98 protein-coding genes, 2 pseudogenes and 1 riboswitch (1 of these 101 only partly in view) are annotated in these 112415 nt (G+C 70.1%); of the genes and pseudogenes, 53 read left to right on the top strand and 47 right to left on the bottom strand.

All coding sequences use genetic code 11. The annotated features are described in order from the left end of the window. Nucleotides 1–582 precede the first annotated feature (582 nt). Nucleotides 583–1005 (top strand): YjbQ family protein, encoded by a 423-nt coding sequence (locus ACIHCQ_RS16315; protein ID WP_399662422.1) that lies wholly within the window; start codon nt 583–585, stop codon nt 1003–1005. Between the two features lie 475 nt (nt 1006–1480). Here the strand turns inward: ACIHCQ_RS16315 and ACIHCQ_RS16310 are convergent, their stop codons facing one another. Together ACIHCQ_RS16310 and ACIHCQ_RS16305 are read right to left on the bottom strand one after the other, a co-directional pair. Continuing rightward, nucleotides 1481–2467, bottom strand: coding sequence for an aldo/keto reductase (locus ACIHCQ_RS16310; RefSeq protein WP_399662420.1), 987 nt, complete (start codon nt 2465–2467; stop codon nt 1481–1483). Further along, the gene (locus ACIHCQ_RS16305; RefSeq protein WP_399662418.1) at nt 2464–3507 is read right to left on the bottom strand and encodes an EamA family transporter; all 1044 of its coding nucleotides are present in this window, start codon (nt 3505–3507) and stop codon (nt 2464–2466) included. The genes ACIHCQ_RS16310 and ACIHCQ_RS16305 overlap by 4 nt, the downstream gene beginning before the upstream one ends. 26 nt (nt 3508–3533) lie before the next feature. Between ACIHCQ_RS16305 and ACIHCQ_RS16300 the strand changes: the two genes are divergently transcribed. Together ACIHCQ_RS16300 and ACIHCQ_RS16295 are read left to right on the top strand one after the other, a co-directional pair. Continuing rightward, nucleotides 3534–3995, top strand: a complete 462-nt coding sequence (locus ACIHCQ_RS16300) for an Lrp/AsnC family transcriptional regulator (RefSeq protein WP_399662417.1) — start codon at nt 3534–3536, stop codon at nt 3993–3995. Between the two features lie 451 nt (nt 3996–4446). Further along, on the top strand, nt 4447–5562 hold the full coding sequence (locus tag ACIHCQ_RS16295; protein ID WP_399662415.1) for an NAD(P)-binding domain-containing protein: 1116 nt from the start codon (nt 4447–4449) through the stop codon (nt 5560–5562). 11 nt (nt 5563–5573) lie between these two features. Here ACIHCQ_RS16295 and ACIHCQ_RS16290 read toward each other — a convergent pair whose 3' ends face one another. Further along, nucleotides 5574–7394, bottom strand: coding sequence for an ABC transporter ATP-binding protein (locus tag ACIHCQ_RS16290; protein ID WP_399662413.1), 1821 nt, complete (start codon nt 7392–7394; stop codon nt 5574–5576). Nucleotides 7395–7481: 87 nt separating this feature from the next. Here ACIHCQ_RS16290 and ACIHCQ_RS16285 point away from each other — a divergent pair, with 87 nt between their 5' ends. From ACIHCQ_RS16285 to ACIHCQ_RS16270, 4 genes are all read left to right on the top strand, one after another. Further along, nucleotides 7482–7928, top strand: a complete 447-nt coding sequence (locus ACIHCQ_RS16285; protein WP_399662412.1) for a MarR family winged helix-turn-helix transcriptional regulator — start codon at nt 7482–7484, stop codon at nt 7926–7928. 170 nt (nt 7929–8098) lie between these two features. Continuing rightward, nucleotides 8099–9934, top strand: coding sequence for an ABC transporter transmembrane domain-containing protein (locus ACIHCQ_RS16280; protein ID WP_399662588.1), 1836 nt, complete (start codon nt 8099–8101; stop codon nt 9932–9934). Beyond that, on the top strand, nt 9931–11712 hold the full coding sequence (locus ACIHCQ_RS16275; RefSeq protein WP_399662410.1) for an ABC transporter ATP-binding protein: 1782 nt from the start codon (nt 9931–9933) through the stop codon (nt 11710–11712). The genes ACIHCQ_RS16280 and ACIHCQ_RS16275 overlap by 4 nt, the downstream gene beginning before the upstream one ends. A 314-nt stretch (nt 11713–12026) precedes the next feature. After that, complete coding sequence (locus tag ACIHCQ_RS16270) at nt 12027–13001, top strand: NAD(P)-dependent alcohol dehydrogenase (RefSeq protein WP_399662587.1); 975 nt, start codon at nt 12027–12029, stop codon at nt 12999–13001. 218 nt (nt 13002–13219) lie between these two features. Here ACIHCQ_RS16270 and ACIHCQ_RS16265 read toward each other — a convergent pair whose 3' ends face one another. Next, nucleotides 13220–14011 (bottom strand): metal-dependent hydrolase, encoded by a 792-nt coding sequence (locus ACIHCQ_RS16265; RefSeq protein ID WP_399662408.1) that lies wholly within the window; start codon nt 14009–14011, stop codon nt 13220–13222. A gap of 134 nt (nt 14012–14145) precedes the next feature. Between ACIHCQ_RS16265 and ACIHCQ_RS16260 the strand changes: the two genes are divergently transcribed. From ACIHCQ_RS16260 to ACIHCQ_RS16250, 3 genes are all read left to right on the top strand, one after another. Further along, complete coding sequence (locus tag ACIHCQ_RS16260; protein WP_399662407.1) at nt 14146–16659, top strand: DEAD/DEAH box helicase; 2514 nt, start codon at nt 14146–14148, stop codon at nt 16657–16659. 61 nt (nt 16660–16720) lie between these two features. Then, nucleotides 16721–17611 (top strand): acyl-CoA thioesterase, encoded by an 891-nt coding sequence (locus ACIHCQ_RS16255; RefSeq protein WP_399662405.1) that lies wholly within the window; start codon nt 16721–16723, stop codon nt 17609–17611. A 52-nt stretch (nt 17612–17663) separates the two neighbouring features. Beyond that, nucleotides 17664–18152, top strand: coding sequence for a glutathione peroxidase (locus tag ACIHCQ_RS16250; RefSeq protein WP_399662403.1), 489 nt, complete (start codon nt 17664–17666; stop codon nt 18150–18152). A 4-nt stretch (nt 18153–18156) separates the two neighbouring features. On the opposite strand, the gene ACIHCQ_RS16245 is transcribed toward ACIHCQ_RS16250, so the two are convergent. Then, nucleotides 18157–19422 carry an acyl-CoA dehydrogenase family protein gene (locus ACIHCQ_RS16245; RefSeq protein ID WP_399662401.1) on the bottom strand — a complete coding sequence of 422 codons (1266 nt, stop codon included), beginning with the start codon at nt 19420–19422 and terminating at the stop codon, nt 18157–18159. 167 nt (nt 19423–19589) lie between these two features. Between ACIHCQ_RS16245 and ACIHCQ_RS16240 the strand changes: the two genes are divergently transcribed. Then, nucleotides 19590–20237 (top strand): TetR family transcriptional regulator, encoded by a 648-nt coding sequence (locus ACIHCQ_RS16240; RefSeq protein WP_399662399.1) that lies wholly within the window; start codon nt 19590–19592, stop codon nt 20235–20237. Nucleotides 20238–20355: 118 nt separating this feature from the next. Here the strand turns inward: ACIHCQ_RS16240 and def are convergent, their stop codons facing one another. Then, nucleotides 20356–20892 carry a peptide deformylase gene (def, locus tag ACIHCQ_RS16235; RefSeq protein ID WP_399662397.1) on the bottom strand — a complete coding sequence of 179 codons (537 nt, stop codon included), beginning with the start codon at nt 20890–20892 and terminating at the stop codon, nt 20356–20358. A gap of 116 nt (nt 20893–21008) precedes the next feature. On the opposite strand from def, the gene ACIHCQ_RS16230 reads away from it, so the two are divergent. The 5 genes from ACIHCQ_RS16230 (at nt 21009) to ACIHCQ_RS16210 (ending at nt 25501) form a co-directional block, all read left to right on the top strand. Further along, nucleotides 21009–22256, top strand: coding sequence for a MurT ligase domain-containing protein (locus ACIHCQ_RS16230; protein ID WP_399662395.1), 1248 nt, complete (start codon nt 21009–21011; stop codon nt 22254–22256). Nucleotides 22257–22282: 26 nt separating this feature from the next. Then, nucleotides 22283–23011, top strand: coding sequence for a type 1 glutamine amidotransferase (locus ACIHCQ_RS16225; RefSeq protein WP_399662393.1), 729 nt, complete (start codon nt 22283–22285; stop codon nt 23009–23011). A 159-nt stretch (nt 23012–23170) separates the two neighbouring features. Further along, the gene (locus tag ACIHCQ_RS16220; protein ID WP_399662391.1) at nt 23171–24196 is read left to right on the top strand and encodes a 6-phosphofructokinase; all 1026 of its coding nucleotides are present in this window, start codon (nt 23171–23173) and stop codon (nt 24194–24196) included. Nucleotides 24197–24316: 120 nt separating this feature from the next. Further along, the gene (locus ACIHCQ_RS16215) at nt 24317–25270 is read left to right on the top strand and encodes a cytochrome c oxidase assembly protein (protein WP_399662389.1); all 954 of its coding nucleotides are present in this window, start codon (nt 24317–24319) and stop codon (nt 25268–25270) included. 72 nt (nt 25271–25342) lie between these two features. After that, nucleotides 25343–25501 carry a hypothetical protein gene (locus ACIHCQ_RS16210; protein WP_399662388.1) on the top strand — a complete coding sequence of 53 codons (159 nt, stop codon included), beginning with the start codon at nt 25343–25345 and terminating at the stop codon, nt 25499–25501. A 44-nt stretch (nt 25502–25545) separates the two neighbouring features. Here ACIHCQ_RS16210 and ACIHCQ_RS16205 read toward each other — a convergent pair whose 3' ends face one another. The 3 genes from ACIHCQ_RS16205 to ACIHCQ_RS16195 form a co-directional block, all read right to left on the bottom strand. Next, complete coding sequence (locus tag ACIHCQ_RS16205; protein WP_399662386.1) at nt 25546–25965, bottom strand: SSI family serine proteinase inhibitor; 420 nt, start codon at nt 25963–25965, stop codon at nt 25546–25548. Between the two features lie 438 nt (nt 25966–26403). After that, nucleotides 26404–27252: an SMP-30/gluconolactonase/LRE family protein gene (locus tag ACIHCQ_RS16200; protein WP_399662384.1), complete on the bottom strand. Its 849-nt coding sequence runs from the start codon at nt 27250–27252 to the stop codon at nt 26404–26406. After that, nucleotides 27249–28019: an IclR family transcriptional regulator gene (locus ACIHCQ_RS16195; protein ID WP_399662382.1), complete on the bottom strand. Its 771-nt coding sequence runs from the start codon at nt 28017–28019 to the stop codon at nt 27249–27251. Before ACIHCQ_RS16195 ends, ACIHCQ_RS16200 begins: the two co-directional genes overlap by 4 nt. A gap of 210 nt (nt 28020–28229) precedes the next feature. On the opposite strand from ACIHCQ_RS16195, the gene ACIHCQ_RS16190 reads away from it, so the two are divergent. The 7 genes from ACIHCQ_RS16190 to ACIHCQ_RS16160 all read left to right on the top strand — a co-directional run bounded on the left by ACIHCQ_RS16190 (nt 28230) and on the right by ACIHCQ_RS16160 (nt 36518). Continuing rightward, on the top strand, nt 28230–29378 hold the full coding sequence (locus ACIHCQ_RS16190) for a mandelate racemase/muconate lactonizing enzyme family protein (protein WP_399662380.1): 1149 nt from the start codon (nt 28230–28232) through the stop codon (nt 29376–29378). Then, nucleotides 29375–30385, top strand: a complete 1011-nt coding sequence (locus tag ACIHCQ_RS16185; RefSeq protein WP_399662378.1) for a zinc-binding dehydrogenase — start codon at nt 29375–29377, stop codon at nt 30383–30385. Before ACIHCQ_RS16190 ends, ACIHCQ_RS16185 begins: the two co-directional genes overlap by 4 nt. A 120-nt stretch (nt 30386–30505) precedes the next feature. Continuing rightward, entirely contained in the window at nt 30506–31483 is a 978-nt protein-coding gene (locus ACIHCQ_RS16180; RefSeq protein WP_399662376.1) for a hypothetical protein, read from the top strand. A 5-nt stretch (nt 31484–31488) separates the two neighbouring features. Then, entirely contained in the window at nt 31489–32592 is a 1104-nt protein-coding gene (gene chvE / locus ACIHCQ_RS16175; protein WP_399662374.1) for a multiple monosaccharide ABC transporter substrate-binding protein, read from the top strand. Then, nucleotides 32589–34130: a multiple monosaccharide ABC transporter ATP-binding protein gene (mmsA, locus tag ACIHCQ_RS16170; protein WP_399662372.1), complete on the top strand. Its 1542-nt coding sequence runs from the start codon at nt 32589–32591 to the stop codon at nt 34128–34130. Before chvE ends, mmsA begins: the two co-directional genes overlap by 4 nt. Before the next feature lie 5 nt (nt 34131–34135). Continuing rightward, nucleotides 34136–35371, top strand: coding sequence for a multiple monosaccharide ABC transporter permease (gene mmsB, locus ACIHCQ_RS16165; protein ID WP_399662370.1), 1236 nt, complete (start codon nt 34136–34138; stop codon nt 35369–35371). Nucleotides 35372–35411: 40 nt separating this feature from the next. Continuing rightward, nucleotides 35412–36518: an aldose epimerase family protein gene (locus ACIHCQ_RS16160; protein WP_399662368.1), complete on the top strand. Its 1107-nt coding sequence runs from the start codon at nt 35412–35414 to the stop codon at nt 36516–36518. Here the strand turns inward: ACIHCQ_RS16160 and ACIHCQ_RS16155 are convergent. The 6 genes from ACIHCQ_RS16155 to ACIHCQ_RS16130 form a co-directional block, all read right to left on the bottom strand. After that, complete coding sequence (locus ACIHCQ_RS16155; protein ID WP_399662367.1) at nt 36497–37033, bottom strand: ATP-binding protein; 537 nt, start codon at nt 37031–37033, stop codon at nt 36497–36499. The genes ACIHCQ_RS16160 and ACIHCQ_RS16155 overlap by 22 nt on opposite strands. Before the next feature lie 230 nt (nt 37034–37263). Further along, complete coding sequence (gene yjfF / locus ACIHCQ_RS16150) at nt 37264–38283, bottom strand: galactofuranose ABC transporter, permease protein YjfF (RefSeq protein WP_399662366.1); 1020 nt, start codon at nt 38281–38283, stop codon at nt 37264–37266. Then, the gene (locus ACIHCQ_RS16145) at nt 38280–39365 is read right to left on the bottom strand and encodes an ABC transporter permease (protein WP_399662364.1); all 1086 of its coding nucleotides are present in this window, start codon (nt 39363–39365) and stop codon (nt 38280–38282) included. Before ACIHCQ_RS16145 ends, yjfF begins: the two co-directional genes overlap by 4 nt. Then, on the bottom strand, nt 39362–40906 hold the full coding sequence (locus tag ACIHCQ_RS16140) for a sugar ABC transporter ATP-binding protein (RefSeq protein WP_399662362.1): 1545 nt from the start codon (nt 40904–40906) through the stop codon (nt 39362–39364). The genes ACIHCQ_RS16145 and ACIHCQ_RS16140 overlap by 4 nt, the downstream gene beginning before the upstream one ends. Before the next feature lie 89 nt (nt 40907–40995). Beyond that, entirely contained in the window at nt 40996–42003 is a 1008-nt protein-coding gene (locus ACIHCQ_RS16135; RefSeq protein ID WP_399662360.1) for an ABC transporter substrate-binding protein, read from the bottom strand. 174 nt (nt 42004–42177) lie between these two features. Further along, nucleotides 42178–43203: a LacI family DNA-binding transcriptional regulator gene (locus ACIHCQ_RS16130; protein ID WP_399662358.1), complete on the bottom strand. Its 1026-nt coding sequence runs from the start codon at nt 43201–43203 to the stop codon at nt 42178–42180. Between the two features lie 328 nt (nt 43204–43531). Here ACIHCQ_RS16130 and ACIHCQ_RS16125 point away from each other — a divergent pair, with 328 nt between their 5' ends. Further along, nucleotides 43532–44518, top strand: a complete 987-nt coding sequence (locus ACIHCQ_RS16125) for an aldo/keto reductase (protein WP_399662356.1) — start codon at nt 43532–43534, stop codon at nt 44516–44518. On the opposite strand, the gene ACIHCQ_RS16120 is transcribed toward ACIHCQ_RS16125, so the two are convergent. The 4 genes from ACIHCQ_RS16120 to ACIHCQ_RS16105 form a co-directional block, all read right to left on the bottom strand. After that, the gene (locus ACIHCQ_RS16120) at nt 44519–45943 is read right to left on the bottom strand and encodes a nickel/cobalt transporter (RefSeq protein WP_399662354.1); all 1425 of its coding nucleotides are present in this window, start codon (nt 45941–45943) and stop codon (nt 44519–44521) included. Then, nucleotides 45940–47304 (bottom strand): tetratricopeptide repeat protein, encoded by a 1365-nt coding sequence (locus tag ACIHCQ_RS16115; RefSeq protein WP_399662352.1) that lies wholly within the window; start codon nt 47302–47304, stop codon nt 45940–45942. Before ACIHCQ_RS16115 ends, ACIHCQ_RS16120 begins: the two co-directional genes overlap by 4 nt. 80 nt (nt 47305–47384) lie before the next feature. Beyond that, nucleotides 47385–48164 carry a hypothetical protein gene (locus ACIHCQ_RS16110; protein ID WP_399662350.1) on the bottom strand — a complete coding sequence of 260 codons (780 nt, stop codon included), beginning with the start codon at nt 48162–48164 and terminating at the stop codon, nt 47385–47387. 53 nt (nt 48165–48217) lie between these two features. After that, nucleotides 48218–49597, bottom strand: a complete 1380-nt coding sequence (locus ACIHCQ_RS16105; RefSeq protein WP_399662348.1) for a DUF4331 domain-containing protein — start codon at nt 49595–49597, stop codon at nt 48218–48220. A gap of 343 nt (nt 49598–49940) precedes the next feature. Between ACIHCQ_RS16105 and ACIHCQ_RS16100 the strand changes: the two genes are divergently transcribed. Next, nucleotides 49941–50651 carry a lysophospholipid acyltransferase family protein gene (locus ACIHCQ_RS16100; protein ID WP_399662346.1) on the top strand — a complete coding sequence of 237 codons (711 nt, stop codon included), beginning with the start codon at nt 49941–49943 and terminating at the stop codon, nt 50649–50651. Between the two features lie 61 nt (nt 50652–50712). Further along, the gene (locus ACIHCQ_RS16095) at nt 50713–51783 is read left to right on the top strand and encodes an NAD-dependent epimerase/dehydratase family protein (RefSeq protein ID WP_399662344.1); all 1071 of its coding nucleotides are present in this window, start codon (nt 50713–50715) and stop codon (nt 51781–51783) included. Nucleotides 51784–52045: 262 nt separating this feature from the next. Here the strand turns inward: ACIHCQ_RS16095 and ACIHCQ_RS16090 are convergent, their stop codons facing one another. The 8 genes and pseudogenes from ACIHCQ_RS16090 to ACIHCQ_RS16055 all read right to left on the bottom strand — a co-directional run bounded on the left by ACIHCQ_RS16090 (nt 52046) and on the right by ACIHCQ_RS16055 (nt 59124). After that, nucleotides 52046–53623: an alpha/beta hydrolase gene (locus tag ACIHCQ_RS16090; RefSeq protein ID WP_399662342.1), complete on the bottom strand. Its 1578-nt coding sequence runs from the start codon at nt 53621–53623 to the stop codon at nt 52046–52048. 123 nt (nt 53624–53746) lie between these two features. Further along, nucleotides 53747–54508 carry an urease accessory protein UreD gene (locus tag ACIHCQ_RS16085; RefSeq protein ID WP_399662340.1) on the bottom strand — a complete coding sequence of 254 codons (762 nt, stop codon included), beginning with the start codon at nt 54506–54508 and terminating at the stop codon, nt 53747–53749. After that, on the bottom strand, nt 54505–55182 hold the full coding sequence (gene ureG / locus ACIHCQ_RS16080; protein WP_399662338.1) for an urease accessory protein UreG: 678 nt from the start codon (nt 55180–55182) through the stop codon (nt 54505–54507). The genes ACIHCQ_RS16085 and ureG overlap by 4 nt, the downstream gene beginning before the upstream one ends. A 21-nt stretch (nt 55183–55203) precedes the next feature. Further along, nucleotides 55204–55878, bottom strand: coding sequence for an urease accessory protein UreF (locus ACIHCQ_RS16075; protein WP_399662336.1), 675 nt, complete (start codon nt 55876–55878; stop codon nt 55204–55206). Nucleotides 55879–55890: 12 nt separating this feature from the next. Next, nucleotides 55891–57612 carry an urease subunit alpha gene (locus ACIHCQ_RS16070; RefSeq protein WP_399662334.1) on the bottom strand — a complete coding sequence of 574 codons (1722 nt, stop codon included), beginning with the start codon at nt 57610–57612 and terminating at the stop codon, nt 55891–55893. Nucleotides 57613–57760: 148 nt separating this feature from the next. Further along, nucleotides 57761–58066: pseudogene (locus tag ACIHCQ_RS16065) on the bottom strand (urease subunit beta); the annotation flags it as partial. A gap of 12 nt (nt 58067–58078) precedes the next feature. Next, the gene (locus tag ACIHCQ_RS16060) at nt 58079–58381 is read right to left on the bottom strand and encodes an urease subunit gamma (RefSeq protein WP_399662332.1); all 303 of its coding nucleotides are present in this window, start codon (nt 58379–58381) and stop codon (nt 58079–58081) included. Between the two features lie 101 nt (nt 58382–58482). Next, complete coding sequence (locus ACIHCQ_RS16055; protein WP_399662330.1) at nt 58483–59124, bottom strand: TetR/AcrR family transcriptional regulator; 642 nt, start codon at nt 59122–59124, stop codon at nt 58483–58485. Nucleotides 59125–59229: 105 nt separating this feature from the next. Between ACIHCQ_RS16055 and ACIHCQ_RS16050 the strand changes: the two genes are divergently transcribed. After that, nucleotides 59230–60249 carry an ABC transporter permease gene (locus tag ACIHCQ_RS16050; protein ID WP_399662328.1) on the top strand — a complete coding sequence of 340 codons (1020 nt, stop codon included), beginning with the start codon at nt 59230–59232 and terminating at the stop codon, nt 60247–60249. Nucleotides 60250–60330: 81 nt separating this feature from the next. On the opposite strand, the gene ACIHCQ_RS16045 is transcribed toward ACIHCQ_RS16050, so the two are convergent. Further along, nucleotides 60331–60624 (bottom strand): type II toxin-antitoxin system Phd/YefM family antitoxin, encoded by a 294-nt coding sequence (locus ACIHCQ_RS16045; RefSeq protein ID WP_399662326.1) that lies wholly within the window; start codon nt 60622–60624, stop codon nt 60331–60333. Nucleotides 60625–60701: 77 nt separating this feature from the next. Between ACIHCQ_RS16045 and ACIHCQ_RS16040 the strand changes: the two genes are divergently transcribed. The 3 genes from ACIHCQ_RS16040 (at nt 60702) to ACIHCQ_RS16030 (ending at nt 62669) form a co-directional block, all read left to right on the top strand. Next, nucleotides 60702–61346, top strand: coding sequence for an ATP-dependent Clp protease proteolytic subunit (locus ACIHCQ_RS16040; RefSeq protein ID WP_399662324.1), 645 nt, complete (start codon nt 60702–60704; stop codon nt 61344–61346). Nucleotides 61347–61353: 7 nt separating this feature from the next. Next, nucleotides 61354–61668, top strand: coding sequence for a hypothetical protein (locus tag ACIHCQ_RS16035; RefSeq protein ID WP_399662322.1), 315 nt, complete (start codon nt 61354–61356; stop codon nt 61666–61668). A gap of 316 nt (nt 61669–61984) precedes the next feature. Further along, nucleotides 61985–62189, top strand: a riboswitch (cyclic di-AMP (ydaO/yuaA leader). Between the two features lie 3 nt (nt 62190–62192). Beyond that, nucleotides 62193–62669, top strand: coding sequence for a C40 family peptidase (locus ACIHCQ_RS16030; RefSeq protein ID WP_399662320.1), 477 nt, complete (start codon nt 62193–62195; stop codon nt 62667–62669). A gap of 44 nt (nt 62670–62713) precedes the next feature. On the opposite strand, the gene ACIHCQ_RS16025 is transcribed toward ACIHCQ_RS16030, so the two are convergent. Next, a complete protein-coding gene (locus tag ACIHCQ_RS16025) occupies nt 62714–63154 on the bottom strand; it encodes an ATP-binding protein (RefSeq protein ID WP_399662318.1) in 441 nt (146 codons plus the stop codon). A gap of 195 nt (nt 63155–63349) precedes the next feature. After that, on the bottom strand, nt 63350–64495 hold the full coding sequence (locus ACIHCQ_RS16020) for an 8-amino-7-oxononanoate synthase (protein WP_399662316.1): 1146 nt from the start codon (nt 64493–64495) through the stop codon (nt 63350–63352). A gap of 145 nt (nt 64496–64640) precedes the next feature. On the opposite strand from ACIHCQ_RS16020, the gene bioB reads away from it, so the two are divergent. The 4 genes from bioB (at nt 64641) to ACIHCQ_RS16000 (ending at nt 69057) form a co-directional block, all read left to right on the top strand. Beyond that, the gene (gene bioB, locus ACIHCQ_RS16015; protein WP_399662314.1) at nt 64641–65783 is read left to right on the top strand and encodes a biotin synthase BioB; all 1143 of its coding nucleotides are present in this window, start codon (nt 64641–64643) and stop codon (nt 65781–65783) included. Next, nucleotides 65776–67071 (top strand): adenosylmethionine--8-amino-7-oxononanoate transaminase, encoded by a 1296-nt coding sequence (locus ACIHCQ_RS16010; protein WP_399662312.1) that lies wholly within the window; start codon nt 65776–65778, stop codon nt 67069–67071. Before bioB ends, ACIHCQ_RS16010 begins: the two co-directional genes overlap by 8 nt. 488 nt (nt 67072–67559) lie before the next feature. Next, the gene (gene bioD, locus ACIHCQ_RS16005) at nt 67560–68276 is read left to right on the top strand and encodes a dethiobiotin synthase (protein ID WP_399662310.1); all 717 of its coding nucleotides are present in this window, start codon (nt 67560–67562) and stop codon (nt 68274–68276) included. A gap of 100 nt (nt 68277–68376) precedes the next feature. Continuing rightward, the gene (locus ACIHCQ_RS16000) at nt 68377–69057 is read left to right on the top strand and encodes a class I SAM-dependent methyltransferase (protein WP_399662308.1); all 681 of its coding nucleotides are present in this window, start codon (nt 68377–68379) and stop codon (nt 69055–69057) included. 21 nt (nt 69058–69078) lie between these two features. Here ACIHCQ_RS16000 and ACIHCQ_RS15995 read toward each other — a convergent pair whose 3' ends face one another. Next, complete coding sequence (locus tag ACIHCQ_RS15995) at nt 69079–69450, bottom strand: fic family toxin-antitoxin system, toxin component (RefSeq protein ID WP_399662306.1); 372 nt, start codon at nt 69448–69450, stop codon at nt 69079–69081. Next, nucleotides 69447–69755 (bottom strand): antitoxin, encoded by a 309-nt coding sequence (locus ACIHCQ_RS15990; RefSeq protein ID WP_399662304.1) that lies wholly within the window; start codon nt 69753–69755, stop codon nt 69447–69449. The genes ACIHCQ_RS15995 and ACIHCQ_RS15990 overlap by 4 nt, the downstream gene beginning before the upstream one ends. A 173-nt stretch (nt 69756–69928) precedes the next feature. Between ACIHCQ_RS15990 and ACIHCQ_RS15985 the strand changes: the two genes are divergently transcribed. The 5 genes from ACIHCQ_RS15985 to ACIHCQ_RS15965 all read left to right on the top strand — a co-directional run bounded on the left by ACIHCQ_RS15985 (nt 69929) and on the right by ACIHCQ_RS15965 (nt 76382). Then, on the top strand, nt 69929–70759 hold the full coding sequence (locus ACIHCQ_RS15985; RefSeq protein WP_399662302.1) for an ABC transporter ATP-binding protein: 831 nt from the start codon (nt 69929–69931) through the stop codon (nt 70757–70759). Between the two features lie 10 nt (nt 70760–70769). Further along, the gene (locus tag ACIHCQ_RS15980; protein WP_399662300.1) at nt 70770–73334 is read left to right on the top strand and encodes an FtsX-like permease family protein; all 2565 of its coding nucleotides are present in this window, start codon (nt 70770–70772) and stop codon (nt 73332–73334) included. Between the two features lie 79 nt (nt 73335–73413). Further along, nucleotides 73414–73842 carry a GNAT family N-acetyltransferase gene (locus ACIHCQ_RS15975; protein ID WP_399662298.1) on the top strand — a complete coding sequence of 143 codons (429 nt, stop codon included), beginning with the start codon at nt 73414–73416 and terminating at the stop codon, nt 73840–73842. Between the two features lie 183 nt (nt 73843–74025). Then, nucleotides 74026–75372, top strand: coding sequence for a hemolysin family protein (locus ACIHCQ_RS15970; protein WP_399662296.1), 1347 nt, complete (start codon nt 74026–74028; stop codon nt 75370–75372). Further along, nucleotides 75369–76382, top strand: a complete 1014-nt coding sequence (locus ACIHCQ_RS15965) for a hemolysin family protein (protein WP_399662294.1) — start codon at nt 75369–75371, stop codon at nt 76380–76382. Before ACIHCQ_RS15970 ends, ACIHCQ_RS15965 begins: the two co-directional genes overlap by 4 nt. Here the strand turns inward: ACIHCQ_RS15965 and ACIHCQ_RS15960 are convergent. After that, nucleotides 76379–76627: a holin gene (locus tag ACIHCQ_RS15960; RefSeq protein ID WP_399662291.1), complete on the bottom strand. Its 249-nt coding sequence runs from the start codon at nt 76625–76627 to the stop codon at nt 76379–76381. The genes ACIHCQ_RS15965 and ACIHCQ_RS15960 overlap by 4 nt on opposite strands. A 140-nt stretch (nt 76628–76767) precedes the next feature. Here ACIHCQ_RS15960 and ACIHCQ_RS15955 point away from each other — a divergent pair, with 140 nt between their 5' ends. Next, on the top strand, nt 76768–77547 hold the full coding sequence (locus tag ACIHCQ_RS15955; protein WP_399662289.1) for an SGNH/GDSL hydrolase family protein: 780 nt from the start codon (nt 76768–76770) through the stop codon (nt 77545–77547). A 166-nt stretch (nt 77548–77713) separates the two neighbouring features. Then, nucleotides 77714–79156, top strand: coding sequence for an adenylosuccinate lyase (gene purB, locus ACIHCQ_RS15950; RefSeq protein ID WP_399662287.1), 1443 nt, complete (start codon nt 77714–77716; stop codon nt 79154–79156). 89 nt (nt 79157–79245) lie between these two features. Here purB and ACIHCQ_RS15945 read toward each other — a convergent pair whose 3' ends face one another. Further along, a complete protein-coding gene (locus ACIHCQ_RS15945; protein ID WP_399662285.1) occupies nt 79246–79674 on the bottom strand; it encodes a hypothetical protein in 429 nt (142 codons plus the stop codon). Between the two features lie 172 nt (nt 79675–79846). On the opposite strand from ACIHCQ_RS15945, the gene ACIHCQ_RS15940 reads away from it, so the two are divergent. Next, a complete protein-coding gene (locus ACIHCQ_RS15940) occupies nt 79847–81004 on the top strand; it encodes an ROK family protein (RefSeq protein WP_399662283.1) in 1158 nt (385 codons plus the stop codon). Between the two features lie 67 nt (nt 81005–81071). On the opposite strand, the gene ACIHCQ_RS15935 is transcribed toward ACIHCQ_RS15940, so the two are convergent. Further along, nucleotides 81072–81839 (bottom strand): GntR family transcriptional regulator, encoded by a 768-nt coding sequence (locus ACIHCQ_RS15935; RefSeq protein WP_399662281.1) that lies wholly within the window; start codon nt 81837–81839, stop codon nt 81072–81074. 195 nt (nt 81840–82034) lie between these two features. Continuing rightward, a complete protein-coding gene (locus ACIHCQ_RS15930; protein ID WP_399662279.1) occupies nt 82035–82919 on the bottom strand; it encodes an RNA polymerase sigma-70 factor in 885 nt (294 codons plus the stop codon). 168 nt (nt 82920–83087) lie between these two features. Between ACIHCQ_RS15930 and ACIHCQ_RS15925 the strand changes: the two genes are divergently transcribed. Next, nucleotides 83088–83918 (top strand): alpha/beta fold hydrolase, encoded by an 831-nt coding sequence (locus ACIHCQ_RS15925; RefSeq protein ID WP_399662277.1) that lies wholly within the window; start codon nt 83088–83090, stop codon nt 83916–83918. 522 nt (nt 83919–84440) lie between these two features. On the opposite strand, the pseudogene ACIHCQ_RS15920 reads toward ACIHCQ_RS15925, so the two are convergent. After that, nucleotides 84441–84872, bottom strand: a pseudogene (locus tag ACIHCQ_RS15920) (EamA family transporter); the annotation flags it as partial. Nucleotides 84873–84913: 41 nt separating this feature from the next. On the opposite strand from ACIHCQ_RS15920, the gene ACIHCQ_RS15915 reads away from it, so the two are divergent. From ACIHCQ_RS15915 to ACIHCQ_RS15890, 6 genes are all read left to right on the top strand, one after another. Next, nucleotides 84914–86386, top strand: coding sequence for a PLP-dependent aminotransferase family protein (locus tag ACIHCQ_RS15915; protein ID WP_399662275.1), 1473 nt, complete (start codon nt 84914–84916; stop codon nt 86384–86386). Between the two features lie 122 nt (nt 86387–86508). After that, on the top strand, nt 86509–88116 hold the full coding sequence (locus ACIHCQ_RS15910) for an alkaline phosphatase D family protein (protein WP_399662273.1): 1608 nt from the start codon (nt 86509–86511) through the stop codon (nt 88114–88116). Between the two features lie 97 nt (nt 88117–88213). Further along, nucleotides 88214–89674, top strand: coding sequence for an SWIM zinc finger family protein (locus ACIHCQ_RS15905; protein WP_399662271.1), 1461 nt, complete (start codon nt 88214–88216; stop codon nt 89672–89674). Next, nucleotides 89671–91617 carry a DUF6493 family protein gene (locus tag ACIHCQ_RS15900; protein WP_399662269.1) on the top strand — a complete coding sequence of 649 codons (1947 nt, stop codon included), beginning with the start codon at nt 89671–89673 and terminating at the stop codon, nt 91615–91617. Before ACIHCQ_RS15905 ends, ACIHCQ_RS15900 begins: the two co-directional genes overlap by 4 nt. Continuing rightward, entirely contained in the window at nt 91569–92501 is a 933-nt protein-coding gene (locus ACIHCQ_RS15895; RefSeq protein ID WP_399662267.1) for a hypothetical protein, read from the top strand. Before ACIHCQ_RS15900 ends, ACIHCQ_RS15895 begins: the two co-directional genes overlap by 49 nt. A 77-nt stretch (nt 92502–92578) precedes the next feature. After that, entirely contained in the window at nt 92579–94054 is a 1476-nt protein-coding gene (locus tag ACIHCQ_RS15890) for a GNAT family N-acetyltransferase (protein ID WP_399662265.1), read from the top strand. Here ACIHCQ_RS15890 and ACIHCQ_RS15885 read toward each other — a convergent pair. Then, a complete protein-coding gene (locus ACIHCQ_RS15885; protein ID WP_399662263.1) occupies nt 93939–95207 on the bottom strand; it encodes a trans-sulfuration enzyme family protein in 1269 nt (422 codons plus the stop codon). The genes ACIHCQ_RS15890 and ACIHCQ_RS15885 overlap by 116 nt on opposite strands. 59 nt (nt 95208–95266) lie before the next feature. On the opposite strand from ACIHCQ_RS15885, the gene ACIHCQ_RS15880 reads away from it, so the two are divergent. Both ACIHCQ_RS15880 and ACIHCQ_RS15875 read left to right on the top strand, forming a co-directional pair. After that, nucleotides 95267–95779 carry an Lrp/AsnC family transcriptional regulator gene (locus ACIHCQ_RS15880; RefSeq protein ID WP_399662261.1) on the top strand — a complete coding sequence of 171 codons (513 nt, stop codon included), beginning with the start codon at nt 95267–95269 and terminating at the stop codon, nt 95777–95779. Nucleotides 95780–95812: 33 nt separating this feature from the next. Beyond that, entirely contained in the window at nt 95813–97495 is a 1683-nt protein-coding gene (locus ACIHCQ_RS15875) for a DUF885 domain-containing protein (RefSeq protein WP_399662259.1), read from the top strand. 26 nt (nt 97496–97521) lie between these two features. Here the strand turns inward: ACIHCQ_RS15875 and ACIHCQ_RS15870 are convergent, their stop codons facing one another. The 9 genes from ACIHCQ_RS15870 to ACIHCQ_RS15830 all read right to left on the bottom strand — a co-directional run bounded on the left by ACIHCQ_RS15870 (nt 97522) and on the right by ACIHCQ_RS15830 (nt 110950). Next, a complete protein-coding gene (locus ACIHCQ_RS15870; protein ID WP_399662257.1) occupies nt 97522–100932 on the bottom strand; it encodes an AAA family ATPase in 3411 nt (1136 codons plus the stop codon). Beyond that, complete coding sequence (locus ACIHCQ_RS15865) at nt 100929–102095, bottom strand: exonuclease SbcCD subunit D (protein ID WP_399662255.1); 1167 nt, start codon at nt 102093–102095, stop codon at nt 100929–100931. Before ACIHCQ_RS15865 ends, ACIHCQ_RS15870 begins: the two co-directional genes overlap by 4 nt. A gap of 69 nt (nt 102096–102164) precedes the next feature. Beyond that, nucleotides 102165–102791: a YigZ family protein gene (locus tag ACIHCQ_RS15860; RefSeq protein WP_399662254.1), complete on the bottom strand. Its 627-nt coding sequence runs from the start codon at nt 102789–102791 to the stop codon at nt 102165–102167. A 113-nt stretch (nt 102792–102904) separates the two neighbouring features. Further along, on the bottom strand, nt 102905–103849 hold the full coding sequence (locus ACIHCQ_RS15855) for an LAETG motif-containing sortase-dependent surface protein (protein ID WP_399662252.1): 945 nt from the start codon (nt 103847–103849) through the stop codon (nt 102905–102907). Nucleotides 103850–104207: 358 nt separating this feature from the next. Beyond that, a complete protein-coding gene (locus ACIHCQ_RS15850) occupies nt 104208–106937 on the bottom strand; it encodes a Tat pathway signal sequence domain protein (protein ID WP_399662250.1) in 2730 nt (909 codons plus the stop codon). Between the two features lie 135 nt (nt 106938–107072). Further along, nucleotides 107073–107630, bottom strand: a complete 558-nt coding sequence (locus tag ACIHCQ_RS15845) for a hypothetical protein (protein WP_399662586.1) — start codon at nt 107628–107630, stop codon at nt 107073–107075. A gap of 76 nt (nt 107631–107706) precedes the next feature. Further along, on the bottom strand, nt 107707–108639 hold the full coding sequence (locus tag ACIHCQ_RS15840; protein WP_399662248.1) for a carbohydrate ABC transporter permease: 933 nt from the start codon (nt 108637–108639) through the stop codon (nt 107707–107709). After that, entirely contained in the window at nt 108636–109634 is a 999-nt protein-coding gene (locus ACIHCQ_RS15835; RefSeq protein WP_399662246.1) for a carbohydrate ABC transporter permease, read from the bottom strand. The genes ACIHCQ_RS15840 and ACIHCQ_RS15835 overlap by 4 nt, the downstream gene beginning before the upstream one ends. A gap of 11 nt (nt 109635–109645) precedes the next feature. After that, nucleotides 109646–110950, bottom strand: a complete 1305-nt coding sequence (locus ACIHCQ_RS15830; protein ID WP_399662244.1) for an ABC transporter substrate-binding protein — start codon at nt 110948–110950, stop codon at nt 109646–109648. A 245-nt stretch (nt 110951–111195) separates the two neighbouring features. On the opposite strand from ACIHCQ_RS15830, the gene ACIHCQ_RS15825 reads away from it, so the two are divergent. Together ACIHCQ_RS15825 and ACIHCQ_RS15820 are read left to right on the top strand one after the other, a co-directional pair. Next, complete coding sequence (locus ACIHCQ_RS15825; protein ID WP_399662242.1) at nt 111196–111861, top strand: GntR family transcriptional regulator; 666 nt, start codon at nt 111196–111198, stop codon at nt 111859–111861. Beyond that, nucleotides 111858–112415: the 5' portion of a dihydrodipicolinate synthase family protein gene (locus ACIHCQ_RS15820; protein ID WP_399662240.1), read on the top strand. The gene runs 384 nt beyond the window's last position; the window shows 558 of its 942 coding nt (coding positions 1–558); it begins with the start codon at nt 111858–111860; its stop codon lies beyond the right edge, outside the window. The genes ACIHCQ_RS15825 and ACIHCQ_RS15820 overlap by 4 nt, the downstream gene beginning before the upstream one ends.

Here is a 112415-nt window from a genome sequence, read left to right as displayed (position 1 = left end):
TCCCCATCGGACCCCAAGAACCGAAAACCGGACCAATTGCATTCAGTCACTACGCTACTCGGACCAAAGCATTACAAGTCTGCCAAAGTCCCCGGCAGGGTTACTCACAGCTGACACTTTCGAAACACTGATGACCATGCGACAGAGCTGTGTAAATTTTACATGTCCATGTTAAAGGGTCTGAATCGAGCCACACAGGACCACCCGAAGGAAAGTGAGGGCGCCATCCGGAGCCAAATCGCAAACGAGTTTTTACCCTTCGGCAACCAAAGGACGTTTCTTTATCAGAATTCGCGTGTTTCCCCTGGGCGATCCCGCTCAGCCGAGGAAACTCAGCCGTACCTTACGGTCGGAGTTGTCGCGGTTGGTGTCCACCAGGCAGAGCCGGTGACCCTGCGCTGGTCACACGGGATCGCTCCCTACGGGAGCAACCGAAGTGGTTTGTAAGAAAGTGAGGAAAGAACCCTCCCTACCCTCCGAGACCTCCGGCTCCTGACCCAGGAGCCGGCCCCCTGACCCCGGACACGGAACCGGCCCCCTCCAGTCCTGCCCGGGAAGGGCCGAGGCGCGAGGATAGAGCTTATGGCTGACACCTTCACTACGCGGATCATCGACGTGACGACCGGCTCCACGGAGTCCGTGCACGACCTGACCGAGGCGTGTGCGTCATTCCTGCGGGACGTTGCCCAGGGACGGGACGGACTCCTCAACGTCTTCACACCCCATGCCACGGCCGGCCTGGCCCTTATCGAAACCGGCGCGGGCAGTGACCGTGACCTCCTGGCGGCGCTCCACTCCCTTCTCCCCGCCGATGACCGTTGGCAGCATCGCCACGGCTCACCCGGCCACGGACGGGACCACGTTCTCCCCGCCATCGTGCCGCCACACGCAACGCTGCCCGTGATCGGTGGAGCTCTGGAACTTGGTACATGGCAATCCGTGGTCCTGGTGGACACGAACCGGGACAACACCCAGCGGCAGGTCCGGTTGTCCTTCCTGGGGTGACCGCCCACCGGACACAACAAAGGACCCCCGTCTCCGGCGAATTCGAGGGACCCATCGGACCCATGCGTCCGCCTGGCCAAATCCTGGCGGGTCACTCCCCGACCCACGTCCGGAGTGGGGCCCGGTTGGCCGCAGTCGACCCACCAGCGGTAGGCCGCCTCCACCTCATCCCACAACCGGCGCGGTCCCGACTGCCAGACGCTCGCCTCCGCCTGTCCGTCGTGGCCGCGTGTTCCACCTGGGGCCGCGTGCTGGACGATTACCCACTGATCCAATCCGGCCGGGCAGACCAACGGGTGGCCGCTGTGAAGTCCCTGCTCCGGCCCCATCTCCGGAACCGGGCGGCCCAGTCTCCATATAAACGGGCCCAGGCCATAAGCGTCTCGGCCGCCGCGTAATCACGCTGCTCTCCGGCCGGCTGAGCTGCCCGTTACCGACTCCGTCCGACCGGCCCAGGGGTCACCCGGCGCCGACGTCAGCTGTGGCCACGTACCGGGTGTGGCTGGTAGGGCTGCTCCATCCGGGCGATCTCCCCATCGGTCAGCGCCACGTCCACCGCCGCGACCGCGTCGTCCAGGTGGGCCGGCTTGGTGGCCCCCACGATGGGCGCGCTGACCACGGGCTTGCTCAACAGCCATGCCAGCGCGATCTGTGCCATCGGCAGCCCCCGCTCGTTGGCGATGGCCGCGACCGCGTCGACCACGTCGAAGTCGGCCTCCGTGTAGAACTCTTCGGCCAGGGCGTCGTTCCCGGCGCGAACGGTGCGCTGTTCACCGTCCCGCCTACGCGAACCCGCGAGCAGCCCGCGCGCCAGTGGGCTCCAGGGGATGACTCCAACCCCTTCGTCGAGGCAGAGCGGATTCATCTCCCGTTCCTCCTCCCGGTACACCAGGTTGTAGTGGTTCTGCATGGACACGAACCTGGTCCAGCCCGCCGCCCGTGCGGTGTACTGGGCCTTGGCGAACTGATGGGCGAACATGCTGGACGCGCCGATGTAGCGAGCCTTCCCGGACTGCACGACGTCGTACAACGCTTCCATGGTCTCCTCGATCGGGGTCTCGTAGTCCCAGCGGTGGATCTGGTAGAGGTCCACATGGTCGGTCTTCAGCCGCCGCAGCGAGGCGTCGATGCTCGCCATGATGTGCTTGCGGGACAGACCACCGTCGTTGGGGCCCGGCCCCATCGGGAAGTAGACCTTCGTGGCGAGCACGTAGTCGTCGCGGTGCGGGAAGAGTTTGGTGAGCAGCCGTCCGGTGATCTCCTCGCTCCGGCCCAGCGAGTACATGTCGGCGGTGTCGAAGAATGTCACGCCGGCCTCGACCGCACGCCGGACGATGGGCTCGGCCGCGTCCTCGCGGAGCATCCATTTCTGATCGGCCGGGTCCGGGTCGCCGTAGCTCATCATGCCCAGGCCAATCCGTGACACCTTCAGACCCGAAGTGCCGAGCCGGGTGTACTTCACGCTGTCTCCCTTTGATGTGTCTGGTCTCGATGCGTCTGGTCTTGTTGCTGGTGGATCGCGACCGCGCCGATGACCAGTGCGATGCCTGCGAGGTCCTGGTGGGTGGGGTGTTGGGCGAGCACGATGAGGCCCATCACAGTGGCGGTGGCCGGCAGAATGCTGAGCATGAGCGCGAAGGTGGACCGGCGCAGCCGGGTCATGGCTAGCTGGTCGGTCACGTAGGGGATGACCGAGGAGCAGATGCCGATGCCCAGGCCGGCGAGCAGCCAGCCGGGATGGGTGAAAGCCGTGGCGGCACCGCCGATGCCGATGGGTGTCGCGATCACCGCGGCAATCAGCATCGCGGCGCCGAGCTGATCGACGATGCTCCAGCCGTCGGCATTGGCGTTGGTGTCGGCAGGTCCGGTGTTCGCGATGCGGTGGCCGAGGATCACGTACAGCATGAACAGCACACAGTTGACGAAGGCGAAGGTGAATCCGAGTGGTTCGCCGACGAGCCGGATGTCGGTGAGGGCGAATACGCCTCCCAATGCGAGCGCGAGCGCGAGAACATTGCGCCGGGTCCGTACGCCGATGGCGGCCAGCACGATGATCCCGAGGAACTCGATCGCGCCGACGGTGGACAGCGGGAGCCGCGACACGGCCAGGTAGAACGTGGTACTCATCGCGGCCAGCACCACGCCGAGCCCGATCAGGATCCGGAGCCGATCCCACGTCAGCCCCCTCATCAGCCGCCACGGCCGACGCCACACCGCGAACACCACGGCCGCGCCGGCGATCCGCAGCCAGGCGACCCCGAGCACATTCAAGTGGGCGAACAGCAGTACGGCCATGGCTGGACCGAGGTAATGGAAGATCGCGCTGACGGCGAAGAACGCCTGGGGCGGCGCCTGTCCCAGGGGGAGCTGTACCGGCGTCGGCCGTTGGACACCGACCGGTGTCGAGATCGACTTCATGCCATTATCTTCTGGACAAGGGCTGCGAAAACGAATGGCTCTTTTAAGGTGAGAGGAGCCAAGTGCCTGGAGAATCAAGCCCAAACAGCCAGAACGCCTACGACGAGCGAATGCGCCTGTTTGACGCCGTCAACGTGCGGCTGCTGACCGAGCTGCACGGCGATCCGCGCGTGTCCATGTCGGAGCTGACCCGCCGGGTCGGGATGTCCGCGCCCGCGGTCACGGAACGGGTCCAACGCCTGGAAAGGACCGGCGTCATCACCGGTTTCCGGATGAACGTCGACCCGTCCTCGCTCGGCATGCCGGTGACCGCTCTTCTGCGCGTCCGGCCGGGTCCCGGTCAGTTGCCGAAGGTCGCCGAAGCCGCCCGCAGCACTCCGCAGGTGGTCGAATGCCACCGGGTCACCGGGGAGGACTGCTTCTACCTGAAGGTCCACGCTCCGTCCATCGAAGGGCTTGAGGGGATCATCGACAGGTTCCTGATCTTCGGTCAAACCACGACCTCGATCGTGGTGTCCACCCCCGTGCCGCCACGCCCGCTACCACTCCCGGCACCCCCAGAGGGCAACTGACCATGACGTCTCGCCATTGGGAAGATTCCTACGTGAAGTCCTAGCTCGCGGGCCCTGGTGCGAGCGGCGGGTGGGGTGCTCGGGCCAAACCGGCGACGCGTCGGGTAGCCGCTCCCCTACGCTCCGAAAGGGGCGGCTGGATGCCGCGCCCTCCTGGGTGCGCCATGCGATGTCGTTGGGCCTCGTCCCTGGCCCGCGCCGCCCGAACGGCAAAGATGATCCGTTCTCCCGCCACCCTGGAGTCCAGGCCCTCCTTCACTACGCGGAGTTGAGCCCTCCGCTTATCCGGCGCATCCAGCATGGAACCCAGGCGTGTTTCGTCAGGGTCGACCAGATCTCCCTTCGTCTTGGATCGTCGCTGTACGCACTGTGGGCCGTGCTCACTTTCCTTCCGCTTCCTTCCGCGAAAGTGCGCGGGAAGATCCAGGGCACAGCCCCGGTTGGTAGAAACGTGAACAACTTCGGGGTACGCAGCGTGGACGTGGTCGTCATCGGCGCCGGGCAGGCGGGGCTGGCCGGCGCCTACCATCTGCGGCGCGTCGGGCTGGAGCCGGACCGCGATTTCGTGGTGCTCGACCACGCCCCGCGGGCGGGTGGCGCCTGGCAGTTCCGCTGGCCCTCACTGACGTACGGCAAGGTGCACGGCATGCACGCACTGCCGGGCATGGAGCTGACGGGCGCCGACGACGGGCGGCCCTCGTCCGAGGTGATCGGTGAGTACTTCGCCGCGTACGAGGAGCGCTTCGGCCTGAAGGTGCGCCGGCCCATCGACGTCACCGCGGTACGCGACGACGGGACCGGGACCGGGACCGGGAGCGAGAGCGGGCTCGGGCGGCTGCTCGTTGAGAGCTCCGAGGGGACGTGGGCGGCCCGGGCGCTGATCAATGCGACCGGCACCTGGGACCGCCCGTTCTGGCCGCGCTACCCGGGCCAGGAGACCTTCCGGGGGCGGCAGTTGCACACCGTGGACTACCCCGGACCCGGGGCGTTCGCCGGGCAGCGCGTGGTCGTGGTGGGCGGTGGCGCCTCCGGGACCCAGCATCTGATGGAGCTCGCGGAGGTGGCGGCGGACACGACCTGGGTGACGCGACGGCCGCCCGTCTTCCGCGAGGGCCCCTTCAACGAGGACGCCGGCCGGGAGGCGGTGGCCATGGTGGAGGAGCGGGTACGGCGCGGACTGCCGCCGAAGAGCGTGGTCTCCGTGACCGGTCTGCCCGTCAATGACGCCGTACGGCGGGCCCGCGAGAGCGGGGTCCTGGACCGGCTGCCGATGTTCGACCGGATCACGCCGACCGAGATCGCCTGGGACGACGGGCGGACGGTGAAGGCGGATGTGATCCTCTGGGCGACCGGCTTCCGCGCGGCGATCGACCATCTCGCGCCGCTGCGGCTGCGCGAGCCGGGCGGCGGCATCCGGCTGGAGGGCACGCGCGCGGTACGGGACGCCCGCGTCCATCTCGTCGGGTACGGGCCTTCGGCCTCGACCATCGGCGCCAACAGGGCGGGCCGGGCAGCGGTCCGCGAACTCAAGCGGCTGCTGGAGGAACGGGAACCCGCCCTGGCCTGAGACCCTGGCGCTCAGGGTGCGACGGAGGTCAACCGCGCGTCCCTGCGCACCAGCGCGGCGTACCGGCCGTCCCGGTCGAGCAGCTCCTCATGGGTGCCGCGCTCCGCTATGCGCCCGGCGTCGAGGACCACGATCTGGTCGGCATCCCGGATGGTGGACAGCCGGTGGGCGATGGTGATGGTGGTACGGCCCGCGGAAAGCGCCTCGATGGCCTGCTGTACCGCGTACTCGGTACGGGTGTCGAGGGCGCTGGTCGCCTCGTCCAGGATGAGGACGGGCGGATCGCGCAGGATGGTGCGGGCGATGGCGAGCCGCTGCTTCTCGCCGCCGGAGAAGCGGTAGCCCCGCTCGCCGACCAGGGTGTCATAGCCATCGGGCAGGGACGCGATGTGGTCGTGGATCTGCGCGGCGCGAGCCGCCGCCTGAATCTCCGCGTCCGTGGCATCCGGCTTGGCGAAGCGCAGATTGTCGCCGACGGAGGCATGGAAGAGATATGTCTCCTGGGAGACGACTCCCACTGCCCGGGCGAGGGTGTCGAAATCGAGGTCGCGCACGTCAACGCCGTCGAGCGTGACCCTGCCAGCCGTGACGTCGTACAGCCGCGGCACCAGGTAGCTGAGCGTGGACTTGCCGGAGCCGGTGGGCCCGACGACGGCGAGGCTGCCGCCCGCCTCCACCGTGACGTCGATCCCGTCGAGGGTCGGCCGCGCCTGCTTGTCGTCGTACGCGAACTCGACGTCTTCGAAGCGCACTTCGCCGCAGATCTTGTCGAGCCGGACCGGGTCCTCGGGCTCGGTGATGTCCACCCGCAGGTCGAGATACTCGAAAATCCGCTGGAAGAGGGCGAGCGAGGTCTGCATCTGCACTCCGGTGGAGAGCAGGCTCACCGCGGGGCGGAACAGGCCCTGCTGGAGCGAGACGAAGGCGACAAGCGTGCCGATGGAGATGGTGGGCCCGCCGGACTGGAGCGCGAACCCCGCTGCCCAGTAGATGAGGGCGGGCATGGCCGCCATGACGATGCCTATTGTGGACATCCGCCACCGCCCGGCCATGCTGGAGCGCACTTCGAGGTCGACGAGACGCTCGGACTCCTCCGCGAAGGAGCGGGTGAGTGAGTCGGCCCGGCCCATGGTGCGGCCGAGGAGGATGCCGCTGACCGACAGCGACTCGGTGACGGTGGCGGCCATGGCCGCCATCTGTTTCTGCCGCTGTGTGGTGATCTTCTTGCGCTCGCGGCCGACCCGCCGGCTGATCCATACGAACAGCGGCAGCAGGAGCAGCGAGACGGCGGTGAGCCGCCACTCCAGCGCGAGCATCGCCACGACTGTGGCGACCACGGCCGTGAGGTTGGAGACCAGGGAGGTCGCGGTGGAGGTCACGGTCGCCTGCATTCCGCCGATGTCATTGGCTATGCGCGACTGGACCTCTCCGGTGCGGGTCCTGGTGAAGAAGGCGAGCGGCATGCTCTGCAACTGGGCGTAGACCGCGGTGCGCAGGTCGTGCATGACGCGCTGGCCGACGGTGGTGGAGATCAGCGTCTGGAGCACGCCGAAGACGCTGGTCATCACGGCGGTGAGGATCATGCCGAGCGCGAGGAGGCTGAGCAGTCCGGTGCGGCCCTGCGGGATGGCGGTGTCGAGGATCTCGCGCAGCATGAACGGCGAGGCGACCGAGACGAGCGACGCGGCGCCGACGAGCAGGCCGACGACGGCCAGCCGGCCGCGGTAGGGGCGGAATAGCCGAAGGATGCGGCGCACCTCGGCGGGTGGCTGGGATTCGGGGTGCATGGGCTCCTTCGACAGGGTCCGAGTGGGGGCAGAGACTGAAGACATGAACATGAAAGAGAACAGCAAGATTATGAGAGCATAGCTCACTGTTACCTCTATTCACAATGAACGTGCTCCTGATACTGTTCGAACATGAACGCACCCGACCCCGACGGCCTGCTGGCCGAGCAGCTGCTGCGCTTGACCCGGCGACTGCACCGCAGCCAGAAGCGGCAGCTGGAGTCGGCCGACATAGCGATCACACCGGCGCAGTCCCGCCTGCTGCGCACCGTCGCGCACTACGAGGCCCCGCCGCGCATGACCGATCTCGCCGCCCGCCTGGAGGTGGTCCCCCGCGCCGTGACGAGCCTGGTCGACGGCCTGGAGGCGAGCGGCCGGGTGCGCCGCGTGCCCGACCCGAGCAACCGCAGGGTGATACGGATCGAGCTCACCGACACCGGCCGCGCCACGCTCAAGTCCCTGCGCTATGCCCGCCGCGCCGCCGCGGAGGACATACTGTCCCCCCTGACCACCGACCAGCGTGAGCTGCTCGGCGGCCTGCTCTCCACGCTGGTCGACGGCACTCCGCCGCGCTGCTGACACCACGCGCGCCGCCCGGCCTCCCCGGCCCCAGCCCCCCAGTCACGCCTCAGCAGCACCATCGACCTTGGCGCGTTCTGTGTGTCCGCGGACAAAAATCGATTGCAGGTGAGGGCTCCAAAAGGCGAACCTTGCACGGTTTGAGCAAACCTTTCGAGCCCTGGGACGTCATGCAGATTCGCGATCTTCCGTATCCCGATCCAGGTGATCCAGACGTCCGGTCCGGCACGCGATTCCTGCTGTGGCTCGGCCGCAATCAGCTGGGGGGCCAGCTCAAGTCCCTGTTCTGGGGGCTGCTGCACCAGCTCGGCATCGCCGGAATGCCACTCGGCGTGGGCCTCGCCGTCCAGGCCGTAGTGGACGATTCCGGCCGCCGACTGGCGTACGCGGGCGGGCTGATCGTGCTGCTCGGCGTGGCCGTCGCCCTTGGCGACACCATGCTCCACCGCACCGCCATCACCAACTGGATCACCGCCGCCGCCCGCGTCCAGCAGCTGCTGGCCCGCAGGACCGCGGAGCTCGGCGCGGTGCTGACCCGCCGGGTCGCCGCGGGCGAGGTGGTGGCGGTCTCCACCGGCGACGTGGAGAAGATCGGCTGGTTCGTCGAGGCGCTCTCCCGGTTCGCCGCCGCTGCCCTCACGCTGATCGTGGTCTCCGTGGGTCTGGTGATCTACCAGCCCGCTCTCGGCTTCATGGTCGCGATCGGAGTGCCGGTCCTCGCACTGTCCGTACTTCCGCTGCTGCCCCGCGCCACCCGGCGCGCGGACGTCCAGCGCGAGAAGGCGGGCAGGGCCACCGAGCTGGCCTCGGACACGGTCGCGGGCCTGCGCGTGCTGCGCGGCATCGGCGGCGAGGAGCTGTTCCTGGGCCGCTACCGCCGCGCCTCCCAGGAGGTGCGCAGGGCCGCCGTCCGCAGCGCCCGCATGTGGGCGCTGATCGCCGCGATCCAGGTGCTGCTGCCGGGTCTGCTGCTGATCGCGGTGGTCGGCTACGGCGCGCGGCTCACCCTCGACGGGAAGATCACGGTGGGCGAACTCGTCACCGTCTACAGCGCCGTGCTGCTCACGAACTACCCGCTGCGGAACTTCGAGGAGATCGCCATGGCGTTCTCCTTCTCCCGCCCCTCCGCGAAGCGCGCGGCGCGCGTGCTGGCGCTGCGGCGCACCACGGAGCCCTCCGGGGTGGAGTACGGCCGCCCCAGCGGCGATCTGTACGACCCGGTCAGCGGCCTGCTGGCCCCCGCCGGCCGGTTCACCGCCGTGGTCTGCGGCGACCCGGACGCGGCGGGACTGCTGGCCGAACGCCTCGGCGGTCACCCGGCCGCCGAGAAGGACGCCGAGGCGGCAACGGAGACCGCGTCCGTACTCCTCGGCGGGGTCCCGCTGGACGACCTGGCGCTGTACGAGGCACGGCGAGCCGTCCTCGTACAGGACAAGGACCCGGTGCTGCTCTCCGGCACTCTGCGGGAGCTGCTCGACGTCCCCTCCTCCGGCAATGTCCCGGCCGAGGACGCGTTGGCGGCGGCGGAGTGCGGCGATGTGCTCGACGCGCTCGCCCAGGCGTCCGTGGACGCCGACGGCGACCCGATGCGGACGCGGATCACCGAACGCGGACGTTCCCTGTCGGGCGGTCAGCGGCAGCGCCTCGCGCTGGCCCGTTCGCTGGTGACCGACCCCGGGGTGCTGGTTCTTGACGAGCCGACGTCGGCTGTCGACTCGCACACGGAGGCGCGGGTCGCGGCAGGCGTCAAGCGCCTGCGCACGGGCCGTACGACCGTGGTCTTCGCCTCGTCGCCGCTGCTGCTCGACCTCGCGGACCGGGTGGTGCTGCTGGACGACGACGCGGTGGTGGCCGTGGGTGTACACCGCGAGCTGCTGCACAGCGAGCCGCGCTACCGGGCCGTCGTCACCCGCGAGACGGACGACGAACTGGCGGCGTTCGAAGAGCTGGATCAGGAAATAGACCGAGAAATAGATAAAGAAATAATGGAAGAGGAGTCGGCATGATCGGCATGGCGCCACCGGATTACGACCCGGCGGCACCGGAGTCGGCGACGACTCTGCCCGTCGGCAGCGCGGCCACCGTACGGTCCTATGTGCGGGAGCTGTTCCGCCGCCATCGGCGGGCCTTCACCATGCTGATCACCGTCAACGCGATCGCGGTGATCGCGTCCATGACGGGCCCGTATCTGCTCGGCTCCGTGGTGGAGCGGCTGTCGGACGGAGCGCGCGAACTCCAACTGGAGTGGATCATCGGCGGTTTCGCGCTCGCGCTCGTCATCCAGACCGTGTTCGTACGGCTGGTGCGGCTGCGCGGCGCGATGCTCGGCGAGGAAATGCTCGCCGATCTGCGTGAGGACTTTCTCGTCCGGGCGGTGGGACTGCCCCCGGGTGTGCTGGAGCGCGCGGGCACGGGCGATCTGCTCTCCCGTATCACCACCGACATCGACCGGCTGGCGAACGCGATGCGCGAAGCCGTGCCGCAGCTGGCCATCGGCGTGGTGTGGGCGGCGCTGCTGATGGCCGGTCTGACGGTGACCGCGCCGCCGCTGGCGCTCGCGGTGCTGGTGGCCACGCCGCTGCTGGTGGTGGGGTGCCGCTGGTACTTCAAGCGGGCGCCGTCCGCGTACCGCTCGGAGGCGGCGGGGTACGCGGCGGTCGCCGCCGTCCTCACCGAGACCGTCGCCGCGGGCCGGACCATCGAGGCGCACCGCCTCGGCGCGCGGCGTATTGCGCTCTCCGACCAGCGGGTGCGGGAGTGGACCAGGTGGGAGCACTACACGCTCTTCCTGCGGTCGGTCCTCTTCCCCGTCATCAACTTCACGCATGTCACCGTGCTCGCCTCGGTGCTGATGATCGGCGGCTGGTTCGTTCTGCGGGGCTGGCTCGACGTCGGCCAGCTGACGACGGGCGCGCTCCTGGCGCAGATGCTGGTCGACCCGGTCGGGATCATCCTGCGCTGGTACGACGAGCTCCAGGTGGCCCAGGTGTCGCTGGCCCGGCTGGTGGGCGTCCGCGAGATCGAACCGGACGCGGGCGACGAGCTGGTCAGCCCCGACGGGCGCGATGTCCGCGCGGACGACGTGCACTTCGGCTACCGGGAGGGTGTGGACGTGCTGCACCAGGTGTCGCTGGCCGTGGCCCCCGGAACCCGGCTCGCTCTGGTCGGCCCGTCCGGCGCGGGCAAGTCGACCCTGGGTCGGCTGCTCGCGGGCATCTACGCGCCCAGGGCGGGCCATGTCACCCTGGGCAAGGCCGAGTTGTCCCGGATGCCCGCGGAGCGCGTTCGCCGGCATGTGGCTCTGGTCAACCAGGAACACCATGTCTTCGTGGGCTCCCTGCGCGACAATCTGCTGCTGGCCCGTACGGGTGCGGAAGACGCGGAGTTGTGGGCGGCGCTCGGCGCGGTCGACGCGGACGCTTGGTCCCGGGGTCTGGACGACGGGCTGGACACCGAGGTCGGTTCGGGCGGGCTCGCCCTCACCCCGGCCCAGGCGCAGCAGATCGCGCTGGCCCGCCTGGTGCTGGCGGACCCGCACACGCTGGTGCTGGACGAGGCGACGTCGCTGCTCGACCCGCGGGCGGCGCGTCATCTGGAGCGTTCGCTCTCCCGGATCCTGGACGGGCGCACGGTGGTCGCGATCGCTCACCGCCTGCATACGGCGCACGACGCGGATGTGATCGCGGTGGTCGAGGAGGGCCGGATCTCCGAACTGGGCAACCACGACGAACTGGTGGCGGCGGAGGGGGCGTACGCGGCGCTGTGGCAGTCCTGGCACGGCTGACGCCGCCTGAGGGTCTCACCTAGGGCGTGTTTTGGAAGTAGCGCCGTCCGCCCGTGGGGCGGGCCCTGCGGCGTCTGGTGCGTGCAATCGCAAGGCGGTGGGGGCACCCCCAGGCGAAGCTCTGGGGGAGTACTTGGGCGACTCCGACAACACCGCGAGTGCGCGTGCCAGGCGTCGCGGGGCTGGGGGTCCCCCCGGACGAAGTCCAGGGGGAGGGACTTCTAAAACACGCCCTAGGGCTTGTCCCTGATGCCCGCACCGAGGCCGCTCGGCTACGGTCCTGAGCAGTGCTGAACTTCCGCTACGGGGGCCCGATGAAGGCAATCGTCCAGGACCGGTACGGGTCATCTGACGTCTTGGAACTCAGAGAGGTCGACAAGCCGGTGCCCGCCGGCCATGAGGTGCTGGTCCGGGTCCACGCGGCGACGGTCAACGCGCGCGACTGGCACGTCATGCGGGGCGACCCGTATCTGGCGCGCCTGTCGCTCGGGCTCGGCAGGCCGAAAGCGAAGATCCGGGGCACGGACTTCGCGGGCCGGGTGGAAGCGGTCGGCAAGGACGTGAAGCGTTTCCACCCCGGTGACGAGGTGTACGGCGAGGCCGACGGAGCGTTCGCCGAGTATGTGTGTGCCTCGCAGGATGTGGTGGACACCAAACCCGCCGGCCTGACGTTCGAGCAGGCGGCGGCGGTGCCGCTGGCGGGGAACACCGCGCTCATGGGCCTGCGCGACCAGGTGCGGGTACAGCCGGGACAGCAGGTCCTGGTCAATGGCGCGTCGGGTGGCGTGGGCACCTTCGCCGTACAGATAGCCAAGGCGTTCGGCGCGGAAGTGACCGGTGTGTGCAGTACGAGAAATGTGGAGCTGGTCAAGTCTCTTGGCGCGGACTACGTCATCGACTACACCAGCGAGGACTTCACCCGCAACGGCCGGCGGTACGACGTCGTGTTCGACCTGGTGGGGAACCGTTCGCTGAGCGAGCTCCGGGGTGCGCTGACACCAGCGGGGACGCTGGTTCTGTCCGGTGGGGGCGTGTCCGACGGCGGCAGCTTCCTCGGGCCGATAGGCCTCATCTTCAAGGGGCAGGCGCTGTCGCGCTTCGTCCGGCACCGGCTGCTCGTCCTCACGGCGAAGCCGCGCAGCGAGAACCTGGCGGCGCTGCGGGAGCTCGCCCAGTCCGGAAAGGTCAGGCCGGTCATCGACCGGACGTACCCGTTGAGCGAGGCGCCCGAGGCGATCCGGTATCTGGAAATGGAGCACGCGCGAGCCAAGGTGGTCATCACCGTGTGACGGGCCCTTGTCGGGGGCTCTGGCCCCCGAACCCGCCCCCTACGCCCCGGCGGGCGTGGGGGGACCCCCAGCGCCTCAAACGCCGGCGGGGCTTATTTTGCCCTCGGGCCCTTGTCGGGGCTCCGCCCCGAACCCCGCGCCTCAATCTCCCCCCATGGCCTTCGGCATGGGGGGGGCCCCCGGCGAAGCCAGGGGGAGTACCCCCAGCGAGGCTGGATTCAGATCACCCCGAGCGCCGCCGCCCCGCCCGCGCCCCCCAGCAGCATGAACACCGGCATCAGCACCTTCAGCTCCACCCAGCTCCCCGCCCTGAACCGCATCGCCTTCGGCGGGCCGATCGGGTACCAGCGCTTGCGGCCCACCGGGATCGGCCACAGGACCGGGCAGCCCGACACCGTCAGCGCGTCGCCGATGTCGTGGACCAGCGCGCCCAGCACGATCGGCACGCCCAGCCACAGGTACTCCTGGCCCGGGGACGTGAACAGCCAGTCCGAGCCGTTGCCCGGCTTGTTGAGGATGTCCGCCAGGATCCACGCGCTCGTCGCGCCCAGTAGCCACACCAGTATGTCGCTGGAGACCCGCGCCGCACGCCACAGCAGGCCTTCCACCGCCAGAACCACATGGATGAAGAGGATCACCAGGACCGCCCACCGGCCCCCCGTGAACGCCAGCGCCGACGCGCCCGCGCCGATCATGACCGCCCACAGCCAGGTGTGCGTCAGCGTGCGGTGGCCGCCGGTCCTGCGCTTGTCGCCGGGCTTCTTCGTCGCCTGGTAGACGGCGTACGACAGCTTGTCGACGATCTCGCACAGCCCGCGCGATATGGGGCCGAACGCCCGCGAGATCGTCGCCGCCTTGTGGTCCAGGTCGGGCGCCAGCGCCGCACCCGCGCAGATCAGCGCCCCGACGACGAGGACCGGCCATGGCATCGGGTGACCGGCGGCGGCCGTCGCCGCGCCCACCCCAAGCCAAGCGGCCGCCCCGGAGAGAGAGTGCGCCGGTCCCATCATGTATGTTCCTGCCCCATATGTTCTTGTGGTGAAGCCCAGTTGAAAGCCCGCTCGACAGGGCAGCGTATCGCCCGTGATCTTGCCGCCGTCGGCCGGTTCCCTCATCCGGGGGGAAGCCAGGCAAGATGGGGGGTGTGACCCTTATCGATCAGCTGCCGCCGAACGCCGACCCCGATGCCCTCTTCGAAGCCTTCTCCACATGGTCCGAAGGCCAGGGCATCACGCTCTACCCGGCTCAGGAGGAGGCGCTGATCGAGGTGGTGTCCGGGGCCAACGTGATCCTTTCCACCCCCACCGGCTCCGGAAAGAGCCTGGTCGCGGCGGGTGCGCACTTCACCGCGCTGGCCCAGGACAAGGTCACCTTCTACACCGCGCCGATCAAGGCACTGGTCTCGGAGAAGTTCTTCGACCTCTGCAAGCTCTTCGGCACGGAGAACGTCGGCATGCTCACGGGCGACGCGTCCGTCAACGCCGACGCCCCCGTCATCTGCTGCACCGCCGAGGTGCTCGCCTCCATCGCCCTGCGCGACGGCAAGCACGCCGACGTCGGCCAGGTCGTGATGGACGAGTTCCACTTCTACGCGGAGCCCGACCGCGGCTGGGCCTGGCAGATCCCGATCCTGGAGCTGCCGCAGGCGCAGTTCATCCTCATGTCCGCGACCCTCGGCGACGTCTCCCGCTTCGAGGCGGACCTCACCCGCCGCACCGGCCGCCCCACCTCGGTCGTGAAGTCCGTGACCCGGCCGGTCCCGCTCTCGTACGAGTATCGGCGCACCCCCATCACGGAGACGCTGACCGAGCTCCTGGAGACCCGGCAGGCGCCCGTCTACATCGTGCACTTCACGCAGGCTGCGGCCGTGGAGCGGGCCCAGTCGCTGATGAGCATCAATATGTGCTCGCGCGAGGAGAAGGACCAGATCGCCGAGCTGATCGGCAGCTTCCGGTTCACCACCAAGTTCGGCCGCAACCTCTCCCGCTATGTGCGCCACGGCATCGGCGTCCACCACGCGGGCATGCTGCCCAAGTACCGCCGGCTGGTCGAGAAGCTCGCCCAGGCGGGCCTGCTGAAGGTCATCTGCGGTACGGACACGCTCGGCGTGGGCGTCAACGTACCCATCCGCACGGTGCTGTTCACCGCGCTCACCAAGTACGACGGCACGCGCGTACGCACCCTGCGGGCGCGTGAGTTCCACCAGATCGCGGGCCGCGCGGGCCGCGCGGGGTTCGACACGGCCGGTCTGGTCGCCGCCCAGGCGCCCGAGCACGACATCGAGAACGACAAGGCCCTCTCCAAGGCCGGCGACGACCCGAAGAAGCGCCGCAAGGTCGTCCGCAAGAAGGCCCCAGAGGGCTTTGTCGCCTGGTCGGACACCACGTTCGAGAAGCTCATCGCCGCCGAGCCGGAGCCGCTGATCTCCCGCTTCCGGGTCACGCACACCATGCTGCTGTCGGTGATCGCCCGCCCCGGCAATGCCTTCGAGGCGATGCGCCACCTCCTTGAGGACAACCACGAGCCGCGCAAGGCACAGCTGCGCCACATCCGGCGCGCCATCGCCATCTACCGCTCGCTGCTCGACGGCGGCGTGGTCGAGCAGCTCGACACACCCGACGCCGAGGGCCGTATCGTCCGGCTCACCGTCGATCTTCAGCAGAACTTCGCGCTGAACCAGCCGCTGTCCACCTTCGCGCTGGCGTGCTTCGAGCTGCTGGACCAGGAATCGCCCTCGTACGCCCTGGACATGGTCTCGGTCGTGGAGTCCACGCTGGACGATCCGCGCCAGATCCTCGCCGCCCAGCAGAACAAGGCGCGCGGCGAGGCGATCGGCGCGATGAAGGCGGAGGGCATCGAGTACGAGGAGCGGATGGAGCGGCTCCAGGACATCTCGTACCCCAAGCCGCTGGAAGAGCTTCTGTGGCACGCGTACAACGTGTACCGCACGAGCCATCCGTGGGTCGGCGATCACCCGGTCTCGCCGAAGTCCGTCATCCGTGACATGTACGAGCGGGCGCTGTCCTTCACGGAGTTCACCTCGCACTACGAGCTCGCCCGCACCGAGGGCATTGTGCTGCGCTACCTCGCGGGCGCGTACAAGGCGCTGGAGCACACCATCCCGGACGACCTGAAGTCCGAGGACCTGGAGGACCTGACCGCCTGGCTCGGCGAGATGGTGCGGCAGGTGGACTCCAGCCTGCTGGACGAGTGGGAGCAGCTCGCCAACCCTGAGGTCGAGACCGCCGAGCAGGCCCAGGAGAAGGCCGACCAGGTCAGGCCGGTCACCGCCAATGCCCGCGCCTTCCGGGTGCTGGTGCGCAACGCCATGTTCCGGCGGGTGGAGCTGGCGGCGCTGGAGAGGTTCTACGACCTCGGTGAGCTGGACAGCGCGACCGGCTGGGACGCGGACGCGTGGGCCGGGGCGATGGACAAGTACTGGGACGAGTACGACGAACTGGGCACAGGACCCGACGCGCGCGGCCCGAAGCTGCTGGTGATCGAGGAGGACGAGCAGCACGGGCTGTGGCGCGTCCGGCAGATTTTCGCCGACCCGAACGGCGACCATGACTGGGGCATCAGCGCGGAGGTCGATCTCGCGGCCTCGGACGAGGAAGGGCTGGCCGTCGTGCGCATCACCGACGTAGGCCAGCTCTAACATTTCCGGCATTTACGGCATACAGACGAACAGCACAGCTCGGACACAGGAGAAACACCCGATGACGAACCCGGCCGAGCGCCTGGTAGATCTGCTCGACCTGGAGCGGATCGAGGTCAACATCTTCCGCGGACGCAGCCCCGAGGAGTCCCTGCAACGGGTCTTCGGCGGCCAGGTCGCCGGCCAGGCGCTGGTGGCGGCGGGCCGCACGACCGACGGCGAGCGCCCGGTGCACTCGCTGCACGCGTACTTCCTGCGCCCCGGCATCCCCGGCGTACCGATCGTCTACCAGGTCGAGCGCGTACGGGACGGCCGGTCGTTCACCACCCGCCGGGTCACGGCCGTGCAGCAGGGCAAGACGATCTTCAATCTGACGGCATCCTTCCACCGGCCGGAGGAGGGCAGCATCGAGCACCAGCTGCCCCCGCGCCTGGAGTTCCCCGACCCCGAAACGCTCCCCACCCTCCCCGACGAGATCCGTGCGCATCTCGGCGTACTTCCCGAGGCGCTGGAGCGGATGGCCCGCCGCCAGCCGTTCGACATCCGCTATGCCGACCGGCTGCGCTGGACGCCGGAGGAGATCAAGGAGGCGGACCCGCGCAGCGCCGTGTGGATGCGCGCGGTGGGCCCGCTGGGCGACGATCCGCTGGTGCACACCTGCGCGCTGACGTACGCGAGTGACATGACGCTCCTGGACGCGGTACGCATTCCAGTTGAGCCGCTCTGGGGCAGGCGCGGCTTCGACATGGCGTCGCTGGACCACGCGATGTGGTTCCACCGGCCCTTCCGTGCGGACGAGTGGTTCCTGTACGACCAGGAGTCACCGATCTCGACGGGCGGCCGTGGCCTGGCGCGCGGCCGGATCTACGACCGCGGCGGCAACCTCCTGGTCTCGGTGGTACAGGAGGGACTGTTCCGTCCGTACAAGGGCCACAACGAACACGCGCGATAACGGCCACAATGAACGCCGAAAGACCCCCTCTACCCCCTCTGAGGAGATCACGATGACTCTGTACGACATCCCGCTGCGCACGCTCACCGGTGACGCCACGTCCCTCGGCGACTACCGGGGCCAGGCGGTCCTGCTGGTCAATGTCGCCTCCCAGTGCGGCCTCACACCGCAGTACGCGGGCCTTGAGCGGCTGCAGAAGGAGTACGGAGACCGCGGTTTCACCGTGCTCGGGGTGCCCTGCAACCAGTTCATGGGCCAGGAGCCGGGGAGCGCGGAGGAGATCCAGTCCTTCTGCTCGGCGACGTACGGTGTGACGTTCCCCATGCTGGAGAAGACCGAGGTGAACGGCGCGGAGCAGCACCCGCTGTACGCGGAGCTGACGCAGGTCGCGGACGCGGACGGCAAGGCCGGCGACGTCCAGTGGAACTTCGAGAAGTTCCTCATCGGCAAGGACGGCGCGGTCGTGGCCCGTATCCGCCCACGTACCGAGCCCGAGGCGCCGGAGGTCATCGCCGCCATCGAGGCGCAGCTCTCCGCCTGAATCGCTAGCGGATGGGCAGGCCCGACAGGGCGCGCGCGATGACCAGACGCTGGATCTCGCTGGTGCCCTCGAAGATCGTATAAATCGCGGCGTCGCGGTGCATGCGCTCCACCGGGTACTCGCGGGTGTAGCCGTTGCCGCCGAGGATCTGAATGGCCTGCGCCGTGACCTTCTTGGCGGTCTCGCTCGCGTACAGCTTGGACATGGAGCCCTCGGCGGAGTCGAAGGGCTTGCCCGCCGCGGCCATCCAGGAGGCGCGCCACACCAGCAGCCGCGCCGCGTCGATCTGGATGCGCATGTCGGCGAGTTGGAAGGCGATGCCCTGGTTGTCGATGATGGGGCGGCCGAACTGGCTGCGGGTCCTGGCGTAGTCGAGGGCGACTTCGTACGCGGCGCGGGCGGTGCCCACGGCCATCGCGCCGACCGCGGGGCGGGACGCCTCGAAGGTGGCCATGGCGGCGTTCTTCACGCTCCCCCAGCCTCCGGCCGGGGGGACCCCCAGCTCGCTTCGCTTGCCGCCGGCCCGCGCCCTCGCGCGCGCCCGGGCCAGGCGCTCGTCCAGCTTCTCCTTGCCGCCGAGGAGGCAGTGCCCGGGGACGCGTACGTCCTCCAGGACCACCTCGGCGGTGTGGGAGGCACGGATGCCGTGCTTCTTGAACTTCTGGCCCTGTGAAAGGCCCGGGGTGTTCGGCGGCACGATGAAGGAGGCGTGGCCCTTGGAGCCGAGCTCCGGGTCGACGACGGCGACGATGACATGGACGTTGGCGATTCCGCCGTTGGTCGCCCAGGTCTTGGTGCCGTTCAGCACCCATTCGTCCTTGGCCTGGTCGTAGAGCGCGCGCGTACGCATCGCGCCGACGTCGGAGCCCGCGTCGGGCTCGGAGGAGCAGAAGGCCGCGACCTTGATGTCCTCCACATCGCCGTACATCTGGGGGATCCAGGTGCCGATCTGCTCCTCGGTGCCGTTGGCGAGGACGCCGACCGCCGCGAGTCCCGTACCGACGATGGAAAGCGCGATTCCCGCGTCGCCCCAGAACAGTTCCTCCATCGCCATGGGGATGCCGAGCCCGGTCGGGTCGAAGAACTGCTGGGCGTAGAAGTCGAGGGAGTAGATTCCGACCTTCGCCGCTTCCTGGATGACCGGCCAGGGGGTCTCCTCACGCTCGTCCCACTCGGCGGCGGCCGGGCGCATCACGTCCTTGGCGAAACCGTTCAGCCAATCGCGGACCTGCTTCTGGTCGTCGTTGAGTTCGAGCGTGAACTCGCCCATGTGTCCCTCCAGGACTACGCTGACTGCTTGATGTTACTTGCGGTAACGGCAGTCTGTTACCGGCAAGTAGACCGTGTCAACCAGCCACCGCCCCGTCGCCTGGCCCACCGGACGGGGTGTTACGTTGCGCAGGCGTGACGCAATCGTCAGGGCGGGGAGAAACGACTATGGAGACCACACATCAGGCGGACGGCCACCAGCGCTCCGCCGACCAGCGCCGCCGGGAACTGCTCGAAGCCGCGGACCGGGTGGTGCTGCGGGACGGGCCGCATGCCTCCATGAACGCGATCGCCGCCGAGGCGGGGATCACCAAACCGATCCTGTACCGGCACTTCGGCGACAAGGGCGGCCTCTACCGCGCCCTCGCGACCCGCCACACCGACGCGCTGCTGGACGCGCTGCGGGCGGCACTGGACGCGCCCGCGGAACGGCGGCAGCGGGTGGAGGCCACGCTCGACACCTACCTCGCGGCGATAGAGGCACGGCCGCAGGTCTACCGCTTCCTGATGCATCCGGCGGAGGACAGCCAGCAGCCGGAGGCGGGCTTCGACGTGGGCCGCCACTCGGCGCCGCTGCTGCGGCGCCTGGGCGAGGAGCTGGCGAAGGTGATCTACGACCGGGTCGATCTGGGGCCGGGGAGCGAGCAGTTGGCGCGGGTGTGGGGTCACGGGATCGTCGGCATGATGCATGCGGCGGGTGACTGGTGGCTGGGGGAACGGCCGTGTTCGCGGGCGGAGTTGGTGGGGAGCTTGGCGGATCTGTTGTGGGGGAGGCTGGCGGACGCGGGGGACCGTGCTGGGGGCGCGGTGTTCTAGGCGGGGCGTTCAGATGTCGGGGGCGCTGCCCCCGAACCCCCGCTCCTCAATCGCCGGAGGGGCTCCGCTGGAGCCCGTCCGGCGATTGAGGACACCGCCGAAGGCGGTACCAGGGGGATCAAGCCCGCCGGAGGCGACGCGCAGCCCGTCTCGTGCGCGCGGCGCGCCAGCCCGACAGGTGGTCCGTGTACACCATCCCGTCCAGGTGATCGCACTCATGCTGCAGGCACCGCGCGAAAAACCCGCTGCCCGCCACCCGCACCGGCTCCCCCGCCCCGTCCACGCCCTCCACCACCGCCTCGTCGAACCGCTCCGTACCCGCCTCGATGCCCGGCAGCGAGAGACACCCCTCCGCCCCGCGGACCGTGACCCCGTCCGCCCGTACCAACCGCGGGTTGACGATGTGTCCGAGGTGGCGGACATCGTCGTCGTCGGGGCAGTCGTAGACGAACACCCGCAGCGGAACCCCGATCTGGTTCGCCGCGAGGCCCACCCCCTGCGCCGCGTACATCGTCGCGAACAGGTCCTCGATGAGCCGCGTCAGTGGCGCGGAGAAGTCCGTGACGGGCTCACAGGGCGCGTGCAGCACCGGATCGCCGTGCAGGCTCAACGGCCGTACGAGTCCGGAACTGCCGGGGATAGGACGATTTCGCATGGCCGCAAGCGTACGTTCCGCCCGGACCTCCACGTTTCCCGACGGTGCCGCGGTGCTGGCCGCCGACCGGACATCGATAGGCTGAGCCCGACCGACGCAAGGAGGATCAAGGACAGATGTCAGGACATCCCGGCAACCCAGAGCCCCTGACGCCGCGAGCCAAGCTGGCCGTGACGGCGGGCAAGGCCGCGGCAGCAGTGTCGCGCGCCGCCGGACGCGGCAGCGGATCGGTGATCGGCGGCCGGGTCGCACTCAAGCTCGACCCCGATCTGCTGGGGCGGCTGGCGCAACACCTGGACGTGATCCTCGTGTCGGCGACCAACGGCAAGACCACCACCACCCGGCTGATCGCCGAGGCGCTGCGCGCCGCCGGCCCGGTCGTGTCCAACGCGCTCGGCGCCAATATGCCCGCGGGCATCACCTCCGCGCTGGCGGGCGGCTCGGACGCCAAGTTCGGTGTGATCGAGGTCGACGAGAAGTACCTCGCCGGCGTCGCCCGCGATGTCACCCCGAAGGCGATCGCGCTGCTCAACCTCTCCCGCGACCAGCTCGACCGCGCGGCCGAGACCCGGATGATGGCGGAGAGCTGGCGTGAGGGTCTGGCCGGTACGAAGGCCGTGGTCATCGCCAACGCCGACGACCCGCTGATCGTCTGGGCCGCGTCCTCCTCCCCCAACGTGGTGTGGGTGGCGGCCGGTCAGGAGTGGAAGGACGACGCCTGGTCCTGCCCCGCCTGCGGCGGTGTGATGCAGCGCCCCGGCGACGACTGGTTCTGTGGCGACTGCGGTTTCCGCCGCCCCGCCCCGAGCTGGGTGCTCAGCGGCGACCATGTCCTCGACCCGCACGGCTCCGCCTGGCCGATCCACCTCCAGCTGCCGGGCCGCGCCAACAAGGCCAACGCCGCCACCTCCGCCGCGGTCGTCGCGTGCTTCGGTGTGCCGCCGCAGGTCGCCCTGGAGCGCATGTACTCCGTACAGGCCGTGGCGGGCCGGTACGACGTCGTCAGCTTCCAGGGCCGGGAGATCCGGCTGCTGCTCGCGAAGAACCCGGCGGGCTGGCTGGAGACGTTCTCCCTGATCGACCCGCCGCCCACCCCGGTCATCCTCTCCGTCAACGCCCGCGGCGCCGACGGCACGGACACCTCCTGGCTCTGGGACGTCGACTACACCCGCCTCGCCGGTCACCCGATCCTGGTCATCGGCGACCGCAAGCTCGACCTCGCCGTACGCCTGGAGGTGGCGGGCCTGGACTTCCGGGTGTGCGACTCCGCCGACGAGGCGGTACGGATGGCACCGCCCGGCAGGATCGAGGCGATCGCCAACTACACCGCCTTCCAGGACCTCCGCCGTCGCGTCGGCAACTGATCTGAGGACGAAAAGGACTTATGAGCATGAGCGACAACAGCCTGCGCCTGGTCTGGATCTATCCGGACCTGCTGTCCACCTACGGCGATCAGGGCAACGCCCTCGTCGTGGAGCGCCGGGCCCGACTGCGCGGCCTGGACGTGATGCGGATGGACGTGCGCAGCGACCAGCCGGTCCCCACCTCCGGTGACATCTATCTCATCGGCGGCGGTGAGGACCGGCCGCAGCGGCTCGCGTCCGAGCGGCTGCGCCGTGACGGCGGGCTCAGCCGGGCCGCCTCCAACGGCGCGATCATCTTCTCGGTCTGCGCGGGCTACCAGATCCTCGGCCATGAGTTCATCAACGACCTCGGCGAGCGCGAGCCGGGTCTCGGCCTGATCGACGTGGTCTCCACGCGCGGCGAGGGCGAGCGGTGCGTCGGCGACGTACTGGGGGACATCGACCCGCGGTTCGGGCTGCCGCAGCTGACCGGCTTCGAGAACCACCAGGGCATCACCCACCTCGGGCCCTCGGCCCGCCCGTTCGCCAAGGTCCAGCTCGGCCGGGGCAACGGCACGGGCGACGGCACGGAGGGCGCGTACAACGACACCGTCTTCGGCACCTACATGCACGGCCCGGTCATGGCCCGCAATCCGCTGATCGCGGACCTGCTGCTGAAGCTGGCCCTCGATGTGAACGCGCTGCCGCCGACGGACGACCGGTGGTTCGAGGCGCTGCGCGCCGAACGCATCTCGTCCGCGATCCAGCCCGCCTGAGCCGCCGGGGCATCCGGAGAAAGCCCGCTCGACACCGAGCCGTCGTCCACCAGTCGGACGGCCGGTTCGGTCCCGTCACCTCGCGCCGGTAGGGTGGCGGGGATCCAACCGGACGACGTGGTCCGGGACTCGGCCCACGTTGCAAAGGTATTCCGGGCAATGCGCATTGGTGTGCTCACCTCCGGCGGCGACTGCCCCGGCTTGAACGCCGTCATCCGTTCCGTCGTGCACCGCGCCGTCGTAGACCACGGCGACGAGGTCATCGGTTTCCTCGACGGTTGGAAGGGCCTTCTGGAGTGCGACTACCGCAAGCTCGACCTTGACGCGGTAAGCGGCATCCTGGCCCGCGGCGGCACGATTCTCGGCTCCTCCCGGGTCCAGCCCGCGCATCTGCGCGACGGTGTGGAACGGGCCAAGGGACACCTCGTCGATCTCGGTCTCGACGCGATCATCCCGATCGGCGGCGAGGGCACGCTCAAGGCCGCCAACCTCCTCTCCGAGGGCGGGCTGCCGATCGTGGGCGTACCGAAGACCATCGACAACGACATCGCGTCGACCGATGTCACCTTCGGTTTCGACACGGCCGTCGGCGTGGCCACCGAGGCACTCGACCGGCTGAAGACCACCGCCGAGTCGCACCAGCGCGTCATGGTCGTCGAGGTCATGGGGCGGCACACCGGCTGGATCGCGCTGCACTCCGGCATGGCGGCGGGCGCGCACGCCATCGTCGTACCGGAGCGGCCCTTCGACATCGCGGAGCTGACCCAGCGGGTCGGGGAGCGGTTCTCGGCGGGCAAGAAGTTCGCCATCGTCGTGGTCGCGGAGGGCGCGAAGCCCCGCGAGGGCACGATGGAGTTCAACGTGGGCAGCAAGGACGTCTACGGGCACGAGCGTTTCGCGGGCGTGGCCCAGCAGCTCTCCGTGGAGCTTGAGCACCGGCTCGGCAAGGAGGCCAGGCCGGTCATCCTCGGGCACGTACAGCGCGGCGGCACGCCGACCGCGTACGACAGGGTGCTCGCGACGCGCTTCGGCTGGCACGCGGTGGAGGCGGCGCACAGGGGCGAGTTCGGCATGATGACCGCGCTGCGCGGCACGGACATCACCATGGTGCCGCTGGCGGAGGCCGTGGAGACGCTGAAGACCGTCCCGGCGGATCGGTACGCCGAGGCCGAGTGCGTCCTGTGATTTTGGTCTGTTTGTGAACGAACCGCCCCCGGCCGCAACCGCTGCCGGGGGCGGTTCTACGCTGGGGCGGACAAGTGGACAACCCAGCACGAAACACCAGCACGAAACAGGGGTCGGCGGATGGATCACAGCGGGCACGGCATGACGATGGATCTGCCGCCGTTCACGCTGGGGCGCGGGCTCGAGTACTCACCCGATCCGTACTTCCTCATCGGCTGTCTGCTGGGACTGGGGCTGTACGGGTGGGGTGTGGTGCGGCTGCGCAGGCGCGGCGACAGCTGGCCGGTCAGCCGTACGGTCCTGTTCACCGTGGGCGTGCTCACCATCGCCCTGGTGACGTGCACCGGGCTCAATGACTACGGCATGGTCATGTTCAGCGTGCACATGGTGCAGCACATGGTGATCAGCATGGTCTCGCCCATCCTGCTGCTGCTGGGCGCGCCGGTGACGCTGGCGCTGCGCGCGCTGCCGGTCGCCGCGCGGCGCGGCAGCAAGGGGCCGCGCGAGGTACTGCTCGCGCTGCTGCACAGCCGCTATCTGCGGATTGTCACGCACCCCGCGTTCACCATCCCGCTCTTCATCGCGAGCCTGTACGCGCTGTACTTCACGCCTCTCTTCGACTTCCTGATGGAGTCCACGGTCGGGCACGCGGCGATGATGACGCACTTCCTCGCCGTGGGACTGGTCTTCTTCTGGCCGATCATGGGCGTGGACCCGGGGCCGCACCGGCCGGGCTATGTGATGCGGATGCTGGAGCTCTTCGCGGGGATGCCGTTCCACGCCTTCTTCGGCATCGCGCTGATGATGGCGACCGAGCCGATGATCAAGGCGTACGAGAATCCGCCGGCCTCGCTCGGCATCGACGCGCTCAGCGACCAGAACGCGGCGGGCGGCATCGCCTGGGCGTTCAGTGAGATTCCCTCGGTGCTGGTGCTGATCGCGTTGGTCTTCCAGTGGTACCGCTCCGATCAGCGGCAGGCGAGGCGGTTGGACCGGGCGGCGGACCGCGACGGGGACAAGGAGCTGGCGGCGTACAACGCGTATCTGGCTTCACTCCAGGCGCGCGGACGGTAACCGGGCAGTAGCGCGAGGCCCTCCTTCCGGGTGACGATGAACCCGACGGCCGAGGCTGTCGGAGGAGGGCGGATGTCCGGATCCACGAAGGCGATGGGAGTGCTCACCGTCGGGACCCTGGTGGTCGTGACGGCCTATACGGCGGCACTGGGCAGCAATGGCTGGCTCTGGTTCGGCTGGGTGGTGCTGGGGGTGGTGACGTTGGGGGTGGTCGCTTCGCGCGGCAGCTGACGGGGCCGGAGGGCCCGAGGGCCGCTTTTCGTTGAGCTTTCCGATCAGAACCGGAAGACGGCTCCGGTCGCGGCGTCGAGCACGCAGGCATTCGCGTACGTGCGCTGCCAGGTGACGTCACGGCCGCGCCAGGTGCCGACGGCACGGGCCGTGACCGGGTCGTACTTCCGATGGCATGGACGCGGGGCACCGGGCAGCCGCTCAAGGTCGCCGCGTGCCGCGTAGAGCGCGCCGCAGGCGGCGAGGGCGTGGGGGTGCGGTGATCCGGGCATGGGCGGGCACCGCAGCAGGACGCCGCGCATCCAGGTGTTCCCGCCGCCGGCGAGGGTGAGGAGCAGGCCCCGGCCGGGCCTGGACGGCGACGCCTCCTCGGCGGAGGCGTGCGCGGGGCCGGCGGGGCCGACGGGGCCCGCTGCGGCGAGGGCGATCAGCGCGGCTGCGGTGAGGATGGCGCTGCGGTGCATCCGTACTCCTGCGGACTGGGAACCCGACGATCCCCAGAGCACCTGGCGGTGCGGGGCGGGGGCAAGGGGGCGCGCGGGTGCGGAGCACATACGGCCGCACGGAATCGCCCGTACGGCGGGCCCTGGTCGGGGCTCCGCCCCGAACCCCGCGCCTCAATCTCCCCCTACGCCCTGAGGGCGTAGGGGGAGTACCCCCAGCGGGGCTGAAAGCGTCGGGCCTCTGTCGGGGGCGCTGCCCCCGAACCCGCCCCCTACACCCTGCGGGCGTGGGGGGACCCCCAGCGCCTCAAACGCCGGCGAGGCTGGGTTTTCGCCGGCGAGGCTTGAGTTGCCGGGTTCGCCCGGCAACTCAAGCCCGTCCGGCGATTGAGGACACGACCGAAGGCCGTACCGGGGGTCCAGGGGGCGAAGCCCCTTAACAAGCCCCCGGCAGGCGAGTCAGCCGCCGAACGGCGTGCCCGCCACGCCCTCGCCCGCGTCCCGGAGGACCAGGACCGAGCCCGACAGCGGGTGCGGCCGTGTCAGGCCCACCCGGGCCGTCGTGATGTACAGGTCACGCAGCCCCTCGCCGCCGAAAGCGCACGCCGTGGGCCTCGGCACGGGCAACGCCACGACCCGGTCGAGCTCCCCGCCCGGCGCGTAGCGGCGGACCGCCGAGCCGTCCCACAGCGCGACCCAGACACACCCCTCCGCGTCGACCGTCAGGCCGTCCGGGCTGCCCTCCTCCGGGTCGATCTCCGCGAACAGGCGACGGTTCAGGATCTGGTCGCCGTCCACGTCGAAGACGTCGATACGCTGCGTGGACGTGTCGACGTAGTACATCAGCCGCCCGTCGGGGCTCCAGCCCGTGCCGTTGCTGATCGCCACCTCGGCGAGCTGTTCGCTGACCGTGCCGTCCGGCGTGATCCGGATCAGGTTTCCCCCGCCCGCCGCCTCGTCGTAGCGCATCGTCCCGGCCCACAGCGCCCCGTCCGGAGCCACCGCCGCGTCATTGCCGCGTCTGCCCGCCACCGGGTCGCGTACCAGCCAGGAGAACGCGCCGTCCGCGTCGTACAGGCCGATGCCGTCGCGGAGGTTGACCACCAGGCCGCCGTCCTTGCGCGGCTTCGCCGCGCCGACGTGCTGTTCGGTGGCCATGACCGTGCGGCGGCCGTCGGACGGGTCGTAGGTATGGACCCGTGAACCGAGGATGTCGACCCAGATCAGCCGCCCGGCCGCCGGGTCCCAGGTCGGTCCCTCGCCCAGCGCCGCCTGCTCGCGAAGGGCTACCTCCACCTCGTAGCTCATCGCGTACCCCGGTAGCCGAGCCGGGTCGAGAGGTCCGACGCGCCCTTGGCGGCGAGCTCGGACAGTTCCGTCTCGCGCTCCTCGCTCCAGCGGATCATCGGCACCGAGATGGACAGCGCCGCGACCACCCGGCCCGCGCTGTCCCGTACCGGCGCGGCCACACAGCTCACATCCGGGTTGGACTCCCGGTGCTCCACCGCGATGCCCCGCTCCCGGACTTCCGCGAGCGCCGCCCGCAACTGCTCCGCCCCAGTGATGCTGTTGGGCGTCATCGCCGTGAACTCGCGGTCCGCGATACGGGATTCGAGCTCCGTCTCGGACAGCGAGGCCAGCAGCATCTTGCCCACGGAGGTGCAGTGCGCGGGCAGCCTACGACCGGCGGCCGAGACCATGCGGACGGCGTGGGTGGAGTCCACCTTCGCGATATAGATGACGTCGGCTTCCTCAAGGATGGCGACATGCACCGTCTCGTCGCAGGTCTCCGCGACCTCGCGCGCGACCTGCTGCCCCTCCGCCGCCAGGTCGAGCTGCTCCGCGTACCGGCTGCCGAGCTGGTAGATACGTACGCCGAGCCGGTACCGTCCCGGCTGGTCGGGGACCGGCACCAGGTAGGAGCGTGCCGCCAGGGTGGTGAGCAGCTCGTGGACCGTGGTGCGGGGCAGCTGGAGTCTGCGGGTGACGTCCGGCGCCGTGAGCGTCCCGTCGCCCTCCAGGAACAGTTCGAGTATGTCCAGCGCCCTCGTCACCGCTGGTACCAGTCGACCCATGGCCGACCTCCGTTCCTGTTCGAAATTCCGACCGCTGACCGGTACTGCGAACACAGGCTAAGCATAGGCGGGTTCGCGGGGCAATGGCCCGGACGCGAATAACGACTCCGCACAACCCATTGACACCCTTCGTCCTGGCTGATTACCGTCACGCCAACATTTCGAACGTGTGACGAAATACCGAACGAACAACTCGAGGGGCAGACCGCCTTGCGTATTACGGGCATCAGCACGCACGTCGTCGGGACTCCCTGGCGTAACCTCACCTACGTCCAGGTGCATACCGACGAGGGTCTCACCGGTGTCGGCGAAACGCGCATGCTCGGCCGGACCGACGCGCTGATCGGGTATCTCCAGGAGGCCACGGCCAACCACATCGCCGGTTCCGACCCCTTCGCGGTCGAGGACCTGGTCCGCCGGATGAAGTACGGCGACTACGGCCGCGCCGGTGAAATCGTCATGTCGGGCATCGCCGTCATCGAGATGGCCTGCTGGGACATCAAGGGCAAGGCCCTCGGCGTACCGGTCTGGCAGCTGCTCGGCGGCAAGGTCACCGACAAGGTCAAGGCGTACGCCAACGGCTGGTACACCACCGAGCGCACCCCGGAGGCGTACCACAAGGCGGCCCAGGCAGTGGTCGCCCGCGGCTACCAGGCGCTCAAGATCGACCCGTTCGGCACCGGGCACTTCGAGCTCGACCGCGAGCAGACGCTGTACTCGGTGTCGCTGATCGAGGCCGTCCGCGACGCGATCGGCCCGCAGACCGAGCTGATGCTGGAGATGCACGGCCGGTTCTCCCCCGCCACGGCGGTACGGCTGGCCCGCGACCTGGCGCCGTTCAACCCCGCCTGGCTCGAGGAGCCGGTGCCGCCGGAGAACCTCAAGGCGCTGGAGAAGGTCGCGGCGAAGGTGGACATCCCCATCGCCACGGGTGAGCGCATCCACGACCGGATCGAGTTCCGCGAGCTGTTCGAATCGCAGGCCGCGGACATCATCCAGCCGGACCTGGGGCACATCGGCGGCATCCTGGAGACCCGCAAGCTGGCGGCGACCGCGGAGACGCACTACACGCTCATCGCGCCGCACAATGTCGGCGGGTCCGTGCTGACCGCCGCCTCGCTCCAGCTCGCCGCCTGCACGCCCAACTTCAAGATCCTTGAGCACTTCAACGACTTCGCCGACGCGGAGATCAAGAAGGTGGTCAAGGGGGCTCCCCAGGTGGTCGACGGCTACTTCGAGGTGTCCCACGCGCCGGGCCTGGGCGTCGAGCTCGACGTCGAGGCGGCGGCCGAGTTCCCCCAGCAGCGCGCCCGGTTCGACCTGTGGTCCGACGGCTGGGAGAAGAGGCAGCCCAAGTGAGCCGCGCCATCGTCGTCGAGCGGCCGGGCGAGCACCGGCTCGTGGACCGCGCGGTTCCGGCGCCGGGCCCCGGCGAGGTCGTGGTGCGGGTCGCCGCGGTCGGGGTCTGCATGAGCGACCGCGAGGTGTACGACGGCCACCGGGACGCCGCCTATGTGCGCTACCCGGTGACGCCCGGCCACGAGTGGTCCGGCACCGTCGAGGCGGTGGGCGAGGGCGTGGACCCGGCTCTCATCGGCCGTAAGACCGTCGCGGAGGGGTTCCGCGCCTGCGGCACCTGTGAGCGGTGCCGCGAGGGTCAGACGAGCCTGTGCACCAGCGGCTACGCCGAGACCGGCTTCACCGAGCCCGGCGCGTTCGCCGACCATGTGACCGTGCCGGCCCGGCTGCTGCACCCGCTGAACGCGGACGCGGATCTGCGGGCCGCCGCCCTGCTGGAGCCCGCCGCGGTGATCGCCGCGGCGGTACGGGCCGGAGCCCCGCGCGCCGGTGAGCGGATCGCGGTGGTCGGCGCGGGCACCCTGGGGCTGCTGGCCGTCCAGCTGCTGGCCGCGCATTCCCCCGCCGAACTGACCGTGATCGACCCCAGGGCCTCGCGGGGCGAGCAGGCGCTGCGGTTCGGGGCGACCGAGACGCACTCCCCGCAGGAGGGCGCGGCGCTCGCCGGGCACTTCGATCTGGTCGTGGAGACCGCGGGCGCGCCGACCACCGCCAACGACGCCTGTCTGCTGGCGCGCCGGGGCGGCCGGGTGGTACTCACCGGGATGTTTACCGAAGGCGCCGCCGGTATCGACCCGGTGCGCCTATCCCTGAACCAGCTCACCGTGCGGAGCGTCTTCGGCGCACCGTCCTCGGCCTGGTCCGATGCGGTACGGGCCTTCGGCCTCGGCCTGCTGGACCCGGCGCCGCTGATCACCCATGAGTTCCCGCTGGAGCGCTTCGGCGACGCGGTGGCTCTCGTGGGCAGCGGTGACCCGAAGGCGGGGAAGGTGCTCGTACTCCCCTAGAACGTACGCCGGTACGGGGCGTCCTGACCGTTTCGTACCGGCGTACCCCCACCACTTCGAACCACAGCCGACACAGAGAACACGCACCGCATGCGCAGCATGCAGAGCTAGAGGAGTGCAGTGACCGCCCCCTCAGGAAACCGCCGTCCCGGCGCCGAAGCCTTTGCCCGCCTGGGCTATAACGCGCCGCTGGACAACCCTGCCGATTCATCCCCGCACACCTTCCCCGACGGCGGTACCTGGCGCACCGAGGTCCCGTCCGTGGAGGGCCCCGAGGCCCTCGGCGCCGTGCTCAAGGAGAGCGCCCGGCTCGACGTGCCCATCCACCGCATCAGCCAGGGCAGCGGCGTGTGGATGCTGTCGGACTCCGAGATCACCGAGATGGTCGAGTCGTGCGCGGAGCGCGACATCGAGCTCTGCCTGTTCACCGGGCCGCGCGGCACCTGGGACATCGGGGCAGGCACCCGCACCTCCTCCGGCGGCGCCGGCCTGCGCGCCCGTGGCCACGACGCGCTGGCGGGCTGTGTCGAGGACGCCTTGCGCGCCACGGAACTGGGCGTAAAGTGCCTGCTGGTCGCCGATGAGGGAGTGCTGTGGACGCTGCACCAGCTGCGCGCCCAGGGCGGCCTGCCCGCCGACACCACCTTCAAGCTCTCCGCGCTGATCGGTCCGGTCAACCCGGCCGCGTACGCCGTCTACGAACAGCTCGGCGCGGACTCCCTCAATATCCCCTCCGACCTGACGCTCGGCCATCTCACCGAGATCCGGCGCGTCAGCCGCGCCCCGATGGACTTCTACATCGAGGCGCCCGACGACCTCGGCGGCTACGTCCGCATGTACGAGGCGGCCGAACTGATACGGCGTGGCGCGCCGATCTACCTCAAGTTCGGCCTCAGCAAGGCACCCAGCATCTATCCGTACGGCGCGCAGCTGCGCGACGTGACGCTGGCCACGGCACGTGAGCGGGTACGGCGCGGACGCCTCGTCCTCGATCTGCTCGCCCGGCACGGCGCGGGCGGCGGGATGTCCCCGCTCGGCTCCCGTCTTCCCGGCCCCCTGAACCGCTTCCCCCTTCACGACCTTCACGACAAGGACTGATCACCATGCGTACTCGCCGAGCCGCCATATCCCTGACCGCAGTCGCCCTCGCCGTCTCGCTCGCCGCCTGTGGCCAGAGCAGCACCGGTGGCAGCGAAGAGAAGAAGTCCGCCGGGGACGCCACCATCGGCATCGCGATGCCGACCAAGTCGTCGGAGCGGTGGATCGCCGACGGCAACAACATGGTCGAGCAGTTCAAGAAGCTCGGCTACAAGACCAACCTGCAGTACGGCGAGGACGACGTCGACCAGCAGGTCTCGCAGATCGAGAACATGATCACCAAGGGCGTGGACGTCCTGGTGGTCGCGGCCATCGACGGCAAGGCCCTCAGCGACGTGCTGAAGCAGGCCGCCGACCAGAAGATCAAGGTCATCTCGTACGACCGCCTGATCCTCGGCACCCCGAACGTCGACTACTACGCCTCCTTCGACAACGAGAAGGTCGGCGCGCTCCAGGCCGGTTACCTCGTCGAGAAGCTGGGTCTCAAGGACAACAGCAAGCCGGGCCCGTTCAACATCGAGCTGTTCGCCGGCTCGCCCGACGACAACAACACGGGCTACTTCTTCGGCGGCGCGATGAAGGTCCTCCAGCCGTTCATCGACAGCAAGAAGCTGGTCGTCCGCTCCGGCCAGACCAAGCTGGACCAGGTCACCACCCTGCGCTGGGACGGTGGCAACGCCCAGCGGCGCATGGACGACCTGCTCACCAAGTCGTACGGATCGCAGAAGGTCGACGCGGTGCTCTCCCCGTACGACGGCATCTCGATCGGCATCCTGTCCGCCCTGAAGTCGGACGGCTACGGCACGGCCGCCAAGCCCTACCCGCTCATCTCCGGGCAGGACGCCGAGGTCGCCTCGATCAAGTCGATCATCGCCGGACAGCAGACGATGACCGTCTACAAGGACACCCGGGCGCTGGCCAAGCAGGCCGTGCAGATGGCCGACGCCGTCCTGAACGACAAGAAGCCCGAGGTCAACGACACCAAGACGTACAACAACGGCATCAAGGTCGTGCCGTCCTTCCTCCTCAACCCGGTCAGCGTCGACAAGACCAACTACCAGGCGGTCGTGGTCGACTCCGGCTACATCAAGGCGAGTGACCTGTCGTGACAAGTCCTGTCCTGGAGATGCGCTCCATCGTCAAGACCTTCCCCGGGGTCAAGGCGCTCTCCGATGTCAGTCTGAGTGTCGCGGAGGGCGAGGTGCATGCCATCTGCGGCGAGAACGGTGCGGGGAAGTCGACGCTGATGAAGGTCCTCAGTGGCGTTCATCCGCACGGCAGTTACGAAGGGGAGATCCTCTTCCAGGGAGAGAGCTGCGCCTTCAAGGACATCAACGCCAGCGAGGCGCGCGGCATCGTGATCATCCACCAGGAGCTCGCGCTGGTGCCGTACCTCTCCATCGCCGAGAACATCTTCCTGGGCAATGAGCACGCCACCCGGGGTGTCATCCGGTGGGGTCAGACGCTGCAGCACGCGTCGGAGCTGCTGAAGCGGGTGGGGCTCAAGGAGCACCCGCAGACCCGCGTCGCGGACATCGGGGTCGGCAAGCAGCAGCTGGTGGAGATCGCCAAGGCGCTCTCCAAGAAGGTGAAGCTGCTGATCCTCGATGAGCCGACGGCCGCGCTCAACGACGAGGACTCCGCCAAGCTCCTCACCCTGATCGGGGAGCTGAAGGAGCAGGGCATCACCTCGATCATCATCTCGCACAAGCTCAACGAGATTTCGAAGATCGCCGACACCGTCACCATCATCCGTGACGGCCAGACGATCGACTCGTTCGATGTGAAGGCCGAGGGGGCGAACGAGGACCGGATCATCCGGGCCATGGTCGGCCGCGACCTCGACCACCGGTTCCCTGAGCGGACCAAGTACGAGGGCGAGACCGGGGCGCACCCGGCCCTGGAGATCCGCGACTGGACGGTGCACCACCCCATCGACCAGCAGCGCAAGGTGGTCGACGGCGTCTCCGTCTCGGTTCGCCGGGGTGAGATCGTCGGCCTGGCCGGGCTGATGGGCGCAGGCCGTACGGAGCTGGCCATGAGTGTCTTCGGACGCTCCTACGGCCGCAACATCAGCGGGACCGTCTACAAGGACGGCAAGGAGATCCGTACCAAGACCGTCCCCGAGGCGGTCGACCACGGCATCGCCTATGTCACCGAGGACCGCAAGCAGTACGGGCTCAACCTCATCGAGTCCATCGGCCGGAACATCACGATGAGCGCGCTCTCCAAGGTGTCCAAGCGCGGCGTCGTGGACGAGCACGAGGAGACCCGGGTCGCCGAGGGCTTCCGCCGCTCGATGAACATCAAGGCGCCGACCGTCTTCGAGCAGGTCGGCCGGCTCTCCGGCGGCAATCAGCAGAAGGTCGTCCTCAGCAAGTGGATCTTCGCGGGTCCCGAGGTGCTGATCCTGGACGAGCCCACGCGTGGCATCGACATCGGTGCCAAGTATGAGATCTACACCGTCATCGATCAGCTCGCGGCGCAGGGCAAAGCGGTCATCTTCATCTCCTCCGAACTCCCCGAACTGCTCGGCATGTGCGACCGCATCTACACGATGTCCGCCGGCCGGCTCACCGGAGAGGTCCCCCGGGCCGAAGCGACCCAAGAAGTACTGATGCGCCACATGACCACGGACAAGAGGTAAGAACAATGAGCCCGGTCAAAACGGACACGCCGCGCGGCGCCCCGTCCGCCGCTGAACCGAAGCGGTCCGCTGTCAGCGCGATCCTGCTGGATGCGATGCGCCGCAACATGCGCCAGTACGGGATGCTCATCGCGCTCGCGCTGATCGTCGTGCTCTTCGCGATATGGACCGACGGAGTCCTGCTCCAGCCGAACAACGTCACCAACCTGGTCCTCCAGAACAGCTACATCCTGATCCTGGCCATCGGCATGATGATCGTCATCATCGCGGGCCATATCGACCTGTCGGTCGGCTCGCTGGCGGCCTTCGTCTCCGCGGCCAGCGCCGTGATGATGGTCGAACACGATATGCCGTGGGTGCTCGCCCTGGTCATCTCGCTGGGCATCGGCGCGGTGGCCGGCGCCTGGCAGGGCTTCTGGATCGCGTACGTCGGCATCCCGTCGTTCATCGTCACCCTCGCCGGGATGCTGCTCTTCCGCGGCGGCACGCAGATCCTGCTGGGTTCGCGCTCCATCGGCCCGTTCCCCGAGGGCTTCCAGAAGATCTCCACCGGTTACCTTCCGGAGTGGGGCCCGGACACCAACTACCACAACCTCACCATCCTGCTGGGCGTCGGGCTGCTGGCCCTGGCCGTCTTCCAGGAGCTGCGGGACCGCCGCCGCCAGAAGAGCTTCGACCTGGACGTGCTGCCGCGGAACCTGTTCATCGCGAAGCTGTTCGCCCTCGCCGCGGCGATTCTCGCCTTCACGATGACCCTTGCCAGCTACCGGGGCGCCCCCGTCGTCCTGCTGCTGCTCGCCGCCCTGCTCATCGGTTTCGGCTTCGTCATGCGGAACGCGGTCGTCGGACGGCATGTGTACGCGCTGGGCGGCAACCAGGCCGCGGCGAAGCTGTCCGGTGTCAAGGACAAGCGCGTCACCTTCCTGGTCTTCGTGAACATGGGCGTACTGGCCGCACTGGCCGGTGTCGTCTACGCGGCCCGGCTCAACGCCGGTGTCCCCCAGGCCGGAGTGAACTTCGAACTGGAGGCCATCGCGGCGGCGTTCATCGGCGGCGCGTCGATGAGCGGCGGCGTCGGCACGGTTCTCGGCGCGATCATCGGTGGTCTGGTGCTCGGCGTGCTCAACAACGGCATGTCGCTGGTGGGCATCGGCACCGACTACCAGCAGGTCATCAAGGGACTCGTCCTGCTGGCCGCGGTCGGGTTCGATGTGTACAACAAGCGCAAGGTCGGTTCCTGACGCTCATGACACCTATGACTCTCACGGTTCTCATGGAGGAATGCTGAGCGGCACCGGCGACGCGCCCCAGGCGGAAATGGCCTGGGGCGCGTCGCCGTCCAACGAGCTCTTCGGCCACCTGGCCGACGGCACGGAGGTCCACCGCTGGACCGTCACCAACGGTGGTACCCGCCTGCGGGTCCTCACCTACGGCGGCATCGTCCAGTCGCTGGAGGTGCCGGACCGGCAGGGGCGTACCGCCAACATCTCCTGCGGCTTCGGCAGCCTCGACGACTACGTCGACACGTCGCCGTACTTCGGCGCGCTCATCGGCCGGTACGGCAACCGGATCGCCAAGGGCCGCTTCACGCTCGACGGCACGACGTACCAGCTTCCCGTCAACGACGGCCCCAACAGCCTGCACGGCGGTGACAAGGGCTTCGACAAGCAGCTGTGGAAGACCGTGCCCTTCACCCGGGGCTCGGACCAGGGTCTGGTCCTGTCCCGGGTCAGCCCGGACGGCGAGATGGGCTTTCCCGGCAACCTCACGATGAAGGTCACGTACACCCTCACCGCGCGGGGCGAGTGGCGGATCGACTACGAGGCCGTCACCGACAAGGCGACGGTCGTCAACCTCACCAGCCACACCTACTTCAACCTCGCGGGCGAGGGCAGCGGCACCATCGAGAACCACACGCTGGAGCTGGCGGCCGACCGCTACACACCGGTCGACTCCACGCTCATACCGACCGGTGAGCTCGCGGGTGTGGCCGGCACGCCGTTCGACTTCCGGCACGCGACGCGGATCGGCACGCAGGTCCGCGTCCCGCACCAGCAGGTGGTGCACGCAAAGGGGCTCGATCACAACTGGGTGCTCGACAAGGGCGTCACCGCCACTCCGGACTACGCCCTCACCCTCGCCGATCCCGCATCGGGCCGGGTGATGAAGATGTACACCACCGAGCCCGGTATGCAGTTCTACAGCGGGAACTTCCTCGACGGGACGCTGGAAGGCTCCTCGGGCGGGCTGTACCGCCAGGGGGACGCGCTGTGCCTGGAGTCCCAGCATTTCCCGGACTCCCCGAACCAGCGGTCGTTCCCCTCGACGGTGCTCCGCCCGGGGCAGACCTACCGCTCGACGACGCTTCACACCTTCGCGGCTCGCTGAGCCGGTGCCACCGCCGTGCCCGTTCCTTGTGGTTCGGGTGCGGCGGTCGCGCGTGTGAGCGCGGGCGGCAGGGGTTTGAGCTGGGGCATGGGAAGTGCCGGTGCGGGTGTGGTGGTCAGGACGCGCTGTGCGGCCTTGACGCGGCGGCTGAACCAGATGACCTTGCCGGTGTCGGTGGCGCAGGTGCCCCAGCTGTCGCTGAGGGCCGCGACCGCGGCGAGACCGCCCCGTGCGGGGGCGGAGCTGGTGACCCGGGGCAGGCGGCGGTCCTTGTCCGCGACGGACGCGATGACGTGGCGGCCGGTCCAGCGCAGTTCGACCACGCAGGTTCTGTCCCCCTCCACGTGGGCGACCACATTGCCGACGAGTTCATCGACCGCGCGGCAGACCGGGGTGATGTGGGCCTCAAGGTTCCAGTAGCGAAGATGCGCCGCGAGAATGCGCCGGATCTGAGGAATCCGCTCGGGGGATGCCTGCACTTCCAGGGTGTAGCGGCAGGCGGCCTGGACATTCATGACCGTGGCTCCTCACCGCGACGGCTTCAGCTCTTCGCCTCCACGACCCCCGAGCACGAAGAGTGAGCACATGTCGCTTCTCAGTCACCCACCAGACTGACCCCCACCACCCACAACCGCAACACGTTGCCTTGGCAGTGCCTCGCGTTCCTGCGACAACCCCGCGAGGCGGCCCGGTGCGCTGCACCGCGCGCCGGGCCGCCTCGTCACGCCCTGAGGTGTCGGTGTCCTCACTCCTGGCGGCGTGTCGTCATGACGCGCTGGATCAGGATGAAGGCGCAGAGCAGCACGCCGGTGGCGATCTTCGTCCACCACGAACTGAGCGTTCCCTCGAACTGGATGATGCTCTTGATCAGGCCCAGGACGAGCACCCCGAACAGCGTGCCGATCACATAGCCGGACCCGCCCGTGAGCAGGGTGCCGCCGATGACCACCGCGGCGATCGCGTCGAGTTCCATACCGGTGGCGTGCAGCGGGTCCCCGGACTGGATGTACAGGGTGAACAGCAGGCCGGCCAGCGCCGAGCAGAAGCCGCTCACCGTGTACACGGCGATCTTCGTGCCGCCCATCGGAAGGCCCATCAGCAGCGCCGACTGCTCGTTCCCGCCGATGGCGTACACCCGGCGTCCGAAGCGCGTGTAGTGCAGTACGTAGAACGCGATGGCGAGGACGACGAGCGAGACCACAGCGGCGATCGACAGGAACGATCCACCGGGCAGCGCCACCTGAGTCTGGGCGAGATCCCCGACCGAGGGATCGCTGATGGAGATCGATTCCTTGCTGATGACCAGGCACAGGCCACGGAAGAGGAAGAGCCCGGCCAGAGTCACGATGAAGGGCTGGATCTCGAAGTTGTGGATCACATAGCCCATGAGGAAGCCGCCGAGCGCCCCCACGCCCAGCGCGATGGGTATCACGATGATCACCGGCACGCCCTGCTGTTCCACCAGCCACGCCGTCAGCATGGTGGTGAAGCCGATGACGGAGCCGACGGACAGGTCGATCCCGCCGGACATGATGACGAAGGTGGCACCGACGGCGGCGACCAGCAGATAGCCGTTGTCGATGAACAGGTTCATGAACACCTGCGGATCGGTGAACCCGTAGGCCTGGTACCGGCTCAGGCCGCCGATGTACATCGCGATGAACAGGGTTGCCGTCACCAGGACGGGCAGGCGCCGGTCGCCGAGCAGGCCCGAGGCCCGGGTCAGCCGGGGGGCGCTCTTACGGCTGTCGGTGGTCGTGCTCACTGCGACACCTCTATCTTGGGAGCGGTGTCGGTCACCGCGGCAGGATCCACCGGGGCCGCGGCCCGTCCGCGTGTCCGCGCGCCGAAGACCTTGGCGCGGAACTTCGGGGACTGCATCAGGCAGACGATGATGACGACGGCGGCCTTGAAGACCAGGTTGGTCTGGGTCGGCACGCCGATGGTGTAGATCGTGGTGGTCAGGGTCTGGATGACGAGCGCGCCGATGATCGTGCCGCCGATGTAGAACCGTCCGCCGTTGAGCGCGGTGCCGCCGATCACGACGGCGAGGATCGCGTCGAGTTCGATCCACAGTCCGGCGTTGTTGCCGTCCGCGGCCGACACGTTGGAGCTGATCATCAGCCCCGCGATACCGGCGCACAGCGCACAGAACATGTACACCATGATCTTGATACGGCGGGACCTGATGCCCACCAGGCGGCTCGCCTCGGCATTGCCGCCGACCGACTCGACCAGCAGCCCCAGCGCCGTACGACGGGTCAGCGCCGATGTCACGGCCACCACGACGGCCACCACGAAGATGGAGAAGGGCAGCGTCAGCCAGTAGCCGCCGCCGATGAGCTTGTACGGCTCGCTGTTGACGGTGATGATCTGGCCGTCGGTGATCAGCTGGGCGAGGCCGCGCCCCGCGACCATGATGATCAGGGTGGCGATGATCGGCTGGATGCCCATCCTGGCGACCAGGAAGCCGTTCCAGAGGCCGCAGACCAGCGCGGCCACCAGGGCGAGGCCCAGCGCGAGGAAGACCCCGGACAGGGCGCCCTGGTCGGACTGGTCGCTGATGACCGAACAGGCGAGTGCGCCCGAGATCGCGACCACCGCGCCTACGGAGAGGTCGATGCCGCCGGTGGCGATCACCAGCGTCATGCCCACGGCCACCAGGATGAGCGGCGATCCGAACAGCACGATCGAGACGAGGCTGCCGTAGAGGTGGCCGTCCTGCATGTGGATGGCGAAGAAGTCAGGCGTGAAGGGGACGTTGACGAGCAACAGTCCGATCAGCACCGCGACCGGCCAGAAGAGCCGGTGGTGCATCATCGCGCGCCATCGGGAAGTGGTCGTCACTGGTGCTCTCCGCTCGCGATGGTCTCCAGAATCCGGCCCGCGGTGATCTCGGGCCCGTTGGCCAGCTGCGCCACCAGCCGGCGGTCACGCAGCACTCCGATGGTGTGGCTCAGCCGGAGTACCTCCTCCAGCTCGGCGGCGATGTACAGCACGGCCATGCCGTCCTCGGAGAGCGAGACCACGAGTTTCTGGATCTCGGCCTTCGCGCCGATGTCGATACCACGCGTCGGCTCGTCCAGGATCAGCAGCTTCGGCTGGGTGATGAGCCACCGGGCCAGCAGCACCTTCTGCTGGTTTCCGCCGCTCAGCGCGCCGACCCTGGCCTCCGGGTTGGCGGGCCGGATGTCCAGCGCCTTGATGTACTTGGCGACGAGTTCGTCCCGCTGGGCAACCGGTATGGGCCGGACCCAGCCGCGCGCCGCCTGAAGGGCGAGGATGATGTTCTCCCGCACCGTCAGGTCGGGCACCAGACCCTCGGTCTTGCGGTTCTCGGAGCAGAACGCGACGCCGGCGCCGATGGCGTCGTTCGGGGCGCTCAGCGAGACCTGCTTTCCGCCGATGGTCAGCTTCCCGCTGTCCGCCTGATCGGCGCCGAAGAGCAGCCGGGCGAGCTCGGTACGGCCGGAGCCGAGCAGGCCCGCGAGTCCGATCACCTCGCCCGAGCGGACCTCCAGGTCGAAGGGCGCGATACCGCCGGTCCGGCCGAGGCCGTCCGCCTGGAGCAGCGGCTCGCCGACGGCGGACCGCAACTGGTGTTCGTGGAGCTCCTCCAGCTGGTCCAGGTCCTTGCCGATCATGAGCTTGACCAGACCGACCTGATCCAGGTCCGCGACCATGCGCTCGCCGACCAGGGTGCCGTTGCGCAGTACGGTCATGCGGTCGCAGACCTCGTAGATCTGGTCGAGGAAGTGCGATACGAACAGGATCGCCACGCCCTGCTCCTTGAGGCGCCGCATCAGGGCGAAGAGCTCCAGCACCTCGTCGCGGTCGAGGCTGGACGTCGGCTCGTCCAGGATGAGCACCTTGGTGCCCGCGCCCGCGCCCTTGCCCTCGCCGGTGCCGCTGCCCACGGCCCGTACGATCGCGACCAGTTGCTGCACGGCCAGCGGGTACGAACCCAGCGGCGCGGAGACGTCGATGTCGAGGCCGAGCCGGTCCACCAGCTCCGCCGCTTCCTGGCGCAGCCGCTGCCACTGGATCCGGCCCCTGCGGGTCGGTTCACGGCCGATGAAGACGTTCTCCGCCACCGACAGGTTGGGGCAGAGGTTGACCTCCTGGTAGACCGTGCTGATGCCGGCCTGCTGTGCCTGCAACGGGCCGGCGAACCGTACGGAACGCCCGTCGACGGTGATGGTGCCGGCGTCCAGGGAGTGAACCCCCGTCAGCACCTTGATGAGGGTGGACTTCCCGGCTCCGTTCTCGCCGAGCAGGGCGTGGATCTCGCCGGGGAAGAGCCGGAAGTCGACGCCCGACAGAGCCCGTACCCCCGGAAACTCCTTGAAAATGCCCGCCATCTCAAGGACGGGCAGCGGCTCTGCCATGGCAGCGCTCCTCGCAGAATTGGTCAGGTCCGCGGGGAGCCTCGGTCCGGTGTTCCGTGCCTGAGGCTCCCCGCCGCCTGTCCGGTCGGTCAGTACTTGCGGGTGGGAAGGGCGGCCTTGGCCTGGTCCATGGTGAAGTCACCCTCCTTGGTCTTGATCCACCGCTCGACCGTCTCACCGGCGTGGACCTTCTTCACGACCTCCATCAGCTGGTCTCCGAGGAGCGGGTTGCACTCGGCGATGGCGTTGATCTTGCCCTCGGACATGGCGACGAAGCCGTCCTTCACGCCGTCGATCGAGACGATCAGGATGTCCTTGCCGGGCTTCTTGCCCGCTGCCTCGATGGACTGGATTGCGCCGATGGCCATGTCGTCGTTGTGCGCGAACACCACGTTGATGTCCGGGTGGGCCTGGAGGAACGCCGCCATGACCTGCTTGCCGCCGGCGCGGGTGAAGTCACCGGTCTGGCTGGCCACGATCTTCCAGTCGGCGGCGTGCTTCTCGTCCATGACCTTCTTGAAGCCCTTGGCCCGCTCGATCGCCGGGGCGGCGCCGGTGGTGCCCTCCAGCTGCGCGATCTTCACGGCTCCCTTGTGGCCCGCCGTCGCGAGGACCTTCTCCAGCAGCACCGCGGCACGCTCGCCCTCGACGGTGAAGTCCGAGCCGACCAGCGTGACGTACAGGGACTCGTCGGAGGTCTCCACGGAGCGGTCGGTGAGGACGACCGGGATCTTGGCCGCCTTCGCCTCCTTGAGCACCGCGTCCCAGCCGGTGACGACCACCGGCGAGAAGGCTATGACGTCCACCTTCTGGGTGATGTAGCTGCGGATCGCCGAGATCTGGTTCTCCTGCTTCTGCTGGGCGTCGGAGAACTTGAGGTTGACGCCGGCCGTCTTGGCCGACGCCTTCACCGAGTCCGTGTTGGCGCTGCGCCAGCCGCTCTCCGAGCCGACCTGGGAGAAGCCGAGGACGATCGCCTTCTTGCCGTCGGCGCCGGTGGAGGCGGCGGGGCTGTCGTCCTTCTTGGCGCAGGCCGAGAGCGCGCCCACGGCCGCCACGCCGACTGCCGCCGAGAGGAAGTTGCGTCTGTTGAGCATGTGCTTCTCCTTTTGAGGAGCGGTCCAGGAGGGACCCGCCGGTACTGGTGAAGACGGGCTGGAATGCGTCCAGCCAGTCGATCATCGTTCGAGATGTCGGCCGTGTATCGCTGGCGATAACGGCCGGTCGGCGTCAGCGGGAGCTGAGGCCAAGTATCGAGGTGGGAGTGGATATCAAGGTGGCAGTGGCAAGGTGGAGGCGCGGACGACGAGTTGGGGCGCGATGACGGTCCGGGGCGTTACGGCCGGTTCGCGACCCTCGATCCGGTCCAGGAGCAGGGCGACGCTCCGCTTTCCCACCGCGGAAAAGTCCTGCCGGACCGTGGTCAGGGGCGGAGAGAAGAACTCCGACTCCGGGCTGTCGTCGAAGCCGGCCACCGCGACGTCCTCGGGTGTCCGCAGGCCCGCTTCGCGCAGGGCCCGCAGAACGCCGAGCGCCATCTGGTCGTTGGCCACGAAGACGGCGGTCAGACCGCGACCTGCCCGTTCGGCCAGTTCCCGGCCCGCCCGGTAGCCCGACCTCGGGCTCCAGTCCCCACTCAGCGGCGGAGGGGGCTCGATCCCCGCCGATTCGAGCGTCGCCCGCCACCCGGCGGCCCGGTCCTCCGCCTCCAGCCAGCCGTCGGATCCTGCGACGTGCCAGACCGTGCGGTGGCCGGCCGCCAGGAGGTGACCGGTGGCCAGCCGTGCGCCCAGACCCTGGTCCACGGTGACGCTGGGGATCCCCCTGGCCTCTCCGCTGCTCACGGTCACCACCGGGAAGGGGTGGCGGAGTTCAGCGAGAGCAGCGACCGCCGACCGGTGCGGGGCGACGGCGACCACTCCCTCCACCCCGCCCTCGCTGAGGTGGTCCAGGGCCTCTGCCAGCGTGTCCACGGTGAGCCTGCGCAAGCTCACCGCGGAGACGAGATACCCCTTGGCGCGTGCCGCCTCCTCCAGCGCGAACAGGGTGCTGGCCGGGCCGTAGAGGGTCGTGTCGGAGGCCACCACACCCAGGGTCCGGGTGCGCCGAGTGGCCAGGGCACGCGCCGAGAAGTTTCGGCGGTAACCCAACTCCTCGATCGCGCGGCGCACTCTGGTTCGTGTCTTGTCCCGCACGTTGGGGTGATCTCCCACAACGCGTGAAACGGTCTGGTGGGACACCCCCGCCAACAGTGCGACATCCGCCATGGTCGGCGGTCGCAGCGGTGATTCGGCCATGCCGCACCTCCTTGGCGGTTGCTGACGAGCGCGAAGGTCGTTGTGAGCGCTAACAAAACATGCCGGTCAAGATGTTGAACAGACAGGCAGGCGTCACATTTGCGTAACGCGAAGGAGACTGTGCGGAGGTATTGACGCACCTGGATCCCGGACGTATTTTCAGTCGATCGAAACTTCGAACTGCGTACGACCAACCGAACGTCACGGCTTCGGGGGTGCGAAGAGCGCCCAATTACGTGTGGGGGGCGGCTGTTGACATAGAGCGCACTTCAAGATCCAGACTCCCTTTCGGCACCCGCACCCGGCGGGTGGTACGAAGGGAATCCCGATGCGCTACCGAACGATCGGCACCGACCCGGGCACCCGGCGCGAGGTGAGCGTGCTCAGCCTCGGCGCCATGCTGTTCGGCACGGTGACCGACGAGGCGACCTCGTTCGCGATCCTCGACCGGTACGTCGAGGCTGGCGGCACCTTCATCGACACTTCCAACAACTACGCGTTCTGGATCAACGGCACCCAGGGCGGCGAGAGCGAGGCACTGCTCGGCCGCTGGCGGCGCAGCCGTGGCCCGGTGGACGAGCTCACCATCGCCACCAAGCTCGGCGGGCGTCCGCTCGCCCCCGGCACCAGCTTCACCGACAACGCCGAAGGGCTGTCGGCCAAGGTGATACGGGAGTCCTCGGAGCGCAGCCGCGAACGGCTCGGCGTGGACAAGCTCGACCTGCTGTACGCGCACATCCCGGACGACGCCGTACCGGTACGGGAGACCGTCGAGGGCTTTGCCGAACTGGTGGCCGAAGGCACTGTCGGACTGCTCGGCGTCTCCAACCACTGGGCCTGGCAGGTGGAACGCGCCCGGAGCCTCGCCGCGGCGGCCGGTCTGCCCGGCTACGAGGTCCTCCAGTACCACCACACCTATCTGCGGCGGCGCGCCGACCGGCCGACCCTGCGCTCCCCCGACGGCCAGCTGGGCGTGGTCAAAGGTGACCTGCTCAGTTATCTGCGGGCCGAACCCGGACTCGCGCTGGTCGCCTACACCCCGCTGCTGTCGGGAGCTTACGTACGCGACGACAGGCCGCTGGACGCCGACTTCGACCATGCGGGCACGCCCGCGCGCCTGGCGGCGCTGCGGGAGGTCGCCAAGGAGACCGGGGCGACGGTCAATCAGGTGGTACTCGCGTGGCTGATCAGCGGCGAGATTCCGGTGATTCCGCTGGTCGGCGCCTCCTCGGTGGCGCAGCTGGACGAGAGCCTGGCCGCCGTCGACCTGGAGCTGACGGTGGATCAGCGTGCGAGGCTGGACGCCCCGGTCTGATCACAGGCCGCCGGGGAGGGCTCGCAGCGTGAGGCCCAGACCGACCAGGACGATGAGGGTGGCGGTGGCCACAGGGCCGATGCGCGAGAGCCGCTTGCGCAGCGTCGGCAGCGGGCCACCGGAAGCACCGGGGGCGCCGGTGGCCGCCGCGATCCGGTCGCGGAGCCGGATCAGGAGCAGACCCGCCAGGGTGAGCGTCGCTGCCATGCCCAGGCCGTAGCCGATGACCAGGAGCACGCCGAACGCGGTCCGGCCCAGGGCAACGGCTCCGAGCAGGACCACCAGGGCGGAGGGGCTGGGGACCAGGCCGCCCGCGATGCCCATGCCGATCAGGCTGCCGCGTCGCGTACCGCCGTGATGGTGGTGGTCATGGTGTACGTGGGCGCGGCGGTGGAGGACGGCGGAGCGCAGCAGCCGGAGGCCGATCGCCGTGATCAGGAGACCGCTGGCCAGGCCGAGCCACAGCAGTACCGCCTCCCCGGCCAGCGCGGTGGCGACGGGCAGCAGAAGTCCGAGCACCAGCACGCCCGCGGTGTGCGTCAGCGTCACGGTCGCGCCCACGGTGACCGCGTCGCGGGGTGTGCCACGACGTCCCGCGAGATACGCGGCCATGACCGTCTTGCCGTGCCCCGGCATGGCCGCGTGGGAAGCGCCCAGTACCACCGCGAGCAGCAGCGCCAGCAGCCCTACGGGAACGGTCAGTCGGCGTGTTCCGACAAGTGAGTGGAAGACGCCCGCGACCTTGTCCAGCGCGGCGGTGACCGGGCCCGCACCCGGAAGGCCCGCCGGCCCCGGCGGCGGTGGGCCGCTGTCGCCGGCCTCCACACGCAGGGTGGCGGTTCGCTGGTTGAGGGGCGCGGCCAGCGGGTCCTGCGGATAGCGGCGCAGTTCGTCGGTGGCGGAAGCCGCGGGCACGGTGGAGCGCGTGAGCGTGACTCCCCTGCCGCGTGCGGTGATCTCGTGCCAGCCGACGCGCCCGCTGTCGTACGTGGTACGCACGGTGATGTCCGATGGTGACCGCGGACGCGCCCCGGCGGTGAGCGCGCACCGCAGTCGGCTGGTCCGCAGGCCCCCTTCGCCGGGCTGGTAGGTGAATTGGGCGGCGGAGAGTTTCCAGGCGACGCGGCTCGCGTCCATCTCCACCCGCAGGCCGCGCGCCAGCGCCGTACACCGGCCTCGGGCGTGGGACCGGCGTTCGGCCGCGTCGACGGCGCCGTTCTGGTCCCGGTCGACCGACGGCCGTTCCTGCGCGGTGGAGATCTCCGCGCGGTCGACGACGGCGACGGCGTCGATCCGGTCGGGGCGCACGGTCAGGCCGGTGTAGTGGTTGACGGTGAAGTTGCCCAGCGGATGCGCGGCGACCGCGGGCGGCTCGATGAACGCGGTCGCGGACAGCACCGCGAGAAGAGCGAGCGTGAGGGTCATCGGTGTGCCTTGCCGAGGGCGGCTTTCGCCTTCGGCGCGTGCAGCGGCGAGAAGTGCGGGTTGAGGCGCAGCGCCCGGCCGATGTGCTCACGGCCGGGCCCGGCCATGCCCAGGGCCTGTTCGATCCGGCCGCGGTGGTAGGCGAATTCGGCGCGGTGGCCGTCCAGTTCGGTGGCCTGGCGGGCGTACGGCAGGGCATGCGCGTGGTGACCCGCCCGGTGCAGTGCCCAGCCGAGCGCGTCGGCCCTCTCCGCGGTGCGGCCTCTGGCCCACTCCGCGCGCAGCAGGCGTACGGCTGTCGCGGGGTCGCCGTGCTCGCTCTCGTACCGCCCGGCGAGCAGGCCGTCGGCGACCCCACTGGCGCGGAACAGCTTCTGTACATCCTCGAAGAGCATGAACTGCCGCTCGGCCTGCGCCTGGCGGCCCAGCGAGAGGTACAGCTCGCCGAGTTCGACGAGTACGGCGGGATGCGGGGCGTGCTTCAGGGAAGCGGTGTAGTCGCGCAGTGCCTCCTCGGTCCGGCCGAGGGCCGCCTTGGCCCGGCCGCGGCCGGCCAGCGCGGCGGCGTGGTGCGGGTCGGCGGCCAGCGCGCGGTCGTAGGCGGCCAGCGCCGTGCGGGGCCGGCCGGTGTGCCACGCCAGCTCGCCCTTGCGCTCGTGGCAGAAGGCGAGTTCGGCGGCGGCGGCAGGGGCGGCAGCAGGGGCGGCGGCGGAGATGGCCAGGTCCAGGGCTTCGGCGGCGCGTTCCGGGCGGCCGGTGAGGGTGAAGTAGTGCGCGGCCCGGGTGTAGGAGGCCACGCCGGGCCGCAGGTTCATCATGGTCCGCAAGGCTTCCTCGGCCGACCGGCGCTCACCGAGCTGGAGCCGGGCGTCGGCCAGTACGCCGTAGAGCATCCAGTGGTCCGGGTCGAGTTGGAGCGCCTGCTCGGCCCACCGTTCCGCGTCCCGGAACTCGTGGCGTGCGTTGGCGAGTGTGCCCAAGCCGGTCTGGGCGCGGGCGCGGTCCTCGGGGCTCCGGTGGCGGAGCGTGAGCGCCTTGCGCAGCGCCTGTTCCGCCTTGGTGTAGTACGTGGGGTCGGCGGCGACCCGGGCCTGTTCGACGTAAGCGGTGCCGAGTTCGGCCCACAGCCTGGCCTCGTCCGGGGCCCGCTTCAGCCGCGCGCGGGCCTGCTCGATCATGGCGGACACGCTGTGCGGCGACACGGCCGGCGGGAACACGCCGGCCCGCTCGCCGCTACCGCTACCGCTGCCGCTGCCCAGCCGGCCGTCGCCGTGATCCGTACGGTCCTGGCCCGGGCCGTACACGATCAGCGCTCCGGCACCCACGACCGCGGCCAGGACCAGTCCGAGGGCTCGTCTCATCCGGTTCTCCTCAGCGGACACAACACAACGGCGTGGGTGCCCCGGGAGACCGGGGCACCCACAAGCGGGACCGGCTTGTACTAAAGACCCGGGCGGATGGCGTCCGCGAGGGACTGCAGACCTGCCGCGCCGACGCTCGGGAAGTGCCCGATGTTCGGGAACGTCTTGCTCGGGACGCCCTTCCAGGCGATGTCGGTGTCGAACAGGTGCATACCGCTCTTGAAGTCGGTGGCCAGTTCCTTGTTCAGGTGGGTGGCCCACTGCGCGTCCATGTTCATGACGACGCGCTTGGGGCCGATGCCTCCGTTGTGCGGGACGAACTGGCCCGTCATGAACGCCTGCGGGACGCTGAAGTTGAGCATGGTGAGCTCACCGGCCGTGTTGCGTACGCCGTTGACCTCCGGCGTGGCAAGGAACTTGCTGTGGCCGAAGGCGGCGAACAGGACCCAGAAGTCCTCGACCTCGTAGATCTTGCCCGTGGCCTTCTGGGTGATGCGGAAGCCGCCCGGGTAGCAGACGCGGCCACTGGGGAACTCGATGTTGTCGTACTTCTCGCCGATCGGCATGGTCAGGGCGGTTCCGTTGTCGGTCAGCTTGACCGGGGCGATGCCGTCGATGGTGGCGCCCGACTTCTTCAGACCGTCGAGGAACTGCTTCGAGAGGGTGACCTTCGCCGTCCCTTCCTTCGAGAGGTAGACGCCGGTCTGTCCCGCCGGGACGCAGCCCTTGGCTGCGGCTGCGACGGGCTGCTGCTGCGGCGCCTGCTGGGGCGCGGCCCCTGCGAACGCCGGCTGGGCGGACAGCAGCAGTGCGGCACAGACGCCGCCGGTCAGGACGAGAGAGGAAGGGGTGAAACGCATGGGACATCTCCTGTGGTGGGGGTGTTCTCTGAGGTGTTCTGTGTACGCGTGGATTACGCGTGCAGCGGTGTCGGAAGGTAGGGGAAGGCCGTGGTGTTCGGCTTGGCCGGCCGCCCGCCCGTCACATCCGGGCCGATCGCGGGCGTGGCCTGTGTGGTCAGCGCGCCCATGAGCAGGGACAGGACGGACGCGCTGACGTCGTCGTCGAGCCGCCTGCCGTTGGGGAAGCCCTGCGGGTCACCCGCGATGTAGCCGAGGCGGTCCGCTCGCCGGGTGGGCGGCGTGCTCATGTTGAGGCGCAGCTCCTCCGCCGGAACGATGGCCGCGGGGTCGGCGTCCCTGTTGGTCCGTGGGGAGTTGATCCCGTCGCTGAGCCCGGTCAGCCAGGCGCTTTCGAGGTCGCGGCGGGGTTCGGCCGGTGCCTTGACACCGGTGGCCGACTGGATCAGCTTCGGCTTGAGCGGGTGCAGTACGCCGTTGTAGATCTCCGCGGTGCCCCGGTCCTTGTCCGGTGCCGAGGCGTTGTACCGATCGTTCGCCGTGCACGGCAGGACGGCGGGGCAGCGTACGAACACTTCGTTGAACGTCGGGTTTCCCACCCGGGAGACCTGACGGTAGGTGTCCGCGCCGCCGCCTCTCAGATCCAGTGCCTTGCGCGCCGCCGTGGCCCATACGCCGACCACCGGATTGCGCTCGGCGTCGCCGCGCAGCGCCACCTCGGACTTGGGCACCTGGAGCACCATGGTCGAGACATTGAGCGGGGTGGGCGTCCGCAGCGACGGGGTCGGGGTGCCGAACCTGATCAGGGCGGTGGCCTTGAGGTTCGTATAGAAGGGGTCCGCGGCCTGGCCCGCGTAGGTCTGCCCGCCGCCGGGCAGTTGCTCGGTCGCCTCGCGGCGCAGCTTGCCGTAGTCCGGCATGACGAGCCGGCCGAAGTGTGTGGGGGCGGCGGTTCCGTCGCGTACGAGGGTCTGGGCGGCGGCGCCCGGCCGCAGCTTCTGGAGGGTGTAGCGCTGGCGGAAACGGAGGTTGCCGCTGTCGAGAGAGTCCACGACCCCGGTGACGTACGCGGGGATGAGTCCCCGGTTGTCCTCGTCGCGGAAGGTCCACCGGTAGGTGACGTCGGCCTTTCCGTCGCCTGTGCTGTCGAAGTGGACGTCGTAGCGGGTGTCGGTGGCGAAGCGGTACGGGACCGGGGTGCCGGGGGCCTGGAACGGGTGGTAGTTGACCGCGACGGTCATGGTGTCGGGCGCGTCCGGGCTGGTGAACGCGTACATGTCCGTCGCGTCGAGCTGCGGGTCGGGGACCACCATCGGGGCGTCCCAGTGGCTGGAGGCCCGGGACTCCGTCAGACCCGGCCCGAACGCGATTCCCCCCGCGAGAATGGCGCCCGCGAGGAAGGCGGCCCCCATCCAGGATCGTCTCTTGGCCATGCGTGTTCCTTTCAGAACCTTTGATTACCTTTGATTCAGGAACCCTTGAGGAGACTGGCGAGACATATGCGAGGTATCTGCCATTTTTCTCCATGCCCGCTCCCTGGCCGGAGTTCTCCGCCCGGCCGCGGTGCTCACCTCGAACGGCCGACCGGGATCAGTCGGACGGCTTACGCGCGGTGGCGCCGGGCGCGCCGCCCCCTGCATGACCCCTGCACGGCTCTGTCACCCACCGGCGGCCCGCACCTACACTGAGCCTCCCCCGGCGCGCCCGTGACCTGGCACTACTGACCTGGCACTACGCAGTCCGGGAGCCGGTCCCGCGGAGTGAGGAGCAGCCCTGGTGTTCTATTACGTGCTCAAATACGTCGTTCTCGGGCCGGTGCTGAAACTGTTGTTCCGGCCCAGGATCGAGGGCCTGGAGCACATCCCCGCCGAGGGCGCGGCGATCGTCGCGGGCAATCATCTGTCGTTCTCGGACCACTTCCTGATGCCGGCGATCATCAAGCGGCGTATCACTTTCCTCGCCAAGGCCGAGTACTTCACCGGGCCGGGCGTCAAGGGCCGGCTGACCGCCGCGTTCTTCCGCAGCGCCGGGCAGATCCCGGTGGACCGCTCGGGCAAGAACGCCGGGCAGGCGGCGATCCGCGAGGGCCTCGGGGTGCTCAACAAGGGAGAGCTGCTGGGCATCTACCCCGAGGGCACCCGCTCGCACGACGGCCGCCTCTACAAGGGCAAGGTGGGCGTCGCGGTGATGGCGCTCAAGGCGGGGGTGCCGGTGGTGCCGTGCGCGATGGTGGGTACGTTCGAGATCCAGCCGCCCGGACAGGTCCTGCCGAAGGTCAAGCGGGTCACGGTCCGCTTCGGTGAGCCGCTGGACTTCTCGCGGTACGCGGGCCTGGAGAACGAGAAGGCCGCGATCCGCGCCGTCACCGACGAGATCATGTACGCGATCCTTGAGCTGTCGGGCCAGGAGTACGTGGACCGCTACGCCGCCGACGTCAAGGCGGAGCTGGAGCCCGCGAAGAAGTTCCCCCGGCGCCGGGGCTGTTAGCGAATCCGCGCACGGCGTACTCCCTGGGCCCGGTGCCCACCGCGCGCTTAGCGTGGAGCACATGACCAAGGGGATCAAGGGAACCAAGGGAAGCGTGCTGGTGCTCGGTGCGACCGGGCAGGTGGGGCGGGCCGCGGTGACCGCGCTCGCGGCGGACGGCTGGGAGGTACGCGCGGTTTCGCGCGGCGGCGGCCGGGACGACACCTGGCCCGCGAAGGTACGGACGGTGTCGGCCGACCGGGAGGACGACGCGGCGCTGGCCGCCGCCCTCGGTGACGGCTGTGACGTGCTGGTGGACATGGTGGCGTACGGGCAGAACCACGCACGCCAGTTGCGAGGCTTCGCGGACCGGATCGGCTCGGCCGTCGTGATCTCCAGCGGCGCGGTGTACGAGGACGACCAGGGCCGCAGTTTCGACACCCAGGACGAGCCCGACGGCTTTCCGCGCTACCCGGTGCCGATCTTGGAGACACAGCGGACCGTCGCCCCGAGCGATGCGACGTACGGCACCCGCAAGGTGGCGCTGGAGCGGGAACTGCTCGCGGCGGGCGACGAGTTGCCGGTGACACTGCTGCGCGCGGGCGCGATCCACGGGCCGTACTGCCCGGGTCCGCGCGAGCTGTACTTCGTGAAGCGGGCGCTGGACCGGCGGCCGGTGCGCATCCTCGCGTACAACGGGGAGTCCCGCTTCCACCCCGTCCATGTCTCCAATATCGCCGAGCTGATCCGCCTGGCGGCGGCCAAGCCGGGGTCGCGGGTGCTCAACGCGGGTGATCCGGAGGTGCCGACGGTCGCGGAGATCAGCGCGGGCGTGGACGCGGCGCTCGGCGTGCCGAGCGAGACCGTACTCGTCGACGGACCGGCGCCGGTGGGTGCGGTGGGCCTCACCCCGTGGGGTGAGGACCGTCCGATCGTGTTCGACATGAGCGCGGCGGAGCGGGAGTTGGGCTACCGGGCTGTCACGAGCTACGCCGCGTCGCTGCCCGCGACCGTCGAGTGGCTCGCCCGGCGGATCGAGGGCCGGGACATTCGCGAGTGGCGCGACTGGGCGGAGATCTTCAGGAACCTCGCGAACTACGAAGACGACTGGTTCGACTACGCGGCCGAGGACTCCTGGCTCAAACAGCGCTGATACCGCGGGGAGCTACCGCGGGGAGCTACCGCGGGGAGGGGCGGCCGTGACCGGCCGCCCCTCCCCCTCACTACGGCTACGCGGCTAGGGCGTGTTTTAGAAGTAGCGCCGTCCGCCCGGTAGGGCGGGCCCTGCGGCGTCTGGTGCGTGCAATCGCAAGGCGGAGGATCGCCCTCGTACTGGACGTACTTGGGCGACTCCGACAACACCGCGAGTGTGCGTGCCAGGCGTCGCGGGGCAGGCGGGACTTCTAAAACACGCCCTAGGGCTTCGGCGTGGCGTGCGGAGCGCACGTCACATCGCTGCTGTCCAGCTTGCCGTTGAGCAGATAGGCGTCCACCCGCTCATTGACACACGGGTTGACCAGCCCGGTCACACCGTGCGAACCGGCGTCCTTCTCGGTGATCAGACGCGAGCCCTTGAGCCGCTTGTGCAGCTCGACCGCGCCCGGGAAGGGAGTGGCGGCATCGCGGGTGGCCTGCACGATGAGCACCGGCGGCAGGCCCTTGCCCGAGGTGACATACAGCGGGGTGTGCTGTTTGGACGGCCAGGTGGCGCACGGCAGGTTCATCCAGGCGTTGGCCCATGTCATGAAGGGATAGTCCCGGTGGAGCCGGGTGTTGTCCCGGTCCCAGGTCTTCCAGTTGGTCGGCCACTTGGCGTCCGCGCACTCGACGGCCGTGTAGACCGCGTTGCCGTTCTCCGAGGAGATATTGCCCGCGGTGTCGCTCATATCGGGCGACGCGGCGTCGATCAGTGCCTGGGTGTCACCGGCGAGGTACTTGCTCCAGGTCTGCGCGATGGGCACCCAGGTGGAGTCGTAGTACGGCGCGCTCTGGAAGAAGAGAACGAGCTCCGCCGGTCCAACGACCCCGCCCAGCGGGTTCTTCTTGGCGGTGGCCCGCAGCTTCAGCCACTGCTGTTCGACCTTCTCGGGGGTGTCGCCGATGTGGAAGACGGCGTCGTTCTTGGCGACCCAGGCCTTCCAGTCGTCCCAGCGCAACTGGAAGGCGACGTCCTGGTCCAGGTTGGCCTGGTACCAGATCTTCTCCCGCGAGGGGTTGACCACACTGTCCACGATCATCCGCCGGACGTGGCCGGGGAAGAGCGTCGCGTAGACCGCGCCGAGGTAGGTGCCGTAGGAGACGCCCAGGAAGTTGAGCTTCTTCTCGCCGAGGGCGGCGCGCAGGACATCGAGGTCGCGGGCGCTGTTGGGGGTGGTCATATGCGGCAGCATCCAGCCGCTGCGCTCGGCGCACCCGTCCGCGTACTCGGCGGCGAGCTTGCGCTGGGCGCGTTTGTCGGCCTCGCTGTCGGGGACGGGGTCGGCCTTCGGAGCCTTCACGAACTCCTGCGGGTCGACGCACGAGATGGGGGCCGAGTGGCCGACACCCCGCGGGTCGAAGCCCACGAAGTCGTACGCCTTCGAGGTGTTGACCCAGAGCGGGTTCTTGTTGGTGACGCGGGTCGGGAAGCGCATGCCCGAAGCGCCGGGGCCACCCGGGTTGTAGACGAGAGCGCCCTGGCGCTCCGCCGCGGTGCCGGTGTTGCCGATGCGGTCGACGGCCAGTTTGATCTGCTTGCCATTCGGGCGGGCGTAGTCGAGCGGAACGCTCACCCAGCCGCACTGGATGGGCTTGGCGATGGCCCAGTCCGCCGGGCAGTCCGCCCAGTCGATGCCCTTCTTGGCGGCCCGCTCGGCGGCGATCTGAACCCCGCGCGCCTCGGACCAGCCCTGGTGGCGGCCGTCGGCGGTGGCCACCGGCGCGGCTATCGCCCCCGCCATGAGGGTGCCCGCGATCAGAGTGCCGGCCGAGCCGAGCGCTGCTGTGCGTCTCACGTTGAAGTCCCCCTTGAAGTCGTTGAGTTCTCCCGGGGATCCTTTCGTCTGCGGGGCAGCGGCGAACAGGGCGAACAGGCCGTACTCATGTTTCTTTGCCGAACCCATAGCCGGTACGCGGCTTCAGTTCGGCGGTTGGGGCTCCAGGACCTCGTGCAGCACGTCGTCCAGTGTGCGGCGCAGCCCGCGGGCGTCCGGCGCGACGGCGGTGACCAGCACGGCCGGACCGGCGAGCGGCATGAGCACCGCCGTATCGCCGAGCAGCCGGGACTCGGCGGGCTTCTCCCCGAAGTCTTCGAACGCGGGGTCCACGACGAGGAGTTGTCCCACCGCCCGGTGCCCGCCCAGCACGGCCCCGCCGTCCCAGCCGCCGGGCGCGTTCGGGCCGTAGCCCAGCTCCTGGTCGAGCAGGGGGCGTCCGGCGCGGTGGACGGTGAGGCGGGTGGCCAGCGTGCCGGGCTGCTCGCCGTACCGGCCGAGGACCTGTTCCTCGCGCAGCACCAGCCGTGCGGTGGCGGCGAGTTCGACGCGGGTGCGCATGCGCAGCTCGCTGCCGTACGCCGAGATGAGCTGCTCCGGCAGCCAGCGCAGCTCGGCGTGGTCGCCCACGGTCAACCGCACGTCGTAGTGGGCCCGTTCGCCGGTGGTTCCGGGCAGGGCGATGGTCGCGGCGGCGGAGTCGACAGTGAGCCGTGCCCGCTCGCGCACCTCCGCCTCGATGGCGAGCCGGTCGCCGCCGAGCGGCGCGCTCATCGCGCCGACGATGGTGACGCGGATGTACGGTCCGGTGGCGCGCGTACGGCGCAGGGCGAGGGGCCCGTCGCTCTCCAGCACCGGCAGGCCGTCGCGGGTGGCGACGATACGGGCGGTGGCGTGGACGCTCATGCGGTCCAGGCGGCGAGCCGCGCGCGCACCCAGTCGGTGACCGGGCCGATCCCGTTCTCGTCCTTGAGGGAGGTGAGGGCTACGGGGAGTGGGCCGCGTTGTTCCTTGGCGTCGCGGGCCATGCGGCCGAGGTCGGAGCCGACGTAGGGGGCGAGGTCGGTCTTGTTGATGACGAGGAGGTCGGCGGTGGTGACGCCGGGGCCGCCCTTGCGGGGGATGTCGTCGCCGCCCGCGACGTCGATGATGAAGATCTGGGCGTCGACCAGGCCCTTGGAGAAGGTGGCGGTGAGGTTGTCGCCGCCGGACTCGACCAGGATCAGGTCGAGCGGGCCGACGCTTTCCTCCAGGTCCTCGACGGCTTCGAGGTTGGCGGAGATGTCGTCGCGGATCGCGGTGTGCGGGCAGGCGCCCGTCTCCACCGCGGCGATGCGCTCGGGGGGAAGTACGGCGTTACGGAGCAGGAACTCGGCGTCCTCGCGGGTGTAGATGTCGTTGGTGACCACGGCGATGGACAGCTGATCGCGCAGGGCCCGGCACAGGGCGGCGACGGTGGCGGTCTTGCCCGAGCCGACAGGCCCGCCGAGGCCGATGCGCAGGGCACGCCGGGCACCGTCGGGGCGCACGGCGTCGGCGCTGACGGCGGTTGCGCCGTCGTGTGAATGATCCAGATGCATGGTGCGGCTCCAGTCGGCAGTTCAGGATGCGAAAAGGCGTACGGGCCAGGCGGCGTGCGCCTCCGCGGTGATCTCCAGCAGCGGGGCCGAGGCGGCGGGCAGCGCGTCAAGTCCTTCGACCGCTGCCTCCGCCGCTGCCCGCGCGGCCCGTTCGGCCACGGCGTCGAGTTCGGCCGCCAGCCGGGCCAGGACCGCCGTCGCCTCGAAGGGATCGAGGCTGAGCAGACGTACCGCCGCGGTCGCCGGTCCGCTGACCGCCTCGTACGCCGCCGCATACGCGGCATCCAGCGGCCCCAGCCCGGCCGACCGCGCGGCGAGCCCCAGCACGACCGGCTGGTGCGCGCCACGCGGCCGGGCCGCGGCCAGGGCGTCGAGCTCCTGGCTGGGCCAGGTGGAACGGGCGGCCCGCATCAGCTGCCGGCCGAGCTTGCGGGCGGTGGCCCGCTGCGCGGGCGAGGGCGTACGAGCGTCGGCGGCCTCGTCGAGCGCCGGCGGATCACAGCCCGCCGCGGACGCGGCGGCCAGCGCCGCCGCGACCAGACCCGTGGTGTGCAGCCGCCCCCGGCAGAAGGCCGCCAGGTCAGACGCATCGCGGATCCGGCCCGCTTTGACGGCCGGTTCCGCGCCGCCCGAGTGGGCGTGACCACCCGCGGGGAACCGGCCGTCCGCGAGGACGAGCAGCGCGGCTCTACTCATGTCGCGCGCCCATCAGAAGAGAAAGTAGCGCTGGGCCATGGGCAGTTCGGCGGCGGGCGCCGGTTCGACCGGCTCGCCGTCGATCCTCACCGCGAAGGTGTCGGCGTCGACCTCGACGCGCGGCAGGGCGTCGTTCTCCCGCATGTCCGCCTTGGTGAGGCGCCGGGTGTTCTTGATCGGTACGAACCGCTTGCCCAGGCCGAGCTGTTCGGGCAGCCCGTGCTCGATCGCCGCCTCGGCGACGAAGTTGAGCGAGTTGCCTGCCGGGGCCCTGCCGATCGCCCCGAACATGGGCCGCGGCATGACCGGCTGCGGGGTCGGGATGGAGGCGTTGGCGTCGCCCATCTGCGCGTACGCGATCTGCCCGCCCTTGATGACGAGCTTCGGCTTGACGCCGAAGAAGGCGGGCTCCCACAGCACCAGGTCGGCGAGTTTGCCGCTCTCGACCGAGCCGATCTCGTGGTCCAGGCCCTGAGCGACGGCCGGGTTGATCGTGTATTTGGCGACATAGCGACGTGCACGGTGATTGTCGGCGCGGCCGTCTCCGGGCAGTGCGCCACGGCGTTTCTTCATGACGTGCGCGGTCTGCCACGTACGCATGATCACCTCGCCGACGCGGCCCATGGCCTGGGAGTCGGAGGAGATGATCGAGATGGCTCCGAGGTCGTGCAGGATGTCCTCGGCCGCGATGGTGGAGGGCCGGATCCGGGATTCGGCGAAGGCGAGGTCCTCCGGCACGGACGGGTTGAGGTGGTGGCAGACCATCAGCATGTCGAGGTGTTCCTCGATGGTGTTGACGGTGTGCGGCCGGGTCGGGTTGGTGGAGCTGGGCAGGACGTACGGCTCGGAGACCACGGTGATGATGTCGGGCGCGTGCCCGCCGCCCGCGCCCTCGGTGTGGTACGCGTGGATGGTGCGTCCGGCGATGGCGGCGAGAGTGTCGCCGACGAAGCCGGCTTCGTTCAGGGTGTCCGTGTGGATGGCGAGCTGGGCGCCGGTCTCCTCGCAGACGCTCAGACAGGCGTCGATGACGGCGGGCGTGGACCCCCAGTCCTCATGGATTTTGAACCCGAGCGCACCGCCGCGCAGCTGGGAGTGCATCGCCTCGCGGGACATCGTGTTGCCCTTGCCGAGCAGTCCGATGTTGACGGGGAAGGTCTCCAGCGCCTCGAACATCCGGGCAAGGTGCCAGGGGCCGGGGGTGGTGGTGGTGGCCTTGGTGCCTTCGGCCGGTCCGGTGCCGCCGCCGATGATCGTGGTGATTCCGGTCGCGAGCGCCTGCTCGATGATGGTCGGAGAGATGAGGTGGACATGCGCGTCGATGGCGCCCGCGGTGAGGATCTTCCCGTTGCCCGCGATCACTTCGGTTTCGGGACCGATGACGAGGTCGGGGTGTACACCGTCCATGGTGTCGGGATTCCCGGCCTTGCCGATGCCGGTGATCCGGCCGTCGCGGATGCCGATGTCCGCCTTGACGATGCCCCAGTGGTCGATGACGACGGCGCCGGTGATGACGGTGTCGGGCGCGCCTTCGGCCCGTGTCGTACGGGACTGGCCCATCGACTCACGTATCACCTTGCCGCCGCCGAACACCGCCTCGTCGCCCGCGAGTCCGGGGCCGCCGGAGCGGTCCTCCTCGATCTCCACGAGCAGGTCGGTGTCGGCGAGACGGATCCGGTCGCCGGTGGTGGGGCCGAACAGGTCGGCGTATACAGCACGGTTCAGCTCAGGCACCTTCAACTCCGTTCGCTTCTCCGCCCGCTCGGCGCAGAGGTGCGGATTTCGCTGTCTCCCCCACAGCCTTCGGCGTGGGTGGGGGTGCCCCCGGCGAAGCCAGGGGGAGTGCCCCCAGCGGCCCGGCGGCCTCGCGTGCGTCGCTCACATCGAGCGCGCCTCCGGTCTCGCCGCGCAGACCCGGGACGACCCGGAGTCCTGCGAGGGGTACGAGTTCGACATCGAGGGGAATGCCGGGCTCGAAGCGCACGGCGGTTCCGGCGGCGATGTTCAGGCGCTTGCCGCGGGCTGCCGCGCGGTCGAAGTCCAGACCGGGGTTGGCCTCGGCGAAGTGGTAGTGGGAGCCGACCTGGACGGGCCGGTCGGCGGCGTTGACGACAGCGATACGGGTGACCTCACGGCCCTCGTTGATGACGAGGGGCCCGTCGGCGAAGAGTATTTCTCCGGGGATCATCTGCGGCGCCCCTCAGACGATCGGGTCGTGGACGGTGACGAGCTTCGTGCCGTCCGGGAAGGTCGCCTCGACCTGGACGTCGTGGATCATCTCGGGGATGCCCTCCATCACGTCCGCGCGGGTGAGGACCTTGCGGCCCGAGGCCATGAGCTCGGCGACGGTGCGGCCGTCGCGGGCGCCTTCGAGTATGTGGGAGGTGATCAGCGCGACGGACTCGGGGTGGTTGAGCTTCACCCCGCGCGCGCGGCGCTTCTCCGCCACGTCGGCGGCCACATGTATCAGCAGTCTTTCCTGCTCGTGCGGGGAGAGTTGCACGTGCCCACCTCACTGTCGTCCGGTCATGCCCGGATCGGATCCAGCCCCGCCGGATCGTATGGCGAGTGGTTGCACGTTAGGGCGGAAGTTTTTCCGGCGCGTTAACTGATCTTCAACTGATCTTCGGCTGCCCCCATGGACATCACCGCCCGCAGGCCGTCCTGGAGAACGCTGACGGGCACCTCGCCGAACAGCGCCTGCTGCGCGGCGAACCCCTGGGCGGTGGCGATCAGCGTCCGGGCGACATGCTCGGCCGGGATGTCGGACCGCATCAGACCGGCCTTCTGATACGCCTCCACGACCTTGACCCAGGCGGCGTGCACCTTGAGGAATCCCGCGCGCATCACCGCGGAGAGCTCCTCGTTGCGCAGGGTCTCGGTCCACACCTGGATCATCAGCCGCGGGAAGCCGGAATCCCCCTCCTCGTCGAACTGCCCGGACCGCATCCCGAGCACCTCGGTCATCACCCTGCCGATCAGCACATCGGGCGGCTCGGGCGGACTCTGCGCCGCGGCGGCCTCGAAGGCTGCCCCGATGGAGCCGAGCACCTCGGTCACGATCGCGCCGATCAGCTCCTCCTTGCCCGCGAAGTAGCGGTAGACGGCGCCGGCCGACAGGTCCACCTCGCGCAGGACGTCCTGCATGGAGGTGGCGTGGAAGCCATTGCGGGCGAAGCAGCGGGCCGCGCCGTCGAGGATCTGACGGCGGCGGGCGTCGAGGTGTTCCTGAGATACACGGGCCATGCGGCAAATCTAAAACGAACATTCATTCTTGACAAGGAGTCGGTCCGTCGTGACAGTGGAGAACAAGCAAAACGAACGATCCTTCTCTTTGAGCTGGGAGACCCCATGTCCGCCGCATCCGCTACCCCCGCCAACGCTCCCGGACCCCATCGCCGCATGATCGCGGTGATGGTCCTGATCCCCGTCCTGGTGGCGCTGGCCCTCTGGGCCTTCGCCTGGCCCGCGGCCCGTACCGCGCCCCGCGACGTACCCATCGGCATCGCCGGACCGGCGTCCGCCGCCGCCCAGCTGGAGCAGCGCTTCGAGCAGCGGAAGGGAGCGTTCGACATCCACCGCTACGACGACGAGGCCGCCGCACGCACGGCGGTCAAGGACCGGGTCGTATACGGAGCGGCGGTCGTCACCGACGAGGGGCCGCGGCTGCTGACCGCGTCGGCGGGCAGCCCGGCCGTCGCCCAGCTCCTGAGGGACGCCGTCACCGCTCAGGCGCCCGGCGGCGCCCAGGTGCCCGTGACGGATGTCGTGCCGACGCCCTCCGGCGATCCGCGCGGCAGCGCGCTCGGGGCGAGCATCCTGCCGCTCGCGCTGGCCGGGGTCGCCGCGGGGGCGGTCGTATCCCTCATGCGGCTGCGTGGGCTGCGGGCGGCGACCGCGCTGATCGGCGCTTCCGTCCTCGTCGGAATCACCGCCGCCGCTCTGGCCGACAGCTGGCTCGGTGTGCTCACCGGCTCGTGGTGGGCCGAGGCAGGGGTGCTGGGCCTGGCCGTCCTGGCTGTCGGCGCGACGGTCGCCGGGCTCGCCGCCCTGATCGGCACGCCGGGGCTGGGGATCGGGGGCCTGCTGGTGGTGCTGCTCGGCAACCCCTTCTCGGGGGCCGCCTCCGCTCCCGAACTGCTGCCGGAGCCGGTCGGGATGATCGGCCAGTGGCTGCCGCCGGGCGCGGCGGCGACGCTGCTGCGGTCGGTGGCGTACTTCGACGGAAATGGCGCGGGGGGCGCGATGCTCACCCTCTCGCTCTGGGCCGGGCTTGGACTGGTGGCCGTCCTGCTGGCCGGGCGCCGCGGCGGAAGGCCTACCGCCGCGGCTACGGAAGGCCGCGCGCCGGAGCCGATGCCCGTCGGCTGAGCCCTTTGGCCGAGCCCTTCGACCGGCCGCGTGTCCCCGCTGTAGCGGACGGGGGCACGCGGCCTTTTGCTTGCCCGCAGGTCAGTCGCGCCGGTCGGGGCGGTGGTGCTCAGCCGTGAGGCCGAAGCGGCCCCGTTCGCCCGAAGCGGACGCGACGGACCCCAGCGAGGAGACCGAGCTGATCACCTGCTCCTCCTCCGCCGGCACCGGGCCCGGCTTCTCGCTTTCGAGTCGTTCCAGGTCAGCGGCGGACACCAGGGCAACGAGCGGCTTCCCGTGCCGGGTCACGACCACTCGCTCGCCGCCGTAGACAACGCGGTTGATCAGTTCGGCGAGCTCTGCACGGGCTTGCGTCACCGGAATCTCGTAGGCCATGCTCGCCATATTACGACCTGTACGTCCTGTACATTTTTTACAGAGGCTGTACAGCCCGTCGCGAGGAGAGGTACGTCATGAACCGCCCTGCCGGCGCCGACGCCCGCTATGTCCTGCCCACGTTCACCGAGCGCACCAGCTCGGGTTCGCGCACCCTCGACCCGTACTCGAAGCTGCTTGAGGAGCGGATCATCTTCCTCGGCACCGAAGTGGACGACACCTCCGCCAACGACGTGATCGCGCAGTTCCTCCATCTGGAGTACGCCGCCCCGGACCGGGACATCTGCCTGTACATCAACTCCCCCGGCGGCTCGCTCAGCGCCATGACCGCGATCTACGACACCATGCAGGTGGTCACCTGCGATGTGGAGACGACCTGTCTGGGCCAGGCCGCTTCGACCGCCGCCCTGCTGCTCGCCGCCGGAGCCCCGGGCAAGCGGATGGCACTGCCCGGCGCCCGGATCGTCCTTCAGCAGCCCGCGCTCGACGAGCCGTTGCGCGGCCAGCCGTCCGATCTGGAGATCTACGCGGAGGAATTGCTGCGGCTGCGCGCCCAACTCGCCGACATGTTCGTACGCCACACCGGCCAGAGCGCCCAGCGGATCGCGGACGACCTGGAGCGCGACAAGATCTTCACCGCCGAGGAGGGCAAGGGCTACGGACTGGTGGACCACGTCATCCAGAACCGCAAGGCCTCGCTCGCCGGCTCTCGTTCGAGGTGAGCGCCCGATGCTGCTGCCCGAACTGCCGCCGCTGCCCGCGCTGACCCGTGCCGAGGCAGAGTTCATCGACAGTTATCTCGAAGTGGTCGATCTGCTGGGCCGGATCAATCCGGCCCGCTCCACGCACACCTATGGCGCACTCCGCGCGGCGCAGGCTCTGGTCGGGCGGGCCACCGCCCTGCGGGACGCCCTGACGCTAATGCATACGCGCGGCGAGAGCGAGGTGCACGCCGCGACCCTCACCGAAGCGCTGCGGGTGCTCGACGGCGAGCGCAGGGCGGGCCGGGTGACCATGCCGCCCCGCCCCACCGCCATGAGTTGACGGGTCATCCGTTCCTGCCCACCGCCCTGTCTACCGCCAAATGGGTATGAGAAAAGGTCCCCCGTTCGATGTAGTCACCGCACTCATCTCCGTACCGGACAACTTGCGCAACGCGGCTACCGGTCTGGCGGAATGCATTGTTCCGCCGCTGGTGCGGCCATGGTCAGGCGTCTCGGCCCGGGGGACAGAACGGCTTTGTCCACCCGAACAGATCAGGGGTGACGAGACTCACATACCACCGTTTCCACTCGGAAATCCGGCACGGAGTGAGTCAAGATCCCTGAGACGACAAGCCCCCGCCACCTCGGCGGGGCGGTCCGGGCGGACGCCGAGTCCTGCCGCCGCTCCGGATGTCTGGTCGACAGGAGTGGATCGGCAGGAGTGGAGGACCCAGCACGACGGGACGACCGGACAGTCCGACAATCCGGCCGTCTCTAGGGGTTAAGCCGCTTCGGCGGCCGGGCAACTTCGCCAGCCCGAACCCGACAGGTCATCCTTCACAGGCGGCTGACGAAGGGTTGCGCATGACTGCGCAGATTCATGTCCCGTCCTTGATGTCCCGGGCAGGCGCCGTATCGGCCCTGACCCTCGCCGCCGTCGGCGGCACGATACTGGCGCCAGGCGCCACTTCTGAGGCACACGCGGCCGCGGCGTACGCGAACAGGGCGCTTGAGGTGGCCGCCTCGAAGAAAGGATCGCCCTACGGGTACGGGGCCACTGGCCCGTCCCGGTTCGACTGCTCGGGGCTGACTCTCTACTCGTACAAGAAGGCCGGCAAGAAACTGCCCCGCACGGCCCAGCAGCAGTACAACCGGACCAGGCACATCCCGGCCTCCTCACGGCAGCGCGGAGACCTGGTTTTCTTCCACTCCGGATCCTACGTCTACCACGTGGGGATCTACGCGGGCAGCGGCAAGATCTGGCACTCCCCCAAGACCGGCTCCTGGGTGAAGCTGGAGAAGATCTGGACGAAGAAGGTCTGGTACGGCCGGGTGCGCTGACGGCCCGTCCAGGCTCTGGGTGTACCGGTGGAGCCGCCGCCGCTTCAGTGCGCCGGCGGCTCGACCGGCACGGTCCACGGCAACGCGATCCAGACGGTTTTGCCACCCTCGGCAGTGGGTGTGACGGACAGCTTCCCGCCGTACTGCGCGGTCAGGCTGCGGATGATGACCATCCCGCGGCCGTTGTCCTGGCGGACCGCGGCGGGCAGCCGCTGCGGCCAGCGCGGATGGCTGTCCGTGACGCCGATGCGCAGCAGCTCGTCCCGCTCCAGCCGGAGCTCCACGGTGAACGTCGGCGACTGGCCGAAAGTGTGCTGCACGGCGTTGGTGGCGAGCTCGGAGATGATCAGCCGTACCGTGTCGACGGCGTCGGTCCCGGCAGGCAGGCCCCATTCGGAGACGACATCTGTGGCGTATCTCCGGGCGGTGGAGACCGACGCGGGATCGCTCGGCAGAGTGAGGGAGGATTCCTGATGGTCTGCCATGGCGACGCTGTCCCTTTCCCAACGGGTCCGGGCTCCGACTCGTACCGGAACCGGACGAAAACGGAAGGCACTCATCGTGCCGTCCGGCGCGGTGATCCACCAGGATATGCGTGAATCTGTCGCTCGAAGCGGTGAACTCTGCTACTTGAGACCGCATTTGGCTGATGAACAGCGGTGCGATCCCGTATGGGACGGTCAGCCTGCCGGCGCGGTCCGAATGATCGTGGCGATCGCCGTCCCGACCTGTTGTTCCGTCAGGTCGGCCCGCGCCGTGAGGCGGATGCGGGAAATGCCGTCCGGCACAGACGGCGGACGGAAGCAGCCGACGGCAAGCCCGGCGGCCCGGCAGTCCGCGGCCCACCGCAGCGCGGCCTCCGGCGAGGGCGCGCGCACGGAGACGACGGCCGCGTCCGGACGTACGGCCGTCAGACCCGCCTCCGTCAGCCCGCGGTGCAGGGTCACGGCGACCGCGCGCGCCCTGCCCGCCAGCGCCGGTTCGCGGCCGAGCAGGCGCAGGCTCGCCAGTGCGGCGCCCGCGGCGGCGGGGGCCAGGCCCGTGTCGAAGATGAACGTACGGGCGGTGTTGACCAGATGGTCGATGACCCGGGCCGGGCCGAGGACCGCTCCGCCCTGGCTGCCCAGCGACTTGGAGAGGGTCAGCGTGGCGACGACGTCCGGGTCGCCCGCGATACCTGCCGCGTCCAGTGCTCCGCGACCGCCTTCGCCCAGTACGCCGAGCCCGTGCGCGTCGTCCACGAGCAGCGCGGCGCCGTGCGCGCGGCAGGCCTCCGCGAACCCGGGCAGCGGCGCGGCGTCGCCGTCCACCGAGAAGACCGAGTCGGTGACCGCGAGCGCCCGTTGCCCGGGGTGGGCGTCGAGCGTTTTTCGTACGGCCTCGACGTCGGCGTGCGGGACGATCGCCGTCTCGGCGCGCGAGAGCCGGCAGCCGTCGACGATCGAGGCGTGGTTGCCCGCGTCCGAGACGATCAGCGAGCCGCGACCGCTCAGCGTGGTGACGGCGGCGAGGTTGGCGGCATAGCCGGAGGACAGGACCAGGGCGGCCTCGAAGCCGCAGAAGGCGGCGAGTTCGCGCTCCAGCTCGGCGTGGAGCGCGGTGCTGCCCGTGACCAGCCGGGAGCCGGTCGACCCCGCGCCCCAGCGGCGGGCCGCCGCTGCCGCGGCCTCGGTGATCTCCGGGCGACGGGTCAGCCCCAGATAGTCGTTGCCGGCGAGATCCAGCAGCTCGCTCTCGGCGGCGCGCGGCCGGAGCGTACGCACCAGCCCGGCGTGGGCACGGCGGCGTGCCTCGTCGTCGATCCAGTCGAAAGGATCCTGGGGCATGGCGGTCCGGTCCTTTTGTAGGCAGCGAACAGACCCTAACCGGGCGCGATCAGGGAACTGGTGTGGCCATGCACACACCTCGAACCCTCTCTCTTGTGCGGTTCCTCCTTTGCCGTGGCCTGCGCCGTACGTCAGGATCGGCGCCATGGATCTGCTGACCACGCTGGTGGAGAAGGGGTTGCGGCGCGAGCTGCCGACCCGTGAAGAAGCGCTCGCCGTGCTGGCGACCTCCGACGACGATCTGCTCGAAGTGGTGGCCGCGGCGGGCCGCGTGCGCCGCCAGTGGTTCGGGCGACGAGTGAAGCTGAACTATCTGGTCAATCTGAAGTCCGGGCTGTGTCCCGAGGACTGCTCGTACTGCTCCCAGCGGCTCGGGTCCAAGGCGGAGATCCTCAAGTACACCTGGCTGAAGCCCGACGAGGCGTCACGGGCGGCGGCGGCCGGTGTGGCGGGCGGGGCGAAGCGGGTCTGTCTGGTGGCGAGCGGGCGGGGGCCCACGGACCGCGATGTGGACCGGGTCTCGAAGACCATCGAGGCGATCAAGGGCGAGAACGAGGGCGTCGAGGTGTGCGCGTGCCTCGGGCTGCTCTCCGCGGGGCAGGCCGAACGGCTGCGGAGCGCGGGCGCGGACGCGTACAACCACAACCTCAATACGTCCGAGGGGACATACGGGGACATCACCACCACGCACACGTACGCCGACCGGGTGGACACGGTGCGGCAGGCGCAGTCGGCGGGTCTTTCGGCGTGCTCCGGGCTGATCGCGGGCATGGGCGAGAGCGATGACGACCTGATCGATGTCGTCTTCTCGCTGCGTGAGCTCGACCCCGACTCGGTACCGGTGAACTTCCTGATCCCCTTCGAGGGGACGCCGCTGGCGAAGGAGTGGAACCTCACGCCGCAGCGGTGTCTGCGGATTCTCGCGATGGTGCGGTTCGTCTGCCCGGACGTGGAGGTACGGCTCGCGGGCGGGCGCGAGGTGCATCTGCGGTCGATGCAGCCGCTCGCGCTGCACCTGGTCAACTCGATCTTCCTCGGGGACTATCTGACGAGCGAGGGCCAGGAGGGGCAGACGGACCTGGACATGATCGCGGACGCGGGGTTCGAGGTGGAGGGCGCGGGCACGACGACGCTGCCGGAGCACCGGGGTGGGGGGTGCGCCTCGGTGTGCGGAGGTTCCGCCGAGTCGGGCGCGGCGGAGGTGCCGGCGGAGGTCCCGGCGGCCCGTACGGACCTGGTGGCCGTACGCCGCCGTGGTGCGGGCACGGATCTCGCCCCCAATGCCTGAGCTTTCCGTGCGTGACCTCGTGGCGCTGGACCGGGCGCATGTCTGGCATCCGTACGGTCCGATGCCGGGGCGTACGGACCCGCTGGTCGTCGAGTCCGCGTCCGGCGTACGGCTGCGGCTGGCCGAGCCCGTCCACGGGCAGCGCGAGCTGGTGGACGGCATGTCGTCCTGGTGGTCGGCGATCCACGGCTACAACCACCCCGTGCTCAACGCGGCGGCCCACGGCCAGCTGGAGAAGATGAGCCATGTGATGTTCGGCGGCCTCACCCATGAGCCCGCCGTGCGGCTGGCCACGCGGCTGGTCGAGATCACGCCGGAGCCGCTCCGGCATGTCTTCCTCTGCGATTCGGGGTCTGTCTCGGTCGAGGTCGCGGTGAAGATGTCCCTGCAGTACTGGCGCTCGCTGGGCCGCCCGGCCAAGCAGCGCCTGCTGACCTGGCGGGGCGGCTACCACGGGGACACCTGGCAGCCGATGTCGGTGTGCGACCCGGAGGGCGGGATGCACGGGCTGTGGTCGGGGGTGCTGCCGCGGCAGATCTTCGCGGAGGCGCCGCCGGCCGAGTTCGACGAGTCGTACGCGGACGGGCTGCGCGAACTGATCGAGCGCCACGCGGACGAACTGGCGGCGGTGATCGTGGAGCCGGTGGTGCAGGGCGCGGGCGGGATGCGGTTCCACTCCCCCGCGTATCTGCGGGTACTGCGGGAGGCGTGCGACGAGCACGGGGTGCTGCTGATCTTCGACGAGATCGCGACGGGTTTCGGGCGTACGGGCACGCTGTTCGCGACGGAGCACGCGGGCGCGGGGGTCTCGCCGGATGTGATGTGCCTGGGCAAGGCGCTGACGGGCGGCTACCTCACGATGGCGGCGACGCTCTGCACCTCGCGGGTGGCCGAGGGCATCTCCCGGGGCGAGGTCCCGGTCCTGGCGCACGGCCCGACGTTCATGGGCAACCCGCTGGCGGCGGCGGTGGCGTGCGCGTCGATCGAACTGCTGCTGGGCCAGGACTGGCAGCAGGACGTCAAGCGGCTGGAGACGGGCCTGCGGGAAGGGCTTGCGGGGGCGAGGGAGCTGCCGGGCGTGAAGGACGTACGGGTGCTGGGCGGGATCGGCGTCGTACAGCTGGACCACGAGGTGGACATGGCGGCGGCGACGGAGGCGGCGGTCCGGGAGGGGGTGTGGCTGCGGCCGTTCAGGGACCTGGTGTACACGATGCCCCCGTTTGTGACGGGGGTGGAGGATGTGGCGCGGGTGTGCGGGGCGGTGCGGGCGGCGGCGGCGTCGGGGTGAGTGTTCTTGTCCCCCACCCCGCCCCACCCCGCCCTCCCCCTACGCCCTGAGGGCGTGGGGGGACCCCCAGCGCGGCGTGGGTGGGGGCACCTCCCACGCCGCTAGGCGTAGGGGGAGTAGCCCCATCCCTTAACTGGGGGCTGCGCCCCCAGACCCCCGTACGGCCTTCGGCCGTGTCCTCAATCGCCGGACGGGCTTGAGTTGCCGGGCGAACCCGGCAACTCAAGCCTCGCCGGCGATTGAGGCGCCGGGGTTCGGGGGCAGCGCCCCCGACAAGGGCCCGACACTTCGCAAGGCCGCAGCCCAACCCTCCGGGCCCGGTACCGGAGAGGTCCAGGGCTGCCAGGCCCGGGGACGCGGCGGCTTCGCCGCGCGGGGGCGGGTAGCCTGCGGGCGACCAAGACCGGCAGGTCCGGCACGCGGCAGCGCGAGCGCGCCTGCTGGGCGGGCAAGGGGCCCCCGCACGTACGTCACACGAAAGGGCAGGCATGGCAATCATCGTCGTCACCGGTACCGGGACCGAGGTCGGGAAAACCATCGTCACCGCCGCCGTTGCGTCCCTCGCGCGGGCGCAGGCGCGGTCCGTTGCCGTCGTGAAGCCCGCGCAGACCGGGGTCGGGCCCGATGACGCGGGGGACGTGGCCGAGGTCGTGCGGCTCGCCGGGGAGGTTACCGGTGTTGAGCTCGGCCGGTATCCCGAGCCGCTGGCTCCCGCGACCGCCGCGCGGCGGGGTGGGGTGGAGCCGGTGCGGGTTCATCGGGTGGCCGAGGTTGCCGAGAAGCTCGCGAGTGAGCACGATCTCGTACTCGTCGAAGGCGCCGGTGGGCTTCTCGTACGCCTCGATGACACCGGTGCGACGCTCGCCGATGCGGCCAGGCTGCTGGGCGCGCCCGTGCTCCTCGTCGCTCCGGCCGGGCTCGGGACGCTCAATGCGACCGCGCTGACCGGTGAGGCCCTGCGGGCCCGGGAGTTGGAGCTGCTCGGGGTGGTGATCGGGAGCTGGCCCGCCGCGCCCGGTCTGGCCGCCCGGTGCAACCTCGTGGACCTGCCCGAGGCCGCGGGCGCGCCCCTGCTCGGCGCGGTGGCAGAGGGCGCGGGCGGGCTGGCCGCGGCGGAGTTCCGGGCGCGGGCCGGAGGTTGGCTCGCGCCGCGGCTCGGGGGCTGGTGGGATGCCGCGGCGTTCACCGCCGCCAACCCCGCCTGAGTTCTGGCCGGCCTGTTCCGGGGGACAATGGCCGTGGCCGGTCTGTCTGTCCGGTCTGTCTGTCTGTCCGGTCCGTCCGTCCGTCCCGAGGAGGCCCCCGATGTTGTCGCGCAGCACCTCAGTGCCCCGGGACGCTTTCCACCATCCCGTCTTCGCGCGGTTCTACGCCAGATTCAGCGTGAAGGCCGACGTCCAGGCGGGTATCGCCGCCCATCGCAAGGAGCTGCTGACCGGCCTCTCCGGCCGGGTGATCGAGATCGGCGCGGGCAACGGTCTGAATTTCGCGCACTATCCGTCGACCGTCTCCGAGGTCGTGGCGATCGAACCGGAGCGCCTTCTGCGGCAGTTGGCCGTGCAGGCCGCCCAGCGCTGCGAGGTCCCGGTGGATGTGGTGCCGGGCGCGGCGGAGGCGCTGCCGGTCAAGAGCGAGGCGTTCGACGCGGTCGTGGCGTCTCTGGTCCTGTGCTCCGTACGGGATGTGCCGCGGGCGCTCTCCGAGATCAGGCGGGTGCTGCGGCCGGGCGGTGAGCTGCGGTTCTTCGAGCACGGGCGCGCGCAGGGCCGGGTCATGGCGACGACGCAGCGCGCCCTGGACCGTACGGTCTGGCCGTTGCTCTTCGGCGGCTGTCATACCGCCCGGGACACGCTCACCGCGATCGAGGCCGCCGGTTTCGAGCTCGGGACGTACCGCAGGCTGCGGGTGCCCGAGCGGGGAGTGCAGCTGCCGACCTCATCCTGTGTCCTGGGCGTGGCGCGGCGGCCCTCGGCCGTCCACGACTGACAGGACAGCGAGGGACCAGCCTCACTCGCTCCATCCCCGCAGCTCTTCCGCGATGGACGTGACATCCGCCCTGCCGTCCTTGATCAGGCGCGCCAGGTCCCGTACCCGCTCGGGTGAGGTGACCACCCGCAGCCCGCTGGCGATGAGATAGCCGTAGGCGACCGCGGAGGCGAACATCGCGTTGGAGTGCTGGAGCGCGGGCACATGGAGCAGCAGTTGGAGCAGCGCGGCGGCCCGGGTGTGCGGGTCGCTGTAGACGGGGATGCCGAAGATTTCCGCGTCATGACGGCTCACCGCGGCGACGAGTGCGCCCCAGTCGGTGACCGGCGGATCGCCGGGGGTCTTGTCCTCGGCGACCATGAGGAGCCAGGCAAGGTCGATCGAGAGATTCAACGCTTGCCTTCAGGACCGGTGCTGGTGCCCGTACCCGTGCCGGTGCCCGTGCTGGTGCCGGTGCCGGTGCCCGTGCTGGTGCCGGTGCCCGTACGGGGTTCGCCGAACTCCTCCGCGAACACCGCCTCGTACTGCTTCATGAAGTCGGACGCCGCCTCGACAAATGTGCGTCCCACCTCGCCCGCGTCCTGTTTGACGAGCTCCTCGATATAGCGGTTCACGCTCATCCCGCGCTGGAGCGCCCGTTGGCGGGCCGCCTCGGCGGTGGTCTCGTCCACTCGTACGTTCAGCTGTGTTTTGGCCACGCCCCTAAGCTAGCGCGCCACCGCTAGCATCAGCAAGAGGCACCCTTGGCGCCGCTTGGTGCCGCGTGCCGCTTGGTGCCCCTTACATGGACCCTGAGAACCGAACCTACGATGGATACCGACGTGTTCGAACCGGCTCTACTCTCACGTCCAGTACGGGAACCGGAACGGCCATGATCCGGGAGGCGGACTTGTCCACACCTGCCACTGCACGCACCCACGGCCTCGCCGCGGACGCGCCGCTCGCCGCCAGGGCACGAGCCCTGACCAAGGCGTACGGCACGGGCGAGACGACCGTGCGCGCCCTGGACGCCGTCGACGTCGACATCGCGCGCGGCCGGTTCACCGCGGTCATGGGTCCGTCCGGCTCGGGGAAATCCACGCTGATGCACTGCCTCGCGGGCCTCGACACCGTCTCGGCCGGTCAGGTCTGGCTCGGCGACACCGAGATCACCGGTCTGAAGGACCGCGAGCTCACCCGGCTGCGGCGGGACCGGATCGGCTTTATGTTCCAGGCTTTCAATCTGCTGCCGACGCTGACCGCCGCCGAGAACATCACGCTGCCCATGGACATCGCCGGGCACAAACCCGACCGGCAGTGGGTGGACCAGGTCATCGACACCCTCGGCCTGCGCGACCGGCTCAAACACCGGCCCGCCCAGCTCTCCGGCGGGCAGCAGCAGCGGGTGGCGTGTGCCCGGGCGCTGGCCTCCCGCCCCGAGCTGATATTCGCCGACGAACCGACCGGCAATCTCGATTCGCGGGCGGGCGCGGAGGTGCTCTCGTTCCTGCGCGAGGCCGTCGACCGGCTGGAGCAGACGGTGGTGATGGTGACGCACGACCCCGTCGCCGCCGCCTACTCCGACCTGGTGCTGTTCCTCGGAGACGGACGGATCGTGGACGTGATGCCGGACCCGACGGCCGAGTCGGTGCTGGAGCGTATGCGTCTGTTCACCGGCGGACACACCCAGACGTCCCGCTCCGACTCCCCGCGCGAGAGCTGAGGCGGCCACGATGCTGAAGGCGACGCTCCGGAGCTTCTTCGCCCACAAGGGACGGCTGCTGCTGTCGGCGCTCGCGGTGCTACTGTCCGTGGCCTTCGTCAGCGGCAGCCTGATCTTCTCGGACACCGTGTCCCGTACCTTCGACCGGCTCTTCGCCTCCACCTCGGCGGATGTGACGGTCGAGCCCAAGGAGGGCCTGGAGGGCAGCGTGCCCTCGGGTGTCGTACGCACCGTGCCCGCCGAGCTCGCCGACCGGATCCGTTCGGTCGACGGCGTCGAGAGCACGCACGTCGACGCGGCCGTGGAGAACCTCACCGTCGTCGACGAAGCGAACGAGCCCGTCGGACCGACGACCGGCGCGCCCACCATCGCCACCAACTGGTACGTCAGCGACCGCAGCCCGGTGGAGCTGACCAGCGGACACGAGCCGAGCGGCCCCGCTGAGGCGCTGCTTGACAAGGACACCGCGGACAAGAAGAACGTACGCATCGGGGACACGCTCACCGTCCAGGCGCCGCCCGGCTCGTTCAAGGTCGAGGTCGTCGGCATCGCGACCTTCACCACCACCAACCCCGGTGCCGCGCTGGTCTTCCTGGACACCCCCACCGCCCAGGCCAAGCTGCTGGGCAGCACCGATGTGGCCACCGCGATCTCGGTGGACGCGGCGGACGGGATCAGCGACGCGGCGCTCAAGCAGCGGATCGCGGCTGAGCTGGGCGGCACGTACGAGCTCAGGACGGCGGACGAGCAGGCCGAGTCGGCCGCCGCCGAGCTGGGCGGCTTCCTCGATGTCATCAAGTGGGTGATGCTCGGCTTCGCCGGTGTCGCCGTCCTCGTCGGGATCTTCCTGATCGTCAACACCTTCTCGATGCTGATCGCCCAGCGCACCCGGGAGCTCGGCCTGCTGCGGGCGCTCGGCGCGGACCGCCGCCAGGTGCGCCGCTCCGTCCTCACCGAGGCGCTGCTGCTGGGTCTGGTCGGCTCGACGCTCGGGCTGGCCGCCGGGGTCGGCCTCGCGGCCGGGCTGATCGAGCTGATGGGGCTACTCGGCATGAATCTCCGCGCCACCGAGATGGTGGTGGGCGTGGCGACGCCCGTGTCCGCGTACGCGGTCGGCGTGGGCGTCACCTTCGTCGCCGCGTATCTGCCCGCCCGGCGCGCGGCCCGCGTCTCCCCGATGGCCGCGCTCACCGACGCCGAGATCTCGGGCGTGGGGCGGCCGTTGAAGGTCCGGGCGATAGTGGGCTCGCTGATCGCCGCGGCGGGCGCGGCGGCGCTGGTCGGCTGCGCGGTGAACGAGCAGACCTCCACCGCCGCCTCCCTGCTGGGGCTGGGTGTGCTGCTGACCCTGATCGCCACGGTGGTGGCGGGGCCGCTGCTGGTGCGGCCGGTGATCCGGGTGCTGGGCGGGGCGTTCCCGCGGCTGTTCGGCCCGGTCGGCCGGATGAGCCAGCGCAACGCGCTGCGCAATCCACGGCGTACGGGAGCGACCGCGTCCGCCCTGATGGTGGGACTCGCGCTGGTGGGCGGGCTGTCGATCGCCAGCGCCTCGATGACCAAGTCCTTCGACGACCAGATCGACCGGACGCTGGGCGCCGACTTCGTCGTACAGAACGCCAATTTCATGCCGTTCCCGCAGGAGATCACGGAGAAGGTGCGGGACGTCGAGAGCGCGGGCACGGTCGTACGGCTGCGCTTCGCGCCCCTCGCGCTGACCCTGCCGGACGGGAAGCGGGTGGAGTCGACGGCCGCCGGGTACGACACGCGGCTGGACGCGGCCGCGCGGATCACGTACGCGAGCGGGGACACCGCGGCGGCGCTGGCGCCGGACTCCATCGCGATGGACCGCGAGTACGCCGCGGACCACCGGGTGCGGATCGGGTCCGTACTGCCCGCGGAGTTCGCGGGCGGGCAGCGGGCGCGGCTGACGGTGGGGGCGCTGACCGACATGGACCAGAGCGGCGGGCCTGGGATGGAGGGCGGGCTGTTCATGGGGCTCGGGACCGTGGAGAAGTATCTGCCGGGCGGGCAGGAGGCCGCGCTGTACGTCAACGCGGCGGACGGGAGCGATGCCGATCAGCTGCGCGAGGGACTGGAGACGGCGCTCGACCCGTATCCGCAGGTGCAGGTGCGGGACCAGGCCGACTACAAGGAACTGATCCGCGAGCAGATCGCCGTGATGCTGTATCTGGTGTACGCGCTGCTGGGTCTTGCGATCGTGATCGCGGTGCTGGGGGTGGTCAACACCCTGGCGCTGTCGGTGGTGGAGCGGACGCGCGAGATCGGGCTGCTGCGTGCCATCGGGCTCTCGCGGATCCAGCTGCGGCGCATGATCCGGCTGGAGTCGGTCGTGATCGCGGTGTTCGGGGCGCTGCTGGGGCTGGCGCTGGGCATGGTGTGGGGGGTGGCGGTGCAGCAGGTGCTGGCGCTGGAGGGGCTGACAGGGTTCGCCATTCCGTGGGGCACGGTCATCGCGGTGGTGGTGGGCTCGGTGGTCGTGGGTCTTGCAGCGGCGGTGCTGCCGGCGCTGCGCGCCTCGCGGATGAATGTGCTGGCCGCGATCGCCCACGAGTAAAACGCCCACGAGTAAGCGGAGGCCAGGGTTCCGAAAAGTCGGTGGCGGGCGCGCCCCTGCCCGTGCTTGGCTCCTGCCCATGATCGACGTGCGCATACAGATACGTACCGCGGCGGCGGGCGAAGCGGAAACCATCCTCGCCTTCTGGAAGGAAGCGGCCGAGGGCACGAGCATCACGGACGACGTGGACGGGGTCGGCCGGCTCATCGCGCGTGACCCCGAGGCCCTGATCGTGGCCGAGCTGGACGGGCAGGTGGTCGGCTCGGTGATCGCCGGGTACGACGGCTGGCGCTGCTCGCTGTACCGGCTCGCTGTCCTCCCTTCCTTCCGCCGCCAGGGGATTTCGACGGCACTGCTGGAAGCGGCCGAGAAGCGTTTCCTCGCCGTGGGCGGCAGGCGCGGCGACGCGATGGTGCTGGAGGCGAACGAGGGGGCTCAGCATGCATGGGGAGCGGCGGGGTACCACCGTGAGGACCACTGGCGCCGCTGGGTGAAGCCGTTCGCGTAGGAGCTCGGTTCCAGACTGCCTTTGCCGGGGCTTTACCATGGGCGCACCATTGAATCCCGTATGAACTTCGTACGAAAGGTGTGAGCGTCCGTCCATGGACGAGCCTCCCAGTAGCCGGCATCGCCGCTGCCGACATCGCGCAATCCTCCTGACCGTGTCCGATCATGGGACGGAGGTGAACCGATGACCGAAGTGCTCCTGCTGCTCGTGGCGGTGCTGCTCTCGCTCGCCTGCGGAGCCTTCGTCGCGGCGGAGTTCTCCCTCACCACGGTCGAGCGCGGTGACCTCGAACGGGCCGTCGAGCGCGGTGAGCGCGGCGCCGCGGGCGCGCTCAAGGCGGTACGCAGCCTCACCTTCCAGCTCTCCGGCGCCCAGCTTGGCATCACCGTCACCAACCTGGTCGTCGGCATGCTCGCCGAGCCGTCGATCGCCGAACTGATCCGGGGGCCCGCCGAGGGGATCGGGCTCTCCCCGTCGGTGGCCTCGTCGGTGGCCCTGGTTCTCGGTACCGCCCTGTCCACCGTCGTACTGATGGTCGTCGGCGAGCTGGTCCCGAAGAACTGGGCCATTTCCTCCCCGTTGGCCGTGGTGAAGGTCGTCGGCACCCCGCAGCGGATCTTCACCACCGCCTTCAGGCCCTTCATCAGCCACCTCAACAACACGGCGAACCGCATCCTGCTCCGCATGGGCATAGAGCCGACCGAGGAGCTGGCCTCCGCCCGCAGCCCCCAGGAACTGATCGCCCTGGCCCGCCACTCCGCGAAAGCGGGCGCGCTGGAGGCGGACACCGCCGAGCTGTTCGTCCGTACGCTCAATCTGGCCGAGCTGACCGCGGAGAACGTCATGACCCCACGGGTCCAGGTCATCGCCCTTGAGGTGCAGGCCACCGCCGAGGACGTCGCCAACGCCACCCGTGCCACCGGACTGTCCCGCTTCCCCGTCTACCGGGGAAGCCTCGACACCGTCGTCGGCATCGCCCACATCAAGGACGTCCTGGCGGTCCCGGCCCCGCTCCGCGCCCGCCACCGCGTCTCCGAGCTGCTGCGCGAGCCGCTGCTCGTACCCGAGACGCTGACCGTGGACCGGCTGCTCGACCAGCTGTCCGGCAAGAACACCATGGCCGTCGTCATCGACGAGTACGGCGGTACGGCCGGTGTCGTGACGCTGGAGGACATCGTCGAGGAGGTCGTCGGCGAGGTACGCGACGAGCACGATCCGCACGAGACGCCGGACCTGGCCGCGGCGGGCGAGGACGCCGACGGCCGGACGCTGTGGTCGGCGGACGGCGCGGCCCGCACGGACCAGTTGCAGCGAGTGGGACTGCGGGTGCCGGAAGGCCCGTACGAGACACTCGCCGGGCTCGTCGCCACCGAGCTGGGGCGCATCCCCGCCGAGGGCGACCGGATCGACCTCGCGGGCTGGCAGCTCGACGTCATCGACGCCTCGGGGCGGCGGGCGGCCCGCGTGCTCCTGCACGAGCCACCGCCGCTGCTGCCCCCCGACGAGACCAGAGGGAGGGCCGGACGATGATCGCGATTCAGCTGCTCATCGGCTTTCTGACCCTGGTGGTCAACGCCTTCTTCGTCGGTGCGGAGTTCGCCCTGATCTCCGTACGCCGCAGCCAGATCGAACCGGAGGCGGAGGCCGGGAACCGGCGGGCGCGCAGCGTGCTGTGGGGCCTGGAGCATGTCTCGGCGCTGCTGGCCGCGGCCCAGCTGGGCATCACGCTGTCCACCCTGGTGCTCGGCATCGTCGCCGAGCCCGCCATCGCGCATCTGCTGGAACCGCTGTTCGACGCGGTGGGTGTGCCCCACGGCGCGGTGCACCCCGTCGCGTTCGTGATCGCGCTGACCCTGGCGACGTATCTGCACATGCTGTTCGGCGAGATGGTGCCGAAGAACATCGCGCTGGCCGAGCCCCTGCGTACGGCGCTGCTGCTCGGCCCGCCGCTGGTCGCGCTGGCGCGGGCGGCGCGCCCGGTGATCTTCACGATCAACGCCTTCGCCAATGGGCTGCTGAAGCTGCTCCGGGTCAAGGTCAGGAACGAGGTGTCCGCGACGTTCTCGGACGACGAGCTGGCCCGGATGGTGCGGGACGCGGGCGACGCCGGTCTGCTGGACGACCGGGCGGCCGATCGGCTGCGGGACGCGCTGGAGCTGGGGCGCCGCCCGGTGCGGGACGTGGTGATGCCGGTGGAGCAGGTGGTGTACGCGCGAGCCGGGACCACCGCCGAGCAGCTGGAGCTGCTGTCCGCGGAGTCCGGGTTCTCCCGCTTCCCGGTGCTGGACGCGGGCGGCCGGATCCTGGGCTATCTCCATGTGAAGGACGCGTTGGACGCCACTCCGCGCGATCTTCCGTTCCCGGTCGCGGCGCTCCGTCCCATCGCGCGCGTACGGGCGGTGACACCGCTGGATGATGTGCTCACCGCGATGCGCCGCAGCCGTACGCACCTGGCGGCCGTCGTGGACGAGGACGGCACACCGGAGGGGCTGGTGACGATGGAGGACGTGCTGCGCGAGCTGGTCGGCCGGCCGCGCTAGGAGACTGGTGTGGTGGCGGCTCGTTCCGTGGTCTCGACGAGACCCGGACCGGGCCGCCCGGCCTTGGCGGTGCCGATGGCGGTGAGTACGGCGAGGAGGGTGGCCATGCCCGCGGTGGCGAGGGCCGCGCGCCAGTCGACGTCGAAGAGGTTCGTCGCACCGGCCGTCAGGACGGCGACGAGGGACTGGGCGAAGGTGCGGACGGCGCGTTCGGCCGTGGCCTTCCAGAAGTCTGCGGAGAACATGCTCTGGATGTACTGCGGAACGGGCCGTGGCGACAGCGCCGTGGCAGAACCGCAGCTCGATCGTGTCAGGACCGCGTCAAAACTGCGCCAGGACCGCGCCAGAACCGGGGCGCGTTACCGCGCGGTACGATCGCTCCGTCATGGAGATCAATGCCAACTACACCAGTTTCGTCGCGGTCGGTGATTCCTTTACGGAGGGCATGTCCGACCTGCGGCCGGACGGCTCGTACCGCGGCTGGGCCGATCTGCTCGCGGCCCGGCTGGCCGCTCGCACGCCCGGTTTCCGGTACGCCAACCTCGCCGTACGCGGAAAGCTCATCGGCCAGATCGTGCGGGAGCAGGTCGATGTCGCGGCCTCGATGCGGGGCGACGTGGTCACGCTCGTGGGCGGGCTCAACGACACGCTGCGCCCCGGGTGCGACATGGGACGGGTGCGCGGGTTCCTGGAGGAGGCCGTGGAGAAGCTGGCGCCCTCCTGCCGGCAGCTGGTGCTGATGCGCAGCCCCGGCCGCGACGGGCCGGTGATGGAACGGTTCCGCCCCCGCATGGAGGAGCTCCTCGCGTACGTCGATGAGCTGGCGTCCCGCCACGGCGCGCTGGTCGTGGACCTGTACGGGGCCGAGGTACTCGGGGACCAGCGAATGTGGGACGTCGACCGGCTGCACCTGACGCACGAGGGCCACCGGCGCGTCGCCGAGGCGGTGTGGCAGACCCTGGGCCTGGCGGCGGAGGACGACTGGCGGGCGCTGCTGCCCGCGGCCGTGCGGCCCGGGTGGGGGGCGCGTCGGGTGAGCGATGTGCGCTTCGCGCGCCGGCATCTGGGTCCGTGGATCGGGCGGCGGCTGGCGGGACGATCGTCCGGGGACGGCCGGGCGGCGAAGCGGCCGGAGCTGCTGCCGTACGAGGCCCCGCTCTCGTAGCGCCGCGAGGGCCTGCTCCCGTAGCCCGGCCCTCGTAGGCCTGCTCTCGTAGCCCCGCTCTCGTAGGCCTGCTCTCGTAGGCCTGCTCTCGTAGGCCTGCTCTCGTAGCAACGTACAACTGGACCGCGGCGTCGACCTGCGTAAACCGCCAGTAGAATCCCCTCACGTGACTGCTGTGTCTGCGAAGCCTCGCATCCCCAATGTCCTGGCCGGCCGCTACGCCTCCGCGGAGCTGGCCGTCCTCTGGTCCCCCGAGCAGAAGGTCAAGCTGGAGCGTCAGCTCTGGCTCGCGGTGCTGCGCGCGCAGAAGGACCTCGGCATCGAGGTGCCCGAGGCCGCGCTCGCCGACTACGAGCGGGTGCTCGACCAGATCGACCTCGCGTCCATCGCCGAGCGCGAGAAGGTCACCCGCCACGACGTGAAGGCGCGCATCGAGGAGTTCAACGCGCTGGCGGGCCATGAGCAGGTCCACAAGGGCATGACCTCCCGCGACCTGACCGAGAACGTCGAGCAGCTGCAGATCCGCCTCTCGCTGGAGCTGATGCGCGACCGTACGGTGGCGGTGCTGGCGCGCCTCGGCAAGCTGGCGGGCCAGTACGCCGAGCTCGTCATGGCCGGGCGCTCGCACAATGTCGCCGCGCAGGCGACCACGCTCGGCAAGCGTTTCGCGACCGCCGCCGACGAGCTGCTGGTGGCGTACGGACGTCTGGAAGACCTGCTGGGCCGCTATCCGCTGCGCGGTATCAAGGGCCCGGTCGGCACCTCTCAGGACATGCTCGACCTGCTGGGCGGGGACGCCGCGACGCTCGCCGAGCTGGAGCAGCGCATCGCCGGGCACCTGGGCTTCGCGCACGCCTTCACCTCGGTCGGCCAGGTCTACCCGCGCTCCCTCGACTACGACGTGGTCTCCGCGCTGGTGCAACTGGCCGCCGCACCGTCCTCGGTCGCCAAGACGGTCCGGCTGATGGCCGGGCACGAGCTGGTCACCGAGGGGTTCAAGGCCGGGCAGGTCGGCTCCTCGGCGATGCCGCACAAGATGAACACCCGCTCCTGCGAGCGCGTGAACGGCCTGATGGTCATCCTGCGCGGATACGCCTCGATGACGGCCGAGCTGGCGGGCGACCAGTGGAACGAGGGCGACGTCTCCTGCTCCGTGGTACGGCGGGTGGCGCTGCCGGACGCGTTCTTCGCGTTCGACGGTCTGCTGGAGACCTTCATGACGGTGCTCGACGAGTTCGGCGCGTTCCCGGCGGTGGTCGCGCGCGAACTGGACCGGTATCTTCCCTTCCTCGCCACGACCAAGGTCCTGATGGGCGCGGTGCGCGCCGGCGTGGGTCGCGAGGCCGCGCACGAGGCCATCAAGGAGCACGCGGTCGCCTCGGCGCTGGCGATGCGCGAACGGGGCGCCGAGCGTAATGAGCTGCTCGACAAGCTCGCCGCGGACGAGCGGATTCCGCTGGACCGGACTCAGCTGGACGAACTGATGGCGGACAAGCTGTCGTTCACCGGCGCGGCGGGCGATCAAGTGGCCGCGGTGCTCTCCCGTATCGAGGAACTCGTCAAACAGCACCCGGAGGCCGCCGGATACACCCCGGGGTCCATCCTCTGACGACCCCGAGCAGTCAGCAGTCAGCAGCCAGCCGGCGGGCCGCCCGCGATCACACCGTTCCGGTGTGATCGCGGGCGGCCTCTTTTTTACTACGGCGGATCCGTCTCCGTCACGACCGCGAGCAGCCACTCCTCCGAGCCGCCGACCCCTATCCACCGGTCTTCTATGCGCCACAGGCAGAGATACGTCAGCTGAGCACTGAGCCGCAGCCACGGTTCCGGAATGTCCTCGTCCGCGTCGGCGCGCAGCGCCGTACTGGCCAGGCTGAAAAGTTCGGGCTCGCCCCAGCGGTGGGTGAGGGCTCTGAGCAGGGCCTCATGCTCGGCCGCCAACTGTTCCGCGTCCACGTCCGCGTCCGCGCCCATATCCGACATCTGGGGCATCTGGGGTATCTGTCCGTTCAACTCCGCGATATGGAAGCCCGGCCCTTCGGTGCCCACGTCCGACGGGCCGAACTCCGCGGGGAACTCCCGGGAGCGCAGCAAGTCGATCGCGCGGAGGTGCTGTGCCGTGGTCATGCCCTCAGTAAACCTGCACCCACTGACAACTGGCTGTCCGTCAGACATCACACCGGCACCTCCCCCTGTGTCCGATTTCCGGCGAGCCCCTTGTGTCCCGTACGCCACTCGCCGCGCCCGCTGCCAGCGAGTACGATCCGGCTGACATGCGCTTGAGCTGGGAGGTAACACGGTGAGCGGGCTGACCGGAGGTGACCCGTCGTTGCTGCGGCGGATCAACTCCGCGGTGGTACTCCACGCGCTGCGGGACGCCGGCTCCCCCACGCTCACAGACCTGACCCGGCTCACCGCGCTGTCCCGCCCGACCGTCGAGGGCGTCATCGAGGGACTCATCGGCGCCGGACTGGTCGCCGAGAGCATCCCCGAGGAGGGTGTGGCACGCCGTCAGGGGCGTCCGGCCCGCAGATTCAGGTTCCGGGCCGAGGCCGGGTATCTGATGGGCGTCGAGATCGGCTCGCACCGCGTCGCCGCGCTGCTCTCGGGGCTCGACGGGCGCATCATCGGCGCCGGTTCGCGCGATGTGTCGGAGACTGCCTGCGAGGACGAGCGGCTCGAACGGGTGCGGCTGGTCGTCGCCGATGCGCTGCGGCGGGCCGGTGTCGCGCGCAGCAGCCTGCGCGCGGTCGGCGTCGGCTCGCCGGGAATCGTGGAGGCCGACGGCACCGTACGGCTGGGAACCGCGCTGCCCGGCTGGACAGGCCTGGCGCTGGGCGAGCGGCTGCGCAGGTCGTTCCGGTGCCCGGTGCTGGTGGAGAACGACGCCAATGCCGCCGCGGTCGCCGAGCACTGGAAGGGCGCGGCGCGCGACTCCGATGACATCGTTTTCGTACTGGCCGGCCTCAGCCCCGGAGCGGGATCCCTGATCGGCGGGCGGCTCCACCGCGGCTTCGGCGGCGCGGCGGGCGAAATCGGCGCGCTGCATCTGCTGGGCCGCGAAGTGACTCCGGAGAAGCTGCTGTCGACGACGGACGAGCCGCTGCACCCGCTGGACGAGCAGGCGGTGGCAGATGTCTTCGCGCTCGCCAACCAGGGCGATGTGCGGGCGAAGGAAGCCGTCGAGCGGTTCATCCAGCGGCTGGTGCACGATGTGGCCGCGCTGGTACTGGCGCTCGATCCGGAGCTGGTGGTGGTCGGGGGTTGGGCGGCCGGTCTGGACGGCGTACTCGATCCGCTGCGTGACGAGCTGTCCCGTTACTGCCTGCGCCCGCCGCGGGTGGCGCTCTCGCTGCTCGGCGAGGCGGCCGTGGCGACCGGCGCGCTGCGTCTCGCGCTGGACCATGTCGAGGAGCAGCTGTTCGCGGTCGAGGGTACGGTGACGGCCCGCCGCTGAGCGCGAGCTCGACGCGACGGGCCGACAGGCCGACGGACGCCGTCAGGGCAGGACGAAACGGCTGTGTTCAGGAAGCGCGGCGCTCCTGCTCGTCGTGGCTGATCTCCAGATCGCCGGAGTCCCCGAAGGTGAGCCGGCAGGTGTCGGCCCGGTAGGTGGCCATCGAAACGGCCGCGGTCCGGCCCCCGGCGAAGTAGCGTGTGGTGACGATCAGGACGGGCGCGCCCGGCAGCCGGTCGAGCTCCTTGGCGTCGTCGGCGCGCGCCGAGCCCAGCTCCACCGCGCGCTCCTGGCCCTCCAGGCCGAGGCGCTGCAGCTCGCGCAGTACGGCCCGGGCGCGAGCGGGCCCGGACGGCGCGTCGATGGCCGACAGCTCGGGCACGGACGAGGACGGCACATACAGCAGCTCGGTCGCGACGGACTGACCGTGGGTGACCCGCAGCCTGCGCACCGTATGCGCCTCTTCGCCGCTGCGCGTCTCCAGCAGCCGCGCCACCGCCGCGGGCGGCACCACCATCGAGGAGTCCACGGGCTGCCAGCTGTCCTGCCCGGCCGCCCCCGGCCAGGTGTGCTGGGTGGTGGAGACGTCGACGCCCATACGCGGTGGGGCGACGGTCGTGCCGACGCCCCTGCGTCGCTGCAACCGACCTTCCATCTCCAGTTGTTCGAGAGCCTGACGGAGCGTGGCGCGGGCAACTCCGAAGCGAGCGGCGAGATCACGCTCGTTCGGAAGGATCTCGCCGACCGAGAAGTCGGAGTCCAGTGCTTCGCCGATCACCGTCTTGAGTTGCCAGTACTTGGGCTCCGGCACTGTTGCCAGCCGCGTGGTCCCCACCCTGATCCTCCGCAATCGCCGTGTCAGCGGCGGCTCTTCCGCGCCTATTCCGCGCCCTTGTTTATTAAAGGTTCCTGCACTAACTCCGATCGACCATAAGTCGGCGCTCACCCTTGGTCAAGACCAATGCCGATCCAGTAACACAGCGAAGCCGCACGAATCCGCAGAGTGTTCACGGGATGTTCGCGGCGCCCGTCAGGCAGGGGTCAGGGCGGTGAGTTTGTCCGGGTTGCGCACAATGTTGATGCGCTGGATGCGGCCGTCCCGGACCTCCATCTGGAAGACACTGTCCAGTTTTCCGGCGGACAGGAACAACAGCGCCGGGGCGCCGTTGAGCTCGACAAACCGGATTCCGAGCTCCGGGATCGTCTCCTGCGTCACGGCGTGGAGGAAGCGCCCGACCTTGTCCGCGCCCTTGATGACGTGCATCGGGGCCTTCGCCTTGCCGCCACTGTCGCCGACCAGCTGTACATCGGGCGACAGCAGGGACAGCAGCTCCTCCAGGTCGCCCCCGGACGCCGCGGCCAGGAACCGCTCGGTCAGATCACGGCATTCGGCCGGATCGACGTCGTAGCGGGGCTTGCGCTCATCGACATGCCTGCGCGCCCGGCCCGCGAGCTGGCGGACGGCCGCCTCCGACCGGTCGAGCGTGGTGGCGATCTCGGCGTAGGGAAATCCGAAGGCCTCACGCAGGACGAAAACGGCCCGCTCCAGCGGCGACAGCGACTCCAGGACGACCAGCAGGGCAAACGACACGGACTCGGCGAGTACGGCACGCTCGGCCGCGTCGGGGGCGGTGCTCCCGAAGTCGGTGGCGATGGGCTCCGGCAGCCAGGGGCCGACATAGGCCTCGCGCCGCGACTGAAGCTGCCGCAGCCGGTCGATGGCGAGGCGGGTCGTTATCCGTACGAGATAGCCGCGGGGATCCAGCACATCGGCGCGTTCGGCGGCCGACCAGCGCAGCCACGCGTCCTGCACCACATCTTCGGCGTCGGCCACCCGGCCGAGCATGCGGTAGGCCACCCCGGTCAGGACGGGCCGGTGCTCTTCGAAAACGTCGGTTGCGATATCTGTTGCCACCCCTCCATCCCAGCCGACCGGGCACCGGCTGTCCAGGCGAGCCCGACGCGCCGATGTGCTGGAGACCCGCCTGCGCGCGTCGGCCCTTGAACTGGAAGCTACCGGACGGTAATTATTGCTGACAGGCTGTCTACAGCGGTTGGCCGGGCGACAACAGGGAGCAGCACCATGGCCGCAGAGATCTCATTCTCCATCACATCCCCACGGGGCGACCACCCGCTGTCCGTCGCGTACGAGCGGGTCGGCTCCGGTGAGCCGCTGCTGCTGCTCCACGGCATCGGGCACCACTGGCAGGCCTGGGAGCCGGTGCTGGACATCCTGGCCGCCGAACGCGATGTCATCGCCCTCGACCTGCCCGGCTTCGGCACCTCCCCCGCGCTGCCCGAGGGTGTGCCGTACGACCTCGCCACCGTCGCCTCGGTGCTCGCCGCGCTCTGCGAGTCGCTGGAGATCGAGCGCCCGCATGTCGCGGGGAACTCCCTCGGCGGGCTGCTCGCCCTGGAGTTGGGGCGCGAGAAGCTCGTACGGTCCGTGACGGCCCTGGCGCCCGCGGGTTTCTGGACGCAGGCCGAGCGGCGCTACGCCTTCGGGACGCTGCTCGCGATGCGGTTCGGGGCGGAGTCGATGCCGCTGCCGATGATCGAGCGGCTGTCCCGGTCGGTCGCCGGGCGCGCGGCGCTGACCAGCACCATTTACGCCCGGCCGGGGCGGCGGTCCCCCGAGGCGACCGTCGCCGAGACGCTGGCTCTCCGTGGGGCCGGTGGCTTTCATCAGACGCTCGCCGCGGGCCGCGACATCCTGTTCACCCACGACGTGCCCGGACTACCGGTCACCATCGCCTGGGGGATGCAGGACCGGCTGCTGCTGCGACGCCAGGGCATCAGGGCCAAGCACGCCATCCCCGGGGCGCGGCTCATCCGGCTGCCCGGTTGCGGGCATGTCCCCATGAACGACGACCCCGCGCTCGTGGCGCGCGTCATCCTGGACGGCAGCCGCTGACTCCGCAGACCGCCTGCTGAACACACCGGATCGGAGCCCGCCTGAGCGGAGCCCGCCCGAGCCGAGCATGCCCGAGCCGAGCACCGCGCCCGCTGCGACCAGCACACCGCCCGTGGCCTGGGCCGCGCCGAAGGTGCCCGTACCGACCAGGGGCGCGGTCAGCGCGGCGGTGACGGGGATCATGCCGGAGAACAGCGTGGCGCGCTCGGTGCCGATGCGCTGCACGCCCATGTACCACCAGACGAAGCCGACGACGGTGACGACAGCCGACTGCCACAGCAGGGCCAGCGTCTCCCCCTGGGTGGGCGTCCGCAGAAACCCCGCGCCGTCGAGGGCGAGTCCCAGGACGGTGGACTCGACGGCTGCGATGCCGCAGATGGTGGCGGAGAGCAGCTTGGGGCCGAGCGGTCGCAGCACCGGTACGGCTAGTACGGCGAAGCCGACCTCACCGGCCAGGGCGCCCACCGACCAGGCGATGCCCACCGCGTCCGTGCGACCCCACCCCTGGACGGTGAAGGCTCCGGCGGCGACGAGCAGGGCTCCGTACAGCACCGGGCGCATGGGGCGACGGCCGTCCAGCAGCGGTACGAGCACGGCGACGACGACGGGGGCGCAGCCGACGAACACGCCGGGAACGGCGGGCTCGGACGTACGTTCCGCGGCCAGGATCGCCAGATTGAAGCCGACCATGCCGACTGCCGCGAGGAGCGCGAGCCGTCCCCACTGCCGCCGGGTGAGAGCCCGCAGGGGAGCCAGGGCGCCCGCACGGCCGCCGAGCCGGGGCAGGACAAGCATGGGGAAGAGGAGCAGGCAGGCGAGGGCGTAGCGCACCGCCTGGCCGCCCGCGTAGGGGAAGTCGCCGAGGACGCTGTTGGCCGTGAAGGAAGCGCCGACGAGCATGTAGGCGAGGGTGACGAGCAGAGTCCCGCGCAGGAGGTTCGGGTTCACGCTCATGACGCTATGGATCGCGGCGGTCCGGTTTAAGGTCCACTTCCATGACGCCATCAGGGACCAATTCAGCAGCGGGCGAGGCTCATGACGTTTCCTGGAACGCAGCCTGGGAGTTGCTGCTGCCCGCCGCCTCCGCCCCGGCCAGGCAGCGCGGGCGCGCACTCCAGTCGGCGCTGCGAGAGGCGGTCAGATCGGGACGGCTGGTCGCGGGGACACGGCTCCCCGCGAGCCGTGAACTGGCCGCTGACCTGGGTGTTTCGCGTGGCCTGGTCACCGAGGCGTACGAGCAGCTGACGGCGGAGGGCTACCTGCGCAGCGGCCGGGGCGCCGGCACCTGGGTCGGGGACGCGGCCCGCGCCGCGGTGCCAGGGACGGCGCGGGACCTGGCACCGCGCGCTCCTGGTGCGCGCGTGGACTTCCGCCCCGGCACGCCCGACCTCTCCCTCTTCCCGCGTGGAGCCTGGGCCGCCGCGCACAAGTCGGTGCTCGCGCGGCTGCCGCACCGGGCGCTGGGCTATCCCGATCCGCGGGGCCTCCCGGAGCTGCGGACCGCGCTGGCGGCGCTGCTCACCCGGCGGCGCGGTGTGGTGGCCGATCCGGAGTGCCTGGTGGTGTGCTCGGGCGTCGCGCAGGCGATGACGCTGCTCGGCTTCGTACTGCACGGGCACGGCCTGCGGACGGTGGGGGCCGAGGATCCGGGCAGCCCCGAGCACGGATCGCTGTTCGCGGCGGCGGGGCTGGGGCTGACGGCGTTGCCGCTCGACGATGAAGGGCTCGCGACCGGGCCGCTGTACCGCTCGGGCGTACGGGCGGTCGCAACCACGCCGGCCCACCAGTTCCCGACCGGAATCGCCTACTCCGCGGCCCGTCGCGCCGAACTCCTCGACTGGGCGCGGGCGGTGGACGGGCTGGTCATCGAGGACGACTACGACGGGGATTTCCGTTATGACCGCGCGCCGGTGGGTGCTCTCCAGGGGCTCGATCCGGAACGCGTCGCCTATAGCGGTTCGGTGAGCAAGTCGCTGGCCCCTGGGCTGCGGCTGGGCTGGCTGCTCGTACCGGCCCGCCTGGTGGAGGACGTGGTCGAACGCAAACGCACGATGGATCTCGGCAACCCCGCACTCGACCAGGCGCTCCTTGCGGACTTCATCGAACGGGGCGGTTACGACCGGCAGCTGCGGCGCTGCCAGCGCGCCTACCGGGAGCGGCGGGACGCGCTGGTCGGCGCGCTGGCCGAGCACTTCCCCGGCACCGAGGTCAGCGGCATCGCGGCGGGTCTGCACATCATCGCGCGCGTGCCCGAGCGGTACGGTCCGCAGGCCCGCTTCCTGGAGCGGGTGGAGGGGGCAGGGGTGGCGGTGCGACCGCTGGCCGACTACTACGGGCCGGTCGACACCGGGTACGACAGGTACGACGGCGGCTGCGGCGGAGTGCGGCTGGTCCTGGGATACGCGCATCTGGCGCCGTCGGACATCGCACGCGGGGTGGGCCTGATGGCGCGGGCGGCGCGGGCGTAGCCCGGAACGACCCGGGCCAGTTGTTCACTCGGGGTTCGCGCGCCCGCCGCAGCCGGGCGTTAGGCATGGCACGGCACACCGGCCCGACCTGCCCTGTCACGCCCTGCCCTGGAGGCGCATCGATGTCGCACACCCCACGGATTCCGTCCCCCGACCGCCGTTCCGTCCTGCGCGGCACGGTCGCCGCCTCGGCGGCGCTCGCCCTGCCCGCACTGGGAGCGGCATCCGCACCCGCGCTGGCGCTGTCCGGCCGCCCGCGCGCCGAGTGGGGCGTACAGACGGGCGATGTCACCTCCTCGTCCGGCCTGGTGTGGGTCCGCTCCGACCGGCCCGCCCGGATGATCGTGGAGACCTCCGCCACAGAGTCGTTCCGGCGCGCGCACCGCTGGCACGGTCCGCTGATCGGGACCGGCACGGACCTCACCGGAACGACGGCGCTGAGTGGGCTGCCCGCCGGAGAGCAGATCCACTACCGGGTGACGCTCGCGGACCCCGCAGACCCCCGCCGTACGGGAGAGCCGGTCTACGGGACGTTCCGTACGGCTGCCGCGAAGCGCCGTGAGGGCGTGCGTTTTCTGTGGTCGGGCGATATCGCGGGGCAGGGCTGGGGCATCAACCCGGACATCGGCGGCTACCGCGCGTACGAGGAGATGCGCCGTCTGGACCCGGACTTCTTCCTGTGCAGCGGGGACACGATCTACGCGGACGGCGTGATCGCGCCGAGCGTGACGCTGCCGGACGGCCGGGTCTGGCGCAACATCACCACCGAGGAGAAGTCCAAGGTGGCCGAGACGCTGGCCGACTTCCGCGGGAACTTCCGGTACAACCTTCTCGACGAGAACGTACGGCGGTTCAACGCCCAGGTTCCGACGGTCGTGCAGTGGGACGACCACGAGGTCCGCAACAACTGGTATCCCGGCCAGATCCTCGACGATCCGCGCTACACCGAGAAGAACGTGGACGTGCTCGCGGAGCGCGGGCTGCGGGCCTTCGGCGAGTACTTCCCCGTATCGACACTCAACGCGCGCGTGGGCGAAGGCCAGGGCCAGGGCCAGGGCCAGAACCGCATGCACCGGGTGGTGCGGTACGGACCGTTGCTCGATGTGTTCGTGCTCGACATGCGTTCGTACCGCAACGCCAACTCTCCGGGCAGGCAGGCCGATGACACCGACGGCATCCTCGGCGCCGAGCAGCTCGCCTGGCTGAAGCGCGAGCTGTCGCGGTCGCGCGCGGTGTGGAAGGTGATCGCCGCGGACATGCCGCTCGGGCTGGTCGTGCCGGACGGCTCGGCGAACTTCGAGGCGGTCGCGCAGGGCGATCCCGGCGCGCCGCTGGGGCGTGAACTGCAGATCGCCGAGCTGCTGCGGTACATCAAGCACCGCCGTATCACGGGCACGGTGTGGCTGACGGCGGATGTGCACTACACCTCGGCCCAGCACTATGCCCCGGAGCGGGCCGCCTTTGCGGACTTCGCGCCCTTCTGGGAGTTCGTCTCGGGGCCGCTGGCGGCCGGTGGTTTCCCGGCCAACGCGCTCGACGCCACCTTCGGTCCGGAGCGGGTGTTCGTGCGGGCGCCGGAGCGCGCGAATGTCTCGCCGATGGAGTCGCCGCAGTACTTCGGCGAGGTCGACATCGACGGCGACAGCGGCGAGTTGACGGTCCGGCTGCGGGCGGAGGGCGGAACGGTCCTGTTCAGCAAGACGCTTCAGCCGGGGCGGGTGGGGCAGTAGCCCGAACCGCCCAGCCGGACCGCCCCGCCGGACCGCTGACCAGCCGTTCTCCCGCCACCGGGCGTGATTGTCAGTGGTGGGTTCTACGGTGTTTTCCATGACGCGATCAGTGCAGGCGCTCGCCTATTCCCGACCCTCCGCCCTGGAGTCCGTCCAGGGCGGATTCCACCTCGGCCTGGAGACTTCGGGCGGTCTCACACCGACGGGCGTCCAGGACCACCCTCACTTCTTCTCGGGCTTCCTGACCTCGCCTCAGACGGCGGCGCGGGGGCTGCTGGCGGTGGCCGATGTGGCCGCGGCCCGCTATTTCGACCGCAGTCCGCGCCCGCTGCTCGACCCGGTGGTGACGGGGAACGGCGACCGGCTGCGGTTCGAGTCCTTCTCCGGCTGCTGCGGGGTGTACGCACGGCTCGATGTGTTGCGGGAGGGGCTCGACGGCGCGGACACAGGTCATGGCACGACCAATGTGGATGTCAACAATCCGCTGCGCGAGGCCCTGTCCCGGCTGACCGGCGACGATCCGCTCCATCTGCGCGTGGGATCGGACGAGTTGGCGGTCACCACGCTCGAAGGGTCGGTGGTGGAGAAGAAAGTCGCGCTGCCGGACCGCTGGCTGCGCGGGTTCGCCGAGGCGCAGGTGGCGAGCGTGGGGTTCGAGCTGCGGGCGGAGTTGTCCGCCGCGGAGGCGGTGCGTTTCCTGCGCTCGCTCCCGCGCGGGTCGGGCAGTGCCTCCAGGGGCGCGATGTGGGTGGTGCCTGCCGGGAAGACACTGCGGCCGACGACCAGGCCGGTGCCGGGAGCCGTCTGTCTGCCGGGGCCCGAGCGGCTGGGGGCGCTCCAGCGGGTGCTGCGGCAGGCGACCGCGCTGAAGGTGTACGGACCAGTGGGTCACGGGGCCGCGACCGCGAGCGCCTGGGAGGCGGTACTGCCCGGGATGCGGCTCACTCTCACCCTCTCCCCCGAGGCGTCGCGCGGCTTCTCGGGCGAGGGCGGGGTGCTGGAGGCGCTGGCCACGGACGAGGCCGCTGAGGACGCCGAGCTGGTTTCGGTGCTGCTGGCATGGGAGCCGAGGATCGACCCCGCCGACCTGGCGGCGCAGGCCGGGCTGACGGTGGAGCGGGTGAGGGCGGCGCTGACCAGGCTCGGTACGGCGGGCCGGGTGGGGTACGACATCGCGGACGCCGCGTACTTCCACCGGGAGCTGCCGTACGACGCCGATCGCGCGGAACGGCACAATCCGCGCCTGGTGGCCGCCCGGAACCTCGTCGCGGCCGGGGCCGTCGAACTGGCCGGTGACCTGGCGTCGGTCACGTCGGGGCAGCGCCGGTACCGGGTACGGCAGTCGGGCGGGGTGCTGAGCTGCACCTGCACCTGGTGGGCGGACTACCAGGGGCGGCGCGGGCCGTGCAAACACGCGCTGGCCGTCCGCATGGTGCGGCGCGGCGCGGGCGCGGCAGGCGGCCCGCATGCCGACCTGACGACCGGCATAACGACTGATGTGACCACCGACCTGACGACCGACGAGATGACTGATCTGGCCGCCGGAGGCCCGCGATGACAGAGCTGCTCGACGCCGTCCGCAAGGGACGCGCCCAAGACGTACCAGGGCTGCTGAAGCCCCTCACACCGGCCGAACGCAAGGCATGTCTCGCGGAGTTGAAGGCCCTGCGTACGGAAGTGCGCGGCTGGGGCTGGGATCGCTGGCAGGAGCGCTCCCAGGTTCAGCGGGCGCTGCTGCCGGCGGGCGCGGGCTGCCACACGGGCGCCGCGGCCGTAGCCGCCTGGATCGGCGCCCGGGATCTTCGCGACGGCGGCCGTCCGCTGCACAAGGTGCTCATCGACCTGCTGGCGGACCGGGATCCCGACTGGCTCGCCGATGTGGCGCACCGGCTCGCCGGGCGGCCCTCGACCGTGCAGGAGGACTATCCCCTGATTCAGGAGCTGGTGCGGCTGTCGAAGTGCCCGGTGCCCACAACGGACGGCTATGTGTACGGGTGGGCGGAAGCGGTCTCCCTGGCGCGGGGCAAGGGGCTCGGCAGGCTGCGCGAGGACCCGGAAGTCCGGATCCTGGCACTGCGGCTGTTCGAGACCCCGGCCCTGGCCAATACGCTCACCTGGTACGCGGATCCTGACGCGCCGGACCACTGGCCGTCGGCGCTCAGCAACCTGGCCACGGAGGGGGTACTCGACCGGTCGGTGCTGGTGGACGCCTGTGTCCGCCGGATTCTGCGCGGCGGGCGGCCGGGCGAGATGCGGTTCTTCCTGATCGTGCTCCGCAGGCTCGGGCTCACTCCGGCGGAGGAGAGCGCCAGGATCTCCGACTGGATCGGTATGGCGTCCGACGGGACGTCGACGGTCGCCGCTCACGCGCAGAGCGTGCTGGCCCGGCTCGCCGAGAGCGGCGAGCTGCCCGCGCGGCGCCTGGCCGAGGTGTCGGCCGCCGTTCTCTTCCGTACCGAGAAGAAGCTGGTTCGGGCTCAACTGGTGCTGCTCGGGAAGGTGCTGCGGCGCGGCGACGCGGAGGTGGCCGGTGAGCTGCTGCCGGTGGTCGCCGAGGCGTTCGGCCACGAGGACGTGGAGGTACAGGAACGCGCGCTGAAGCTGGTGGGCCGGTATCTGCCCGAGGGACCCACCGAGGACGCGGCCAAAAGACCCGTCGAGTGGCCAGACGGCACGCTGCGGGAGCGACTGGCCGAGTCCGCCGCGATGCTGAGCCCGTCGCTCCGGGCAGCCGCCGCCGAAATCTTCCCCACCCTGCCGGACGATGGACCCCCCGATGCGTACGAGGAGTTCCTGCCGCCCGTCCCCGAGCTGAAGCGGCTGGCCCCGGCCGTGGATTCCGTCGCCGAACTCGTCGAGGACGTGGTGGTCCTGACCCGCGCCGGCGAGGAGGTGGGCGGCGGGGACGTGACCGATTCCGAACGCACCCTGGACGGTCTGGTCCGGCTCGCCCACCGGGAGCCAACGGCTCTCGCCGAGGCGCTGCGCGGCGCGCTGGCCACCCGCTGGTGGCTCAGCGACTCACTGTGCACCGACCCCGACCAGCGCTTCTCCGCGCATCCGTACGGAGTGGAGGTGGTGGCCGCCGCCCTGCTGGAGAGGGTGTCCGTCACGGCCCTCCACAACCTCCGGGTGCGCGGCACCTCGTCGGGGACCTGCGCCCACACGAGACTCATCGCCGTCGTCAACGCCCGGCTGTGGGAAATCGCCTTCCACGTCCGCACCCGGCCACTGCCGTTCCTGCTGGCCACCCCCACCTGGCACACCGGCGCGCTGGACCCGCAGGAGCTGGTCGAGCGCTGCGCGAGTACCAGCGGCTCGGGGTCGTCCCCGCGCCGGTGGACTTCGCGCAGGCGCTCCTGCGCGTGCCGCGGGGCGGGGCCGACTGCGTATGGGGCTCGGCGGCTACTGCTGCCGCCGAGCTCGGCACCGCGGAAGGCGACCGCCTCGCCGTGTGGCTCGCCGGAGAGGGTCCGGGCCTGCCTGGGCTGCGCGTCGTAGCCGAGACAGCGGCTGAGACAGCGGCTCAGGCCGAGGCTGAGGCCGAGACGCCGGAGCCCGCGCACGGACGGTGGCTCGGGTCTGCCGGCACCACGCGGCGGCTGCTGACCGAGGCCAGGCAACAGCTGGCGATACGGCGGGAGTTCCCGCGGTCACTCCACTGGCTGGGCCAGTCACAGGCCTCGTCGCACCGGGGCTGTTTCCACTGGGCGGCCGGGCAGCAGCACTGGCCGGCCGTCGTGCCGCACGACCGCGAGACGGTGGCCGCGTGGCTGCTGCCCAGTGCGCGGGGCTGCGCGGACAGCGATCTGCGCGGCGGCACCTGGTATCTGCCGCTGCTGGCGGAGGCCGCCGCACCAGCCGAGACGACCGGTACGGCCGAGACGAGCGGTACCGCCGGGCCCATGCTGCACCGGGGGCTGGCCATGGGCCTCGGAGCCGCGCACGCCGACGACCGGCTGGCCGCGGTGGACGCCCTGCTCGTGCTGGCCGCCCGTGGCCGGCTGGACGGCGGACTTCTCGGCCGGGAGCTGGCCGAGCTGGTCCGGCTGGGCACGGTGAAGCCCAGCCGGCTGGCCGAGTCCGTCCGTACGACGGCCGCGACCGGCGCGTACGCCACGACCTGGTCCGTGCTCGCCGACGCGCTGCCCGGTCTGCTCGCCGCGCAGACGCCACCACGCGGGCTCGGAGACGTACTGGCCGTGGCCGCCGACTGTGTCGAGCGCTGCGGGCCGGCACCGACAGAAGCGGAGATACCCGGGCTCGCGGCCCTCGCCGGGCGCGGCGGCTCGTCCCGGCTGGTCGCCGCCGCGTCCCGGCTGATGGCCGCATTGCAACAGGGAGGTGAACATTCCACGCCAAATACGGCAGAAAATATCCAATAACGGCCCAGATTTAGGCCTTAACCCGGCAGTCACAAAGCGTTCGTGATCACGCAACACCCTTCCGTCACAGTGAAGACATGACAGATGTGACTTCCGCGAAGAGTGCCCGTCGTCCGCACCACTGGCGGCGAGATCTCATCGAGCTGGCAGCCTTGTTCACCGCCGTCGCCGTGGCCGACGCCGTCGCGAACCTGATCGGGCACGGGCCCAACGGCCCGTTCCTGCTGGTCGCCTCGGCCGTGATCCTCGTCGCCACCGCGACCTTCCACACCTGGTGGGCACGCCACCACAGCCATGCCCCTCCGGCGGGCAGCCCGGATACCACCGATACGACTGGAGTTGACGCAACAGGAGATCAGAACGGCAACAGCGACGGCAGCGGCAACAGCAACCTCAACAGCACCCTGCTCGAAACCACGCTGTGGCGGATGCGTACCACCGTGCAGGACACGCCCGGCAGCCTCGCCGCGCTCTGCACCACGCTCGCCCGGCACCGGGTCGACATACTGACCCTCCAGACCCACCCGCTCGCCAACGGCACGGTCGACGAGTTCCTGCTGCGCGCCCCCGCGTCGCTCCAGGCCCAGCAGCTCACCAGGGAGGTCTCTGCGGCCGGTGGCAGCAGCACCTGGATCGAGCGCGCCGACGCCCACGATCTGGTCGACGCCCCCACTCGGATCCTCGGCCTCGCCACCCGTACGGCCCTGGACGCGGCCGAACTGCCGCTGGCGCTGCGCCAGCTGCTCGGCCGCTGCACCATCCACTCACTGCCCGCCGTCTCGCCGACCGGCCGGCCCAACGGCGACGCCCCGCCGGTGGAAGGCGTACTGGAAGACACAGTGATGCGGCTGCGCGACCCGAACGGCGGCGCCATCACCGTCGAGCGGCCGTATCTCCCCTTCACGCCCACCGAGTTCGCCCGGGCCCGTGCCCTGGTCGAGCTCGACGCCCGCCTCGGCCCCCGCGTCCCGCGCAGCCAGGACGTGCTCACCCTCCCCGAGGGCAATGCGATCACCGTGCGCCGCGCCGACCAGGGCGACGTCGACGCCGCGCTGGCCATGCACGAGCGCTGCTCCGAGCGCACCCTGAACCTGCGCTACCACGGCCCGGTCGGCGACGCCGACCGCTACCTCAACCACCTGCTCTCGCCGCGCTTCGGCCGCACCCTCGCCGTCCAGACCGCCTCCGGCCGGCTCGTCGCCCTCGGCCATCTGCTGTGGGACGGCGACGAGACCGAGGTGGCGCTGCTCGTCGAGGACGACTGGCAGCGCCGGGGCATCGGCTCGGAGCTGCTCAGCCGGCTGGTCGGCCTCGCCGGCGAGGCGGGCTGCGGCAGCGTCTACGCCGTCACCCACTCCTCCAACACCGCGATGGTGGCCGCCATGCGCGGCCTCGGGCTGCCCCTCGACTACCAGATAGAGGAAGGCACGCTGGTCGTCACCGCACGACTGGACGCGGCTCCCGCACGCCCGCTGCCGACTCCCGTACGCCCGCTCCCGGCTCCCGTACGCCCGCTGCCCCACCAGCGCGAGCAGGCTGAGCGCCGAGCCTGAGCGGCTCCAGCGGCTCCAGCGCCTCGGTCAGATCACGCCACAGGTCCTCGACGTCCTCCAGCCCGACCGACATCCGCAGCAGCCGGTCGCTGACGCCCGCCGAATGTCTGTCTCCCTCAGCCACAATGCGGTGGCTGATGGAGGCCGGATGCTGGATCAGGCTGTCGACACTGCCGAGACTGACCGCCGGCGTGATCAGCCGTACGGCCGAGATCACCCGGTGCGGGTCCCCGTACACCTCGAAGGACACCATCGCCCCGCCCAGCCGCGGATAGTGCACCCGGGCGACGCGCGGGTCGGCGGCCAGCCGCCGGGCCAGTTCGGCGGCGGAGGCTGACGCGGCCCGGACCCGTACCGGCAGCGTGGACAACCCGCGCAGCAGCAGATATCCGGCCATCGGATGCAGTACGCCGCCCGTCGCGAAGCGCACCTGCCGCAGTCGGCAGGCGAACTCCTCGTCGCAGGCCACCACCCCGCCCATCACATCGCCGTGCCCGCCGAGATACTTGGTCGCGCTGTGCAGCACGATCCGCGCCCCGTGCTCCACGGGGCGCTGGAGCACGGGAGTGGCGAAGGTGTTGTCGACCAGCAGCGGCACGGCCCCGCTGGCGTGGCGGACGGCGCGCAGATCGACCTCAGCGAGCGTCGGGTTGGCGGGCGTCTCCACCATCACCAGACCCGTGTCGGGCCGGATCGCGTCCGCGATGCCCGCCGGATCGGTCCAGGTCACCTCGGTCCCGAGCAGCCCGGTGTCGAGGAGATGGTCGCTGCATCCGTACATCGGCCGGACGGCGACCACATGGCGCAGTCCCATGCTCGCCCGTACCAGCAGTACGGCGGTGAGCGCCGCCATCCCGCTGGCGAAGGCCACCGCGCTCTCGGCCCCTTCGAGCCGGGCCAGGGCTGTCTCGAAACGTGCCGTGGTCGGGTTGTCGAGCCGGGCGTAGACGGGCGGTCCCTCCAGCCGCGCGCCGGTGGCGGCGAAGCCGTCGATGCGGGCGGCCTCCCCGGCGGAGTCGTACGACGGGTAGGTGGTGGACAGGTCCAGCGGCGGGGCATGCAGGCCGAGCTGCGCGAGGTCCTCGCGTCCGGCGTGTACGGCTTCGGTGGCCAGGGCCCGGGGTACGGGGGTGGCCGACGCTGCGTTCTCCATGCCCGGACTGTGAACAGTTTCCGGGAAGGGTTGGATGTGGCCCGTGTTACGTTCGGTAAATGGCTGAATCAATCGCACTGGACACGGTGGACCTGCACATACTCCGCCTTCTCCAGAACGATGCCCGGACCACTTATCGCGAGCTGGCGGCGGAGGTCGGAGTGGCTCCGTCTACCTGCCTCGACCGGGTGACGCGGCTGCGCCGCTCCGGTGTGATCCTCGGGCACCGGCTGTCCCTGGACCCCGCGCGGCTGGGGCGCGGGCTGCAAGCGCTCCTCTCGGTGCAGGTCCGGCCGCACCGGCGCGAACTGATCGGTCCGTTCGTGGAGCGGATCCGCGCGCTGCCCGAGTCCCGGGCGCTGTTCCATCTCACCGGCCCGGACGACTATCTGGTGCATGTGGCCGTGGCGGACACGGCCGATCTGCAGCGTCTTGTGGTGGACGAGTTCACTTCGCGGCGAGAAGTCGCCAGAGTCGAGACACGGCTGATCTTCCAGCAGTGGGACTGCGGTCCGCTGCTCCCTCCGTCGCTCCCTCGGTCGCCGAACAGCGCCGGATCCGATGAATCGTGACGCGCGAGGGCTCGCTCGTATCAGGATGTACGCATGCCAGTGAAACCCAGCTACGCGCTGCCCCGTCAGGTCGCCGACCGCTACGTCGACGCGCTCATCCAACTCGATCCGATCACCGGCACACATCTGGGCGTCAAGGAGAGCTCCGGCCTGCTGCCCGACTTCTCCCCCGCCGGGCGGGAGACCGTCGCCGAACTCGCCCGCGAGACACTCGCCAGTCTCGATGACGCCGAGAAACGGCCGGGCGGCGACAGCGACGCGGAACGGCGCTGCGGGCGGTTGCTGCGCGAGCGTCTGACGGCGGAACTCGCCGTCCACGACGCCGACGAGGGACTGCGTACGGTGAGCAATATTCACTCGCCCGTGCACGCGGTACGCGAGGTGTTCGCCGTGACGCCGACGAGCACCGATGAGGACTGGGCTGCCGTCGCGCAGCGGTTGCGGGCCGTGCCCGCGGCGCTGGAGGGGTACCGCGCGTCGCTGGCGCTGGGACTCGAACGGAAGCTGCTGGGCGGCCCGCGTGCCACCCGTACCCATATCGAGCAGCTGACGGACTGGCTCGGCACGGACCGCAGCTGGTTCGAGGATTTCGCGGCGGACGGCCCTGACGCCCTCCGCGCCGAGCTCGACGAGGCGGCCCGCAGCGCGACCGAGGCGCTGGCCGCGCTGCGGGACTGGATGCGCGAGGTCTACGCCCCGGCCGTGGCGGACGCGCCCGACACGGTCGGCCGCGAGCGGTACGCCCGCTGGTCGCGCTACTTCAACGGCACCGACTTCGACCTGAACGAGGCCTACGCGTACGGCTGGTCCGAATACCACCGGCTGCTGGCCGAGATGAAGACCGAGGCCCACAAGATCCTGCCGGGTGCCGGGCCCTGGGAAGCGCTGGCGCACCTCGATGTCCACGGTGAGCACATCGAGGGCGTCGAGGAGGTGCGGGTCTGGCTCCAGAACCTGATGGACGAGGCGATCGGGGCACTGGACGGCACGCACTTCGAACTCGCCGAGCGGGTACGGAAGGTGGAGTCCCGGATCGCTCCGCCGGGCGGCGCGGCGGCACCGTACTACACCGGCCCGTCCGAGGACTTCACCCGGCCCGGCCGCACCTGGCTGCCGACCATGGGCGAAACACGTTTCCCGGTGTACGACCTGGTGTCGACCTGGTACCACGAGGGCGTGCCGGGTCATCATCTCCAGATCGCGCAGTGGGTGCACGTCGCCGACCAGCTCTCCCGCTACCAGGCAACGGTCGGCATCGTCAGCGCCAACGCCGAGGGCTGGGCGCTGTACGCGGAGCGGCTGATGGACGAGCTGGGCTTTCTGCCCGACCCGGAGCGCCGGCTCGGGTATCTGGACGCGCAGATGATGCGGTCGACGCGGGTGATCGTGGATATCGGCATGCATCTGGAGCTGGAGATTCCGGCGGACTCGCCGTTCCACCCGGGCGAGCGCTGGACTCCCGCGCTGGCGCAGGAGTTCTTCGGCCGCCACAGCGGCCGGCCGGCGGACTTCGTGGAGAGCGAGCTGACGCGCTATCTGTCGATGCCCGCGCAGGCCATCGGCTACAAGCTGGGTGAACGGGCGTGGCTGCTCGGCCGGGAGAACGCGCGGAAGGCGCACGGCGACGCCTTCGACCCGAAGGCATGGCACATGGCGGCACTGTCGCAGGGGTCGCTGGGGCTGGACGATCTGGTGGACGAGCTTTCCAAGCTCTGACGCCGTCCGCGACGGGCGGTGCTTCTCTAAGGCGGTGACGCGCGGAGCCGCACCGAGGACCCGTGCCGGTCCTTGACGACCTCCAGCTGTGTGGGGATACGGCGGCGCAGGTCGGCGACATGGCTGACGATGCCGACGCTGCGGTCCCTCTCGCGCAGCGAGTCGAGCACATCGAGGACCTCGTCCAGCGTCTGTTCGTCCAGGCTGCCGAACCCTTCGTCGATGAAGAGCGTGTCCAGCTGTACGCCCCCGGCCTCGTCGGTCACCACATCGGCGAGGCCGAGGGCGAGCGCGAGCGAGGCGAAGAAGGTCTCACCCCCGGAGAGCGTCCCGGTGTCGCGCTCGCTGCCGGTCCAGGCGTCCACGACGTGCAGTCCGAGCCCGGAGCGCTTGCCGCCGACCCGGGCGTCGGAGTGGACCAGGGTGTAGCGGCCCGACGACATGCGCTGAAGCCGTACGGTGGCGGCGGCCGCGACCTGTTCGAGGCGGGCGGCCAGGACGTACGACTCAAGGCGCATCTTGCGTTCGTTGTCGGCGGAGGTGCCGGCGGTGAGCCCGGCGAGCCGTGCCACCCGGTCGTACTCCTCGCGCAGCGGCCCGAGCCGGTCCACCTCGGCGAGGGCGTGCCGGGACAGCCGCGCGAGCTCGGCGCACCGCTCACGGGCGGCGGCAAGCGCGGACGCCGCGTCGCGCAGGGCGCGCTCGGCGGCGTCATGGGCGGCGCGGGCCGCTTCGGGGTCGGCGGCCGGGCGCTCGGCCGCGCCGCGGGTGTCCGCTTCGGCCAGCCGGCCGGCCACCGCGGCGGCCTCGGTCTGCCAGAAGTCGATGCGGTGCTGGAGGTCGCGCTGCTCCGCGTCGCCGAGCAGCGCGGACGCCGCGGCTTGCGGCGTCTCGAACCCGGCGCGGAACGCCGCGTCGGCCAGCCGGTCGTCGGCCTCTTTCAGGCGCTGGGCGGTGACGTCGTACGACCGTACGGCTTCGGCGGCGCCGGTGAGGAGCCGCACCCGGCGCTCCAGCAGCTCGACGCGCTCGGCGACGCTGGCCGCGCCGCCCCGGGCCTGGGCCAGTTCGCGCTCCAGGGCGGTCTGTTCGCGATCGATGGCCTCCCGATGCGAGGTCCGCGCGGCGGCGCGGCGTTCGGCCTGCTGCTGGGCGGCGAGCCGCTCCTCGTACTCCCGCTCGGCGCGGGCGAGCGCTTCGCGGGCGGCGTGCATGCCGGAGGCGGTGGTGTGCGCGCGGGTGTGTTCGCGCTCCAACTGCTGGACGGCGGCGAGCAATTCGGCGACGTCGGGGTCGCGGTCGTCGCCGTCGGCAGCGCCTGTGCGCTGGGCCGCGCGGGCGACGGCGTCCGCCGTTTCGTCGCCGCTGCCGGGCGAGTACGCCCCCTGATCGGGGGCGCCGGCCCCCAACCCTCCCCCTACGCCCTGCGGGCGTGGGGGGAGCCCCAGCGCCTCAATCGCCAGCGGGGCCGGATTTTCCGCGGTCCCGGCACCTTCATGGTCGGGGGTGGCCGCTGCGCGGGGCCTTTCCCCTACCCGCCCTTCCCCGAAACTGGGGCTCCGCCCCAGGCCCCGCGCCTCAATCGCCGGCGAGGCTGGAAGTGCCGGGAGCTCCGGCCCCTCCGGAGCGAGCCGCGCCTCAAACTCCCCCATAGCCTTCGGCATGGGCGGTACCCCCAGCGAGGCCGGCAGGGCAGAAGCAAGCCGCGCCTCGTCACGCGCCGCCGTGAACGCCTCGCCCACCACCGCCAGTTCGCGTGCCGCCTCGGCCTTCGCCTCGCCCGCCCGTGCGTACTCCTCGTACGCCTCCTCCTCCGCCGTACGGTCCACATGCCCGTCCCCGGCTTGGGCGGGCGCAGGGTGCTCCGCCGAGCCGCAGACCGCGCAGGGCCGGCCCGGGACCAGGCCCTCCGCCAGCTCCGCCGCGATGCCCCGCAGTCGGCGTTCCTTGAGGTCGAGCCAGCTTTCGCGCGCGGTGTTGGCCCGCTCGTGGGCCGTACGCAGCAGTTCCCCGGCTTCCTCGGTGCGCGCCGCGAGGCGGTCCCGTTCGCGTGCGGACCGCAGCCTGCGGCGGGCCGGTTCGAGCCGTCCCGCCAGGTGTTCGGCACGGGTAGCGGCCTCCTGGGCGGCCACGATCCGGTCCTGGTGGCCGCGGCGGACGCCGTCCCAGCCCGCCAGCCAGGCCGCCGCCTCCTGGAGGAGGTCGTCGTCCGCGCGCGCCTGGCGGTCCAGGTTCGCGCGCTCGCGGGTGATGTCCGCGCTGCGCCGCTCCGACCGCCGCGCGGCGTCGAGCCCGCCCAGGTCCTGGCGCAGCTTGCGCTCCAGCTCCCCGAGCTGTTCCGCGCCGGCGTCGGCGAGGTCGCGCGGGAGCGAGGCCCTGGCGCGCTCGCGGTCCGCGGCGGCGGTCCTGTGCTCCCGTTCGGCGTCCTCGCGCAGTCTCAGCGCGGGCCCCACCAGTTCTGCCTTGCGGGCCCGCTCAAGTCTGGCCCGCAGCTGCTCCTGTTCGGGGCGGAGCGCCTGAAGCGCCTCGTACCGTTCGCGCGCGTCCTCGTAACGCCGCTGGAGCCTGGCCAGTTCACGTTCGTCGTCCAGGGCGTGGCGGGCGGCGGACTGCCTGTCCTCCGTGGCGGACAGCGCGGACGCGGCGATGTCCAGCGCCTCCCGCGCGCCGGACCGGGCGACGGCGGCCCAGGCGAGAACGGCGGCGGCGAGTCCGGGGTCGCCCGGCTGCTGTGGCGGCAGCGGCCAGTCCCCGGCCGCCGTCGACGCGGCCTGTTCCATCCGGTGGGCGACCGCGAGGAGCCGCTCGTCACCCGCCCGTACCTGCTGCTCGGCGGCGCGCCGCTGGTCGGCGAGGCGCTCTTCGACGGCGGCGAAGCGGCGCGTGTCGAAGAGGCGGCCGAGCAGCTTGCCGCGCGCCTCGGCGTCGGCGCGCAGGAACCGCGCGAAGTCGCCCTGCGGCAACAGCACCACCTGGCAGAACTGGTCGCGGCTCATCCCGAGGAGCTGGCTGATCTCCTCGCCGATCTCCTGGTGCGAGCGGCTCAGCGCCTGCCAGTCGCCGCTCCCGGAGTCGTACTCGCGCAGCCAGCTCTGCGCCTTCTCGGTCGTGAAGCCGCCGCCCCGCTTCTTGGGGCGCGGCTGGGCGGGCCGCCTGGTGAGCTCCAACCGCCGTCCGCCGACGGTCAGTTCCAGCGTGACCTCGGTGTACGTACCGGCCGGGGCGTGGTCGCTGCGCAGGGACGCGCCGGGGCTCTGGCGCGCGCCGGGCACCGCTCCGTACAGCGCGAAGCACACCGCGTCGAGCACGGAGGTCTTGCCCGCGCCGGTCGGGCCGTGGAGGAGGAAGATCCCGGCGGTGGAGAGCGCGTCGAAGTCGACTTCCTGGGCGGAGCCGAACGGGCCGAACGCGGTGACGGTCAGTCGGTGCAGTCTCACCTGGCCACCTCGCGTACGCCGTCGGCCACTCGTACGTCGTCCAAGGCGCCGCGCAGTACGGTGCGTTCCGGCTCGTCGGGGCCGCTGCCGCCGCGCACATGGGCCACGAAGTCCTCGGCGATCTGCTGGTCGCTGCGCCCCTTCAGCCGCTGCGCGTACGAGGCGGCCGGGTCCTCGGCGGAACGCTCGGGCTCGAAGACGAGACTCAGGGTGTACGGGAAACGCTGGGCGAGACGCGCCATCGGCTCGGCGGGGCGCACCGCGTCCGTGAGGGTCGCCTCGATGAAGGACTGCTCGTGTTTCTCCAGCGCCGCGTCGTCGAGCAGGGTGTCGAGGGTGCCGCGCAGCCGGGCGAGGGGCCGCGGCACGGGGCAGTCGACGCGCTCGGCGCTGATCTCGCCCGCCGGGCCGAGGTCGACGATCCAGACGGTCTTGCGGTGGTGGGTTTCCGAGAAGGAGTACGCGAGCGGCGAGCCGGAGTAGCGCACGCGCTCGGTGATGGTCTGGCAGCCGTGCAGATGCCCGAGGGCGGCGTAGTCGACGCCGTGGAACACGCCGGCGGGCACGGCGGAGACGCCGCCGACGGTGATGTCCCGCTCGCTGTCGCTCTCTTCGCCGCCCGCGACGAACGCGTGCGCCAGGACGACGGAACGGGTGCCCTCCGGACGGGTCGCGAGATCGGCCCGTACGCGGTCCATGGCCGCGCCGATGACGGTTTCGTGGCGCGCCTTCTCCGCCTTGAACTCGTCCTTGACCAGCGCGGGTTCGAGGTAGGGCAGCCCGTAACAGGCGACCTCGCCATGGGCGTCGCTGAGCAGTACGGGTATGGCGCACGCCGCCGGATCGGTGCGCAGATGTATTCCGGCGCGCTCGATCAGGCCCGCGCCGACGCCGAGTCTGCGCGCGGAGTCGTGGTTCCCGGAGATCATCACGGTCGGCACGCCCTCGGCGGCGAGCCGGTGCAGCGCCTGGTCGAAGAGCTCGACGGCCGCGAGCGGCGGCACGGCCCGGTCGTACACATCGCCTGCCACCAGCACCGCGTCCACGTCGCGCTCGCGCACCGTCGCCACCAGGTGGTCGAGGAACGCTGCCTGGGCATCGAGCAGGCCGACCCGGTGGAACGACCGTCCCAGGTGCCAGTCCGACGTATGCAGGAATCTCATGATCCCCGAGAGTATCGGTGGGGTCGGACATCACGGTCCGGTTCAGGCACTTCAGGCGCTTCAGGCGCTTCAGACGTCCCCATACGCCTCACCGCCGAGCTTCACCACCGCGGTCCCGGCCGTGGCGTCGGCCAGCCAGGCCCGGAAGGCGCCGAGGTCGGCGTCCGGCAGCCCGAGCTCGAAGGTCACGCCCTCCGCGTACCGCACGGCGCGTACGTCCCGCCCCATGGCCCGCAGATCGTTCTCCAGCTTTCCCGCCCGCAGGTGGTCGACGGTGATGTTGACCAGCCGGAAGCGCCGCCGGGTGAGGGTGCCGACCGCGTCCAGGGCTTCGCCGACCGCTCCGCCGTACGCTCTGATCAGGCCGCCCGCACCGAGTTTGACGCCGCCGTAGTAGCGGGTGACGACAGCGACGACATAACGAACATCGCGCCGCATCAGCATCTGGAGCATGGGCACACCGGCGGTGCCGCCGGGTTCGCCGTCGTCGCTCGCCTTCTGCACGGCCGCCTCGGCGCCGATGACGTACGCGAAGCAGTTGTGGGTGGCGGTGGGGTGCTCCTTGCGGACGCGGGCGACGAAGGCCTGCGCCTCGGCCTCGGTGGCGGCGGGGGCGAGCGCGCAGATGAAGCGCGATCTGCTGACCTCGGTCTCGTGCACGCCCGCGCGGGCGACCGTCCGGTACTGCTCCTGCATATCGGCCACCCTATGCGCTGACAGGAACGCCCCGGTGCGCAGTCGCGCACACCGGGGCGTTCTCGTCCGATCAGGAACGGGTCAGGACCCGGTCAGGACCGATCAGGAGCCAGTCAGGAAGCGGTCCCCGAACGACGGCGTGTGAAGAAGAAGACACCGCCGCCGATCGCCAGCAGCGCGGCCGCGCCGCCCGCGATCGGGACAACGCTGCCGCCACCGGTCTCGGCGAGGTTGCCGGGCGGGGTGGTGGCAGGCGCGGCGGGCGGAGTGGTGGACTCGGACGGAGTGGGGGTCGACGGCGGAGTCGTCGACGTGGAAGGAGTCGGGGTCGGCGACGCCGGAGGTGTCGGAGTGACGGTGGCCGGGGGCGTGGTCGTCGCCGGCGGAGTGGTGGTCGCCGGCGGAGTGGTGGTGGCGGGCGGAGTGGGATCAGTCGGGGGCAGCTTCGTGCAGTCCTTCGTCCCGCCGTTCCACGCCATGATCAGCTTGTCCTTGATGACGGGGCGGTCCGGCCCCTTGGGCAGCTCGCCGTGCTCGAAGCCGTCCTTCTCGTCGAGCTTGCCGTCGTACTTGACCTTGCCGCGGTAGAGGTCGATCTGCGCCCAGCAGCCCGCGTCGGGCACCGCGATGTCGAGCGAGTCGGTGGAGCCCCGCTTGACGGTGACGGTGTCGAAGTCGTGGAAGACCTGCTCACCCGAGGTCTCGAAGTTCGGACCGTACGTACGGTACGAGGCAAGCGAGGCGGTGCAGGTCTCGGCCTTACCGGCGGTACGGACCTTGATGTGGACCTTGCCGTCCTCGGTGGGCTTGAGGTTCTGGTCATCGAGCTTGACCCAGTCGGCGAACTTGACCCCGTCGAGGGAGAACTCGCACTTGTCGGGGGCGGTCGCGGTACCGGCGCCCTGCCCGGACTTGTAGCCGCCGCCCGACTTGCCCCAGCCCTCGCCGCCCGGCGTACCGGACGCCCAGGCGGTCCCCGTACCGGCGGCGGAGAGAGTGAGTGCTACCGCGCCCGCCCCCAGCAGGCTGCGCATGCTGACACGTCTCGCTATGGACATGAAATTCCCATCTTGGTGATGCAACCCGGTCGACGGCAGGCAGCACGGCATGACGAAGTCAGTCGCGGCCGGCCGGTCCGGGAAAATGGTCGAAGAAACACCAGGCGCATCGGTCACATAGGCCACGGTGTGAAACTCATCGTGGATCTACGGTGCGCAGCTGTCAACCAACAAGAGGGCCTAGAAACTTCACGCATCATCACATCTTCATCACAGGAGGAATCTCAAGCTCCAGCACTGCGGGTAAAGCCGGACAACCCCGTCCGCTTCGGCCCCGCCGAAGCGGGTCAGCTCGCACGAGGGGGCGGCCCGCGCAAGTGCGGGCCGCCCCCTGTCCGGACGTGACGAGACGTTGCGATCAGTCGGGGAGCTTGTCACCCACCAGTGCCAGGTTCTGGATCGCGGCGAGGCCGAAGAGAGCCGTCTCGTTCGTGTTGACCCGCAGGTTCTCGTAGCCGGGTTCGAGCACGTCAGGACCCTCCAGCTGCGTCTTGTCCCACACCATTGTCGACGTGTAGCCGTCGCTGTTGTGGAACTTCTGCCAGGCGCGCGCCGCCAGCTTGTCGTCCTTCGTCTGCGCCGCCGCGTACGCGTCCATGCGCGAATGGCCCTGGAACAGCAGCAGGTTGCCGAAGTTGGATCCGTACCGCGCCGCCTGCTCCGTCTTCGTGGCGTTGAAGTAGCGGCAGTAGTCCAGCCAGGCGGTCTTGAACTCCGGGACGTCGATCAGGTCGATCAGCTCCGCGCACATCTCCACCAGGCCGAACATCGCGGAGAGGTGGGAGACGCTGACCACCGGCTTGGGATCGACCGCGAACTTGCCGGTGTCCAGGTCGTAGAGTCCGGACCCCTGGACGAAGCCGTTGGGCTGCGCGCCGATGGTGGCCATCGTGGAGCGCAGTCGGGCCTCCGCCTTGGCCGCCTTCGGTCCCCTGCGTTCCCACTCGGTGAGCCAGGCCCCGGCGAGTCCGCTCCAGTCGGTGCCGAAGCCGATGGACAGGGCGTGCCGGTCGGGCGTGTACGGCTCGGTGCGGATCTTACGGAGCGGGTCGAGCACCAGGAACGTCTCGTCCGAGTCGACAAGAGCGTGCATGATGTCCCCGATCCGCTCGTCCGCGGTCAGGAAGTAGTAGCAGCGGCGGTACACAGCGGTGGAGATACGTTGCTGCTTCGCGCTGTCCGCGAAGTGCTGGACGCCGTGGCGCGTGCCGAGCCCCGCCCACTTGCCGAGGTGGTAGGCGTCGACCTCCCCCGTGTGCCGGGTCATCGCCTCGGCGAAGCGGAAGACGTCGGCCCGGCCAGAGCGCAGATACGCGTACCAGAGCCACAGGTCGGGCGAGAGCTCCGAGTTGTCCCAGGCGTAGCCGCCGACGTCGTACCGCCACTGGTGCCGGTCCGAGTCGTACGTGTGCATGATGTCGCCGTAGTCCCAGAAGCCGTACCAGCGGCGCTGATCGACCTGGTCCTTGTAGTAGGTGAAGAGGAAGTCGAGGTGGTCCTCGATCTTCGCCTTCGCCGGGGTGGAACGGTCGACCGGCGAGAACAGGCCACCGAAGACCCCCGCCCTGCTCAGGTCCTTGGGGCTCGCGGCCAGCTGCGGCAGCGTGCGCGTCGCCGCCGCCTGCTCGACCAGGGTGGCGGCCGTCGGCGTCGCGGCGTTGGCCCAGAACATCAGCTCGCTGGTACGCGCGATGCCGTACGGGGTGCCGAAGCCGGGCTCGTAGTCCTCATACGTGATGTTGAGGCCTTCGATCTGCTCCGGGAACGTGTCCTGGCCCATGCCGTCGTGGTAGAAGCGCAGGTCCATCGGCTGCGCCTCGGGCGACCACAGCCACAGCGTGACCTCGGCCTCGTCGCCCGCCGCGCCCCGGATGTCGAGCTGCGCGGGGTGCTTCTCCCAGAAGTCGCGGAGCCCGAAGGAGAGTCCGCCGCTGACCCCGCCGACGTATCCGAAGCCGCTCGCCCGGCCGCCGCCGCCCGCCGGGATCCAGCCATGGCCCGGCTTGGTGCGCTTGCGCAGGGCGAAGCCGTCGGCCGAGAGCTGGGACAGCGTGTAGTCGCCCCAGGTGGGGATGTACTGGAGCCGGGTGGTGACCCGCTGGTCCCAGGTGGCCGGGTCGGGCAGCTTCTCGCCCTTGACCTGGGCGGTGCGGACCGCCGCGCCGGGGTCGCGGCGCAGGCCTGTGATGCCCTTGACCGCCTCGGTCAGGAAGCCCTTGTCCTCGCCCGCGATGCGGATGTGCCGGTCGTAGGCCTCGTCGCGCATCGGGACGGTGAAGCGGACGCCGAGGCCGCGGATGAAGTCCTTGTTCTGGTCTCCGTCGTACGTGATGGTGTGGACCATACGGAAGGACTCAGCGCCCGCGTAGAAGTACAGGCGGACGCTGAACGGGAGCCAGCTGCGGCTGCCCTTGCGGTGCTTGCCGTCGATGCGCACCACGGCGCGCACCGGACCGGTCTGTTCGACCTTCACCGCGCTGATCTCGCCGTCGAACCGGTCCCACTTGGCGTTCCCGCGGTCGCCGTCGTCCAGATCGCTCTGGCGCAGCAGGACCAGCCGCCCATCCGTGGCGATCTTGGTGGCGCCCCGGGTCACGGACTCGACGAGTTTCTCCCCGTCCTTGGAGATGACCGCCTTGATGACGCCCGTGTCGACAGTGACCTTCCGGCCGGTCTCGGTGACGGTCACCTTCTTCGCCCCGGTGGTGGGCGCTCCGGCGCCGAGCGTGAACTTCTCGGCCCCGGCGGCCTCCGGGCCGACCGCGTGGGCGGTCCACTTGAGGGAGCCGTCCGGCCAGTAGGCGGTGGGCCAGGTCTGTACGGGAACGTCCTTGCCCTCGACGGTGGCGAGAGCGAACGCCGTGTCGGCCGCGTGGGCGCCCTTGGGCCACGGCACGCCGAAGGTGGAGCCGGGGGCCGCGCCGAGGCCGCCGTCCTCCAGCCAGTCGATCGTGACGGGGGCATCGGCGGCGGCGCTTCCGGTCTCCGCCGCGCGGGCGTCGCTCCGGCCGAGCACCCAGCTGAACTGGGAGGCGGCGCCGGCCACGGCCGCCGCCTTGAACAGAGACCTACGGGGGATCGCAGTCATTCTTGTCCCTTCCATGGTGGAGCATGGGCATGAGCATGGGCATGACAGAGCGGCTATTGAGCGGTTCTTGAATTCTTAAGAGGAGTCAAAACTTAAGAGGAGTCAAAAAGTGGGCACTCGGAGGAGGGTGCGGTGTCAGTGGTGCTCGTCGTACCGGCGCTCGACCGCCAGCGCCGCCGCCACCACCACCCCGAGCGCGGGAGCCGCCAGCGGCGCCGCGAACCACGCCGACGCCGCCACCACCGCGATACCGCAGACGAGCGCCAGCGACCCGGCCGGGTCCCGTACCGTACGGCGCACCGCGGCGGGCAGCAGCTCACGCCAGGAGGACCCCGGCCGCCACCGCACCGCCGCCCGCAGACCCGCGACGACAAGGCCGAGGAACGCCAGAACCCCGACCGCGCCGACGAACCGACCCCCGGGCAGCCCCGCCCGTACGACCGTGAGGTCGCCCCACAGCAGCGCGAGCGCCGCCCAGCCGGCCAGCCCGACAAGCCAGCCGCGCCGGACCGCGGCCCGCAGATCCGCCGTGAACTCCCGGCGGCCCGACGGCTCCTGGGCCAGATGGCGCCGCAGATGCGCGGCCCCGGCGGCGACGGCCGCGGGCAGGGTGACCAGCGGCAGCGCCGCCACGGCGATCCACACACCGGTGAGCAGACACTCGGCGAAGACGCCGAAACGCTCCAGGAACATGGATTCTTTACCGGGCTTGCGGGACTTGCGGGACTCCCGGCCCCTCCCCGTAGCGGCGGTGGCGCTCATATCAGCCTCAGCCCTTCAGTCCGGAGGTGGCCATTCCGTCGATCAAGTACCGCTGGAAGGCCAGAAAGAACGCCAGCACAGGCAGCAGCGCCACCAGCGACATCGCGATCATTCCGCCGTAGTTGGCCACACCCTCCTGGTCGACGAACATCTTCAGGCCGAGCGAGACCGTGTACTTCTCCGGTTCGTTGAGATAGATCAACGGGCCCATGAAGTCGTTCCAGGCGTTGATGAAGGTGAAGATCGCGCTGGTGATGAGCGCGGGACGGCACAGCGGGAGCACGATCGACCAGTAGATCCGCAGATGTCCGCAGCCGTCCAGCCGCGCCGCCTCGTCCAGTTCCTTCGGCAGCGTCCGCATGAACTGCATCATCAGAAAGACGAAGAAGGCGTCGATCGCCAGATACTTGCCGAGCAGCAACGGAACGTACGTGTTGATCAGATCCAGCTTCTGGAACAGCACATACTGCGGGATCAGCAGCACGTGGTACGGCAGCAGCAGCGTGCCGATCATCAGCGCGAAGAGGAGATTGCGCCCCGCGAACCTGATCCGGGAGAAGGCGTAGGCCGCCAGCGAGCAGGAGATGAGCACACCCGCCACCGAACCCAGCGCCAGCATGGCGGAGTTGGTGAAGAAGGTGGTGATCGGGATGTCCGCGATGCCCTCGGTCAGCTTGCTGTAGTTCTCTGTGACCGGGTCGGTCGGGAAGAGCTCCAGGCTGCCGATGATCTCGTTGTTCGGTTTGAACGAGCCACCGAGCACCCAGATGACCGGGTAGAGCACCACCGCGAGGACCGCGAGTGATCCGAGGTGCCAGGCGAGCGAACCGGCGGTGCGCCGACGGAAAGCCCCCGCCGTCGAGGACCCCTTGCCAGGGGTGATCGGCACGGTCGGCGCGGTCTTCGTGACGGGCGCGCCCGGTGTTGTCGACGTGCTCATCGCGCGTCCTCCTCATAGTGCACCCAGCGTTTCTGGGACCAGAACAGCACCGCGGTCACCAGGCCGACCGCCAGCAGCAGCATCCATGCCATGGCCGACGCGAAGCCCATCCGGCTGTTCTCGAAGCCCTGCACATAGAGGTAACACGTGTAGACGAGCGTGCCGTCGGCCGGACCGCAGGTGCCGCCCGCGCCGCCGAGGATGTACGCCGAGCCGAAGATCTGGAACGAGTGGATGGTCTCAAGCAGGACGTTGAAGAACAGCACCGGGGAGATCATCGGCAGGGTGATGTTCCAGAACCGCCGCAGCGGTCCGGCGCCGTCGACCTCGGCCGCCTCGTACAGCTCGCGCGGCACCTGCTTCAGACCGGCGAGGAAGATCACCATCGGCGCGCCGAACTGCCAGACGGTGAGCGCCACCAGACTGTAGATGATCCAGTCCGGGTCGCCGGTCCAGCCGCCGACGTCCATGCCGAAGATCTTCTGCGTACGGTCGACGATCGCCTCGTCCGAGAAGATGGCCTTCCAGACGATGGCGATGGAGACGCTCGCGCCGATCAGCGACGGAGCGTAGAACGCGGCGCGGTAGAAAGCCTGTCCCGCGCGGTTCTGGTTGAGCAGCAGGGCCACCGCCAGCGCGGCGGCGAGCTTGAGCGGGGTGCCCACGATCACGTACCACGACGTCAGCTCGACCGAGTGGCGCCACCGCTGGTCACCGAACATCTCGGTGAAGTTGTCGAAACCGATCCACTTCGGGGCGTCGAAGAGGTTGTAATCGGTGAAGGCGAAGTACAGGGACACGGCCATCGGTCCGGCTGTGAGCAGCAGGAACCCCGCGATCCAGGGGGACATGAAGAGATAGCCGGCCAGGTTCTCCCGACGGCGCCGCTGCTTGAGGGCAGGGCTGGGGGAGGAACCTGGGCTGCCGCCGAGCGGCGCCCCCGCCGACTTCGAGGGGGGCGCCGCCGGGGTCCGGACGGGCTGTGCTGGTGTCACCACTGGTCCCATCAGGATGCGAATGCCGTCTTGGACTCGGAGAAGAACTGCTTCACGGCGTCGGCCACCGGGCGCTTGCCGAGTGCCATTTCCTCAGCGATCCGCAGGAACGCCGACTCCGATACGTCCGCTCCGGCCGGGTGCGGAGTGATGGGCTCCAGTACGCCGGTGTCGACGAGCCCTGTCTCGTACGCGGCGATCTTCTTGGACATCTCGTCGGTCGGCTTGAACGCGTCGTACTGCTCGGTGGTGGACAGCACCCCGCGGTCGTAACCCATGATCTTGCCGACCTCGGGGTCGTGCACCATGAAGTTGATGAACTGCGCGACTTCCTTGGGGTGCTTGGTGCGCTTGGACCCGGAGAGCATGAGAGAGCCGAGGTACTGGCCGGTCTTCTTGCCGTCGGTGGTCGGGATGGGCGCCAGGCCGTAGGTGCTCTTGCCCTCGGAGCTGTAGCGGTACGTGAAGTTGTCCCAGGTGAACTCGCCGGCCGCGAGCTCCGCGGCCACCGCGGACTTGGGCTTGATCTGCGCGACCTTCTTCGGGTCCGAGTAATCGCCCGCCTTGACGCCGTCCAACGCCTTGCTCCACCACTCCGTCAGGTCGGCCTCGGCGAAGCCGAGGCCCTCCTCGTTGAAGAAGGCCTTGCCGTTCTGGCGGAGGAACAGGTCGTAGAGGTACATGACGCCGTAGTAGCCGCTGTCGCCCGCTCGGCCCTGCGTCGAGCGGATCTTCGCCATCGCGGCGTGGAAGTCGTCCCAGGTCCAGCCCGGCTTCGGGGTGACGCCGGCCTTGCGGAAGACGGGCTCGTCGATGACCAGGGCCATCGAGTTGGAGCCGACCGGGATGCCGAGGAGCTTGCCGTCGACCTCGCCGAACTTCTCCAGTCCCGCGCGGAAGTTCGACAGGCTGAGGTTGCCCGCCTTCACCTGGGCGTTCAGGTCCAGCAGGACGTTCTTGCTGTCGTACTTGCGCAGGAAGCCGATCGCGTTCTGGAACACATCGGGCGGGTTCCCGCCCGAGGCCTGGGTGTTGAACTTCTTCCAGAAGTCCAGGTATGGCTGGAAGTCGGTCTTGACCTTGATCTTCGGGAACTTCTTCTCGAAGAGCGCGATCGACTCGTTGATCCGCTTCGTGCGGTCCTCCGAGCCCCACCAGGCGTAACGGATCGTGACGTTCCCGCCGGACGACCCGCTGTCGGAGCCGCAACCCGCCGCCGTCAGGCCGAGACCGGCCAACGAGCCACCGGCGATCTTGAGCAAACCACGCCGGTCAACACTGCCAGGGTTACGCACAGTCGGCCTCCAGTCGTGCATTGAATCGTTTTAGGTAAGCGCTTGCCGCACAACGTAAAGACCATCTGCCGGTACGTCAACGGTACGGACGACAACAATCGAAGCGCTTCCCCCCGCCCGGCCGTGGCACAGGTGGGAGGACAGGTCAAGACACATAGAACGCGCTTGCATGAAGCATTGACGAAACATCTGCTGGGACCTACCTTCATCGCGTTGCACTTCATACGTCATATATGAGACGTGATACGCGAGATCCGAGAGCCCCGATGACCTTTGCTCCAGCCCCCATACCCTCCCGCACCCAGTACGTCCTCGAAGCTGTGAAACACGCCATCCTCACCGGGCAGCTGAGCCCCGGGCAGGCGTTGGTCGAGACGGAACTGGCCGCGCAGTTCGGGGTTTCCAAAACCCCCGTACGGGAGGCCCTGAAGACCCTCGCCGGCACCGGACTCGTGGTGATGAGTCAGTACAAGGGCACCACCGTGCGCACGGTCGACGCCGAGATGGCACGCGAGGTCTACGACGTACGGCTGCTGCTCGAACCGGAAGCGCTGCGGCGCACCGTCACGCGTCGCGCCTCACTGGAGGCCGCCCGGGAGGCCCTGGACCTCGCCCGGGACGCCCTGCTCAGGGCCGACCAGGCGGCCGACCAGGCCGAACGGTCCCTGGCCAACCGGGAGTTCCACCGATCCCTGTATCTCTCGTGCGGCAACCCGCTGCTCGCCCGGATGCTCGACGACGTACGCGATCAGGCCGCCCTGGTCTCGACCGTGGCGTGGGCCTCCCACCCCTCCTGGGAGCGGGAGGCGGACGAGCACCGGGAGATCCTGCGGCTCGCGCTCAGCGACGACGCCGACGGCGCCGCCCGCGCCCTGCGTGAGCACATCGCCTCCTTTGTGCAGCGAGCCTTCCCCGAAGGAGACACAGCATGACTGTTGATTCCAGTGATTCCAGTGCTGATTTCGCGGCTGACTTCACGTCGCTGCGGGACGCGCTCGCCGACATCGTGGCAATCCCCGTCACGCCGTTCACCACCGACGACACCATCGACACCGTCGCCCACCGGGCGCTGCTGCGGCGGCTGCTCGACAACGGCGTACGCACACTCACCCCCAACGGCAACACCGGGGAGTACTACGCGCTCAGCCCCCAGGAGCGGCGCACGGTCACGGAAATGACCATCGACGAGGCGGCGGGCCAGGCCACCATCGTCGTCGGTGTCGGTCTGGACCTCCCGACCGCCGTCGCCGACGCGCTGCACGCCCGCGACGCGGGAGCACAGCTGGTGATGGTCCATCAGCCGGTCAATCCGTATGTCTCCAAGGGCGGCTGGATCGACTACCACCGCGCCATCGCCGAGGCCGTGCCGGAACTCGGTGTCGTCCCGTACATCCGCAACCCGCAGCTGGGCGGCGAACAGCTCGCCGCGCTACGGGAGTTGTGCCCCAACATCATCGGCGTGAAGTACGCCGTCCCGGACGCGGCC

This window comes from Streptomyces sp. NPDC052236 (assembly GCF_044548015.1).
Lineage (GTDB): Bacteria > Actinomycetota > Actinomycetes > Streptomycetales > Streptomycetaceae > Streptomyces.
This window is presented reverse-complemented; position numbering and strand designations above follow the sequence as displayed.

What these genes read in the sequence shown, in the direction of transcription:
- ACIHCQ_RS16020 (WP_399662316.1), bottom strand. Translation starts at nt 64,495, where the DNA reads ATGCCCCAGGATCCTTTCGACTGGATCGACGACGAGGCACGCCGCCGT.
- ACIHCQ_RS16125 (WP_399662356.1), top strand. Translation starts at nt 43,532, where the DNA reads ATGCGCTACCGAACGATCGGCACCGACCCGGGCACCCGGCGCGAGGTG.
- ACIHCQ_RS16120 (WP_399662354.1), bottom strand. Translation starts at nt 45,943, where the DNA reads ATGACCCTCACGCTCGCTCTTCTCGCGGTGCTGTCCGCGACCGCGTTC.
- ACIHCQ_RS16130 (WP_399662358.1), bottom strand. Translation starts at nt 43,203, where the DNA reads ATGGCCGAATCACCGCTGCGACCGCCGACCATGGCGGATGTCGCACTG.
- ACIHCQ_RS15840 (WP_399662248.1), bottom strand. Translation starts at nt 108,639, where the DNA reads ATGAGCACGTCGACAACACCGGGCGCGCCCGTCACGAAGACCGCGCCG.
- ACIHCQ_RS15945 (WP_399662285.1), bottom strand. Translation starts at nt 79,674, where the DNA reads ATGACCACGGCACAGCACCTCCGCGCGATCGACTTGCTGCGCTCCCGG.
- ACIHCQ_RS15880 (WP_399662261.1), top strand. Translation starts at nt 95,267, where the DNA reads ATGGCTGAATCAATCGCACTGGACACGGTGGACCTGCACATACTCCGC.
- ACIHCQ_RS15980 (WP_399662300.1), top strand. Translation starts at nt 70,770, where the DNA reads ATGCTGAAGGCGACGCTCCGGAGCTTCTTCGCCCACAAGGGACGGCTG.
- ACIHCQ_RS15985 (WP_399662302.1), top strand. Translation starts at nt 69,929, where the DNA reads ATGATCCGGGAGGCGGACTTGTCCACACCTGCCACTGCACGCACCCAC.
- ACIHCQ_RS15850 (WP_399662250.1), bottom strand. Translation starts at nt 106,937, where the DNA reads ATGACTGCGATCCCCCGTAGGTCTCTGTTCAAGGCGGCGGCCGTGGCC.
- ACIHCQ_RS15885 (WP_399662263.1), bottom strand. Translation starts at nt 95,207, where the DNA reads ATGGAGAACGCAGCGTCGGCCACCCCCGTACCCCGGGCCCTGGCCACC.
- ACIHCQ_RS16250 (WP_399662403.1), top strand. Translation starts at nt 17,664, where the DNA reads ATGACTCTGTACGACATCCCGCTGCGCACGCTCACCGGTGACGCCACG.
- ACIHCQ_RS15865 (WP_399662255.1), bottom strand. Translation starts at nt 102,095, where the DNA reads ATGAGATTCCTGCATACGTCGGACTGGCACCTGGGACGGTCGTTCCAC.
- ACIHCQ_RS16030 (WP_399662320.1), top strand. Translation starts at nt 62,193, where the DNA reads ATGACTGCGCAGATTCATGTCCCGTCCTTGATGTCCCGGGCAGGCGCC.
- ACIHCQ_RS16050 (WP_399662328.1), top strand. Translation starts at nt 59,230, where the DNA reads ATGTCCGCCGCATCCGCTACCCCCGCCAACGCTCCCGGACCCCATCGC.
- ACIHCQ_RS16275 (WP_399662410.1), top strand. Translation starts at nt 9,931, where the DNA reads ATGATCGGCATGGCGCCACCGGATTACGACCCGGCGGCACCGGAGTCG.
- ACIHCQ_RS16205 (WP_399662386.1), bottom strand. Translation starts at nt 25,965, where the DNA reads ATGCACCGCAGCGCCATCCTCACCGCAGCCGCGCTGATCGCCCTCGCC.
- ACIHCQ_RS16025 (WP_399662318.1), bottom strand. Translation starts at nt 63,154, where the DNA reads ATGGCAGACCATCAGGAATCCTCCCTCACTCTGCCGAGCGATCCCGCG.
- ACIHCQ_RS16035 (WP_399662322.1), top strand. Translation starts at nt 61,354, where the DNA reads ATGCTGCTGCCCGAACTGCCGCCGCTGCCCGCGCTGACCCGTGCCGAG.
- ACIHCQ_RS16010 (WP_399662312.1), top strand. Translation starts at nt 65,776, where the DNA reads ATGCCTGAGCTTTCCGTGCGTGACCTCGTGGCGCTGGACCGGGCGCAT.
- ACIHCQ_RS16270 (WP_399662587.1), top strand. Translation starts at nt 12,027, where the DNA reads ATGAAGGCAATCGTCCAGGACCGGTACGGGTCATCTGACGTCTTGGAA.
- ACIHCQ_RS15965 (WP_399662294.1), top strand. Translation starts at nt 75,369, where the DNA reads ATGATCGCGATTCAGCTGCTCATCGGCTTTCTGACCCTGGTGGTCAAC.
- chvE (WP_399662374.1), top strand. Translation starts at nt 31,489, where the DNA reads ATGCGTACTCGCCGAGCCGCCATATCCCTGACCGCAGTCGCCCTCGCC.
- ACIHCQ_RS15925 (WP_399662277.1), top strand. Translation starts at nt 83,088, where the DNA reads ATGGCCGCAGAGATCTCATTCTCCATCACATCCCCACGGGGCGACCAC.
- ACIHCQ_RS16285 (WP_399662412.1), top strand. Translation starts at nt 7,482, where the DNA reads ATGAACGCACCCGACCCCGACGGCCTGCTGGCCGAGCAGCTGCTGCGC.
- ACIHCQ_RS16195 (WP_399662382.1), bottom strand. Translation starts at nt 28,019, where the DNA reads ATGGGTCGACTGGTACCAGCGGTGACGAGGGCGCTGGACATACTCGAA.
- ACIHCQ_RS16110 (WP_399662350.1), bottom strand. Translation starts at nt 48,164, where the DNA reads ATGCGTTTCACCCCTTCCTCTCTCGTCCTGACCGGCGGCGTCTGTGCC.
- ACIHCQ_RS16135 (WP_399662360.1), bottom strand. Translation starts at nt 42,003, where the DNA reads ATGCTCAACAGACGCAACTTCCTCTCGGCGGCAGTCGGCGTGGCGGCC.
- mmsB (WP_399662370.1), top strand. Translation starts at nt 34,136, where the DNA reads ATGAGCCCGGTCAAAACGGACACGCCGCGCGGCGCCCCGTCCGCCGCT.
- ACIHCQ_RS15825 (WP_399662242.1), top strand. Translation starts at nt 111,196, where the DNA reads ATGACCTTTGCTCCAGCCCCCATACCCTCCCGCACCCAGTACGTCCTC.
- ACIHCQ_RS16000 (WP_399662308.1), top strand. Translation starts at nt 68,377, where the DNA reads ATGTTGTCGCGCAGCACCTCAGTGCCCCGGGACGCTTTCCACCATCCC.
- ACIHCQ_RS16045 (WP_399662326.1), bottom strand. Translation starts at nt 60,624, where the DNA reads ATGGCCTACGAGATTCCGGTGACGCAAGCCCGTGCAGAGCTCGCCGAA.
- ACIHCQ_RS16225 (WP_399662393.1), top strand. Translation starts at nt 22,283, where the DNA reads ATGAGCGACAACAGCCTGCGCCTGGTCTGGATCTATCCGGACCTGCTG.
- ACIHCQ_RS16085 (WP_399662340.1), bottom strand. Translation starts at nt 54,508, where the DNA reads ATGAGCGTCCACGCCACCGCCCGTATCGTCGCCACCCGCGACGGCCTG.
- ACIHCQ_RS16315 (WP_399662422.1), top strand. Translation starts at nt 583, where the DNA reads ATGGCTGACACCTTCACTACGCGGATCATCGACGTGACGACCGGCTCC.
- def (WP_399662397.1), bottom strand. Translation starts at nt 20,892, where the DNA reads ATGCGAAATCGTCCTATCCCCGGCAGTTCCGGACTCGTACGGCCGTTG.
- ACIHCQ_RS15830 (WP_399662244.1), bottom strand. Translation starts at nt 110,950, where the DNA reads ATGCACGACTGGAGGCCGACTGTGCGTAACCCTGGCAGTGTTGACCGG.
- bioD (WP_399662310.1), top strand. Translation starts at nt 67,560, where the DNA reads ATGGCAATCATCGTCGTCACCGGTACCGGGACCGAGGTCGGGAAAACC.
- ACIHCQ_RS16265 (WP_399662408.1), bottom strand. Translation starts at nt 14,011, where the DNA reads ATGATGGGACCGGCGCACTCTCTCTCCGGGGCGGCCGCTTGGCTTGGG.
- ACIHCQ_RS16210 (WP_399662388.1), top strand. Translation starts at nt 25,343, where the DNA reads ATGTCCGGATCCACGAAGGCGATGGGAGTGCTCACCGTCGGGACCCTG.
- ACIHCQ_RS15845 (WP_399662586.1), bottom strand. Translation starts at nt 107,630, where the DNA reads ATGTTCCTGGAGCGTTTCGGCGTCTTCGCCGAGTGTCTGCTCACCGGT.
- ACIHCQ_RS16220 (WP_399662391.1), top strand. Translation starts at nt 23,171, where the DNA reads ATGCGCATTGGTGTGCTCACCTCCGGCGGCGACTGCCCCGGCTTGAAC.
- ACIHCQ_RS15860 (WP_399662254.1), bottom strand. Translation starts at nt 102,791, where the DNA reads ATGCAGGAGCAGTACCGGACGGTCGCCCGCGCGGGCGTGCACGAGACC.
- ACIHCQ_RS15970 (WP_399662296.1), top strand. Translation starts at nt 74,026, where the DNA reads ATGACCGAAGTGCTCCTGCTGCTCGTGGCGGTGCTGCTCTCGCTCGCC.
- ACIHCQ_RS16140 (WP_399662362.1), bottom strand. Translation starts at nt 40,906, where the DNA reads ATGGCAGAGCCGCTGCCCGTCCTTGAGATGGCGGGCATTTTCAAGGAG.
- ACIHCQ_RS16255 (WP_399662405.1), top strand. Translation starts at nt 16,721, where the DNA reads ATGACGAACCCGGCCGAGCGCCTGGTAGATCTGCTCGACCTGGAGCGG.
- ureG (WP_399662338.1), bottom strand. Translation starts at nt 55,182, where the DNA reads ATGCATCTGGATCATTCACACGACGGCGCAACCGCCGTCAGCGCCGAC.
- ACIHCQ_RS16245 (WP_399662401.1), bottom strand. Translation starts at nt 19,422, where the DNA reads ATGGGCGAGTTCACGCTCGAACTCAACGACGACCAGAAGCAGGTCCGC.
- ACIHCQ_RS15875 (WP_399662259.1), top strand. Translation starts at nt 95,813, where the DNA reads ATGCCAGTGAAACCCAGCTACGCGCTGCCCCGTCAGGTCGCCGACCGC.
- ACIHCQ_RS16215 (WP_399662389.1), top strand. Translation starts at nt 24,317, where the DNA reads ATGGATCACAGCGGGCACGGCATGACGATGGATCTGCCGCCGTTCACG.
- ACIHCQ_RS16095 (WP_399662344.1), top strand. Translation starts at nt 50,713, where the DNA reads ATGACCAAGGGGATCAAGGGAACCAAGGGAAGCGTGCTGGTGCTCGGT.
- ACIHCQ_RS15910 (WP_399662273.1), top strand. Translation starts at nt 86,509, where the DNA reads ATGTCGCACACCCCACGGATTCCGTCCCCCGACCGCCGTTCCGTCCTG.
- ACIHCQ_RS16160 (WP_399662368.1), top strand. Translation starts at nt 35,412, where the DNA reads ATGCTGAGCGGCACCGGCGACGCGCCCCAGGCGGAAATGGCCTGGGGC.
- ACIHCQ_RS16290 (WP_399662413.1), bottom strand. Translation starts at nt 7,394, where the DNA reads ATGTCTTCAGTCTCTGCCCCCACTCGGACCCTGTCGAAGGAGCCCATG.
- ACIHCQ_RS15905 (WP_399662271.1), top strand. Translation starts at nt 88,214, where the DNA reads ATGACGCGATCAGTGCAGGCGCTCGCCTATTCCCGACCCTCCGCCCTG.
- ACIHCQ_RS15915 (WP_399662275.1), top strand. Translation starts at nt 84,914, where the DNA reads ATGACGCCATCAGGGACCAATTCAGCAGCGGGCGAGGCTCATGACGTT.
- ACIHCQ_RS15855 (WP_399662252.1), bottom strand. Translation starts at nt 103,849, where the DNA reads ATGTCCATAGCGAGACGTGTCAGCATGCGCAGCCTGCTGGGGGCGGGC.
- ACIHCQ_RS16240 (WP_399662399.1), top strand. Translation starts at nt 19,590, where the DNA reads ATGGAGACCACACATCAGGCGGACGGCCACCAGCGCTCCGCCGACCAG.
- bioB (WP_399662314.1), top strand. Translation starts at nt 64,641, where the DNA reads ATGGATCTGCTGACCACGCTGGTGGAGAAGGGGTTGCGGCGCGAGCTG.
- ACIHCQ_RS16280 (WP_399662588.1), top strand. Translation starts at nt 8,099, where the DNA reads ATGCAGATTCGCGATCTTCCGTATCCCGATCCAGGTGATCCAGACGTC.
- ACIHCQ_RS16055 (WP_399662330.1), bottom strand. Translation starts at nt 59,124, where the DNA reads ATGGCCCGTGTATCTCAGGAACACCTCGACGCCCGCCGCCGTCAGATC.
- ACIHCQ_RS16155 (WP_399662367.1), bottom strand. Translation starts at nt 37,033, where the DNA reads ATGAATGTCCAGGCCGCCTGCCGCTACACCCTGGAAGTGCAGGCATCC.
- ACIHCQ_RS15900 (WP_399662269.1), top strand. Translation starts at nt 89,671, where the DNA reads ATGACAGAGCTGCTCGACGCCGTCCGCAAGGGACGCGCCCAAGACGTA.
- ACIHCQ_RS16230 (WP_399662395.1), top strand. Translation starts at nt 21,009, where the DNA reads ATGTCAGGACATCCCGGCAACCCAGAGCCCCTGACGCCGCGAGCCAAG.
- ACIHCQ_RS15960 (WP_399662291.1), bottom strand. Translation starts at nt 76,627, where the DNA reads ATGTTCTCCGCAGACTTCTGGAAGGCCACGGCCGAACGCGCCGTCCGC.
- ACIHCQ_RS16300 (WP_399662417.1), top strand. Translation starts at nt 3,534, where the DNA reads ATGCGCCTGTTTGACGCCGTCAACGTGCGGCTGCTGACCGAGCTGCAC.
- ACIHCQ_RS16105 (WP_399662348.1), bottom strand. Translation starts at nt 49,597, where the DNA reads ATGGCCAAGAGACGATCCTGGATGGGGGCCGCCTTCCTCGCGGGCGCC.
- ACIHCQ_RS16040 (WP_399662324.1), top strand. Translation starts at nt 60,702, where the DNA reads ATGAACCGCCCTGCCGGCGCCGACGCCCGCTATGTCCTGCCCACGTTC.
- ACIHCQ_RS15890 (WP_399662265.1), top strand. Translation starts at nt 92,579, where the DNA reads ATGACAGATGTGACTTCCGCGAAGAGTGCCCGTCGTCCGCACCACTGG.
- ACIHCQ_RS16200 (WP_399662384.1), bottom strand. Translation starts at nt 27,252, where the DNA reads ATGAGCTACGAGGTGGAGGTAGCCCTTCGCGAGCAGGCGGCGCTGGGC.
- ACIHCQ_RS16115 (WP_399662352.1), bottom strand. Translation starts at nt 47,304, where the DNA reads ATGAGACGAGCCCTCGGACTGGTCCTGGCCGCGGTCGTGGGTGCCGGA.
- ACIHCQ_RS15975 (WP_399662298.1), top strand. Translation starts at nt 73,414, where the DNA reads ATGATCGACGTGCGCATACAGATACGTACCGCGGCGGCGGGCGAAGCG.
- ACIHCQ_RS15955 (WP_399662289.1), top strand. Translation starts at nt 76,768, where the DNA reads ATGGAGATCAATGCCAACTACACCAGTTTCGTCGCGGTCGGTGATTCC.
- ACIHCQ_RS16075 (WP_399662336.1), bottom strand. Translation starts at nt 55,878, where the DNA reads ATGAGTAGAGCCGCGCTGCTCGTCCTCGCGGACGGCCGGTTCCCCGCG.